At 74.9% G+C, this 91,964-nt stretch carries 80 protein-coding genes, 1 tRNA gene and 1 pseudogene; 43 read left to right on the plus strand and 39 right to left on the minus strand.

All coding sequences use genetic code 11. The annotated features are described in order from the left end of the window. Positions 1-127 precede the first annotated feature (127 nt). Together AB0I11_RS10655 and AB0I11_RS10660 are read left to right on the plus strand one after the other, a co-directional pair. A complete protein-coding gene (locus tag AB0I11_RS10655; RefSeq protein WP_357316811.1) occupies positions 128-1,084 on the plus strand; it encodes an SAM-dependent methyltransferase in 957 nt (318 codons plus the stop codon). Next, positions 1,081-2,250 carry an NADH-quinone oxidoreductase subunit D gene (locus AB0I11_RS10660; protein ID WP_357316813.1) on the plus strand — a complete coding sequence of 390 codons (1,170 nt, stop codon included), beginning with the start codon at positions 1,081-1,083 and terminating at the stop codon, positions 2,248-2,250. Before AB0I11_RS10655 ends, AB0I11_RS10660 begins: the two co-directional genes overlap by 4 nt. Before the next feature lie 121 nt (positions 2,251-2,371). Here AB0I11_RS10660 and AB0I11_RS10665 read toward each other — a convergent pair whose 3' ends face one another. From AB0I11_RS10665 to AB0I11_RS10680, 4 genes are all read right to left on the minus strand, one after another. After that, positions 2,372-4,414 carry a hypothetical protein gene (locus tag AB0I11_RS10665; protein ID WP_357316818.1) on the minus strand — a complete coding sequence of 681 codons (2,043 nt, stop codon included), beginning with the start codon at positions 4,412-4,414 and terminating at the stop codon, positions 2,372-2,374. A gap of 181 nt (positions 4,415-4,595) precedes the next feature. Continuing rightward, positions 4,596-5,600, minus strand: coding sequence for a glycine betaine ABC transporter substrate-binding protein (locus AB0I11_RS10670; protein WP_357316820.1), 1,005 nt, complete (start codon positions 5,598-5,600; stop codon positions 4,596-4,598). Between the two features lie 168 nt (positions 5,601-5,768). Continuing rightward, positions 5,769-6,491 carry an ABC transporter permease subunit gene (locus AB0I11_RS10675; RefSeq protein ID WP_357316823.1) on the minus strand — a complete coding sequence of 241 codons (723 nt, stop codon included), beginning with the start codon at positions 6,489-6,491 and terminating at the stop codon, positions 5,769-5,771. 40 nt (positions 6,492-6,531) lie between these two features. Then, positions 6,532-7,218 carry an ABC transporter permease gene (locus AB0I11_RS10680; RefSeq protein WP_357316827.1) on the minus strand — a complete coding sequence of 229 codons (687 nt, stop codon included), beginning with the start codon at positions 7,216-7,218 and terminating at the stop codon, positions 6,532-6,534. Positions 7,219-7,220: 2 nt separating this feature from the next. Between AB0I11_RS10680 and AB0I11_RS10685 the strand changes: the two genes are divergently transcribed. Beyond that, a complete protein-coding gene (locus AB0I11_RS10685; protein ID WP_357316830.1) occupies positions 7,221-8,213 on the plus strand; it encodes an ATP-binding cassette domain-containing protein in 993 nt (330 codons plus the stop codon). Between the two features lie 36 nt (positions 8,214-8,249). On the opposite strand, the gene AB0I11_RS10690 is transcribed toward AB0I11_RS10685, so the two are convergent. The 7 genes from AB0I11_RS10690 to folP all read right to left on the minus strand — a co-directional run bounded on the left by AB0I11_RS10690 (position 8,250) and on the right by folP (position 12,852). Then, on the minus strand, positions 8,250-8,747 hold the full coding sequence (locus AB0I11_RS10690; RefSeq protein WP_357316833.1) for a hypothetical protein: 498 nt from the start codon (positions 8,745-8,747) through the stop codon (positions 8,250-8,252). Positions 8,748-8,831: 84 nt separating this feature from the next. Beyond that, positions 8,832-9,131 (minus strand): hypothetical protein, encoded by a 300-nt coding sequence (locus AB0I11_RS10695; protein WP_046568396.1) that lies wholly within the window; start codon positions 9,129-9,131, stop codon positions 8,832-8,834. Between the two features lie 74 nt (positions 9,132-9,205). Next, on the minus strand, positions 9,206-10,426 hold the full coding sequence (locus tag AB0I11_RS10700; protein ID WP_357316839.1) for an ABC transporter permease: 1,221 nt from the start codon (positions 10,424-10,426) through the stop codon (positions 9,206-9,208). Between the two features lie 117 nt (positions 10,427-10,543). Further along, the gene (locus tag AB0I11_RS10705; protein WP_357316842.1) at positions 10,544-11,074 is read right to left on the minus strand and encodes a DUF3180 domain-containing protein; all 531 of its coding nucleotides are present in this window, start codon (positions 11,072-11,074) and stop codon (positions 10,544-10,546) included. A gap of 19 nt (positions 11,075-11,093) precedes the next feature. After that, positions 11,094-11,621, minus strand: coding sequence for a 2-amino-4-hydroxy-6-hydroxymethyldihydropteridine diphosphokinase (gene folK, locus AB0I11_RS10710; RefSeq protein ID WP_357316845.1), 528 nt, complete (start codon positions 11,619-11,621; stop codon positions 11,094-11,096). After that, positions 11,618-11,977: a dihydroneopterin aldolase gene (folB, locus tag AB0I11_RS10715; RefSeq protein WP_357316847.1), complete on the minus strand. Its 360-nt coding sequence runs from the start codon at positions 11,975-11,977 to the stop codon at positions 11,618-11,620. Before folB ends, folK begins: the two co-directional genes overlap by 4 nt. Beyond that, a complete protein-coding gene (gene folP / locus AB0I11_RS10720) occupies positions 11,974-12,852 on the minus strand; it encodes a dihydropteroate synthase (RefSeq protein ID WP_357316850.1) in 879 nt (292 codons plus the stop codon). The genes folB and folP overlap by 4 nt, the downstream gene beginning before the upstream one ends. 355 nt (positions 12,853-13,207) lie before the next feature. Between folP and AB0I11_RS10725 the strand changes: the two genes are divergently transcribed. The 7 genes from AB0I11_RS10725 (at position 13,208) to AB0I11_RS10755 (ending at position 21,635) form a co-directional block, all read left to right on the plus strand. After that, positions 13,208-13,522 carry a hypothetical protein gene (locus AB0I11_RS10725; RefSeq protein WP_046568403.1) on the plus strand — a complete coding sequence of 105 codons (315 nt, stop codon included), beginning with the start codon at positions 13,208-13,210 and terminating at the stop codon, positions 13,520-13,522. 12 nt (positions 13,523-13,534) lie between these two features. Next, positions 13,535-13,897 (plus strand): hypothetical protein, encoded by a 363-nt coding sequence (locus AB0I11_RS10730; RefSeq protein WP_046568405.1) that lies wholly within the window; start codon positions 13,535-13,537, stop codon positions 13,895-13,897. Between the two features lie 49 nt (positions 13,898-13,946). After that, on the plus strand, positions 13,947-17,381 hold the full coding sequence (locus tag AB0I11_RS10735; protein WP_357316854.1) for an ATP-binding protein: 3,435 nt from the start codon (positions 13,947-13,949) through the stop codon (positions 17,379-17,381). Between the two features lies 1 nt (position 17,382). Beyond that, complete coding sequence (locus tag AB0I11_RS10740) at positions 17,383-19,299, plus strand: MFS transporter (RefSeq protein ID WP_357316857.1); 1,917 nt, start codon at positions 17,383-17,385, stop codon at positions 19,297-19,299. Next, positions 19,296-19,856 carry a hypothetical protein gene (locus AB0I11_RS10745; RefSeq protein ID WP_357316860.1) on the plus strand — a complete coding sequence of 187 codons (561 nt, stop codon included), beginning with the start codon at positions 19,296-19,298 and terminating at the stop codon, positions 19,854-19,856. Before AB0I11_RS10740 ends, AB0I11_RS10745 begins: the two co-directional genes overlap by 4 nt. Positions 19,857-19,918: 62 nt before the next feature. Continuing rightward, positions 19,919-21,022 (plus strand): M23 family metallopeptidase, encoded by a 1,104-nt coding sequence (locus AB0I11_RS10750; RefSeq protein WP_357317132.1) that lies wholly within the window; start codon positions 19,919-19,921, stop codon positions 21,020-21,022. 13 nt (positions 21,023-21,035) lie between these two features. After that, positions 21,036-21,635, plus strand: a complete 600-nt coding sequence (locus tag AB0I11_RS10755) for a hypothetical protein (protein WP_357316863.1) — start codon at positions 21,036-21,038, stop codon at positions 21,633-21,635. A gap of 6 nt (positions 21,636-21,641) precedes the next feature. On the opposite strand, the gene AB0I11_RS10760 is transcribed toward AB0I11_RS10755, so the two are convergent. Then, positions 21,642-22,199 carry a hypothetical protein gene (locus AB0I11_RS10760; RefSeq protein ID WP_357317134.1) on the minus strand — a complete coding sequence of 186 codons (558 nt, stop codon included), beginning with the start codon at positions 22,197-22,199 and terminating at the stop codon, positions 21,642-21,644. 404 nt (positions 22,200-22,603) lie between these two features. Between AB0I11_RS10760 and AB0I11_RS10765 the strand changes: the two genes are divergently transcribed. Next, complete coding sequence (locus tag AB0I11_RS10765; protein WP_357316866.1) at positions 22,604-25,120, plus strand: FtsK/SpoIIIE domain-containing protein; 2,517 nt, start codon at positions 22,604-22,606, stop codon at positions 25,118-25,120. Beyond that, positions 25,117-25,821 (plus strand): hypothetical protein, encoded by a 705-nt coding sequence (locus AB0I11_RS10770; RefSeq protein ID WP_357316870.1) that lies wholly within the window; start codon positions 25,117-25,119, stop codon positions 25,819-25,821. Before AB0I11_RS10765 ends, AB0I11_RS10770 begins: the two co-directional genes overlap by 4 nt. 64 nt (positions 25,822-25,885) lie before the next feature. On the opposite strand, the gene folE is transcribed toward AB0I11_RS10770, so the two are convergent. Both folE and ftsH read right to left on the minus strand, forming a co-directional pair. Further along, positions 25,886-26,551, minus strand: coding sequence for a GTP cyclohydrolase I FolE (gene folE, locus AB0I11_RS10775; protein WP_046564183.1), 666 nt, complete (start codon positions 26,549-26,551; stop codon positions 25,886-25,888). A 35-nt stretch (positions 26,552-26,586) separates the two neighbouring features. Beyond that, positions 26,587-28,551, minus strand: a complete 1,965-nt coding sequence (gene ftsH, locus AB0I11_RS10780; RefSeq protein WP_357317137.1) for an ATP-dependent zinc metalloprotease FtsH — start codon at positions 28,549-28,551, stop codon at positions 26,587-26,589. On the opposite strand from ftsH, the gene AB0I11_RS10785 reads away from it, so the two are divergent. Next, a complete protein-coding gene (locus AB0I11_RS10785; protein WP_357317165.1) occupies positions 28,456-28,653 on the plus strand; it encodes a hypothetical protein in 198 nt (65 codons plus the stop codon). The two genes, ftsH and AB0I11_RS10785, sit on opposite strands and share 96 nt — an antisense overlap. A gap of 367 nt (positions 28,654-29,020) precedes the next feature. Here the strand turns inward: AB0I11_RS10785 and hpt are convergent, their stop codons facing one another. Continuing rightward, positions 29,021-29,596: a hypoxanthine phosphoribosyltransferase gene (gene hpt, locus AB0I11_RS10790; protein WP_357316873.1), complete on the minus strand. Its 576-nt coding sequence runs from the start codon at positions 29,594-29,596 to the stop codon at positions 29,021-29,023. 99 nt (positions 29,597-29,695) lie between these two features. After that, entirely contained in the window at positions 29,696-29,833 is a 138-nt protein-coding gene (locus AB0I11_RS10795) for a hypothetical protein (protein ID WP_357316876.1), read from the minus strand. Between the two features lie 150 nt (positions 29,834-29,983). On the opposite strand from AB0I11_RS10795, the gene AB0I11_RS10800 reads away from it, so the two are divergent. Next, positions 29,984-30,943 (plus strand): helix-turn-helix domain-containing protein, encoded by a 960-nt coding sequence (locus tag AB0I11_RS10800; protein ID WP_357316879.1) that lies wholly within the window; start codon positions 29,984-29,986, stop codon positions 30,941-30,943. Here the strand turns inward: AB0I11_RS10800 and AB0I11_RS10805 are convergent, their stop codons facing one another. The 4 genes from AB0I11_RS10805 to dacB form a co-directional block, all read right to left on the minus strand. Beyond that, a complete protein-coding gene (locus AB0I11_RS10805; protein WP_357316883.1) occupies positions 30,944-32,572 on the minus strand; it encodes a gamma-glutamyltransferase family protein in 1,629 nt (542 codons plus the stop codon). It abuts the gene before it with no gap. A gap of 427 nt (positions 32,573-32,999) precedes the next feature. Further along, positions 33,000-33,959 carry a tRNA lysidine(34) synthetase TilS gene (gene tilS / locus AB0I11_RS10810; RefSeq protein WP_357316886.1) on the minus strand — a complete coding sequence of 320 codons (960 nt, stop codon included), beginning with the start codon at positions 33,957-33,959 and terminating at the stop codon, positions 33,000-33,002. A gap of 265 nt (positions 33,960-34,224) precedes the next feature. Beyond that, a complete protein-coding gene (locus tag AB0I11_RS10815) occupies positions 34,225-35,292 on the minus strand; it encodes a zinc-dependent metalloprotease (RefSeq protein WP_357316889.1) in 1,068 nt (355 codons plus the stop codon). Between the two features lie 59 nt (positions 35,293-35,351). Then, positions 35,352-36,866 carry a D-alanyl-D-alanine carboxypeptidase/D-alanyl-D-alanine-endopeptidase gene (dacB, locus tag AB0I11_RS10820; RefSeq protein WP_357317140.1) on the minus strand — a complete coding sequence of 505 codons (1,515 nt, stop codon included), beginning with the start codon at positions 36,864-36,866 and terminating at the stop codon, positions 35,352-35,354. Between the two features lie 526 nt (positions 36,867-37,392). Here dacB and AB0I11_RS10825 point away from each other — a divergent pair. Beyond that, on the plus strand, positions 37,393-37,899 hold the full coding sequence (locus tag AB0I11_RS10825; RefSeq protein ID WP_357316892.1) for an inorganic diphosphatase: 507 nt from the start codon (positions 37,393-37,395) through the stop codon (positions 37,897-37,899). A 70-nt stretch (positions 37,900-37,969) separates the two neighbouring features. On the opposite strand, the gene eccD is transcribed toward AB0I11_RS10825, so the two are convergent. Next, a complete protein-coding gene (gene eccD, locus AB0I11_RS10830) occupies positions 37,970-39,373 on the minus strand; it encodes a type VII secretion integral membrane protein EccD (RefSeq protein ID WP_357316895.1) in 1,404 nt (467 codons plus the stop codon). A gap of 98 nt (positions 39,374-39,471) precedes the next feature. On the opposite strand from eccD, the gene eccCa reads away from it, so the two are divergent. The 4 genes from eccCa (at position 39,472) to AB0I11_RS10850 (ending at position 46,598) form a co-directional block, all read left to right on the plus strand. Beyond that, positions 39,472-43,470, plus strand: coding sequence for a type VII secretion protein EccCa (gene eccCa / locus AB0I11_RS10835; protein ID WP_357316898.1), 3,999 nt, complete (start codon positions 39,472-39,474; stop codon positions 43,468-43,470). Between the two features lie 87 nt (positions 43,471-43,557). Continuing rightward, positions 43,558-44,997, plus strand: a complete 1,440-nt coding sequence (gene mycP / locus AB0I11_RS10840) for a type VII secretion-associated serine protease mycosin (RefSeq protein ID WP_357316901.1) — start codon at positions 43,558-43,560, stop codon at positions 44,995-44,997. A 44-nt stretch (positions 44,998-45,041) separates the two neighbouring features. Beyond that, entirely contained in the window at positions 45,042-45,845 is an 804-nt protein-coding gene (locus AB0I11_RS10845) for a phosphatase PAP2 family protein (protein WP_357316904.1), read from the plus strand. Positions 45,846-45,875: 30 nt separating this feature from the next. Next, on the plus strand, positions 45,876-46,598 hold the full coding sequence (locus tag AB0I11_RS10850) for a phosphatase PAP2 family protein (protein WP_357316907.1): 723 nt from the start codon (positions 45,876-45,878) through the stop codon (positions 46,596-46,598). A gap of 39 nt (positions 46,599-46,637) precedes the next feature. Here the strand turns inward: AB0I11_RS10850 and AB0I11_RS10855 are convergent, their stop codons facing one another. From AB0I11_RS10855 to AB0I11_RS10880, 6 genes are all read right to left on the minus strand, one after another. Then, positions 46,638-47,816 (minus strand): MarP family serine protease, encoded by a 1,179-nt coding sequence (locus AB0I11_RS10855; RefSeq protein WP_357316911.1) that lies wholly within the window; start codon positions 47,814-47,816, stop codon positions 46,638-46,640. An 87-nt stretch (positions 47,817-47,903) separates the two neighbouring features. After that, entirely contained in the window at positions 47,904-48,596 is a 693-nt protein-coding gene (locus tag AB0I11_RS10860) for a CoA pyrophosphatase (protein ID WP_357316914.1), read from the minus strand. Then, positions 48,593-49,225: a TlpA disulfide reductase family protein gene (locus AB0I11_RS10865; RefSeq protein ID WP_357316917.1), complete on the minus strand. Its 633-nt coding sequence runs from the start codon at positions 49,223-49,225 to the stop codon at positions 48,593-48,595. Before AB0I11_RS10865 ends, AB0I11_RS10860 begins: the two co-directional genes overlap by 4 nt. Further along, on the minus strand, positions 49,222-50,001 hold the full coding sequence (nth, locus tag AB0I11_RS10870) for an endonuclease III (protein WP_357316920.1): 780 nt from the start codon (positions 49,999-50,001) through the stop codon (positions 49,222-49,224). The genes AB0I11_RS10865 and nth overlap by 4 nt, the downstream gene beginning before the upstream one ends. Before the next feature lie 52 nt (positions 50,002-50,053). Continuing rightward, positions 50,054-51,220: a CapA family protein gene (locus AB0I11_RS10875; protein WP_357316923.1), complete on the minus strand. Its 1,167-nt coding sequence runs from the start codon at positions 51,218-51,220 to the stop codon at positions 50,054-50,056. 136 nt (positions 51,221-51,356) lie between these two features. Beyond that, a complete protein-coding gene (locus AB0I11_RS10880; RefSeq protein WP_357316925.1) occupies positions 51,357-52,040 on the minus strand; it encodes an adenosylcobinamide amidohydrolase in 684 nt (227 codons plus the stop codon). Positions 52,041-52,303: 263 nt separating this feature from the next. On the opposite strand from AB0I11_RS10880, the gene AB0I11_RS10885 reads away from it, so the two are divergent. The 9 genes from AB0I11_RS10885 (at position 52,304) to AB0I11_RS10925 (ending at position 63,272) form a co-directional block, all read left to right on the plus strand. Continuing rightward, complete coding sequence (locus tag AB0I11_RS10885; RefSeq protein WP_007073398.1) at positions 52,304-52,981, plus strand: Crp/Fnr family transcriptional regulator; 678 nt, start codon at positions 52,304-52,306, stop codon at positions 52,979-52,981. A gap of 179 nt (positions 52,982-53,160) precedes the next feature. Further along, positions 53,161-53,904 (plus strand): metallophosphoesterase family protein, encoded by a 744-nt coding sequence (locus tag AB0I11_RS10890; protein ID WP_357316928.1) that lies wholly within the window; start codon positions 53,161-53,163, stop codon positions 53,902-53,904. Positions 53,905-54,089: 185 nt separating this feature from the next. Further along, positions 54,090-54,734 (plus strand): TetR/AcrR family transcriptional regulator, encoded by a 645-nt coding sequence (locus AB0I11_RS10895; RefSeq protein WP_357316931.1) that lies wholly within the window; start codon positions 54,090-54,092, stop codon positions 54,732-54,734. Positions 54,735-54,749: 15 nt separating this feature from the next. Beyond that, on the plus strand, positions 54,750-55,592 hold the full coding sequence (locus AB0I11_RS10900; protein WP_357316934.1) for a TIGR03084 family metal-binding protein: 843 nt from the start codon (positions 54,750-54,752) through the stop codon (positions 55,590-55,592). Then, positions 55,589-57,274, plus strand: coding sequence for an acyclic terpene utilization AtuA family protein (locus AB0I11_RS10905; protein WP_357316937.1), 1,686 nt, complete (start codon positions 55,589-55,591; stop codon positions 57,272-57,274). Before AB0I11_RS10900 ends, AB0I11_RS10905 begins: the two co-directional genes overlap by 4 nt. Continuing rightward, positions 57,271-58,440, plus strand: a complete 1,170-nt coding sequence (locus AB0I11_RS10910) for an acyl-CoA dehydrogenase family protein (RefSeq protein WP_357316940.1) — start codon at positions 57,271-57,273, stop codon at positions 58,438-58,440. Before AB0I11_RS10905 ends, AB0I11_RS10910 begins: the two co-directional genes overlap by 4 nt. After that, positions 58,437-60,038 (plus strand): carboxyl transferase domain-containing protein, encoded by a 1,602-nt coding sequence (locus tag AB0I11_RS10915; protein ID WP_357316943.1) that lies wholly within the window; start codon positions 58,437-58,439, stop codon positions 60,036-60,038. Before AB0I11_RS10910 ends, AB0I11_RS10915 begins: the two co-directional genes overlap by 4 nt. A gap of 70 nt (positions 60,039-60,108) precedes the next feature. Next, positions 60,109-62,085, plus strand: coding sequence for a biotin carboxylase N-terminal domain-containing protein (locus AB0I11_RS10920; protein WP_357316947.1), 1,977 nt, complete (start codon positions 60,109-60,111; stop codon positions 62,083-62,085). Continuing rightward, positions 62,082-63,272, plus strand: coding sequence for an acyl-CoA dehydrogenase (locus AB0I11_RS10925; RefSeq protein WP_357316950.1), 1,191 nt, complete (start codon positions 62,082-62,084; stop codon positions 63,270-63,272). Before AB0I11_RS10920 ends, AB0I11_RS10925 begins: the two co-directional genes overlap by 4 nt. A 13-nt stretch (positions 63,273-63,285) precedes the next feature. Here AB0I11_RS10925 and AB0I11_RS10930 read toward each other — a convergent pair whose 3' ends face one another. Continuing rightward, entirely contained in the window at positions 63,286-67,053 is a 3,768-nt protein-coding gene (locus tag AB0I11_RS10930) for a CHAT domain-containing protein (RefSeq protein ID WP_357316953.1), read from the minus strand. A 179-nt stretch (positions 67,054-67,232) separates the two neighbouring features. Here AB0I11_RS10930 and AB0I11_RS10935 point away from each other — a divergent pair, with 179 nt between their 5' ends. Beyond that, complete coding sequence (locus AB0I11_RS10935; RefSeq protein ID WP_357316955.1) at positions 67,233-67,613, plus strand: hypothetical protein; 381 nt, start codon at positions 67,233-67,235, stop codon at positions 67,611-67,613. After that, positions 67,610-68,551, plus strand: coding sequence for a hypothetical protein (locus tag AB0I11_RS10940; protein WP_357316958.1), 942 nt, complete (start codon positions 67,610-67,612; stop codon positions 68,549-68,551). The genes AB0I11_RS10935 and AB0I11_RS10940 overlap by 4 nt, the downstream gene beginning before the upstream one ends. Positions 68,552-68,568: 17 nt before the next feature. On the opposite strand, the gene AB0I11_RS10945 is transcribed toward AB0I11_RS10940, so the two are convergent. Continuing rightward, on the minus strand, positions 68,569-69,594 hold the full coding sequence (locus tag AB0I11_RS10945) for a tetratricopeptide repeat protein (protein ID WP_357316961.1): 1,026 nt from the start codon (positions 69,592-69,594) through the stop codon (positions 68,569-68,571). A 160-nt stretch (positions 69,595-69,754) separates the two neighbouring features. On the opposite strand from AB0I11_RS10945, the gene AB0I11_RS10950 reads away from it, so the two are divergent. Beyond that, complete coding sequence (locus AB0I11_RS10950) at positions 69,755-70,138, plus strand: hypothetical protein (RefSeq protein WP_357316965.1); 384 nt, start codon at positions 69,755-69,757, stop codon at positions 70,136-70,138. Here AB0I11_RS10950 and AB0I11_RS10955 read toward each other — a convergent pair. The 7 genes from AB0I11_RS10955 to AB0I11_RS10985 form a co-directional block, all read right to left on the minus strand. Beyond that, entirely contained in the window at positions 70,125-71,660 is a 1,536-nt protein-coding gene (locus AB0I11_RS10955) for a serine/threonine-protein kinase (protein WP_357316969.1), read from the minus strand. The two genes, AB0I11_RS10950 and AB0I11_RS10955, sit on opposite strands and share 14 nt — an antisense overlap. Positions 71,661-71,690: 30 nt before the next feature. Further along, positions 71,691-72,161, minus strand: coding sequence for a hypothetical protein (locus AB0I11_RS10960; protein ID WP_357316972.1), 471 nt, complete (start codon positions 72,159-72,161; stop codon positions 71,691-71,693). A 117-nt stretch (positions 72,162-72,278) separates the two neighbouring features. Beyond that, the gene (locus tag AB0I11_RS10965; protein WP_357316975.1) at positions 72,279-75,860 is read right to left on the minus strand and encodes an adenylate/guanylate cyclase domain-containing protein; all 3,582 of its coding nucleotides are present in this window, start codon (positions 75,858-75,860) and stop codon (positions 72,279-72,281) included. After that, positions 75,857-76,657 carry an MBL fold metallo-hydrolase gene (locus AB0I11_RS10970; protein WP_357316978.1) on the minus strand — a complete coding sequence of 267 codons (801 nt, stop codon included), beginning with the start codon at positions 76,655-76,657 and terminating at the stop codon, positions 75,857-75,859. The genes AB0I11_RS10965 and AB0I11_RS10970 overlap by 4 nt, the downstream gene beginning before the upstream one ends. A gap of 118 nt (positions 76,658-76,775) precedes the next feature. Next, entirely contained in the window at positions 76,776-77,237 is a 462-nt protein-coding gene (locus tag AB0I11_RS10975) for a RidA family protein (RefSeq protein WP_357316981.1), read from the minus strand. 5 nt (positions 77,238-77,242) lie between these two features. Continuing rightward, positions 77,243-77,398: a DUF4177 domain-containing protein gene (locus tag AB0I11_RS10980; RefSeq protein WP_013736319.1), complete on the minus strand. Its 156-nt coding sequence runs from the start codon at positions 77,396-77,398 to the stop codon at positions 77,243-77,245. 62 nt (positions 77,399-77,460) lie between these two features. After that, positions 77,461-77,907 (minus strand): hypothetical protein, encoded by a 447-nt coding sequence (locus AB0I11_RS10985; RefSeq protein WP_357316984.1) that lies wholly within the window; start codon positions 77,905-77,907, stop codon positions 77,461-77,463. Positions 77,908-78,626: 719 nt separating this feature from the next. On the opposite strand from AB0I11_RS10985, the pseudogene AB0I11_RS10990 reads away from it, so the two are divergent. The 3 genes and pseudogenes from AB0I11_RS10990 to AB0I11_RS11000 all read left to right on the plus strand — a co-directional run. Further along, positions 78,627-79,079 (plus strand): annotated as a pseudogene (locus tag AB0I11_RS10990) (hypothetical protein); the annotation flags it as partial. A 26-nt stretch (positions 79,080-79,105) separates the two neighbouring features. After that, positions 79,106-80,080 (plus strand): ArsA-related P-loop ATPase, encoded by a 975-nt coding sequence (locus AB0I11_RS10995; protein WP_357316987.1) that lies wholly within the window; start codon positions 79,106-79,108, stop codon positions 80,078-80,080. Between the two features lie 54 nt (positions 80,081-80,134). Beyond that, positions 80,135-81,286: an ArsA-related P-loop ATPase gene (locus AB0I11_RS11000; protein ID WP_357316990.1), complete on the plus strand. Its 1,152-nt coding sequence runs from the start codon at positions 80,135-80,137 to the stop codon at positions 81,284-81,286. A 22-nt stretch (positions 81,287-81,308) separates the two neighbouring features. On the opposite strand, the gene AB0I11_RS11005 is transcribed toward AB0I11_RS11000, so the two are convergent. Next, on the minus strand, positions 81,309-81,629 hold the full coding sequence (locus AB0I11_RS11005) for a WhiB family transcriptional regulator (protein WP_046564004.1): 321 nt from the start codon (positions 81,627-81,629) through the stop codon (positions 81,309-81,311). Positions 81,630-82,030: 401 nt separating this feature from the next. On the opposite strand from AB0I11_RS11005, the gene AB0I11_RS11010 reads away from it, so the two are divergent. After that, entirely contained in the window at positions 82,031-84,463 is a 2,433-nt protein-coding gene (locus AB0I11_RS11010) for a transglycosylase domain-containing protein (protein ID WP_357316995.1), read from the plus strand. A 63-nt stretch (positions 84,464-84,526) separates the two neighbouring features. Here AB0I11_RS11010 and AB0I11_RS11015 read toward each other — a convergent pair whose 3' ends face one another. After that, complete coding sequence (locus AB0I11_RS11015; protein ID WP_357316997.1) at positions 84,527-84,982, minus strand: GatB/YqeY domain-containing protein; 456 nt, start codon at positions 84,980-84,982, stop codon at positions 84,527-84,529. 25 nt (positions 84,983-85,007) lie between these two features. On the opposite strand from AB0I11_RS11015, the gene AB0I11_RS11020 reads away from it, so the two are divergent. From AB0I11_RS11020 to AB0I11_RS11045, 6 genes are all read left to right on the plus strand, one after another. Then, positions 85,008-85,901 (plus strand): metallophosphoesterase, encoded by an 894-nt coding sequence (locus tag AB0I11_RS11020; protein ID WP_357317000.1) that lies wholly within the window; start codon positions 85,008-85,010, stop codon positions 85,899-85,901. A 74-nt stretch (positions 85,902-85,975) separates the two neighbouring features. Beyond that, a tRNA-Pro gene (locus AB0I11_RS11025) sits at positions 85,976-86,052 on the plus strand. A gap of 252 nt (positions 86,053-86,304) precedes the next feature. Further along, positions 86,305-86,958: a Type 1 glutamine amidotransferase-like domain-containing protein gene (locus tag AB0I11_RS11030; protein ID WP_357317003.1), complete on the plus strand. Its 654-nt coding sequence runs from the start codon at positions 86,305-86,307 to the stop codon at positions 86,956-86,958. 194 nt (positions 86,959-87,152) lie between these two features. After that, complete coding sequence (locus AB0I11_RS11035; protein ID WP_357317006.1) at positions 87,153-87,638, plus strand: PH domain-containing protein; 486 nt, start codon at positions 87,153-87,155, stop codon at positions 87,636-87,638. A 202-nt stretch (positions 87,639-87,840) separates the two neighbouring features. Continuing rightward, the gene (locus AB0I11_RS11040) at positions 87,841-88,545 is read left to right on the plus strand and encodes a hypothetical protein (protein WP_357317009.1); all 705 of its coding nucleotides are present in this window, start codon (positions 87,841-87,843) and stop codon (positions 88,543-88,545) included. Positions 88,546-88,660: 115 nt separating this feature from the next. Then, the gene (locus AB0I11_RS11045; protein ID WP_357317012.1) at positions 88,661-89,773 is read left to right on the plus strand and encodes an ionic transporter y4hA; all 1,113 of its coding nucleotides are present in this window, start codon (positions 88,661-88,663) and stop codon (positions 89,771-89,773) included. Positions 89,774-89,859: 86 nt separating this feature from the next. Here the strand turns inward: AB0I11_RS11045 and AB0I11_RS11050 are convergent, their stop codons facing one another. After that, positions 89,860-90,333 carry a hypothetical protein gene (locus AB0I11_RS11050; protein WP_357317015.1) on the minus strand — a complete coding sequence of 158 codons (474 nt, stop codon included), beginning with the start codon at positions 90,331-90,333 and terminating at the stop codon, positions 89,860-89,862. Between the two features lie 109 nt (positions 90,334-90,442). Here AB0I11_RS11050 and AB0I11_RS11055 point away from each other — a divergent pair, with 109 nt between their 5' ends. Both AB0I11_RS11055 and AB0I11_RS11060 read left to right on the plus strand, forming a co-directional pair. Further along, positions 90,443-91,732, plus strand: a complete 1,290-nt coding sequence (locus AB0I11_RS11055; RefSeq protein WP_357317018.1) for an MFS transporter — start codon at positions 90,443-90,445, stop codon at positions 91,730-91,732. Positions 91,733-91,772: 40 nt separating this feature from the next. Beyond that, positions 91,773-91,964, plus strand: a 192-nt coding sequence (locus tag AB0I11_RS11060; protein WP_357317021.1) for a hypothetical protein, incomplete at its 3' end; no start/stop codon positions are given.

Here is a 91,964-nt window from a genome sequence, read left to right on the forward strand (position 1 = left end):
GGTCCGGGGCCCCCCCCCCCGCGCGGGGCGACCCGGCTCCACCCCTCCGGGGGCGGGCCCCCCCGAAACCCTGACCACCACGGCCGCCGTCCGGCCGTCGCCCCCCGGGCCGGCCTCCGTCGGGGCGTTGTCCGTCGCGCCGGTTCCGCTGGCCGAGCGGGTACGCCTCATCGCGGTCGAGAAGGCGGCCCGGCCGGACGACCTGCCGGCGGAGATCGAGTGGATGGACGAGATCCCGCAGGGCGTCACGGGTCTGCTGGTGGCCACCGAGTGGCTGGACAACGTCCCGCTGGACCTGGCGGTGTACACCCCCGGGAGCTGGCGGTATCTGTTGGTGGACCCGACGACGGGCGAGGAGTCGACGGGTGATCAGGTGACCGCCGAGGACGCCGACTGGCTGGACCTGTGGTGGCCGTTGACCGCGAGCGACGCGACCCGCTCGACCACCGAGGGGTTCCGGGCGGCCCGACCGGCGGAGGGATCAAGCCTGACCGCCCGGAGCCGGTCGGGCTGCCCGGAACCCCCCACCCGAACCTCGGGCCGCCCGGAACTCCCCACCGGAACGTCGGGCCACCCGGAACCCCCCACCGGAACGTCGGGCCGCCCGGAACCCCTCACCGGAGCAAGGGCCGAGATCGGGAGGACCCGCGACGAGGCCTGGGCAGCGGCGGTGGCACACCTCGACCGGGGACTGGCGCTCGCGGTGGACTACGGGCACCTGCGGGCGGACCGGCCGGTCGACGGGACGTTGACCGGGTACCGGGGCGGGCGGCAGGTGCCGCCTGTGCCGGACGGGTCCTGTGACATCACCGCGCATGTGGCCATCGACTCGGTCGCCTCCGCCGGTGAGCGGGTCGCCCGGTGTGCGTACACCCTGGTGTCGCAGCGGGAGGCGCTGCGGGCGCTCGGGGCCGACGGCGGGCGACCGCCGCTGAGCCTGGCCTCCCGGGACCCGGCCGGGTACGTGCGGGCGCTGGCCGACGCGTCGGTGGTGGCCGAGCTGACCGACCCGGCCGGCCTCGGCGGGCACTGGTGGCTGCGGCAACCGGTCGGCCTCACCCACGATCCGCTCGTGGCACGATGACGGGCATGACCACGGACGCCGGCGACCTCCGCGAGCTGACCGTCGGCACCGGCGCCGGCGGCGAGCAGCTCGGCACCGACATGGTGCTGAACATCGGCCCGCAGCACCCGTCCACGCACGGCGTGCTCCGGCTCAAGCTGGTGCTCGACGGGGAACGGGTGATCTCCGCCGAGCCGATCATCGGTTACATGCACCGGGGCGCCGAGAAGCTCTTCGAGGTACGCGACTACCGGCAGATCATCGTGCTGGCCAACCGGCACGACTGGCTGTCCGCGTTCTCGAACGAGTTGGGCGTGGTGCTCGCGGTCGAGCGGCTGATGGGCATGGAGGTGCCGGAGCGCGCGGTCTGGCTGCGGATGGCGCTGGCCGAGCTGAACCGGGTGCTCAACCATCTGATGTTCCTCGGCTCGTACCCGCTGGAGATCGGTGCGATCACGCCGATGTTCTACGCGTTCCGGGAGCGGGAGACCATCCAGGCGGTCATGGAGGAGGTCTCCGGCGGCCGGATCCACTACATGTTCAACCGGGTGGGCGGGCTGAAGGAGGAGGTGCCGGCCGGCTGGACCGGGCGGGCCCGGGCGGCCATCGGCGAGGTCCGCCGCCGGATGCCCGACCTGGACCACCTGATCCGGCGCAACGAGATCTTCCTGGCCCGCACCGTCGGGGTCGGCGTGCTGTCCGCCGCCGACGCCGCCGCGTTCGGCGCCTCCGGCCCGGTCGCCCGGGCCTCCGGACTGGACCTGGACCTGCGCCGGGACGAGCCCTACCTGGCGTACGACCAGCTCGACGTGCCGGTGGTGACCAAGACCGCCGGGGACTGCCACGCCCGCTTCGAGGTGCTGCTCGACCAGGTGTACGCCTCGCTCGACCTGGCCGAGCAGTGCCTGGACCGGGTGGACCGGCTCACCGGGCCGGTGAACACCCGGCTGCCCAAGGTGGTCAAGGCACCCGAGGGGCACACCTACGCGTGGACCGAGAACCCGCTCGGCATCAACGGTTACTACCTGGTGTCGCGGGGTGAGAAGACGCCGTGGCGGCTCAAGCTGCGCACCGCCTCGTACGCGAACGTGCAGGCACTCGCCACGCTGCTGCCCGGCTGCCTGGTACCGGACCTGATCGCCATCCTGGGCTCGATGTTCTTCGTGGTCGGCGACATCGACAAGTAGGGCGCGCCCGGCCGGGGGCACTGCTCACCGGACCGCCGGGGCGCTGCTCGGCGGGCTGACGGCCGGGGCACTGCTCGCCGGACCGACGGCCGGGCGCTGCTCGGCGGGCTGACGGCCGGGGTCAGCGCCAGCGGTCGGCGCCACGGGTGCCGCCGGCGCGGGGCACCTCGTCCCGGGGTGGGTAGCCGTAGCGTTCGTCGGCGGCGTACCGGACCGGCTCGGGTTCGGCCTGACGCCACTCGGGCTGGCCGCTGCGCTGGGCCGGCGGCCGCCACTCCTCCGGTACCGGCACCCCGCTCGCCGGCAGCGCCGCCTGGCCGGCATCCGACCATCCGGACGTCGCGTCCGGATGGCCGCCGTAGCCGCCGGAGTCGCGGCGCGGCTCCCGGACGGCCGCCCACCGGTCCTCCACCCGGAACTCGGTGCCGCCCCCGTCGGCGTGCACCGCCGCCCGCCGCTCCCCGACCTGGACCTCCCGGCCGTGTGCGTCGTCGCGGACCGAGGCCCACCGGTTGCCGGCGCGCAGTTCGGACCAGTAGGCCCCGTCCGGGTCGTCATCGGCGGCCCGGCCCGACGGCTCGGGCGAGGACCAGCCGGTCCCGCCCGGCTGGCTCCACTCCGCACCCTGTCCGGCCCGGTCGCGCTCGTCCCGACCGGACGCCGTCCAGTCGCGCTCGTCCCGGCCGGACGCCGTCCAGTCCCGCTCGTCCCGGCCAGGGGCCGGCCAGTGGCGCCCGTCCTGGCCGGCGGCCGGCCGGTCGCGCCCGTCCCGGCCGGCGGCCGGCCAGTCGGGCTCGGCGCGCCCGTCGCGGGCACCCGCCCAGCCGGCCTCGTCGCGCTGGTCCGCCCAGCCCGGCTCGCCATGCTGGTCCGCCCAGCCACGGTCGTCCCAGCCGGCCTCCTCGCGCGCACCGGACGGTTCGATCTCGTTGCGCCGGCCCGCCCGGCCGGCCGGACGGTCGTCGGTCGCCGCGGTGCGGCCCGGCGCCCAGGACCGGTCGTCGTCCGGCCCGGCCGGGGCCGCCGCCCAGGAGCGCGGATCATCCTCGCCCGCCCGCGCCGCCGACCAGGACCGGTCGCCCTCCGGGCCGGGCCCGCCCGCGCCGCCCGCCCGCGCCCACGGGTGCTCCCGGACCGGGCCGCCGACGGCGCCGTCCCGCGATCCGCCCGGTCCGGCCGGGGGCCGGTCGTCCCAGGCGGTGGCCGGACCGGGCCGGTCCCGGTCGTCCCGTGCGCCGCCCTGGTCGCCCCGGGCGCGGTGGTCGCGGCCGGCGCCGGGCTCGGGCCAGGCACCGCCGGAGCCGGCCCGCTCCTCCCCGGTGTCGCGATAGCCGGACCACGGGCGTTCCTCCGACTCCGCGCCGGGAAAGCCGCGCTCCTCCGGCGCCGCGGACCAGCGGCCCGGGTAGCCGCCGTACCGGGTGCCGGAGTCGGCGCCACCGTCCACGATGGTGTGCCGGGTGGTGACGTGCACGGTCTCGGTGTGGTGCACCACGCCGACCGGGCGGGGGCCCGGCTCCGACCGGCCGTCCGGCTCCGGCGCGCGCGGCGCCCCGTACACGCCGGCCTGGGGCCGGTCGGCGCCGGCCCGGTCCCCGCCGTAACGGGTGCCGGGCTGGGCGCGCCGGGCCGGCCCGTCGTCGACCGCGGCCTGCCGCCGGCCCGCAGCGGGCTCCGGCGCGGGCTCCGGCGCCGGCTGGCCGCCGTACCCGTCGGCCGCCGGCACCCGGGCGCGACCGCCGGGCGGCTCCTCGGCGGGCGAGGCGGTGCGGCCCGGGGCGGCGGCGATCCCGGCGGCCGCCGCGTCGAGGCGGCGACGCAGGGCGTTGACCGACTCCTCGGTCCGCCGGACCTGGTCGAGCGCCTGGTTGCCCCGCTGGGCCGCGGCCACGACCTCGGCACGCAGCTCACGGCGAAGCTGTTCCAGCTCGTCGCGGAGCTCGTCGACGCCGACCGCCGCCACCCCACCGTCCGCGCGGAGCGCGATGGAGAGGCCGATCAGCACCACAGCGAGCATCGCCAGCACGGCGCCGAACCGCAGCGGACCGTTGCCGTCGGCGACGAGCAGGATCAGCGCGGCCAGGGGTGCACACCCCACCCCGACCCAGAACAGGACGGAGAGCAGCGGGGTGCGCTTCTCGGCGGGGGTAACCGGGGCTGGCATGGCTGAGCAGACTACCGAGACTTCCGCCGCTAGGGAACGCCCCGACAGGGTCGATGTGCAGGGCGGTGACCAGGCCGTCCGGCCGGGCGGCGGGTGCGGGTGGCCGGCGAAGTCCCGACCGCCCGCCGGCGGCGGTTCCGGGTCGCGGCGCAGGACGCGCCGCGACCCGGACGGTCGCCGATCAGCTGGCGGCGAGCGCGGCGTCCGAGGAGAAGACCAGACCGACGCTGGCCGCGCCGGTCTTCAGCGCGTTCTTCGTCTGCGGACCGCCCGCGTCCAGCGAGCTGAACGAGCCGGCCTTGAAGTCGTAGACCTGGACCAGGCCGGCCTGGCACTTCGGCCGCTGCGGGCACTCCGGCGGGCCGGCCAGGACGGTGGCCTGGCCGGAGCACTTGGCGGCGAGGTCGGAGAGCGTGGTCACCTGGTACTTGTCGGCGAAGGCCTGGGTGACCGCGAAGGCGTTCTGGTCCTGCGCCTGGGACGGCTGGCCGAAGGTGATGCCGACCTTGTCCCCCGCGGCCTTGAGCGCGGAGACCGTCTTGTCCAGCTCCGGCGAGGAGACCGGCTGGGCGTCCTTGCCGTTGGCCTTGGTGTTGAGGAACTCGGCCATGGTGGCCGCGTACTCCGGGACGACCTGGATCTCGCCCTTCTCCAGGGCCGGCTCGTAGAGCTCGCGGTTGCCGATCGTCTGCACCTTGACCTGGTAGCCGGCCGCGGTGAGCGTGATCTTGTAGAGCTCGGCGATGGTCTGGCTCTCACTGAAGTTGCCGGCGCCGACCGTGACCTGGCCGCCCGGCCCCTTCGCCAGGCCCTGGGTGAGGCCGTTGGCCTCGGCGAACTCCTTGGCCGCCGCCTGGGGGGTCTTGCGGTCCACGTCGACGGACTTGTTGAGCGCGATCAGCTTGGGCGTGTCCAGCGCCGCGGAGACCTTGTCCAGCGCGGCGACCAGCTGCGGCTTGGCCACGTCGACGTTGATCGCGGGAATGACGTTGTCGGTGTTCTGAAGCTTCTTGTCGTCGCTGAGCACGACCAGCTTGTCCCCGGCGACCGGGGCGCAGCCCGCCCCGGAGGCGCCCTGCTCGGGCGCGTCGGTGCCGGACGAGCCGGCGTCCCCGCAGCCGGCGAGGAGACTCGCCGCCGCGACGGCGCCGACCGCCCCGACAGCCAGGCGTGAACGTGCGCGCATCAGTAGCCCGCCTTCCGTGTCCCGGCGCGGCCCGAACGGGCCGGCCGCGTGTCCGACGGGCGATCCGGTCGGCCGCCCGCAACTCCAGCCAATATCTTCCTGATCCGACCGACAAACTCCGAGCCGGTTTCGTCACCTGATCGTCATCCGGTCCCGGTGTCGGGCCGGTCAGCCGCCCGCCATGGCGTCGGCCGCGCGCCGGCTCGCCGCCCGGCGTACCCGGCGCAGCGGACGGGGGGTCACCGCCCGCTCGACCAGCGCCAGCACCCCCTCGACGAGCAGCGCCAGCCCGGCCACCAGCAGGCCGCCGGCGATCACCTGCCCGCCGCCGGCCGCGATGTCCAGCCCGAAGCCGGCCCGGATGATCTGCCCCAGCCCGCCGCCGTTGACGAAGGAGGCCAGGGCCGCGGTGGCCACCACCTGCACCGCGGCGGTGCGGAAACCGGCCGCCAGGTACGGCACCGCGAGCGGCAGCTCCACCCGGCGCAGCAACTGCCCGCCGGAGAGCCCCATGCCCCGGGCCGCGTCCCGGGCCTCCGGGTCGGTCTGCCGCACCCCGGTGTACGCGTTCGCGAGCAGCGGCGGCACCGCGAACACCGCGAGCGCCACCACCACCGCCGGCCGCCCGAAGCCGAGGAAGGTCAGCGGCAGGATGGTCAGCAGCGCCAGGGTCGGGATCGCCAGGGTGACGTTGGACACCAGCAGCACCGCGCCCCCGCCCCGGCCGGTGTGCCCGAGCCAGAGCCCGAGCGGCCAGGCCACCAGGCAGCCCAGCAGCACCGCCAGCGCGGACAGGGTCAGGTGCTCGCCGAGCCGGTCCAGGACCCCGCCGGGATTCGTCCAGTTCAACGGGTCGTTCAGCCAGACCACGGCTTCCCGCAGGTGGTTCACCGGGCCGGCCCTCCCGACCCGACCCGGTGCCGGCGCGCGCTCACGAGGACCGTCCGCGCAGCCACGGGGTGAGCAATCGGCCCACCCCGGCCAGCACCAGGTCCAGCACCAGCGCCAACAGCACGCAGAGCACCGTGCCGGTCATGATCTCCGCCTTGTAGAAGTTGTTCTGGAAGCCGGCGAAGATGAGCTGGCCCAGGCCGCCCCGGCCGATCACCACCCCGACGGTGACGAGCGCCACCGTGGAGACGGTGGCCAGCCGCAGGCCGGTGAGGATGCCCGGCAGCGCCAGCGGCAGCTCGATCCGGAACAGGCGGGCCCAGCGGCCGTACCCCATCCCCTCGGCGGCCTCCAGCACGTCGGGCGGCACCTGGTGCAGTCCGGCCAGCGCGTTGCGGACGATGACCAGCAGCGCGTACAGCACCACGACGGTCAGCACGGTCACCGCACCGATGCCCAGGGTCGGCCCGAGGAACGCGAACAGCGCCAGGGACGGGATCGTGTACAGCACCCCGCTCACCGCCAGCACCGGCCCGGCCAGCGACCGGAACCAGTACGCGGCCACCGCGAGCGGCAGCGCCACCACGGCGGCGATCAGCACCGCCCGGACGGCCAGCCAGGTGTGCTCACGCAAGGCGGCGAGGATCGTGTCAGAGTTGTCCCGCACGTACTGCCAGGAGAACCACGGGTTACCGGGCGCGGCCCGGTAGCTCAGCTGGAGGGACACACGTGGACGTTACCCCGGGAGCCCACGCCGGACACGGCGCGGCCTCGATCAGCCTGGAGCGCATCCGCAAGCGCTACCCGGACGGCACCGAGGCGGTACGCGAGCTGAGCCTGGAGGTGAAGGCCGGCGAACTGGTCGTGCTCATCGGCCCGTCCGGCTGCGGCAAGTCCACCGTGCTCCGGATGATCAACCGGTTGATCGAGCCGACCGACGGGCGGATCCTGCTCGGCAGCGACGACGTCACCCGGGTCGACCCGGTCGCGCTGCGCCGACGCATCGGCTACGTGATCCAGAACGTCGGCCTCTTCCCGCACCAGACCGTCGCCGCCAACGTGGCGACCGTGCCCGGGCTGCTGCGCTGGTCCCGCGAGCGGACCCGGGACCGGGTGCACGAGCTGCTGGAGCTGGTCGGCCTCGACCCGGCGCAGTTCGCCCGCCGCTACCCGCACGAGCTCTCCGGTGGTCAGCGGCAGCGGGTCGGGGTGGCCCGGGCGCTCGCCGCCGACCCGGTGGTGCTGCTGATGGACGAGCCGTTCTCGGCGGTCGACCCGATCGTCCGGACCCGGCTCCAGGAGGAGTTCCTCCGCCTGCAGGCCGAGGTCCGCAAGACCATCGTGCTGGTCACCCACGACCTCGACGAGGCGGTCCGGCTGGGCGACCGGATCGCGGTGCTCTCCGAGGGCGGCCGGCTGGAGCAGTACGCCGATCCGGCCACCGTGCTCGGCTCCCCCGCCTCGCCGTTCGTCCGCGAGTTCGTCGGCGCCGACCGGGGCATCCGCCGACTCGCGGTCACCCCGCTCACCCGGGACGTGCTCGACCCGCTCCCCGCCGACGGCGGGGCCGACCTGCCGGCGGTGCCGCTGGGCGGGTCCGCGTACGACGCGCTGGGCGCGCTGCTCACCGCCGGCGTCGAGCACGCCGTGGTCACCGCCGACGGGCAACCGGTCGGGCTGGTCAGCCGGGCCCGGGTGCTGGGGCTCGGCGTGCCGGGCTGAGCGGCCCGGCGGCCCGGTCGCCCCGACCCGGCGCCGTCAGGCGCGCCCGCCGAGGCTGGCCAGGCCGATGATCCAGCCGGCGAAGAAGCCGTACGTGACCCCGGTGCCGGTGCCCTGGAACGCGGCCAGCAGCGAACCACCCGGGCCGAGTAGCGCGGAGAGCAGCGCGCTGAACCCGGCCGCCAGGACGTACGCGGCCCAGCCGGAGAGGAACTGGCTGGCCGACCCCTGCACCCTGGCCACCTGGGCGGCGGGCAGCAGGTAGAGCAGCGCCACGGTCAGGACCACCAGCAGGACGGCCCGCAGGTCGGTGGCGAGCACCGACCGGGACGAGTCGTCGGCGTGCAGCTGCCAGGCGGGCCAGGCGAGCAGTTGGAGGAACCAGCCCCCGGCCCCGTTCGGGTCGGTGTCCCGCACCCACCCGGCGTACATCGGGCTGCCGCAGACGCCGACCAGCAGCAGCGCGGCGAGGGCGCCGGTGCCGGCCGCGGTGCCGTACCGGCTGATGCTGCGGGGACGGTTGTCGAGGGCCATGGGGCGGTCAGTTCCCGGCCCGCCTCGCCGGGCAAACCTGCGCGTACGCGCGACCGCCGCCGGCCGGCGGGCGGCCATCCGCGCTCAGTGCTTCATCAGGTAGTCGATGAACGCGGCCCGCAGCAGCGGGGCGGACTCCTCGTAGCCGTGGCCGGTCAGCTCCCGCCACAGCGCGTTCGCCTCGTCGATGATCGGGCCGACCGAGTTGGGCGCTCCGTCCAGCACGGCGGCCTCGTCCGCGTTGGGCAGGTGCCGCAGCACCGACCAGAAGAACTCGACGTCCCGGCGCTCCCGGGCCAGGTGGAACGCCTGCTCCCGAAGCTCCTCGGTGGAGAGCTTGTCGAGCTCGTCGAAGGTGCGGCCGCCGGCAGAGGTCTCGCTCATGCCGCCGAGCCTAACCCGGCGAGATCACGTCCGGCCCGCCGGACGGCACCGGCGGCGGGTGGCGCCCGGCGGGGTCAGCGGTCCTCGGGCTCCCAGCGCCGCCCGGTCTCCCAGCGGGGGGTGTCCCAGGTCTCGACGCCGGTGTCGTTGGTACGCACCGGCAGCACCGACGGCCAGGTGTCGGTGGGCTCCGGCCGCGGCGTCATGGCCCAGCCGCTGCTGATCGAGCCGTCGCCGGGCGGCCCCACCTCGACCGCGGGCGGGCCGGCCGGGCGGGGCCGGCCGAGCGTCTCGACCAGGCGGGTGGCGAGCAGGCCGACGCCGAGGGTGGCCCCGCCGACGGCCCACCGGCTGACCGTCCAGCCCCGGGCCGCCGCCCAGGTCAGGAAGACCTCGACCAGCGCGACCGCGAAGAGGGTGCCGAAGATGCCGCCGCGCCGGCCGTACGCGCTGGTGCCGGCGAGCAGCGCGGCGCCGATCGCGAGCACCGACCAGTCCAGCCCGCTGCCCGGGACCACCGGGGCGGTGCTGTTGGCGGCGATGAGCACGCCGCCGAGCAGGGCCAGCACGGTCGAGCCGGTCAGCGCCAGCGCGGTCACCGTGGCGGCGGCCGCGCCGCGACGCCGGGCCGGGTCGCCGACCGGCCGGAACCGGCCGACCAGCCGGCGGACCGGTTTGATCGCGCCGAACAGCCCGCCCAGCACGGCCACCGCGGCGAAGCCGACGAAGAGGTAGAGCGCGGTCGACCGCGGGTCGTGCCCGCCCTGCACGGCCACCGGAGCGGTCCGCCGCTCGATGTACACGATCACCCCGGCCGCGCCGGCCAGGCTCGCCGCCCAGCCGGGCACGTGCAGCACCACGACCACCAGGCCCAGCGCCAGCCCGCCGAGCGCCGCGATCCCGAGGGCCGGCAGCAGCGCCTCCTGCACGCCGCGGTCGCCCTGCTCGGCGAAGTGCAGCGCGGCGGCCAGCGCGACCGGGCCGATCGCCAGGTTGACCGCGGCGGCGCGCAGGCTCAGCCCGGCGGCCAGGGCGAGCAGCCCGAGCCCGACCACGTCGACCAGCAGGGTCTTGAGCGCTCCGCCGCGCAGCGCGTCGGAGTCCTCCCGCCAGAGCAGCCAGGCGGCCGCGACCAGCGCGGCCAGCAGCAGGATCTCCCAGATCACATGGACGGCGATCCGGTCCCGGCCGGGCTCACCGTGGGACGGGTCGTCGAAGACGTTCTCCAGCACCGCCGCGGGCACGCCGGAGGCCGTCTCCGCGGGTGCGAACCGGCCCGTCTCGTCGTACCCCATGGCCCGCGCCTCCCACGTCGGCGGCCGTCCAGGTCCGACAGGGCGGACCGGCGGCGGCCGTTGCTCTCCGGTCGCCGAGGACGGTACCTGCGGGCGCGGGTGGTGGGAACCCCCTGATCAGAGGCGGCCGCGCGGAGTCTCCCGGTCGCCCGGCTCGCGGTCCTCGTCGTCCTCCTGCTCCGGCACCCGGCAGGACCGTTCCAGCCAGAGCGCCGCGGCGACCAGGGCCAGCGCGGCCAGCACCCCGGCGCCGCCGGCCGGCCGGTCGCCGACCGCGGCGTTGGTGCGCTCGATGAAGAGCCAGCCGGTCAGCCCCGCGTAGAAGCCGGCGAAGATGGCCCCGGCCAGCGCCGACGCCTTGGCCAGCACCACGAACCGGGCGACCAGCAGCGGGTTGACCGGGTCCCGGCCGGGACGGCGCTCGATCCGGCTGCGGGTGTTGACCGCCGCGTAGCCCTCCAGCACCGCGAGGCCGGCCAACGTGATCACCGGCAGCCAGGGCAGGTCGGGCGCCACCTCGTAGTAGAAGCTGCTGATCAGCAGCCAGGCCAGGGCGGCCGCGACCAGGGCGGCGACGACCAGGGTGGAGATCCGGGTGGGCCCCATCCGGAACCGGTTGGGGCCGCGCGGGGACTGCGCCGAGCTCATGCCGGCCGGCTCCACTGGGTCATGTGTCCGACTCTAACGCCAGATCGGGCCGCGGGCGCAGTTCCAGGGCGTCCCCGGCCAACGGCTCGGCGTTGAGCAGGTCGGTCAGCCAGCCGTGTCCGGGCAGCCGGCCGTGCGGCTCGATGTCGATCCACGGCCGCAGCACGAAGGCGCGCAGGTGGGCGCGGGGGTGCGGCAGGGTCAGCTCGGGGTCGTCGCGGAGCACCGGGCGGCCGCCGCCGTCCCAGACCGCGATCACGTCGACGTCGAGGGTGCGGGGCCCGTACCGCCGCTGGGGGTCGCGGGTCCGCCCGGCCGCGGCCTCGGCGGCCCGGGCCCGGTCCAGCCAGTCCCGCGGGCCGGCCGCCGGGTCCGCGACCAGCAGCGCCGCGTTCAGGTACGCGGGCTGGTCGGCGTCCCCCCACGGTGGAGTCTCGTAGACGCCGCTGACCACCAGCACCGCGTCGCCGAACGAGGCCACCGCCGCGCGGAGGTGGGCCGGCCGGTCGCCGAGGTTGCTGCCGATCGACAGCACGGCCCGGGTCACCGGGTACGCCGCAGGGTCACGGCCACGTCCCGGAAGGTGTGCGGGATCGGCGCCTCCGGCTTGTGCACGGTGACCGTCGCGGCGGCGACCAGCGGCTCGGCCAGGCAGACCGCGAGCAGCCGGTCGGCCAGCGTCTCGATCAGGTTGACCGGTTCCCCGGTGATCACGGCGACCAGCCGCTCGGCCAGCTCGCCGTAGTGCACGGTGTCGGTGACTTCGTCGGACCGGGCCGCCGGGGCGAGGTCGAGTTCGAGCACCGCGTCGACCACGAACTCCTGGCCCTGGGCGCGCTCGAAGTCGTAGACGCCGTGCCGGCCGTGCGCGCGCAGGCCGGTCAGCTCGATCCGGTCGGTCATCGGTCCCCCTCGTACCCGGCCGGCCAGAGGGTGGTCGGCACCAGGCGCGGGCGGCCGGTGGCCCGCCAGACGTCGAGCGCGTCGACGGTGCCGCGCACGTCGTGCACGCGTACCCCCCAGGCCCCGGCCGCGACGGCGAGCACGCTGGTGGCGACGGTGGCCGCCTCGCGCTCCGCGATGGGCCGGGGGGTGCCGTCCGCGTCGGCGAGCAGCCGGCCCAGGTACGACTTACGGCTGGCCCCGAAGAGCAGCGGGAAGCCCAGTTCGAGCAGTTCGGGCAGGCGGACGCTGAGCTCCCAGTTGTGTTCGGCGGTCTTGGCGAAGCCGAGTCCCGGATCGATGATGATCTTCTCGGCGGCGACCCCGGCGGCGAGCGCCTCGTCCACCCGCCGGCCCAGCTCGGCCCGGACCTCGGCCACCACGTCGGTGTAGCTGGCCAGGTCGCGCATCTCGCGGGAGTGGCCCCGCCAGTGCATGAGCACCCACGGGCAGCCGGCGTCCCGGACCACCCGGGCCATGTCGGGGTCGGCGAGCCCGCCGGAGACGTCGTTGACCACGTCGGCGCCGGCGGCGAGGGCGGCCTCGGCCACCCGGGCCCGGCTGGTGTCGATGCTGACCGGGATGCCGGCGGCGCGCAGCTCGCGGATCACCGGCAGCACCCGGGCGGTCTCGGTCCCGGCGTCGACCCGGTCGGCCCCGGGCCGGGTGGACTCGCCGCCCACGTCGACCAGGTCGGCGCCGGCCGCGCGCAGTCGCACCCCGTGTCCGACGGCGGCGTCGAGATCGGCGTACCGGCCGCCGTCGGAGAAGGAGTCGGGCGTGACGTTGAGGACGCCCATCACCACCGGGTCCTGCGCCCGCACCAGATCGGTCACGACCCGACAGTACCGGTCGCCAGCAGGGCGTCCGGCGGCCCCGCCGGTCCCGCCGGACGACACCGCTGACATGCGGATTGGAACAGGTGTACGATCGGTCGTCCGGGCCTGTTCGGGTCGAGTCTTCGCGGGTTGTCGCAAAGGTGGCCGGCCCGTACGCTTTGGAATTGCCCAGCATCGAGATGGCGAAGCATGGAGGGAGGGCCGAAACGGGAGGAAACCCTCCAAAGCTCACCACTCTCCGTGGTGGGTGACGGACGCAGCGTCGCGGACGCTGTATCCGGTGGGCACATCCCGCCCGGCCCGATCTACTGCACCACCGCGGCGTCGCCGGCCGCGACATGGGGAGGTTTCAGTGATCGCCATCGAGCTCCTGGCGACGGCGACGTCCGCCGTCGACCACGTGCTCCACCCCCTGGCGTCGACTCCACTCGCCGAGCCGGCCCCCAAGGGCATCAACACCAACGGTGTCGTCAGCTTCTTCGCCAGCAAGATCGCTCCGATCCTGCTCGCGGTCCTCGGCGTCATCTTCATCGGGCGCGCCAGCCGGGGCGAGATCTCCAAGGTGCTGACCAGCTCGGCCATCGCCATCATCGGGCTCGCCTTCATCGCCGGCGCGGCAACACTCTTCTTCGTCGGCGACTACCTGATCGACCTGATCTTCGAATAGGCGTCGGCGACCATGCGGCTGCGCACCGACGACGACATCTACCGGGCCCGGCTCGTCTATCTCGGGCCGCCCGGCTACACCCTGCCCGTCCACCTGCCGTACGCCCAGTACGGCCTGTTCATGCTGCTCGTACCCCTCTACATGTTCATCCACTGGTTGTTCACGTTGCAGGTGGAGCTCTTCCCCGCCTGGGAGATCTCGCTCGCCATCGTGACCACCTCGTTCGTCTTCCGGTACGTCGACCCGGACCGCCCGGCGCGCATGGTCATCCGCACCGCGCTGACGGACTGGCGACGCACCCGGGAGCCGGCCGCCGAGCTGCGCGACCCGCGCCTGGTGGCGAGCCGGATCAGGATCCGGGAGGAACTGGCATGACCGGGCGTACGCCGACGGCGCAGCCGAACGACGCGGGTGAGGCGGTCGCATGAGTCGCTCTTCCACGCCGGGTTCCCCGGCCGGGCGTCCGGCCGACCCCCTCAGTAACCGTGCGCGATCGTTCGACTACCCACCCGACGACGAGCTGGACGAGGTCGCCCTCGACCCGGCGCTGGTGAGCAGCCCCGGGCAGGGCCGGGTCGGCGTCTTCCAGCCGCCCCGACCGCCGGCCACCCGGTCCACCGGACCGGAGCAGCGACGGCCGGCGGCCGGCGACAGCGGCGACATCGACTCGCCCTTCCTCGACCTGTTCGGCGGGGCACAGCCCGGCGCCCGGCGACCCGCGGCCCGGCCGGCGAGCCCGCCGGCCGCCCGGCCCGCCCCGCCGGCGGCCATCGAGCCGGCTCCCGTGGTGGCGCCGCCGCGCCGCGGCGTCGGGCGGGAGGCCCTGCCCGTCCCGCACCAGCCCGCGACCCCGCCCGAGCGGATCGAGCGGGTCGAGCCCGCCGGTCCCGCCCCCGCCGCGCCGCCGGTCGCCCGGGTCCGGGAGAGCGCGCCCGGCGTCCGCCCGGTCGGTCGGGGCGCGGAGGCCGAGGTCACCCGGGCGCCGTCCCGGCCCGCCCTGCCCGAGCCGCCCGCCGGCCGGCCACCCGCCCTCGACCCGGCGCCCGCCGCCCGCACCCGGGTGCCGCAGCAGGCCGGCGAGCGGCTGCCGGCCCTCCGGCCGAACCACGAACCGGCCGGCCCGGAGCACCCCGTCGACCGGCCCGGCCGCCGGGCCGACCGGTGGGCCGGCGAGGACACCGGGCCGGCGGGGCGCGAGGTGGCCGCCCCGCCCGGCCGCGAGATGACCCCGCCGAGGCAGCGCGCCGCCGAGCGGCGCGGCAAGCCGGCCAAGCCGGTCCGGGTACGCCCGCCGAAGATCAAGTTCACCGACCGCGACCCGTCGGTGGAACTGGCGATCACCGAGATCGCCGGTCACCTGACCTTCACCCCGAACACGGTCACCGCCTGGTACTGGCTGCCCGAGGTGCGCTGGGCGTTCCGCCCCGACGCCGAGCGGGAGGCGCTGCTCTCGGCCATCTCCGAGCAGTACGCCGGCCTGGCCGGCTTCCGGCTGCACCTGCGCCGCACCACCCGGCCGTTCCCGGCCGACGAGTGGGCCCGCACCATCGACGCGCACACCGCCGCGCCGCTGCCCGACGTGCCCGGCACCGCCGGCTGGGCCGACCACCTGGTCGCCGCCCAGCGGCACCTGATGGCGGTCAACCACGCCGAGGGGCAGACCTACCTCGGCGTCACCTTCGCCCGCCGGTCGCTCGGCGACAACCTCGCCGAGCGGCTGCTGCGGACCTTCGGCCGGGGCACCGCCGACGGCGAGCGCCGCCGGCTGGGACGCACGGTCGAACAGTTCGACGAGGTCCTCGGCGCGTTCGGCATGCGCGGGCGTCGGGTCACCGCGCAGGAGCTGGAGTGGCTGCTCTACCGCTCGGTCGCGCTCTGCATGGCGCCCCCGGGCACGCTCTCGCCGGTCACCAACGGGCAGTGGGAACGCGGCGACCTGCTCGCCCTCACCGAGCAGGTCGAGCGCTACCGCACCCCGTACGGCTCCACGGTGAAGCTGGTCAACCGGATGACCGGCGAGGAGCGGCACGTGGCCGTGCTCGCGGTGGGCCGGATGGAGCCGCTGGAGATCCCCGAGCGGCACGAGCCCTGGCTGCACTTCCACGAGCGGCTGCCGTGGCCGATGGAGCTCTCCACCCGGGTGGACATCCTCGGTCCGGGCGACTCCTTCCGGAACCTGGAGCACCGGCTCCGGATGATCCGCTCGCAGCAGCTCGACTACGCCGAGCACGGCATCGACGCCCCGCCCGAGCTGGAGCGGCTGGCCAAGCGGGCGCTGGTGATCGGCGACGAGATGACCACCGGGCTGCCGGTCGACTCGGCGCGGGCACACGGCTGGCACCGGATCGCGGTCGGCGGCCGGACCCGCGAGGAGTGCCTGGAACGCGCCCGACGCCTCATCCAGCTCTACTCCCGCGAGCTGCGCATCTCGCTCCAGCACCCGAAGAACCAGGACTGGCTGGCCCGGGAGTTCATCCCCGGCGAGCCGATCGCCAACACCGGCTACGTCCGGCGGATGCCGGTCAACCTGCTCGCCGCCGCCCTGCCCCAGGCCGCCTCCACGGTCGGCGACCGGCGCGGCGACCTGATCGGCCGCACCGCCGGCACCTGCCGCCGGCCGGTCTTCCTCGACCTGCACTTCCCGATGGAGGTCCGCGAACGCTCCGGGCTGGCGGTCTTCGTGGCCGAGCCCGGTGGCGGCAAGTCGACCCTGCTCGGCGCACTGGGCTACCTGGCCGCCCGGCGCGGGGTGCAGGTGACCCTGCTCGACCCGTCCGGCCCGCTGGCCCGGCTCTGCGCCATGCCCGAGCTGGCGCCGTACTCGCGGGTGCTCAACCTGACCGGCTCCGAGCAGGGCACCCTGGCGCCGTACGCGCTGATCCCGACGCCACTGCGCAGCGAGTTCGGCAGCGGCGCGGCCGGCGACCGGGAGTTCGAGATCGCGATCTCCAACGCCCGGGCCGAGCGGCGCATGCTGGTGCAGGACATCTGCATGATGCTGGTACCCCCGCAGGTGGCCCGCGAGGCGTCCACCGCCACCCTGTTCCGGCACGCCGTACGCCAGGTCCCCGCCGAGGAGATGTCCACCCTGGACGACGTGGTCGCCTGCCTGCAGGGACTGGACGACGACGCCGGCCGGGAACTGGCCAACCTGCTGCTCGACACCGCCGAGATGCCGCTGGCCATGCTCTTCTTCGGCCGGCCGCCGGAGGGCCTGCTCGGCGCCGACGCGGCGCTCACCGTGATCACCATGGCCGGGCTGCGGCTGCCCGACCTGAAGATCGAGCGGGAGTACTGGTCGGCGGAGGAGGCGCTCGCTCTGCCGATGCTGCACACCGCGCACCGGCTCGCCGTCCGCCGCTGCTACGGCGGCTCGATGTCGTCCCGCAAGCTGGTCGGCCTGGACGAGGCGCACTTCATGGAGGGCTGGCGCTCCGGGCGGTCGTTCCTGGTCCGCCTCGCCCGCGACTCCCGCAAGTGGAACCTGGCCGCGCTCGTCGCCTCGCAGAACCCGAAGGACATCCTCGGCCTCGACGTGCAGAACCTCGTCTCCACCGTCTTCGTCGGCCGGATCGCCGAGGACACCGAGATCGCCTCCGAGGCGCTGCGGCTGCTCCGGGTGCCGGTCAACGACGGCTACGAGGCCACCCTGGCCTCGCTCTCCCAGGCCGACGCGGGCTCGGCCGCCCGGCTGGGCTTCCGCGAGTTCGTGATGCGTGACGTCGACGGACGCGTGCAGAAGGTCCGGGTCGACGTGTCATACGTCGACGGGCTGCTGGAGCACCTGGACACCACCCCCGCCGCGGTCGCCCAGGCCGCCGGGGTGCTGCCGACCGTCCTGGCCGACCTGGAGGCGTGACATGGCGAGGGCACGGATCGCGGCGCTCCTCCTCGCGCTCGGCGTACTCGCCGGGGCCACCATCTCCTGGCCCGTGGTCGGGTCGACACCCGCGTACGCCGCCACACCCGTCGCCCAGGCCCGGGCCGAGCTGTGCAGCACGAAGCAGTGGCAGGCCGACTTCCGCTCCTGCGTCGCCAAGCTGAAGGAGGTCAGCGAGGACCAGGTCGAGTGCCGCAACGCGCCGGTGCCGGGCACCCCCGACTCGGGCCTCGCCGGCTGGTTCGCGGCCCGCCCGGACTCGGCCAAGCTCCCCGGCCCCAAGGGGCTCTACAGCGACTACGGCTACGCCGGCTACAGCTACACGACGTACGACGTCGACGGCGGCTGTGCCTCGTCCGTGCTCCATCCGGACTACCGCTTCACCACCATGGTCGCCAACGGCGAGTTCATGTTCGCGACCGCGGTCATCGGGGCGTCGAACGCGCTGCGCGAGCGGGCCTGGGACCCGCGCTCGATGTGGGGCTGGGCAGATCCGCTGGTGGAGCAGGCCACCAAGGCCGTCTACCAGAAGGTGTTCAGCGTCTTCGGGATCATCACGCTCTGCGTGGTGGGGCTCTACCTGCTCTGGCGCTCGCGCCAGTCCGACATGAGCAACGCCATGACCACGGCGGGCTGGGCGCTGCTGGTGATGGTGGCGGTGACCGCGCTGGCGGCCTGGCCGGTCAAGTCGGCCAACATCGCCGACAACAGCCTGATCACCTCGCTCTCGGTCGTCCACGACGCGGTCGGCCCCGGGTCGAAGGACATCCCCCCGGATGAGTGCGTTCTCTCAAACCCAGATGCCTGCGTCGATAAACGTCCTCCGGCGGTCCGGGCCAGCGACACCGCCACCGAGACCATGCTCTACCGGAACTGGCTGCGTGGCGTGCTCGGCTCGGCCGACAGCGAGACCGCCAAGAAGTATGGCCCCGCCCTCTACGATGCAAAGTCTCTGAAGTGGGGGGAAGCGGAATCGATCCGCGCCAAGCCAGCTACTCGCGAGGTCATCATCAAGGCCAAGCAGCAGCAGTGGGCGCGGGTGGCCGAGCAGATCAAGTCGGAGGACCCGGAGGCGTACGAGTACCTCCAGGGGACCCGCGACATGGACCGGATCGGTGCCGGCTTCATCGCGGTGCTCGCCTCGGTGCTCTTCGCCATGTTCGACCTGACCGCCTCGCTGCTGGTGCTGCTCGGCTTCCTGATCTTCCGGTGGGCGGTGATCGCCGCGCCGATCCTCGGCACGGTCGGCCTGATGCGCCCGGCCAGCGCCGGCCTGCGTCGGCTGGCCAACGCGGTGGTGGCCGCCGTCTTCAACATCGCCATCTTCGGCACCGGCGCCGCCATCTACCTCTTCGCCGTCGACCTGATCATGAACACCCCCACCCTGCCCGGCTGGCTCCAGGTGGTCTTGGTCTGGCTCTGCGGCGTGGTGGGTTGGCTGCTGCTGCGGCCGTACCGACGGATCACCCAGCTCGGCGGCAAGGACAGCAGCGAGGCGGTCAGCTCGGCCGGCTCGTGGCACCGCCGATTTTTCCGCGACATCCGGGTCGCCGCGCGGCTGGACGTCGCCGAGCCGGGCGGCACCGCCGAGCCGACGCTCGGCCGGCGCCGCGGGGTGGCCACCGACCAGAGCCGCCTGCGGCCGGAGGCCCGGCACGAGGACCCGGCACACACCCGGGGCGGCGACCGCCAGCGGCCGGACGGGCGCGAGCGCGTCGACGAGGCGCCCGCGCCCGAGCGGAAGGGCGGCCCGGCGCCCCGCCCCCGCCGGGCGCCGGCCACCTGGACGGAGCCCGACGTCCCCGAGGAGGCCCCCGCCTTCGCCGTCTACCGGCCGGGCTCGACCGAGCAGGCGCCGGCCAACCGGGCGCCCCGGGTGCGCTCCGAGGCGCGGTGAGGCCGATGCGTCGCGCGCTGGAGTTCCTCTTCACCCGGGTGCTGCGGTCCCGGCTCGGCGTCGCGCTGGTGATCGCGGCGCTGATCTTCGGCGTGATCGGCGCGGCCCGGCTGGTCTCCGGCCCGGTCGACCCGGCATCCGGGCTGAGCACCCGACCGGACGAGCCGATCAGCACGGTCGACCCGGAGGCCGGCGACGACGGGGTGCTGGCCAGCCCGCCCGCGGCGGTCTCCCCGCGGACCAGCCCCGGTGAGGTCGCGCCCGCGCAGGCCGCCGGGCGGTTCACCGCCGCCTGGTTGACCGGCCCGGGCAGCGACGAGGAGCAGTGGCAGGCCCGGCTGCGGCCGCTCTCCACCCCGGCGCTGACCGAGAAGCTCTCGGGTGCCGACCCGGAGAGCGTCCCCGCCCGGCGGGTGACCGGCCAGGTGACTCTGCGCCCCCGTACCGAGTCCTTCGTGGAGGCGCTGGTCCCGCTCGACAACGGTCGGCTCCGGCTGGAACTGGTGGCCCCGGACGGCCGCTGGCTGGTGGACGCGGTCGACTGGGAGCGCCAGTGAGCGCCCCGGGGGTGGTGGCAGCCGGCCGCCGCAAACTGCGGCTCGGCGTGCTGGCCACGGCGATGACGCTGGTGCTCACCCTGCTCTGCTGCGTCGGCGGCGCCGGGGCGTTCCTCCTCACCGAGCTGGGCGACGAGGATCCGGCCCTCACCGCCGGCCTGGCCTGCGACCCGGGCCGTCGGGTCGACGTCACCGGCAAGATGCCCCGCGTCACCGAGTACGGCGAGGGCCAGGTCCGCAACGCGGCGATCATCATCAAGGTCGGCCAGGACCGCAAGATCCCGGCCCGGGGCTGGGTCATCGCGCTGGCCACCGCGATGCAGGAATCCGGGCTGCGCAACCTGGCAAACAGCAAGATTCCGGCGTCGCTCGCGCTGCCGCACGAGGGCGTCGGGTCGGACCACGACTCGCTGGGCCTGTTCCAGCAGCGGCCCGGCTGGGGCACCGTCCAGCAGCGGCTGACGCCGTCGTACGCCGCCGACAAGTTCTACGACAAGCTGCTCAAGGTGCCGAACTGGGAGCGCCGACCGCTCACCGTCGTTGCGCAGAAGGTCCAGGTCAGCGCGTTTCCGGACGCGTACGCGAAGCACGAGGACCTGGCCGGCCGGCTGGTCGACGCGCTGGCCGGCGGCGCCGCCCGGACGGTGCAGCTCGCCGGCAAGGCGGTCTGCGACGCCGCGGCCGGTGCCCGGATCGCCGCCTCCGGCTGGACCGCCCCGCTGCCCGGCGGCGTCGTCTCCGGCTTCCGCACCAGGGAGCGGCCCAGCCACAACGGCGTCGACCTGGCCGCGCAGAAGCGCACCCCGATCCATGCCGCCACGGCCGGCCGGGTGCTGGTGGCGCGGTGCGACCCGGACCATTCGGGCCGGCGGGACTGTGACCGGGACGGTTGGCCGGGCAAGGGCGGCTGCGGCTGGTTCGTGGACATCCTGCACGCCGGTGGCTACATCACCCGCTACTGCCACATGATCCAGCGACCCGCCGTGGTGCCCGGCCAGTCGGTACAGGCCGGCGATGAGATCGGCCTCTCCGGGACCAGTGGGAACTCCTCCGGCCCGCACCTGCACTTCGAGGTGCACGTGGAGAGCGACCGGTCCAACCGGGGCGCGATCAACCCGGTGCCGTTCATGCGCCAGCGCGGCGCGCCACTGGGCAGCACCGCCTGAGGTTGACCCAGGCATGAGCAACCCGCTGCCCGACCCGTTCGCGGACCAGCCCGACTGGGCGCCGCGGCCACCCCGACCCGTCGAGATCGTCCCGGCCGCCGGCCGGATCGACCTGCGCGGCCGGCGGGTGCTGGTCGGCCTGCCCGGCCTCGGCTGGCGCGGCGACCTGCGCGCCGACGAGCGGGTGGTCCAGGGCAGCCGGACGTACGTGCCGATCATCCCCGAGCACGAGTGGTACCGCGCCGAGTCCGAGCAGATCGAGGTCTTCGCGCCGCTGGTGCCGGTGGAGCGGGTCTGGGTGGAGACCATCGGCGAACGGCAGTCGGCGGCCGGGCCGTCGGTGGCCGACATGCGACTGGTCTCGCTGGACGCGCCCGTGCGCCGGCCACCCGCGCCCGTCTTCGAGGCGGACGCGGTGACCGGCCGCCGGGTGGTGCACGTGACCGGCGCTACCGAGCACCGGGATCTGCGCGCGGTGACCGAGACCTACTCGGGCGCCGACGGGGACATCTGCGTGCGGGTGGCACCGGAGCTGGAGTGGTACCGGTGGGCATGGCGCGGGCAGGCACCCTCCACGCTGGAAGTGCCGGTGCATCTACTCTGGCTCGAATAATTCGCCTCAGACGGCGGGCTGGGCGGAGCAGACCCCCCACCCATCGCTCCGTTTCGTTTCGAATCGCCAACTCTGCCGATCACTCTGCGAGATTTCATTTCGAAACACCGAGATGATCAGATCGACCCGAACCGTGGCGCGGTCGCCCTGCTGCTGTACCGTCATGCCCTCCCAGCTCACGGAGATCGTCGTTTGGAAGCGCTTTTCCCGAGCCACGAGGTCCTCGCGAAGGAGGCTCAGTTCGCTCAGGTCGGTACCACTCTGACAGGTGTACTCCTCGGCCTTCGGGTCGTTGCGATCGTCCAGAAATGCCTGAATGTAGTTGGCCACTACGACTTCGGGGCTACTCCGGTCCGGGGCGGTCGCGCGGTCGTACAGGATGAAACCCGCCACCGCGCCCGTGCCGCAGAGCAGGGCCAGCACCCCGGCGACGATGGCGAGCGCGGTCCGCAGCCGCCGTCGCGGGCGCACCGGCGCCGGAGCGGGCGCGGGGGGCGCCGACTGCTCGGGCGGGGTCCGCTGCGCCGGTACCCGGGAGACCTGGGAACCGGCGGGGGGCTGCACTGATTCCACCTCCTGAGGCTATCGGCTAGGCGGCGCGTACCCAATGCCTCGGATCTGGCGGATCGTGGCGAACCGCCGGCGCGGCGGCCAAACCGACGCGGTCCTCGCGGTTGCCGGTCACGGGGGGCGCGGGCGCGGGCCAGGACGTGGTCCCCCAAACGGCCGCGAGTTCGACGCCGGCAGGGCGCGGTGGGGAGGCGGGTGGCGAGGTGGCGAGGCGGGCCGGCGAGGCGGGGTGGCGGGCGCACCGGTCCGGCGCGCGAAACGGCGGGTTGGCGGGTACCGGGTGAGGCTGCCCACCCGCGGGGTAAAGACCGGGCGCAGCGCCGATCGACATCCCCGGGGACGGACCCCGGCTGGGATACCGTCACAGCTCGGGAGGAGTGGTCGGCCTCGGGAGAGGGGTGGACGCGATGGCGAGTCCGAAGGCGCGTGCCGCCAGGGCCGCCGTCCTGCACCGGCGGGCGGAGGCCGCCGCGACGGCCGCGGCCGCCATCCTCGACGAGATCCGCCCTGCGCCCGCCGACCATCACCGGCAGTACGAGCTGGCAGAGCGGCTCCGCGCCGCGGCCGCACGTGCCGCCCCGGGCTGGGCGGGTGACCCGCTGGAGCGCCTCATCGTGGCCACGCCACCGGGGGACGGGCCGCCGCCCCTGGTCCGGGTGGGCACCGCCGCGCCGCTGGACGATGCCCGGTTCCCCGCGCTGGTGCCGTTGCTCGGCAGTGGACACCTGGCGGTCGACGCCGACGCGGCGGATCCTCGGGTGGCCGGCCTGCTGCGGGCGCTGCTGCTGCGGCTCTTCGCCGCGACTCCGGCCGGCGCGCTGCTGGCCCGGTCGGTCGACGGCACGGCGGCCACCTTCACCGGGTTCGCGGCGCTCGCCGACGCCGGTCTCCTGCCGCCGCCCGCGACGGATCTGGCCGGGTTCCGGGCGGTCCTGGCCGAGGCCGAGCAGTGGGTGGCCGCCGGTACGGCTCGACAGCGCGGGCACGACCGTACGCTGCTGCTGGTGGTGGCCGCTCTGCCGGACGGCGCCGCCCCCTCGGACCTCGCCCGGATCGAGGAGTTGGCCGCCCGGGGGCACCGGGCCGGGCTGCACCTGGTGGTGGCCGGTTGGTCGGCCCCGTCCCCGCTGCCCCAGGCCACCATGATCGCGGTGCGGACCGCGTACGCGCTGGTCGGTGACCCGCCGGGGGCCGCGTACGGCGGTCCGGGGGCGGAGCCGCCCGGCGGGTTGAACGCCCCGGTCTTCCTGGCCGAGGACCCGCCCGAGGAGCTGGTCAGCGGGGTCTGCCGCCGGTTGGCCCAGCAGATCGAGGACGGCTCCCGGCTGGCCCTCACCGATCTGCTGCCGGCCGACGAGCTGTGGTCGGCGGGTTCGGTCGACGGGCTCTCCACCATGGTCGGTGACGCGGCGGGCCGGCCGGTCAGCCTCGGCTTCACCGAGTTGACCCCGCACTGGCTGGTCAGCGGCCGGTCGGCGGCCGGCCGGTCGGCGTTCCTCACCAACGCGCTGTTCGGCCTGGCCGCCCGCTACGGGCCGGACGAGCTGGTGCTCTACCTCGCCGATCTGGCCGAGGGCGAGTCCTTCGTGGAGTTCCTGCAGACCGAGCGGGACCGCTCCTGGGTCCCGCAGGTCCGGGCCGCCGGGATGGCGGTCGACCGGGAGTACGTGGCGGAGCTGCTGGCCGAGCTGGAGGCGGAGCTGCGCCGGCGGGAGGACGCGGGTCGGCGGGCCGGCGGCCAGCGGTACGCGGAGCTGCGCGAGCACCAGCCGCTGCCCCGGATCGTCTGCGTGATCGACAGCTTCCCGCTGCTGCTGGGTGAGCGGGACCGGCTCGCCACCGAGCTGCTGAGCCGGTTGGACGCGCTGGCCCGCGCCGGCCGGGCGTACGGGATCCATCTGGTCCTGGCCGGCGAGGGTGACCTGGGCGTCGGGGGTCCGCGTGATCCGCTGCTCGGCCAGTTCCCGGTCCGGGTGGCGCTGCCCGGCGGGTCGGCGGTGCTGGAGCCGACGAACGACGCCGCGGCCGGGTTGCCGGTGGGCAGCGCGGTGGTGAACACGGCCGGCGGCCTGGGCGGCCCGCGCGGCGCGACCCGGGGTCACGAACGGATGATCCGCTTCCCGGACCCGCACGCGGTTCCGGAGGTCCTCGCCGAGCTGCGGCACCGGCTCTGGTCGGCCCGCCCGGCGGACGCCGCCCCGCCGGTGGTCTTCGCCGGGTACGCCCGGCCGCTGCTCGCGAACGACCCGCGGCACCGGGCCGCGCTGGCCGGGCGGGCGCACACCCCGGCGGCGCTGCTCGGCCGGGCGGTGGACGTGCACCGCAGCACGGTGGCCGTGCCGCTCGGGCCGGCCGCCGGCCGGAACCTGGCCGTGCTGGGGCGGGACGAGGAGGCGGAGCGGCTGCTGGTCACCGCGGTCCGTAGCGCGGCCGTGCAGCCCGGCCCGGCGCGGTTCGTGCTGGCGCCGCTGGCGAACGGGTCGGCCGAGCCGGCCGCGGCGCTCGCCGCCAAGCTGGCCGAGCGGCACGTGGTGCGGACCGTGGACGTGGCCGGACTGCGGGCGGCGGTCGAGGCGGGCGAACCCGGCTACCTGGTGGTTTTCGGGCTGGACGTGCCGGACGCCCGTGAGCTGCCGCCCGAGCTGTTGCGCACGCTGCTGCTTGAGGGGCCGCCGGCCGGGCGGCATCTGCTCGGCTGGTGGCGGTCGGTGGCACCGCTGGCCGGGCTGGTCGGCCCGGAGGGGGAGGTCGACAAGCTCACCGCCGTGGTGGTGACGGATGTGCCGGGTGGCCGGTTGGAGCAGCTCTTCGACCGGCCGGTGGCGTGGCGGCCCCGGCCGGGCCGGGCGATGCTCTGGGACGGCCCGGGCGAGCAGGGAACGGTTCTGGTGCCGTTCGGGGAGGAGCCGGCGTGACCGAGACCGGTACGGCCGTCCCGGCGTCCCGCCCGGCGGGGCCGGCGACGGCGGCCGACCCGGCCGGGGCGGCCTGGGCGGACTACATGGCGGCGGCCCGGCAGCTGGACGGGGTACGCCGGGCCGCGGCGACCGCCGCCGGCGAGCAGGCCCGGTCGGTGGCCGCCGCCCGCGAGGAGCTGATCGCGGTACGCGAGCGGCTGGCGCCGCAGCAGTCGCGGTTGCGGGAGTTGGGCGTGGCGGCGCTGTCGCTGGTGCCGACCCCGCCGGAGGTCACCGAGTCGGCGCGGGCGATGGCGGGCGGGCCGGCGGCGGTGCTGGCCGCCCTGCGGGCCGCCCGGGGCTGGGCGGAGGCGGCCGACGACACGCTCGCGGCGCGCGGCCTGCCCCGGCTGGCCCGCTGGCCGGCGCGCCCGCGCAACCTGCTGGTGTACGGGCCGCTGGCGCTGCTGGTCCCGCTGGTGCAGCTGGTGCTCTTCCTGGCCACCGGCACCGGACCGGTGAGCATCCTGGCGCTGGTGGTCGGGCTGCCGATGCCGGCGGTGGCGTTCATGGCGGGCTGGCTGGCGGTGGGGCGGCTGTTCCGGCCCCGGCCGACCGACCGGGTGGACCGGACGCCGCGGTTCGGCGCGCTGGTCTGCCTGGTCCCGGCGGTGCTGGCCACGGCCGGGCTGCTGCTGGCGATGCTGGCCGGCGGCTGACGTCGGGTGCCCGGCGCGGCGGCCCGGTCGAGCGGGCCCGCGATCAGGGCGGTGAGCCGGCCGCTCAGCGGTGGAGGATCAGGGACATCGCCTCGGCGCGGGACTTGGCGTCCCGCTGGAGGCTGCCCCGCACCGCCGAGGTGATGGTCTTCGCGCCGGACTTCTGGATGCCGCGCATGGCCATGCACATGTGCTCGCACTCGAGCACCACGATGACGCCGCGCGGCTCCAGCTTGGTCATCAGCAGGTCGGCGATCTGCGAGGTGAGCCGCTCCTGCACCTGGGGCCGGCGGGCGAAGACCTCGACCAGCCGGGCCAGCTTGGACAGGCCGGTGATCCGCCCGTCCGGCCCGGGGATGTAGCCGATGTGCGCGCTGCCCCGGAACGGCAGCAGGTGGTGCTCGCAGAGGCTCATCACGTCGATGTCCCGGACCAGCACGAGTTCCTCGTGGTTGGCCTCGAAGGTGGTGCTGAGCACCTGCGCCGGGTCGACCCGCAGCCCGGCGAAGAGTTCGGCGTACGCGCGGGCGACCCGGGCCGGGGTCTGCTGGAGACCGTCCCGGTCCGGGTTCTCGCCGACGGCGATCAGGATCTCCCGGACCGCCTTCTCGATCCGGGCGAGGTCGACCGTCTCCTCCACCGGGCGTCCGGTCAGCTTGCCGCTGATCAGGCGGGCGGCGACGAAGTCGAGCCCGTCGCCGTCGTCGGGCTCGGTCGCGGAGACGGCCAGCTCCCGGTAAGGGGAGCTGGCCGTCGGGTCGCTGCTCAGTGCGTACCGTCCGAGTTGCTCGACGGGGCACCGCTGACTGAGGCGCCGTCGGCCTGCGCCTGCGCCTTGAGGGCGTCCTTCTCGGCGGGGGTGAGCACGGGCGGCTCGGTGGAGGGCTGGCGCTTGCCGAACCCGTGGTACGGGGCCATCGGCGGGCGCTTCGCCACCCGGGCGCAGATCCGGGCCATGTCGGCGGTGGAGAGGGTTTCCTTCTCCATCAGCTCGAGCACGATGTTGTCCAGGACGTCCCGGTATTCCACCAGGATCTCCCAGGCCTCGTCGTGGGCCAGTTCGATCAGGGCCCGCATCTCGCCGTCGATCTCGGCGGCCACCGAGTCGGAGTAGTCCCGCTCGTGGCCCATGTTGCGGCCGAGGAACGGCTCGTCGCCGCTGGTGCCGTACTTGATCGCACCGAGCTTGGAGCTCATGCCGTACTGGGTGATCATCGCGCGGGCCAACTGGGTGGCCTTCTCGATGTCGTTGCCGGCGCCGGTGGTGGGCTCGTGGAAGACGAGTTCCTCGGCGGCCCGGCCACCCAACGCGTACGCCAGGGTGTCGATCATCTCGGCCCGGGTCTGGGTGTACTTGTCCTCGGTCGGCAGGACCAGGGTGTGGCCCAGCGACCGACCCCGGGACAGGATGGTCACCTTGTGCACCGGCGCGGCGTGCGGCAGCGCCCAGGCGACCAGCGCGTGCCCACCCTCGTGGTACGCGGTGATCTTCTTCTCCTGGTCGCTCATCACCCGGGTCCGGCGCTGCGGACCGGCGATCACCCGGTCGATCGACTCCTCCAGGGAGTCATTGCTGATCGCCCGCTGGTCCTTGCGGGCGGTGAGCAGCGCGGCCTCGTTGATCACGTTGGCCAGGTCGGCGCCGCTGAAGCCGGGGGTACGCCGGGCGACCGAGTCGAGGTCGACGTCGGGCGTGAACGGCTTGCCCTTGGCGTGCACCCGCAGGATGGCCTTGCGGCCCTCCATGTCCGGGGCGTCGACCGGGATCTGCCGGTCGAAGCGGCCCGGGCGCAGCAGCGCCGGGTCGAGGATGTCCGGCCGGTTGGTGGCGGCGATCAGGATGACGCCGCCCTTGGTGTCGAAGCCGTCCATCTCGACGAGGAGTTGGTTGAGCGTCTGCTCCCGCTCGTCGTGGCCGCCGCCCATGCCGGCACCGCGGTGCCGACCGACGGCGTCGATCTCGTCGACGAAGACGATCGCCGGCGCGTTCGACTTGGCCTGCTCGAAGAGGTCGCGGACCCGGCTGGCGCCGACACCGACGAACATCTCCACGAAGTCCGAGCCGGAGATGGAGTAGAACGGCACGCCTGCCTCGCCGGCGACCGCCCGGGCGAGCAGGGTCTTACCGGTACCGGGCGGGCCGAAGAGCAGCACGCCCTTCGGGATCTTGGCGCCCAGGGCCTGGTACTTCGCCGGGTTCTGCAGGAAGTCCTTGATCTCGTGCAGTTCCTCGACGGCCTCGTCCGCCCCGGCCACGTCGGCGAAGGTGGTCTTCGGCGTGTCCTTGGTGATCATCTTCGCCTTGGACTTGCCGAAGTTGAGCACCCGCGAGCCGCCGCCCTGCATCTGCGACATGAAGAACAGCAGCAGGAGCACGAGCAGCGCGATGGGGAGGAGGTTGACCAGCAGGCTCACCCAGATGCTGTCCGAGGAGACCTTGGTGTCGGCCGGGCCGGTGATCCGGTTGGCCGCCTTGGCCGCCAGGACCTCGTTCCAGACCTGGTTGCCCACCTCGTACGGGAACTGGGCCTCGATCCGGTCGGTGGTGGTGTCACCGAACTTGGTCTTCTGCGCGAGGTTGAGCTGGAGCGTCTGCTCCTTGTCCTGGAAGACCGCCTTTTCGATCTTCGCGGTATGGAGCTGGTCGAGCGCCACCGACGTGTCCACGCGGTGGTAGCTGGGGCCAGCCGTGAAGACTTGACTGAGCAAAACGGCGCCGAGGATGACCAGGATGATCCAGACCACCGGTCGGCGGAAGAAACGCGTACGTTCCATGCTGTCGTCGGGCGCCGGGGCGCCCGCATCCTCCTGATCGACGTCCTGACCGTCTGAATGGTGTCGCCGCCTCGGGCGGCGCCGTAGCCGCCGTGCGGGCCGGCCCCGACCCCGGGGCGCGCCAACTGCCGCGCCACGGTCATTCGACGGTACACCGTGCGCGCGAGAAGTGAGCTTGCGAGCCCCGCAGTCGCACACATCCGGAACATCGTTCGTGCCAGATGTGAGCGTGCGGGCCCGGCGCTTACGCGTACGGCGAACCGGGTCTGAGCCGGCGTGACGAGGACTCCCCACCCGACCTTCCGACCGCACGGTCACGCGGTGCGAGGGGTCGGGCGTGGAGGGTGCCTCCACGCCACCGGCCTCTACCGTAGTCCGGAAGGCTGAGAGCCCGCTGAATGTCCGCTTGACGGACCCCGGACGATCAGTTGCGGGCGTACACCTCGGGCTTGAGCACGCCCACGTAGGGCAGCTCCCGGTAGCGCTCGCCGAAGTCCAGGCCGTAGCCGACCACGAACTCGGTCGGGATGTCGAAGCCGACGTACCGGACCGGGACCTCGACCTTGATCGCGTCCGGCTTGCGGAAGAGCGCGACCACCTCGACGCTGGCCGCGGAGCGCGACTCGAGGTAGCGCAGCAGCCAGGAGAGGGTCAGGCCGGAGTCGACGATGTCCTCGACCACCACCACGTGCCGGCCGGCGATGTCCCGGTCCAGGTCCTTGAGGATGCGGACCACGCCGGAGGAGGTGGTGCCCTGGCCGTACGAGGAGATGGCCATGAAGTCCAGTTCGGCGGGCGGGCCCTGGCGGCCCAGCGCCCGGGCGAAGTCGGCCATGAACATGACCGCGCCCTTGAGCACGCAGACGAGCAGGAGACCGTCGTCGACGTGGGCATAGTCCGCGGAGACCTGCTTGGCCAGTTCCGCGGTCTTCTCGCGGATCTGCGCCTCGGAGATGATCACGTGGTCGATGTCGGCGTCGTACCAGGAGCCGTCAGCCATGCTCCTAGCCTGCCGTACGCCGGATGGCCGCCGTCGGCGGGGCCGCCCCATTTGGCGCGGTCCCACCGCGGATTTTCGGCGCAGCTGGCGCAAATCACCTCAGCAGGTGCGGGAGCGCCAGCGGCGGCCGTCGTCGGTCGGCTTCCAGTCGGCCGAGTCGCGGCTGTCGGCGGTCAGCCCGGTCGCGCTGGCGGCCAGGAGGAAGAGCAGGAAGAGCAGGAGCAGGAGGACGGTCATGGCGGCGCTCGCTTTCGCATGGTTGATGTCGATTTCGCCGCCGGTGCGCACCGGACACCAGCAAGTCTGCGCCCGTCCGCACCGGCCGGACAGTGGCAGAGATGCCAATGCACATCGATTTCCTGCCACCTCGTGGGTTACCCTCGTCACATGCTTCGCTCGGTCGCCGTTCTCGCCCTCGACGACGTCGCCGCGTTCGAACTCGGCGTCCTCGCCGAGGTGTTCGGCACCGACCGCACCGCCGACGGCTTCCCCGGCTACCGGTTCGACGTCTGCACGGCCGACGGTGCCCCGGTACGCAGCCGCTCCGGCTTCCTGGTCACCCCGACCGCCGACCTGACCCCGTTCGAGGACGCCGACCTCGTCGCGGTGCCCGCCCACGGCGAGGGGGCACCGGTCCCCGAGCCGGCGCTGGCCGCGCTGCGCCGGGCCGCCGAGCGGGGCGCCTGGGTGTTCAGCGTCTGCTCCGGGGCGTTCGTGCTCGGCGAGGCCGGGCTGCTCGACGGGCGCGACTGCACCACCCACTGGCAGCACGTCGACGACCTGCAACGGCGCTTCCCGGCGGCCCGGGTGCGGTGCAACTCGCTCTACGTGCAGGACGGCCGGCTGCTCACCAGCGCCGGCACCGCCGCCGGGATCGACGCCTGCCTGCACCTGGTCCGCCAGGCGCACGGCTCGGCCACCGCCACCCGGCTGGCCCGGCGGATGGTCGTCCCGCCGCACCGCGACGGCGGCCAGTCCCAGTACGTCGAGGCGCCCATCCCGAAGGCGCCGGAGGCGCCCACCCTGGAGCCGGTGCTGGAATGGCTGATGGGCCACCTGGACCGGACGGTCAGCGTGGACGAGTTGGCCCGCCGGGCCGGGATGGCGCCCCGGACCTTCGCCCGCCGGTTCCGCGCCGAGACCGGCACCACCCCGCACGACTGGCTGACCAACCAGCGGGTGCTGCTGGCCCGGCGGCTGCTGGAGGAGACCCGGCTGAGCGTGGAAACCGTCGCCGGCCAGGCCGGCTTCGGCGACGCCGCCGCCCTGCGGCACCACTTCACCCGCCGGGTCGGCACCACCCCGCAGGCCTACCGGACCACCTTCCGGGAACGCGTCGGGGCCTGATCACCAGCCCAGCATCGCCCCGTCCACCCGCGACTCCGAGCCGGCCACGTACCCGCCCGACGGGTGGCGCCAGATGGCCTGCCCGTACCCGAAGACGGCCGGCTGGTCCGCCACCACCACCTCGTGGCCGCGGGCCCGCAGGGCGTCGACCACCGCGGGATCGAGGTCGGGCTCGACCAGCACGATCCGCCCGGCGTGCCAGTACCAGCGCGGGGTGTCCAGGGCGGCCTGCGGATCCCGCCCGGCGTCGACGGTGGCCGAGACCAACTGCACGTGCCCCTGCGGCTGCATGTGCCCGCCCATCACCCCGAACGGGCCGACCGGCGCCCCGTCCCGGGTCAGGAACCCCGGAATGATGCTGTGGTACGGCCGCTTGGCCGGCCCCACCACGTTCGGGTGCGCCGGCTCCAGCCGGAACCCGAGGCCCCGGTTCTGCAACGCGAAGCCGTACCCGGGCACCACCACGTGCGACCCGAAGGCCATGAACGTCGACTGGATCAGGCTGACCATCATCCCGCCCGAGTCGGCCGTGCAGAGATAGACGGTGCCGCCGCGCTCCGGCTCGCCGGCCACCGGATCACCGGCCCGCTCGGTGACCAGCGCCCGGCGGCCCGCCGCGTACGCCGGGTCCAGCAGGGCCGCGGTCGGCAGGTCGGCCCGCTCCGGATCGGCCACGTACGCGTGGGCGTCGGCGAAACCGAGCTTCACCGCCTCGATCTGCCAGTGCAGCCGCTCCTCCGGGGAGAGCGCGGCCAGCTCCACCCCGTCCAGGACGTTCAGCGCCAGCAGCGCGGCGATCCCCTGCCCGTTCGGCGGCAACTCCCACACCTCGTGCCCCCGGTACCGGACACAGACCGGGTCGACCCAGGTCGAGGTGTGCCCGGCGAGATCGTCGCCGGTGAGGAAACCGCCGGTCCGGGCCGCGTACCCGTCGATCGCCGCCGCGATCCGCCCCCGGTAGAAGTCCGCGGCCCGGCTCTCCGCGATCTGCCGCAGCGTGCCCGCCGCCGCCGGGTTGCGCCACCGCTCCCCCGCCCCGGGGGCGCGGCCGTCCACCGTGAACGTCGGCGCGAACCCGGCGTACTCCGCCCCGGCCAGCCCGGCGTGCCCGGCCACCCCGTAGGCCCAGGTGGCGGCGGTACCCGGGGCCACCGGGAAGCCCTGCTCGGCATACCCGATCGCGTCGGTGAACAGCTCGGCGAAGGGCAGCGAGCCGAACCGCTCGTGCAGGTCCCGCCAGCCGGCCGGGGCGCCCGGCACGGTCACCGGCAGCCAGCCCCGCGCCGGCATCACCGGCCCCACCGCCTGGGCCCCGCCCAACGCCTCGACCGGCTCCGCGCCCCGCCGGTCCGTCGCCGCCAGCACCAGCTCACGGGTCAGCGCCGCCGGGGACCGCCCGGAGGCGTTCAACCCGTGCAGCCGCTCGCCGTCCCAGACGATCGCGAACAGGTCGCCCCCGATGTCGTTGGAGGGCGGCTGCACCACCGTCAGGGTGATCGCGGTGGCCAGCGCCGCGTCGACGGCGTTGCCGCCGCGCCGCAGCACGGCCAGACCCGCGGCCGCCGCGAGCGGTTGGCTGGTCGCGACGGCACCGTTGGGGGCCAGGAGCGGCTGTCTGGGGTACGCCATGCGCCCTGTCTACCGCCTCCGGCGGCTCCCGGCGAGACCCCGACCCGCGCACCCGCCCGCGCCCACGACGGCCGACGGACTCACGACGGCCGGCGCGCTCACGACGGTCGGCGCGCTCACGACATGCGGCATCTCGTGGCTTCCTTCGCGGCGGAAGGGCCGGATTGCCGCAACCGGAGTTGATCACGCCCGGAGGTGGGCGTGCGTGACCGGAGTCGATCTCGCGGCGGGAAGGGCGTGGTGGGACCGTCCCGGTCCATGCCGGTCGCGGAGGGCGGGGCGGTCAGCGGGTGAGGCGGTTGGCGCGCGGCGGTCGCGGAGGGCAGGGCGGTCAGCGGGTGAGGCGGTTGGCGCGCGGCGGTCGCGGAGGGCAGGGCGGTCAGCGGGTGAGACGGTTGGCGCGCGGCGGTCGCGGAGGGCAGGGCGGTCAGCGGGTGAGACGGTTGGCGCGGCGGCGGACCGGGAGGCCGCCCGGCAGGTGCACCGGGCCCTGGCCGTGCCAGTCGGTGATCAGGGCGTCGAGCGCGGCGACGTGCCGCTGCGACAGGGCGGCCGGCGCGGCGCCCAGCTCGCGGGCCCAGGCGTGCAGCACCCGGGTGCGTACCGCCGCCGGCAGCGCGGCCAGCGCGTCGACCGAGAGGCCGCCCTCGGCGCACCGGGCGTCGGCGAGCGCGGCGCCGGCCAGGTCGTCGAGGGCGGCGGTGTCGGCGGCGAGCAGCCGGGCGGTCCGGGCCAGGTTCGCCACCACCCCGGGGCCGAGCGCGTCGACCAGTGCCGGGAGCAGGTCCGCCCGGACCCGCGAGCGGGCGTACGCCGGGTCGGTGTTGTGCGGGTCCTGCCACGGACGGAGGCCGAGGGCGGCGCACGCCGCCCGGGTCTCCTCGCGGGCGACGTCGAGCAGCGGGCGGAGCAGGGGCACCCCGGCCAGGTCCCGGCGCGGCGGCATGCCGGAGAGGCCGCGTGGGCCGGCGCCCCGGGCCAGCGCCAGCAGCACCGTCTCGGCCTGGTCGTCCCGGGTGTGGCCGAGCAGCACCGCGGCGGCGTCGTGCCGGCGGGCGGCGTCGGCCAGTGCCTCGTACCGGGCCGCGCGGGCGGCCGCCTCCGGGCCGCCGGGCCGCCCCGGGACCCGCACCGGCACCGCCTCGACCGGATCGAACCTCTGCTCCCGGGCCCAGGCGGCGACCGCCCCGGCCCGCTCGGCGGAGCCGGGTTGCAGGCCGTGGTCGACGGTGACCAGGCCGGCCCGGCGACCGAGGCGGGGCGCCACGAAGGCGGTCGCGGCGGCCAGCGCGAGTGAATCGGCGCCGCCCGAGCAGGCCACCAGCACCGGTCCGGCCCCGGGCAGCCCGGTCAACGCCCGGCGCACGGCGAGCCGGACGGCGGCCACCGGCGGAGCGAGGGGGGCCCGTGCACCGGCCGCGTTCCGCGCCGGTGCACCCGACCCACCCGCCGCATCGCCCTGCCTCCGCGCCTGGCCGGCCCACGAACCCGACCCGCTCACCGCGCCCGGTCCTTGCGGCTGCCCGACCCGCGAACCCGACCCGCTCACCACGCCCGGTCCCTGCGGCGTGCGGCGCGCGTGCGTGGCGCGTTCGCCCTGCGGGCGCGGGGCCGGGAACCCGGACCACTCGTCGTGCTCACCGGGGGGCGGTTCAGCCGGCGGTCGGGGTGGCGCCGGCCGGCCCGTGCACCCGGGCCACCCAGGCGTCCGGGTCACCCAGCTCGTCGAGCCGGGGCAGGGTCAGCGGCGAGGAGAAAATCTTGTTGAAGCCGGCCATGCCGACCCGGTCGACGACCCCGTGCACGAACTTGCGGCCCTCGGCGTACTGGCGCATCTTGACCTCGACGCCGAGCAGCCGGCGGATCGCCTTCTCCAGCGGGTTGCCGGACTCGCGGCGGCGGTTGAACGCCGCCCGGATCGACTCGACACTGGGGATGACCTGCGGGCCGACCCCGTCCATGACGAACTCGGCGTGCCCTTCCAGCAGGGTCATCAGCGCGGTGAGCCGGTCGAGCACGGCCCGCTGCGCGGGGGTCTGCACGATGTCCAGCACGCTGGCCCGGCTCTCCGGGTCCTTCACCGCGTCGGAGAGGGTGGCGATGCCGCGCCGCAACCGCTCCAGCAGGTGCTCGCCGGCCTGCGCCGCGTCGACGAAGGCCTGCACCTCGCCGAGGAAGTACGCGCGCATCCACGGCACGGCGGTGAACTGCGTCCGGTGGGTCACCTCGTGCAGGCAGACCCAGAGCCGGAAGTCCCGCGGGTCGGCGCCGAGCTTCCGCTCCACCTCGACGATGTTCGGCGCGACCAGCAGCAGCTGGCCGGGGTCACCGGCGAAGACCTCGTACTGGCCGAGCACCCGGCCGGAGAGGTACGCCAGCACGGTGCCGGCCTGCACCCCGGTGAGCCGGGACCCGATCGCCTCGGTCAGCGGGCCGGGGCGCTTGTCGCCGGAGAGGCGGCTCACCAGCGGGCTGATCACCTCCCGCAGCCCGGCGATGTTCGCGGCCGCCCAGTCCCGGCGGTCCACCACCCGGACCGGTGGGTGCGTCACCTGGGAGCGCAGCCCGGTGTAGTCGGCGACGTGCCCGGCCGCCTCCTCGGTCAGCCGTCGCAGCTCGCCCACCACGTCGGTGGCCTCGGCGTACGACACCCGAGGGCCCGACTTGCCCAGGGCCCCCGCGGTCGCGGCGGCCAGATCCCAGTCCACGAACTGCGCCATGGACCCACCGTACCCGCGCCGCGACACCCCAACCGGAGATCGACGGCGGTCGCAGCCGCTCAGCGGCAGCCGCAGCGGGCCAGCGCGGAGCTGATCCGGTCGAGCGCCTGCCGGGTCGCGTCGAGGCTGCCCCCCGGGGTCCGGTCGGTCAGTACGGCGAAGGTGAGCAGCCGACCGTCGGCCGTGGTGACCAGCCCGGCGATCGCGTTCACCCCGGTCAGCGTGCCGGTCTTGGCCCGGACCACGCCGGCCCCGGCCTTCGTCACCGACGCCTGGTAGCGCCCGTCCAGGGTGCCGGACCAGCCGCCCACGGGCAGGCCGCCGAAGATCGCCGCCAGTTCGGGATGGCTGCCGTTGCCGGCCAGGGTGATCAGGTCGGTGAGCAGCGAAGGGCTGATCCGGTTGGTGCGGGACAGCCCGCTGCCGTCGGCCAGGGTGATCTCGTCGGCCGGCAGGCCCAGCTCGCCGAGCACCTGGTCGGTGGCGGCCGCCCCGCCGGCGAACGACGCCGGCTTGCCCTTGGCGAGCGCCACCTGCCGGGCCATCGCCTCCGCGATCACGTTGTCGCTGTCGCTGATCATGATGTCGACCAGGCGGACCACCGGCAGCGACTCGACCGTGCCCAGCTCGCTGCCGGGAGCCGGCGCGCCGGTGGCCGAGGCGCTGGCGGCGGCCGGCGCGGTGCCCCGCTTCACCTGGGCGTCCGCGGGGAGGCCGAGCAGCTTGGCGAACTGCCGGCCGGCGGTCAGATCGGGCTGCGGGACCCGCTCGGCGGCGTGGTTGGTGTCCTCGGCGGTCCGGCGGGCCTCCGCCGCGTCCCGCCGGGCACCGTCGGTCATCAGCGCGGTGATCGCCGCCCCGAAGCCGCCGGTCGGGATGTCGGCGTCCCAACCCGGCTCGTACACCGGGCCGGTGAAGCGCGACGAGTCGACGATGACCCTGGTCGGCGCGGTGCCGCCGAGCGCCTTCCGGACCTGGGCGGCCAGGTCGTCGAGCCGGGCCGCACCCGGGTAGAAGCCGTTCTTGTCGACCGCGAGGGTCGGGTCGCCGCCGCCCACGAGCACCACCTCGCCGGGGTTGGCGCCGGCCACCGCCCGGGTCGGGATCCGGTACGCGGGACCGCGGGCGGCCAGCACCGCCACCCCGGTGGCGAGCTTGGTCACCGAGGCGGGCACGGTCGGGGTGTCCTGACCGGCGCCGTAGAGCTCCTGGCCGGTGACCACGTCGGCCACGGACACGTGCACCCGGTCGCCGAGCGCGGCCGCGCCGACCAGCGGCTGGAGCGCGGCGCGTACCCCGTCGGGGGTCGGTTGGGGCGCGTTGGCGTCCGGGCCGGCGAGCACCGCCGGCGGGTCGGGCTCGGGTGGCCGGGCGCCGGCGGTCGGCGAGCCGGCCTCGCTCCCCAGCCAGCCGGCCACCGGTCCGGGGCGGACCACGGCGAGCCCGACGCCGGCCAGGACGAGCACCAGCACCGTGGCGAGCAGTGCGACCAGCCGGCCGCGTCGGGGCCGTGCGGGCGGGGTGGGTGGGGCCGGTGCGGCGCCGTAGGGCGGGACGGGCGGGCTGACCGGGATGCCGGTGGCGTCCGACCCGGGCCAGCTCACCGGGGCGGCCGGGCCGGCGCCGCCCTGCCGGGCGTCGGCCGGCCGGCCGGGAGCGGTGCCGTACCCGCGGGGATCGGCCGGACCGGCGGAAGCCGCCCCGTACTGGCGGGGGTCGGACGGCGCGGTGCCGTACGTGGGAGCGGCGGGAGCGGTGCCGTACTGGCGGGGGTCGGAGGGACCGGCGGCGCGGCCCACCGGGGCGGACCCGGCGGCCGGACCGGGGTGGCCGACAGGGCTGACCCCCGGGACCCGGACCCGGCCGGTGGCGCCGCCCGAAGTGGAAGGGCCGGAGTTCCGCCCGTCAACCCCTTCGGGGCGGTAGTGTGAATCTTCCCTCCCCACGACCCCCTCCTCCCCCGCATCGAAGCGCCCTGGGTGACACTACTTCGGTCCGAACACTATGCGGTTGCCAGAGCCGACGGGTGGGCATTCACCTGGGCGGGAGCGGCGCCACTGGTTCCGTTAGCCAGCGTGGGCAAACGAGGGAGCGTGGAAGATGGATTTCGACGTCACGGTTGAGATCCCGAAGGGGCACCGCAACAAGTACGAGGTCGACCACGCGACCGGCCGGATCCGGCTGGACCGCACCCTCTTCACCTCCACGCAGTACCCGGCCGACTACGGCTTCATCGAGGGCACCCTGGGCGAGGACGGCGACCCGCTGGACGCCCTGGTGCTGGTCCCCGAGCCCACCTTCCCGGGCTGCCTGATCCGCTGCCGCACGATCGGCATGTTCCGGATGACGGACGAGAAGGGCGGCGACGACAAGGTCCTCTGCGTGCCCTACGAGGACCCGCGCCAGGAGCACCTGCGGGACATCCACCACCTGGGTGAGTTCGACCGGCTGGAGATCCAGCACTTCTTCGAGGTGTACAAGGACCTGGAGCCGGGCAAGTCGGTCGAGGGCGCGACCTGGGTGGGCCGCACCGAGGCCGAGGCCGAGATCCGGGCCTCGTACCAGCGTGCGCGGGAGGCCGCCGAGCGCGGCGAGACGCTGCACTGAACTGACCTGACCTGCGTCGCCGGGCCCGGGCCGCTCAGCCGAGCGACCCGGGCCCGCGCGCGTGGGCGGCTCAGCCGAGCAGACCGCGGGCCCGGTCGTAGAGGTCCAGCACCGCGCAGGCCACCGGGACCACGGAGACCACCAGCGCCGTGTCCGTGAGGTCGGCCAGCCGGCCGAGGTACGGCGAGACCGGCCGCCGGGCGTACGTGGCGCCGGCCGTCACGGCGATCAGGGCCAGCAGCAGCCCGCCGACGGCCAGCGCGAGCCGCCCGGCCGGCGCACCGCCCTGGACGAGAACCGCGCCGAGCAGGGCGTACCCGGTGAGGCCGGCGGCCACGGCGGGCACCCGGTGGCGGACCGCCACGAAGAGCCGGCTGCGCAGCAGCAGCACGGCGCAACCAACCGCGGCGAGCAGCCGGCCGGCCGGCCCGCCCGTGCCGACCAGCACCGTGGTGGCGGCGACGGCCAGCACGGCGTGCCCGAGCAGCAGCCCGGTGAGCACCTCCTCGGTCCGGGCCACCGCGGCGTGCACCCGCCCCCGGTCGGGCAGGTCGCGCACCCCGTCCGGCCCGGCATCGGCGGTACCGGCCGGCAGGGTGACCGGCGGCAGCGGGACCTTGCCGAGCCGTAGGGCCAGCAGCGGCAGGCCGCCGACGGCGAAGACCAGCACGGCGAGCAGCACCGCGGCGGTGTCGGCCGGGTCGAGGAGAAGCCCGCCGAGGGCGCTCGCCGCGCCCGCCGCGCCGGTGGCCGCGCCGGCCACGAAGATCCGGGCCCGGCTGGCCACCCCGAGCAGGCCGAGCACCGACACCAGCAGCAGGCCCACCGCGCCGGCCAGCAGCTCGGGAGCGCCGACCCAGCGCAGCGGCCCGGCCGGGCCGACCGGGTCGCCGGAGGTCACCGCCAGGGCGCCGGCCGCGGCGGCGTACGGCAGGGCGTACCCGCCGAGGGCGGCGCCGGCCGGCCCGTCCCCGTACGCCCGGGAGGCGGCGGTGCCGGCGAGCACCAGCAGCAGCGCGACCGCGGCCGCGACCGGCCAGCCGGCCGGTTGCCCGGGCCCGGCGGCCAGCACGGCGGCCAGGCCGACGGCCAGCGGCAGGGCCGCCCCGACCAGGGTGGCCGCCCGGGTGGCCCGGGGGGACCAGGCGGCGCCCCGGCGCCGGGCCCCGTCGGCGATCACCTCGACCACGTCGTCGTACTCCAGCTCCGGCCACTCGGCGCGGGCCGGCACGAGGTGCAGCACCTCGCCGTCGCGGATCCCCTGGGGCAGCAGCGCCTGGGCGGTGGCCAGCACCGCGCCGTCCGTACGGCGCAGCACCCAGCCGCCGTGCCGCTCCCCGTCGTCGGCCAGCCCGTCCCCGGCGTGCCGGAGCACCTCCGGCAGCAGCTCGGCCAGCGGAACCTGCTCCGGCAGCGCGACGTCGACCCGCCGCTGCGGGGTGCTGATCGTGACCCGAGCCAGCCCGGTTGTCATCGAGGCATCTCCATATCGAACGGTACGGGTGACTGACGGACGACAGGACTTTACCTACGATGAGCCAGGCTCGGGTTACCCAGAGTGGGGGAGGTTGGGTGTCCACTGTCGTCATCCGTCGGCCACCGCGCCGTCCGGCGCCGGAGATCCCGGCCGGCGAGCTGCCCGTCGAGGCGCCGCCGGAGATCCCCGTGCTGGCCGGCGGGCGCTGGCAGCAGGCGTTGCTGGTGCTGCCCATGCTCGGCGGCACGGTCGCGATGGCGATGATGTTCGGCCGGGGCGGCGGGGCCTACGCGTACGTGGTGGGCGGCATGTTCGGCCTCTCCTCGGTGGCGATGCTGGTGACCTCGTGGGGCAGCGCCGGCCCGCGGAAGTCGGAGCTGATGGCCGCCCGCCGGGAATACCTGCGCCACCTGGCCGCGCTGCGCCGCCGGGTCCGGGCCACCGCCGGGGCGCAGCGGGCTGGGCTGTACTACCGGCATCCCGACCCGGGCCGGCTCTGGTCGACGGTGGACAGCCACCGGGTCTGGGAGCGCCGGCCGGGTGACCCGGACTTCGCGGTGGTCCGGGTCGGGGTGGGCCCGCAGACCCTGGCCACCCCGCTGGTGCCGCCGGTCACCCGGCCGCTGGAGGAGTTGGAGCCGATGACGGCGGGGGCGCTGCGGCGCTTCCTCGACGCGTACTCGGTGGTGCCCGACCTGCCGGTGGCGCTCTCGCTGCGCAGCTTCGCCCGGGTCTTCGTCCGTGGCCCGGGCGCGGGACAGCGCCGGGCTGGCGGGGCCGACCCGGCACGGTCCGGGGCCGGCGGCCGGGACGCGGGCTCGCCCGAGGCGCAGGCGCTGGCCCGGGCGCTGCTCACCCAGCTCGCCGTCTTCCATGCCCCGGACGAGCTGCTGATCGCGGTCTGCGCCGGCCCGGAGCGGCGCGGGCGCTGGGAGTGGGTGAAGTGGCTGCCGCACGCCCACCATCCGCGCCGCGCCGACGCGCTCGGCCCGGTCCGGCTGGTCACCAGCGCCGCCGCCGAGCTGGAACGGCTCCTCGACGACGTGCTGGCCAGCCGGTCCCGGTTCAGCCCGGCCGGCCCGGCCACCGACGGCCCGCACGTCGTGGTGCTCCTCGACGGCGGCGACCTGACCGGGGCGACCGGCCTGGTCGGGGACGGTGGCATCGACGCGGTCACCGTGCTGGACCTGGACACCCCGCCGCCCCGCCTGCTCGACCGGTACGCCCTCCTGCTCGACCTGGTCGACGGGCGGCTGCACTCGTACTCCGTCGAGGGGCACGCGGAGGTCGGCGCGGCCGACGCGCTGGCACTCGCCGACGCGGAGGCGGTGGCCCGCCGGCTGGCCCCGCTGCGGCTGGCCGGCGCGGTACGCGGTCCGGACGCCCCGCCCGGCGCCGAGCTCGGCCTGCCGGAGCTGCTCGGCCTCGGCGATCCGGAGAACTTCACCGCCGAGCAGGGCTGGGCGCCCCGGGCCGCCCGGGACCGGCTGCGGGTGCCGATCGGGGTGGGCGCCGACGGCGGCGCGATCGAGCTGGACCTCAAGGAGTCCGCACAGGACGGCATGGGCCCGCACGGCCTGCTCATCGGCGCCACCGGCTCCGGAAAGTCGGAGCTGCTCCGCACCCTGGTGCTCGGGCTGGCCGCGACGCACAGCTCGGAACAGCTCAACTTCGTGCTGGTCGACTTCAAGGGCGGGGCCACCTTCGCGCCGTTCGAGCGGCTGCCGCACACCGCCGCGGTGATCACCAACCTGGCCGACGCGCTGCCGCTGGTGGACCGGATGGTCGCCGCGATCAACGGCGAGCTGATGCGGCGCCAGGAGCTGCTCCGCCGGGCCGGCAACTTCGCCGGCCTGCGGGACTACGAGCGGGCCCGGGCCGCGGGTACCCCGCTCGCCCCGCTGCCGTCGCTGCTGCTGATCTGCGACGAGTTCTCCGAGCTGCTCTCCGCCAAGCCCGACTTCATCGACCTGTTCGTGCAGATCGGCCGGCTGGGCCGGTCGCTCGGCGTGCATCTGCTGCTGGCCAGCCAGCGGCTGGAGGAGGGGCGGCTGCGCGGGCTGGACACCCACCTGTCGTACCGGATCGGGTTGCGCACCTTCTCGGCGTTGGAGTCCCGGACGGTGCTCGGCGTGCCGGACGCCCACGAGCTGCCCCGCAGCCCGGGGCACGGCTACCTGCGCGCGGGCACCGACCCGCTGGTCCGGTTCAAGGCCGCGTACGTCTCCGGCCCGGTCCGCCGCCGCACCGGCCCGGACGGCGGGGTCGGCGGCGGCGCGTCCCGGCTGCTGGCCTTCTCCACCCACCTGGTGCCGGTCCCCGAGCCGGCCCCGGCCGCCGCGCCGCCGGCCGAGGAGGACCGGGAGTCCCTGCTCGACCTGCTGGTCGGCCGGCTGGCCGGGCAGGGGCCGCCGGCGCACCAGGTGTGGCTGCCGCCGCTGGACGGCTCGCCCACGCTCGACGAGCTGCTCGGCCCGGTCGGCGCCGACCCGGCCCGCGGGCTCACCGTGGCGAACCCGGAGCTGCACGGCGCCCTCCAGGTCCCGGTGGCCGTGCTGGACAAGCCCTTCGAGCAGCGCCGGGACCTGTACTGGTTGGCCCTGGGGGGTGCCGCCGGGCACGTGGCGGTGGTGGGCACCGCCCGCAGCGGCCGGTCCACCCTGCTGCGCACGCTGATCTGCGCGCTGGCCCTCACCCACACCCCGGCCGAGGCGCAGGTCTACTGCCTCGACTTCGGCGGTGGGACGCTCGGCGCGCTGCGCGACCTGCCGCACGTCGGCGGGGTGGCGGGGCGCGCCGACGACACCGCGGTGCGCCGGACCGTCGGGGAGATCACCACGCTGCTCGCCCGGCGGGAGCGGCACTTCGCCGAGGCGGGGGTGGAGTCGGTGGCGGCGTGGCGACGGCGGCGGGCGGCCGCGCTGGCCGGCGGGCAGCCGGGCACCGACCCGTTCGGCGACGTGTTCCTGGTGATCGACGGCTGGAACGCCCTGCGCAGCGACTACGAGGAGCTGGAACCGCTGGTCACCGAGCTGGCCACCCGGGGCCTGACGTACGGGGTGCACGTGGTCGCCAGCGCCTTGCGCTGGTCGGATTTCCGGCCGGCGATCCGGGACCTCTTCGGGTCCAGGTTGGAGCTGCGCCTCGGTGACCCGGCCGACTCGGTGCTGGTGAAGCGCCCGGTCGCGGACAGCGTCCCGGAGCAGCGGCCGGGGCGGGGGATCGCCCCGGGCGGGCTGCATTTCCTCGCCGCCGAGCCCACGGTCGCCGCGCTGGGCTCCGGCACGGCGGACCTGGTGAAGGCGGTCGCCTCGGCGTGGGCCGGCCCGGCCGCGCCCCCGGTACGCCTGCTCCCACCGGTGCTGCCGTACGCCGCGCTGGACCACGCCGCGACCAGCGGGCTGGCCTTCCCGATCGGGATCGCCGAGGCGGACCTGCGCCCGGTGGTGCTGGACTTCGCCGTGGAGCCCAACTTCGTGGTCTTCGGCGACGCCGAGTGCGGCAAGTCGTCGTTCCTGCGGGCGCTGGCCACCTCGATCGTCAACCGGTTCGCCCCGGACGAGGCCCGGGTGATCCTGGTGGACTACCGGCGCAGTCTGATGGGTGCCATCGAGAGCCCGCACCTGATCGGGTACGGCATGGCCGCCCCGCACACCACCGAGCTGATCGAGTCGGCGGCCGGCTACCTGCGCGGCCGGCAGCCGGGGCCCGAGGTCACCCCGGCGGAGCTGCGCAGCCGGTCGTGGTGGACCGGGCCGGAGCTGTTCGTGCTGGTGGACGACTACGACCTGGTGGCCGGTGGGCCGTCGAACCCGTTGCGGGCGCTGGAGGAGCACCTGCCGCACGCCCGGGACGTCGGCCTGCACCTGGTGCTGGCCCGCCGGGCGGCCGGCTCCGGCCGGACCTCGTTCGAGCCGATCGTGCAGCGGCTGCGGGAGCTGTCCACGCCGGGCCTGGTGATGTCGGGCGGCCCCGAGGAGGGGGCGCTGGTCGGCCAGGTCAAGGCGGGTCCGCTGCCTCCGGGGCGGGGTCGGTTGGTGACCCGGCGCGACGGCGTACGGCTGGTCCAGCTGGCCCACCTGCCAACGGGATGAACGGTGTCACCGTCTTGCACCGTGGCGTACGCGAAAACCGGTAATCTCCGAGCAGCATGATGCTGACGCGATGAATGGCTGGGGAATGTGAGCAGGGATCGGCAGGGTGGCCGGACGGCGGCCCGGCGGCTCGCCGGGCGGGCGCTGCTCGGTGCGGCGGCCGCGGCGGTCGCCCTGGCCGGCCCGCCGGCGCCGCCCGCGCACGCCGCTCCGGCCCGGTCAGCCGCGCTGGCCCAGTCACCGGCCCTGGCCCAGTCACCGGCCCTGGCCCGGTCGGCCGCGCTCGCGCAGTCACCCGCGCTGGGCCGGTCACCGGCGTTGGGGCGGACGGCCGCGCTGGCTCCGGAGCCCGGCTGGGTGGCGCCGGCCGGGGTGCCGACCCGGACGGACCAGGTCCGCGAGGAGCAGTGGCAGCTGGACGCGCTCAACGCGAAGGCCGCCTGGCAGATCTCGACCGGTCGCGGCGTGGTGGTCGCCGTCATCGACTCCGGTGTGGACGGTTCCCACCCGGACCTGGCCGGCCAGGTGCTCCCCGGCGTCGACCTGGTCACCCCGGACGGGTCGGAGGGCCCCGACCCGGTCGGGCACGGCACCACGGTCGCCGGCCTGATCGCCGGGCGCAACGACGACGACCGGGGCGTGGTCGGCCTGGCCCCGGACGCCCGGATCCTGCCGGTCCGGGTGCTCGACGACGAGAACCGGTACGACGACGCGATGATCGTCGCCAAGGGAGTGCGCTGGGCGGTCGACCACGGGGCAAGGGTGATCAACCTGTCCCTCGGCGGCAGCGGGACCAGCCCGGCCCTGGCCGCCGCCCTCGACTACGCCTTCGCCCGGGACGTGGTGGTGGTCGCCTGCACCGGCAACCTGGCCACCTCGAGCAGCCCCAAGGTCTGGTACCCGGCCCGGGAGCCGGGGGTGATCGCGGTCGCCGGCCTGGACCGCAGCGCGAGGAACCTCTGGTCCGGCTCGATCACCGGGCACGAGACCGTGCTCACCGCCCCGGCGACGGCGCTCTACGGCGCCCGCCCCGAGGGGTACTGGCGGGTACAGGGGACCAGCTTCGCGTCCCCACTGGTCGCCGCGGCCGCCGCGCTGGTCCGGTCCCGCTGGCCGCAGATGTCCGCCGGCGAGGTGGTCAACCGGCTCATCAGCACGGCCAGGGACCTGGGTCCGACGGCACGCGACGACCGGTTCGGCTACGGCATGGTGGACCCGGTGGCCGCGCTGACCGTCGACGTACCGCCGGTGTTGAGCAACCCGCTGGACGACAACGACCCGCCCGGGGTGGTCGGCTTCGGCCCGGCGCCGGGCGCCGACCGGGACACCCGGGCCGCCGCGGCCGGGCAGGGTGGCAACCCGTTCGGCCTGCCCGGGCCGACGCAGCAGGCCCGGTGGTCGGCGCGGCCGGCCGGCCAGCCGGACGACAGCGCTCCGGACCGGCTCTGGACCGGCCTCCCGCTCCTCGTCGCCCTGGTGACCGGCGCGGCGCTGATGGTCCGCCGGTTCCGGCAGACCCGCCGCTGACTCCGACGGTCTGGTCCGGGCCCGCGGTGGGTAGTGGTTCGGTCATGGACGTACGGGACACGGGTGGGCAGGTGACGGAGGCCGGACGGTCCTGGCGGGCGCGGCGACTGGACCGGGACGCTTCGCTGGGGCTGCGGCTGACCCTGGCGGCCGTCGCGGCGTTCCTGGTGCTGGTGCCGTTCTCGCTGCTGGCGCTCCTGGTGCTGGGCGCCTGGCCGCCGCTGTCCCGGCTGGACGCGTCGGTCACCGACACCCTGCACCGGTATGCGCTGGACCATCCGGGCTGGGTGCGGGTGATGAGCGTCTGGACGGACGTCTTCGGTCCCGGGCCGTTGCGGGTGGCCGCCGCCGTGCTGGTGGGGTGGCTGCTGCTGCGCCGGGCGCCCCGGCTGGCGGTCTGGGTGGTCACCACGATGGCCGTCGGCGGGCTGCTCGGCGCGCTGCTCAAGCTGCTGGTGGGGCGGCACCGGCCGGATCTGCTCGACCCGGTGGCCCGGGCGGCCGGGTTCTCGTTCCCGTCCGGTCACGCGCTCAACGCCGCCCTGGCCGGCGGGGTGCTGCTGCTGGTCTTCCTGCCGTACACCCGGCATCGCCGGGCGCTGCGCTGGGCGCTCTGGACGGTGGCCGTGCTGATCACGGTGCTGACCGGGCTGAGCCGGATCGCGCTGGGCGTGCACTGGACCAGCGACGTGCTGGGCGGCTGGCTGCTCGGCGTCGCGGTGCTCGTCGCGACCACCGCCGCGTTCTCCACCTGGCGGACCCGGATCGGCCGGCGGCCGGTGTCGACCGCCCGGGAGGGGGTCGAGCCGGAGTTGGCCGAATCGGACCCGGATCGGCCGCACGCGTAGTCCGGCCCCGCACGGGGTAATGGGCGGCCCATGTCCAATGTCGCGCTCCAGGTCGCCCGGCGGATCCTGCTGCCGGTTGCCGTGCTCTTCTCCGTCATGGTGGGGCTGGGCCTGCTGGTCACCCGGGTGCTCGCGAAGACCTGGCCGTTCACCGTGGAGGACGCGGTCAACCGCGAGCTGGCGGCCGACCGGTCCGCGGGGTGGAACGACGTGTCGCTGGTCTTCAGCACGGTGGCCAGCACCCAGGTGATCGTCGCGGTGACCGTGCTGGCGGCGCTCGTGCTGCGGCTGGTGCTGCACCGCTGGCGGGAGCCGCTCTTCCTCTGCGCCGCGGTGACCGCGCAGGCGCTGGTCTTCCTCTTCACCACGATGGTCATCGACCGGAACCGCCCGGCCGTGGAGCACATGGACTCCTCGCCGCCGACGTCCAGTTTCCCGTCCGGGCACACCTCCGCGGCGACCGCGCTCTACGTCGGCATCGCGCTGCTGCTGGCCCTGCGGGCGCGGAGCACCCCGGCCAAGGTCGCCTGGTGGACGCTGCTGGTGCTGGTGCCGATCGGGGTGGCGGTCTTCCGGATGTACCGGGGCATGCACCATCCGAGCGACGTGCTGGCGTCCTTCCTGAACGGCGCCACCTGCGTGGCGGTCATGGCCCGGTCGCTGCTGGACCGCACCGTCACCTGGGGACGGGCCGCGCTGCCGGCCCGACCGTCCGGCGACGGGGTCACCCCGGCCGGGGCGTCCGCCGGCTGAGCGCCCGGCCGCCGTCGGGGTCGGCGCCCGCCGCTGCGCTCAGGTGCACTCGCCGGTGCCGACCGCCCGGGTACGCTCCGCGCCGGTCAGGGCCACCGGGCGGGCCTCGTCGGCGGTCACCGCGAAGCCGGTGTTCGGGTCGTCGGCCGCCGCCGCGAAGATCACCCCGAGCACCAGTCCGTTCGAGGAGACCAGCGGGCCGCCGGAGTTGCCGCTGCGGACCAGCGCCCGGATCGTGTAGATCTCCCGGGTCACGTCGCCCGACGAGTAGATGTCCGGACCGGTGATCCGGTCGACGTCCCGGATCCGGGCGGGCCGGGCGTCGTACGGGCCGTCGAGGGGGAAGCCCAGCACGATGGCGTCCGCCCCGCTGCCGGCCTGGCCGGCGGCGAAGCGCAGCGACGGGCCGGGCAGCCCGGGCACGTGCAGCACGGCCAGGTCCCGCGCCGGGTCGTAGACGACCACGTCGCCGTCGTACCGCTCGCCGCGCAGCTCCACGGCGACCGAGCGGGTGCCGGCCACCACGTGCGCGTTGGTCATCACCCGGTCGTCGGCGTACACGAAGCCGGAGCCCTCGATGCGACGCGAGCAGCTCGGCGCCGAGCCGAGCACCTTCACCACCGCCCGCTGGCTGCTCTGCACCACCTGCGAGCCGGCCAGCCGCGGGTCGGGCGGGGAGACCTGGCGGGCCCGGGTCGGCGCGAGGTCGCCGAAGACGTCCGGGAAGCCGTTGGTGTCGACGGTGTCCCGCAGCGCCGTGGAGAGCTCCTGCGCCTTGTCCGGCAGCACCCGGTCGACCACGGTGAGCAGGGCGCTGTTGCGCACCGAGGAGGCCAGCCAGGGCAGCGACGACGAGCCGAGCGGTACGGCGACCAGCCAGGCCACCAGCATCACCGCGAAGACCGAGACGAGCGCGCCGCCGACGTCGTCGAGCCGCTTGGCCAGCTCGTTGGTGATGGTCTGGCGCAGGTGCGAGCCGATCCAGCCGGCCAGCGCCTGGCCGAGCACGGCGAGCCCGAAGACCGCGACGAGCGAGATCAGCACCCGGGTGCCGCTGTCGGTGAACTGCCGGGCGACCAGCGGGCCGACCTGGAGGCCGATCAGCGCGCCCAGGAAGAACCCGGAGAACGACAGCGCGCCGATGACGAAACCCTGGCGGTATCCGCTGATCGCGAACACGAGCATGAGCAGGAGCAGGACGAGATCCACCGCGGACACGCCCCCAGGGTACGGGCACCGGGCTCGGCGATGGCTCACCGCTCGCGGAACGTGACGGCCGGATCGGCCGCCGGGAACCGCGGCGGCTCAGCGCACCGGCGTCTCGTCGACCGCGTCGGTGCCGGCGGAGGGGGCCGGGGTGGCCCCGGTCGGCGGCAGCTCCACCACCCGCCCGACCGGCCAGGGGCGGGCCCAGCCGCCCATCTCCAGCAGCGTGTTCAGCACGCCGGCGGTGAAGCCCCAGACCAGCATTCCGCGTACCGAGAAGGCCGGGCCGATCCAGCCGCTGGGGTGGCGGACCCGCAGCCGGTTCGCCGGGTCGACCAGCTCGGCGACCGGTAGCCGGGCGACGTGCGCCACCTCGGCCGGCTCGCGCGGGTGCACCGGGTGCGGCGCGTGCCACCAGGCGAGCACCGGGGTGACCACGAAATCGCTGACCGGGATCCAGAGCTTGGGCAGCTCGGCCAGCACGGTGACGCTGGCCGGGTCGAGGTCGACCTCCTCGTTCGCCTCGCGCAGCGCGGTGGCGCTGGCGTCGGCGTCCTCCGGGTCGGCCGCGCCGCCGGGAAAGGCCGGCTGGCCGGCGTGGTTGCGCAGGGTGGCGGCCCGCTGGAGGACCAGCACGTCCGGCCCGACGCCCGGCTCCTCGCCGAGCAGCACCAGCACCGCGCTCTCCCGGCCGCCGCTCTCCGGGGTGGTGAGCCGGGTGAAGTCCTCGGCGCGGGCGGTGCCGAGGCGACCGAGCAGCGGGTCGAACCACCCGGGTGGCCGACGGGTCATGCCGCCACGTCCACGCCGAGGTGGGTACGGAGCAGCTCGGCCAGGCGGGCGTCGTCCAGCGCGCCGGTGGAGTCGGTGTGCCGGATCCGGCCGGCCGCGTCGACGAAGACGGTCAGCGGGAAGGCGTTGCGGCCCAGCGCGTGCTCGAAGGCGTCCCCCTGGTCGACCAGCATCGGGAAGCGCACCCCGAAGTCCTCGCCGATGGACTGGGCGCCGCCGCGGCTGTCCCGGCTGTTCACCCCGATCACCTGGAACCGCCCGGCGGCCCGCTCGTGCAGCCGCTGGAACGCGGGCAGCTCCTTGCGGCAGGGCGGGCACCAGGACGCCCACACGTTGATCACCGCGGGGCCCTTGACGTCCCGCAACGCCACCGGCACCCCGCCGGTGAAACAGGAGAGCGTCAGCTCGGGCAGCCGGTCGCCGGCCTTGCCGGTCGGGGTCTCGCCGGCCTCGCCGGTCGGGGTCTCGGCGGCCGAGGCCGGCGCGGTGGTCAGCGCGGCGCAGTCGCTGAACGGGGACGGCCGTTCGGGGCGGGCCGCCGGTGCCGCCGGACGGTCCGGCTCGGCGGCGGCGGTGCAGCCGGCGAGCCCGAGCAGCACCGGGACGAGCAGGTACGCGAGGCGGTTCACGGCACCTCCGCCGCGACCGCCTGCTGCGGCACCAGCTCCGGGTCGAGGCCGACGGCCGCCGCCAGGTCCCGGGCGCGCGGGCCCTTGAGCAGCTTGACCGCCACCACCGGGTCGGTCGGGCCGGCGCCGTACGACGGGCAGAGCTTGGCCAGCGTGCAGGCGCCGCAGGCCGGCTTGCGGGCGTGGCAGACCCGGCGGCCGTGGAAGATGATCCGGTGCGACAGCATCGTCCAGTCGCGCTTCGGGTACAACGCGCCGATCGCGTGCTCGATCTTGACCGGGTCGGTCTCGGTGGTCAGCTGCCACCGCCGCACCAGCCGCTGAAAGTGGGTGTCGACGGTGATGCCGGGGACGTCGAAGGCGTTGCCGAGGATCACGTTCGCGGTCTTGCGCCCGATGCCGGGGAGGGTGACCAGGTCGGCCAGCCGGCCGGGGACCTCGCCGTCGTACCGCTCGCAGAGGGCGCGGCCCAGGTTGATCAGCGAACTGGTCTTGTTCCGGTAGAAGCCGGTCGGCCGGATCAGCTCCTCCAGCTCGGCGCGGTCCGCCCCGGCGTAGTCGGCGGCGGTGCGGTAACGGGCGAAGAGCTTCGGGGTGACCTCGTTGACCTTCTTGTCGGTGCACTGCGCGGACAGGATGGTGGCGACGGCCAGCTCCAGCGCGTTGCCGTGGTCGAGCTCACAGTGCGCGTCGGGATGCGTCTCGGTCAGCACCCGGCCGATCCGCCGGGCCCGGCGGGTGCGACCGAGGTCGGTCTCGGGGGAACGCGTGGTCACGCCGGCCAGCCTACGTCGCGGGGCCGACGTCCCGGTGGGCCCACGCGCCGGGTCAGCCGCCGGACGGCACCCGGATCCGGCCGGCCGCGTCGATCCGGGCCCCGGTACGCGGGAAGTCGGCGTGGCTCACCTCACGGACCAGTCCGAGGCCGCGCTGCTGCCGGTCGATCGCGGGCCGGCCGACGCCGTTCATCACGGTGGCGGTGAAGCGGCCGTCGACGAAGCTGCCGTCCGGCTTGAGCGTGACCTTGAGCACCCCGCCCCAGCCGAGTCGACCCGACGGGTTCAGCGACTTCCCCCCGCCGGCGAAGTTGCCCAGGCTGTACGCGATCAGCCGGCCCCGGTAGAACTCCATGCCGCGCAGCACGTGCGGCCCGTGCCCGACGACCAGGTCGGCGCCGGCGTCGATCACCGCGTGGGAGAACCTGATCGGGTCGCCCCGGTTCTCCCCGAAGAACAGCTCGGTGCCGGGCTTCACGTGGCTCTTGTCGGCGCCCTCGGCACCCATGTGCACCTGCACCACGACCAGGTCGGCACTGGTCGCCGCCTTCGCCACCACCCGCTTCGCCGACGCGATGTCGACCAGGCTGTTGGACCAGACGTACGAGGAGAAGCCGACCACCGCGACCTTGACGCCCTCGACCTCGACCACGGTGATCTGGTCCGGGGCGCCGGTGTGCTGCAGGTCGTGCTCCTCCAGCGCCCGCTGGGTGTTCCGGTAGCCCTTGGGGCCGTAGTCGTAGCCGTGGTTGTTGGCCTGGTTGAGCAGCTGGAACCCGGCCTCCTTGAGGTGTTTCGCGTACTCCGGGGGCGCCCGGAACTGGTAGCAGTTCTGCGGCTTCGGCCCGCACTTGCCGGTGCCGGTGTCCTCGGTGAGCGGCTCCTCCAGGTTGCCCATCACGAGGTCGCCCTTGAGCGCGGCCTTGACGTCGTCGAAGAAGCCGTTCCCGCCGTCGGCCGGCAGCCGGTTCGGCGCGTTGCCCATGATCACGTCGCCGGTGGCGGCCAGCGAGATCGCCTGATCGGTGCCGTCGGCGGGCTGGTCGGCGGTGGCCGGCGCGGCGGAGCCGGCCGGTGCGCCATCCGCGCCCGGCCGCCACACCGACTCGCCGGCGCCGGGCTGCCCGCAGCCACCGACCAGCAGGGCGGCGAGCAGCACGCCGAGGGCCGCGGCGGCGCGACGCCGGGACGGGGACACGGAGGGGACGGGAGCGTACATCGCCGGCCACGGTACCGCCCGGTGAACGCGCCGACGACGGCCGATCGGTCGAAAAGCCGACCCGTCGGCCCGGCCGGCTCCCGGCAGTCGGGCGCCGATCCGACCCGGGAGCACCGTGCCGATGGCCCCGGCCGGCTCAGCCCGCCCGGCGCTGCTCGGACCAGGGGACCACGGTGCCGGCGCCGCCGGCCAGGACGGCCGCGTGCACGGCTCGGGCCAGCGGGGCGCCCCAGGCCGAGCGGGGGCCGCCGTACGGGGCCGGGTCGCCGTCGGCCGGGCAGAGCACGGTGACCGCGTCGGTGGGCGTGCCGGTGGCGGGCAGGCCCAGCTCCCAGATCGCCTGCGCCTTCGCCTCGGTCGCCGTGGCCACGGCGTTGACCAGGGCGGCGTCGCCGAGCCGGGCCGGCACGTACGCCACGATGTTGACCGTGCCGACGCGGTTGACCGTGCCGACGCGCTGCGCCGGGGTGGCGGGCGCGGGCGCCGCGGCCCACACCGGAGTGCCGAGCCCGACCGTCGCCCAGACCCGCACGCCGTCGTCGGCCCGGGCCACCACCTCGGTCACGTCGACGCCGGTCAGCAGGCCCACCCCGGGCCCGGCCAGGCCCAGCCCGCCGGCCAGTTCGGCCAGGTGGTCGGCGGGGTCGTCCCGGTCGTACGACATCGGCACGGTCGCGTTGAGCACCCAGCGGCGTACGCCGATCCCGCCGCCCAGCGGGGCGCTGCCGACGGCCAGCAGCGGCGCCTCGGCCCGCCAGACCAGCAGCGGGATCGCCGACCCGGCCTCGGGGCGGGTGGTCAGGAACGGCTCGTTCAGCACGGCACCGACCCTACGATCAGAGGAAGGCAGCGGCGACGCCCGCCCGGGCTCGGCGGCCCGGACGCCACGCCCGCCACCCGGCGCCGCCGGTCGGGGGGCGGGGATTGTAGTCCTCGATCGCGTCGGGAGGGTTACGCCCAACGATCAAGATTCCAGGGGTGCGCCTCTGATTCCAGCTCATGTGCGCCTAGACTGGCGGCGCGCGAGGGATCAGCGGACGGCGGACCCGGCCGACGGACGGCACGCGCAAGCGGAGGTGCGCGATGGACGAGGTACTGGCCCGTAGCGGGATCTTCCAGGGTGTCGACCCGGAGGCTGCCGAGGCGCTCGCCAAGGAGATGGAGACGATCGAGGTCCGCAAGGGCGAGGTCGTGTTCAACGAGGGCGAGCCCGGCGACAGTCTCTACATCCTCCTGTCCGGCAAGATCAAGGTTGGCCGCCGCGCGGCGGACGGCCGGCAGAACCTGATCGCCGTGATGGGCCCGTCGGACATGGTCGGCGAGCTGTCGCTCTTCGACCCCGGGCCGCGCACGGCGACGGCCACCGCGGTGACCGACACCCGGCTGGTCCGGCTGCGCAAGCAGGCGCTGCGGCCCTGGCTGAACAACCGGCCCGAGATCGCCGAGCAGCTGCTGCGGGTGCTCGCCCGCCGGCTGCGGCGGACGAACGACTCGCTCGCCGACCTGATCTTCACCGACGTGCCGGGCCGGGTCGCCAAGAACCTGCTCCAGATGGCCGGCCGGTTCGGCACCCGCGACGGCGGCGTGCTGCGGGTGACCCACGACCTGACCCAGGAGGAGATCGCCCAGCTCGTCGGCGCTTCCCGGGAGACCGTGAACAAGGCGCTGGCCGACTTCGCGTCGCGCGGCTGGCTGCGGCTGGACGGCAAGAGCATCATCATCCTCGACCCGGAGCGCCTGGCCCGCCGCGCGCGGGTCTGATCCCGCTCCCCGGCCGGGCCCTTCCGCCCGCCCGTCGACCCGTCCCGGCCCGGACCGCCACCGTTGCGGTCCGGGCCGGTGCCGTTCCCGCCCGCCCCAGCGGTTCCGGGCGCCCGCCGCGCGCTCTGCCCAGCGAAGAATTCCTGGATTTCGGCGCCGCCCTCGGCGACGGTGGGGCGATGTTCGAACGTGTCGCCGTCCTCTCCGACATCCACGGCGTGCTGCCGGCGCTGGAGGCCGTCCTGGCCGAGCCCGACGTGGCCGCCGCCGACCTGATCGTGCTCACCGGGGACATCGCGGACGGCCCGCAACCGGTCGAGGTGCTGGACCGGCTCGCCGCGCTCGGGGACCGCGCGCTCTGGGTCGGCGGCAACGGCGAACGGGAACTGGTGGCGGCCCACGCCGGCCACCCGACCTCGTACGACGTCTCGAACTGGGCCGCCGCCCAGCTGCGCGAGGACCAGGTGGCCCGGCTGGCCGCGCTGCCGCCGACCGTCACCTTTTCCGTCGCCGGCCTCGGCGAGGTGCTCTGCTGCCACGCGACGCCCCGCGACGACGAGGAGATGGTGCTGGTCGACTCGCGGCTCGACCGCTGGGCGGAGGTCTTCGCCGGCCTGCCGGCCGAGGTCGGCACCGTGGTCTGCGGGCACACCCACATGCCGTTCACCCGGCTCGTCGACCGCCGCCTGGTGGTCAACCCGGGCAGCGTCGGCATGCCGTACGGCGGAGCCGGCGCCTGGTGGGCCCTGCTCGGCCCGGGCGTGCAGCTGCGCCGCACGGCGTACGACGTGGACGCCGCCTGCGCCCGGGTGGCCGCCGGTTCGGGCTTCCCGGACGCCGCCGCCTGGGCCGACGAGTACCTGCGCTCGGTGCACAGCGACGTCGACGCGCTCACCGTCTTCGGTCCCCGCGACGGCCGCTGACGGCCGCGACCGGCCGGGACGACCGAACGGCGAACCCGAGATGCGGCGATCCGTGGCTTCGCATCGTCCGGAAGCCCCGGATCGCCGCAAGCCGGGTCGATCAACCCGCTCGTTCGACCGGCCCGGTCCGGAACTCAGAAAAAGTCAGTCTTGACTGTTTGTTTTGCGACCGGCAGGCTGTCCCCGTGCCCGCCGCCCCGACCCGCGTCCCCCAGCAGGAGCGCAGCCGCGCCACCCAGGCCCGGCTGCTGGAGGCGACCGTGGACTGCCTGGTGGAGCATGGCTGGTCCGGCACCACCACCACGGTCGTGGCGGCCCGGGCCGGCGTCTCCCGGGGCGCCCAGCTGCACCACTACCCGACCAAGGCCGCCCTGGTCACCGCCGCGGTCACCCACCTCACCGAGCGCCGGGCCGTCGAGCTGCGCACCGAGGCCGCGGCGCTGCCCGCCGGGCCGCGCCGGCTCGACCGGGTGGTCGACCTGCTCGCCGCCGCCTTCACCGGGCCGCTCTTCGTCGCCGCCCTGGAGCTGTGGGTGGCCGCCCGCACCGACCCCGAGCTGCGGGACGCCCTGGTGCCGCTGGAGGCGCGGGTCGGTCGCGAGATGCACCGGCTGACCGTCGAGCTGCTCGGCGTGGACGAGCGCCGGCCCGGCGTACGGGAGGCCGTCCAGGCCACCCTCGACCTGCTCCGCGGGCTCGGCGTGGCCAACCTGCTCAGCGACGACTCGACCCGGCGGACCGCCCTGCTGCACACCTGGAAGCGCCAACTCGCCATCCTGCTCACCCCCGACGACGGCCCGACGACGCCAGGGAGCGCGCGGCCGCACTGATCCCCCGGAGGCACCATGGTCGACCTGACAGCACTGCTCACGGATCTGGCCGCCGAGTCCGACCAGCTCGACGCGCTGGTCGCGCCGCTGCCGCCGGAGGAGTGGGCGCGACCGACCCCGGCCGCGGGCTGGACGATCGCGCACCAGATCGCCCACCTGGCCTGGACCGACCACGTGGCCCACCTCGCCGCCACCGACGCCGACGCCTTCTACACCTCGGTCCTCGCCGCCCCGAACCCGGCCCGCCTGGTCGACGACGGGGCCGAGTCCTTCCTCGCGCCCCCCGACGCGCTGCTGGCCCGCTGGCGGGCCGGCCGCACCGCGCTCAGCGCCGCCCTGGCCGCCACCCCGGCCGGGGAGAAGCTGCCCTGGTACGGCACCCGGATGTCGCCCACCTCGATGGCGACCGCCCGGCTCATGGAGACCTGGGCGCACGGCGAGGACGTGGCCGAGGCGCTCGGCGTCCGGCGGGCCCCGACCGACCGGCTGCGGCACGTCGCGCACCTGGGCTTTCGTACCCTCGGGCACGGCTTCGCCGCGCACGGCCGCCCGGCGCCGACCACGCCGGTCCGGGTGGAGCTGACTGCGCCAGCGAGCGCGGGGAGTGAGCCTGCGAGCCTCGCGGCCGGGAGCGAAGCCGGCACCGCCGGCGACACCTGGACCTTCGGGCCGGCGGACGCCGCCGACCGGGTCACTGGCCCGGCCCTCGACTTCTGCCTGCTGGTCACCCAGCGCCGGCACCGCGACAACCTCGCCCTGGTGGCCACCGGCCCGGTGGCCGACGAGTGGCTGGACGTGGCGCAGGCGTTCGCCGGCCCGCCCGGCGCCGGGCGGGACGCCGCCGGGGCGACGTCGTGACCGTGCTGCGGGTCGGCAACGCCTCCGGCTTCTACGGCGACCGGTTCGCCGCCTGGCGGGAGATGCTCGACGGCGGCGAGCTGGACGTGCTGACCGGCGACTACCTCGCCGAGCTGACCATGCTGATCCTCGGCCGGGACCGGCTGCGGGACCCCTCCCTCGGCTACGCGAAGACCTTCCTGCGCCAGCTCGAGGGCTGCCTCGGCACCGCGCTCGACCGCGGGGTCACCCTGGTCACCAACGCCGGCGGGCTCAACCCGGCCGGCCTGGCCGCCGCGGTCGGCGCGCTGGCCGACCGGCTCGGCCTCACCGTCCGGGTCGGGTACGTCGAGGGCGACGCCCTCGCCCGGCCCGACGCGCTGACCGCGAACGCGTACCTGGGGGCGTTCGGGATCGCCGCCTGCCTGGACGCCGGGGCGGACGTGGTGGTGACCGGACGGGTGACGGACGCCTCGCTGGCGGTCGGCCCGGCCATCGCCCGGTTCGGCTGGACCCGGGACGACCTCGACGCGCTGGCCGGCGCCACCGTCGCCGGGCACCTCATCGAGTGCGGGGCGCAGGTCACCGGCGGCAACTACAGCTTCTTCACCGAGCTGCCGGACGGTGGTCACCGCCCCGGCTTCCCGATCGCCGAGATCCACCGGGACGGCTCGTCGGTGCTCACCAAGCACCCCGGCACCGGGGGCGCGGTCACCGTCGAGACGGTCACCGCGCAGCTGCTGTACGAGGTGGACACGCCGGCCTACCTGGGGCCGGACGTGGTGGCCCGGCTGGACACGGTGGCGCTGACCCAGGACGGGCTGGACCGGGTGCGGGTCGCCGGGGTCCGCGGCACGCCCCCGCCGCCCACCCTCAAGGTGGGGGTCAACAACCTGGGCGGCTTCCGCAACTCGATGACGTTCGTGCTGTGCGGGCTGGACATCCCGGCCAAGGCGGCCCTGGTCCGCGGTCAACTGGAGGAGGCGGTCGGCCCGGAAGGGCTGGAGTTCACCCTGGCCCGCACCGACCACCCCGACGCCGCCGACACCGAGGCGGCGAGCGCGCTGCTGCACGTACACCTGCGGGACGGCGACAAGGCGCGGGCCGGGCGGGCCTTCTCGGCGGCCGCGGTGGAGCTGGCCCTGGCCTCCTACCCGGGCTGCACGCTGACCACCCTGCCCGGTGACGCCACCCCGTACGGGGTCTTCACCGCCGACACGGTCCCGCAGGACGCCGTCGCGCACCTCGCGGTGCTGCCCGACGGGGTACCCGTGCCGGTCGCCCCGCCGCACGTCACCCGCCCGGTGGAGTCCCCGGCGCGGCAGCGCGCGACCACCACCGGGGCGCCCGCGTACCCGACCCGGCGTGGTCCGCTCGGCGAGCTGGTCGGCGCCCGCTCCGGGGACAAGGGTGGGGACGCCAACCTGGGCGTCTGGGCCCGTACCGACGCCACCTGGGCCTGGCTGCGCGGCTGGCTGAGCACGGACCGGCTGGCCGAGCTGCTGCCGGAGACCGCCCCGCTGACCGTGGAGCGGTACGAGCTGCCCAACCTGCGGGCGGTCAACTTCGTGCTCCGCGGGCTGCTCGGGCCGGGCGTGGCCGGCTCCACCCGCTTCGACCCGCAGGCCAAGGCGCTCGGCGAGCTGCTCCGCTCCCGGGTGGTCGAGCTGCCGGCGGACCTGCTCACCGGGAGGCCGGCATGACCCTCGTGGACACCCCGGAACGACGGCAGCTACGGGAGCTGAGCCGGGCGTTCGTCACCAGGGAGGTGCTGCCCCACCTGGACGGGTGGGAACGCGCCGGCGAGGTGCCCCGGTCGCTGCACGAGACGGCCGCGAAGATCGGGCTGCTCGGCATCGGCTTCCCGGAGTGGGCCGGCGGCAGCGGCGGCAACCTGCTCGACTCGATCGTGGTCACCGAGGAGATCATCCGGTCGGGGGGCTCGTCCGGGCTGATCGCGGCGCTGTTCACGCACGGCATCGCGCTGCCGCACATGGTCGCGGCCTGCGGCGACCGGGCCGGCTCAGCCGCCGCCGGTCCGCAGCATCTCATCGACCGGTACGTCCGGCCGACCCTCGCCGGGACGATGATCGGCGCGCTGGCGATCACCGAGCCGGAGGGCGGTTCCGACGTGGCGGGCATCCGCACCTGCGCCCGCCGCGACGGCGACCACTACGTGGTGAACGGGTCGAAGACGTACATCACCAGCGGGCTCCGCGCCGACTTCGTGACGACCGCCGTCTGCACCGACTTTCCCGGCTCCGGCTCGCTCAGCCTGCTGGTGATCGACAAGGGCAGCCCCGGGTTCACCGTGGGCCGGCGGCTGGAGAAGCTGGGCTGGCACTGCTCGGACACCGCCGAGCTGTCCTTCGCCGACGTTCGGGTGCCGGTGGCGAACCGGATCGGGCCGGAGGACACCGGCTTCCTGGCGATCATGCAGCAGTTCGCCGCCGAGCGGCTCTCTCTGGCCACCCAGGCGTACGCGACCGCGCAGCGGTGCGTGGAGCTGGCCACCGCGTGGTGCCGGGACCGGTCCACGTTCGGCCGACCGCTGGCCAGCCGCCAACTGGTCCGGCACCGGCTGGCCGAGATGCACACCCGGGCCGAGGCGGCCCGGGCGTACGTGCACGACGTGGCCGAGCGGGTCGCCGCCGGCCAGCCGGTGGTCACCGAGGTGGCGATGGCGAAGAACGTGGCGGTGGCCGCCTGCGACCACGTGGTCGACGCGGCACTGCAACTGCACGGCGGTTTCGGCTACCTGCGCGACGCCGAGGTGGAACGGCACTACCGGGACGCCCGGATCCTCGGCATCGGCGGCGGCACCACCGAGATCATGAACGAGATCATCGCGAAGGGCATCGGCTTGTGAGCACCTTGGGAAGCGCGCTCGACCCGGCCGCGCCGGCCTACCGGGCCAACCGGGCGGCGCTGCTGGACCGCATCGCCGAGCTGGAGGCCGCGCTCGACCAGGCCCGGGCCGGTGGTGGCGAGAAGTACGTGACCCGGCACCACGGGCGCGGCAAGCTGCTCCCCCGGGAGCGGATCGAGCTGCTGCTCGACCCGGACAGCCCGTTCCTGGAGCTGTCCCCGGTGGCCGCGTACGGCACCGACTTCCCGGTCGGCGCCAGCACGGTCACCGGGATCGGGGTGGTCGAGGGCGTGGAGTGCCTGATCGTGGCCAACGACCCGACGGTACGCGGCGGCGCGATCAACCCGTGGTCGCTGGCGAAGACCCGGCGGGCCGGGGAGATCGCCCTGGCCAACCGGCTGCCCATGGTCAACCTGGTGGAGAGCGCCGGGGCGGACCTGCCCACCCAGGCGGAGATCTTCATCCCGGGTGGCCGGGTGTTCCGCGACCTGACCCGGCTCTCCGCCGCGCGGATCCCCACGGTGAGCGTGGTCTTCGGCAACGCCACGGCGGGCGGCGCGTACGTGCCGGGCATGTCGGACTACACCATCATGATCCGGGACCGGTCGCAGGTCTACCTGGCCGGGCCGCCGCTGGTGAAGATGGCCACCGGCGAGGTCACCGACGACGAGTCGCTGGGCGGGGCGGCCATGCACGCCACGACGTCCGGCCTGGCCGACTTCCTCGCCGCCGACGAGCGGGACGGCATCCGGCTGGCCCGGCAGTGCGTACGCCGGCTCAACTGGCGCAAGCAGGGCGCGCCGCCGCGCAACCCGTTCCCGGCGCCACCCAGGTACGACCCCGATGAGTTGCTCGGCATCGCCAGCGCCGACCTCAAGGTGCCGTTCGACCCGCGCGAGGTCCTCGCCCGGGTGCTCGACGGCAGCGAGTTCGACGAGTTCAAGCCCGGCTACGGCACCGCCCTGGTCACCGGCTGGGGCGAGCTGCACGGCTATCCGGTCGGCGTGCTGGCCAACGCCCGGGGCGTGCTGTTCAGCGCGGAGGCGCAGAAGGCCGCCCAGTTCATCCAGCTCGCCAACGCCGCCGACACCCCGCTGGTCTTCCTGCAGAACACCACCGGCTACATGGTCGGCACCGAGTACGAGCAGCGCGGCATCATCAAGCACGGCGCGTTGATGATCAATGCGGTGTCGAACTCGACGGTCCCGCACCTGACGGTCAACCTGGGCGCCTCCTACGGCGCCGGCAACTACGGCATGTGCGGCCGGGCGTACGAGCCGAGGTTCCTGTTCACCTGGCCGAACGCCAAGTCGGCGGTGATGGGCCCGGCGCAGCTGGCCGGGGTGCTGTCGATCGTCGCCCGGCAGGCCGCCGCCGCCCGGGGCCGCGAGTACGACGAGGAGTCCGACGCCGCCATGCGAATGATGGTCGAGCAGCAGATCGAGTCCCAGTCCGGGGCGCTCTTCCTCTCCGGCCGGCTCTACGACGACGGGGTGATCGACCCCCGGGACACCCGTACCGTCCTCGGGCTCTGCCTGTCGGCGATCCACAACGCACCGGTGAAGGGCGCCGACGGCTTCGGCGTCTTCCGGATGTGACACCTGTGAGCGCGAGGAACGCAGCGAAGCGGAGTCCCGCAGTCGCGAACGAAAGGCAGGCTCAGCGCGCATGATTTCGAGACTTCTCGTTGCGAACCGGGGGGAGATCGCCCGGCGGGTCTTCGCCACCTGCCGCGCCCTCGGCGTGGCCACCGTCGCTGTGCACTCCGACGCGGACTCCGACGCGCCGTTCGTGGCCGACGCCGACCAGGCGGTGCGGCTGCCCGGGAACACGCCGGCCGAGACGTACCTGCGCGTCGACGCCATCCTGGAGGCGGCCCGGCGCTCCGGCGCGGACGCGGTCCACCCCGGCTACGGCTTCCTCGCCGAGAACGCGGAGTTCGCGGCGGCGGTGGCCGACGCGGGCCTGACCTGGGTCGGCCCGTCGGCGAAGGCGATCGCCGCGATGGGCGACAAGATGGCCGCCAAGGCGCTGCTCGCCGACGCGGGCGTGCCGATGCTGCCCACCTGGACCGATCCGGCCGAGGTCACCGGCTTCCCGGTGCTGGTCAAGGCCGCCGCCGGTGGTGGCGGCCGGGGCATGCGGGTCGTCCGCGACGCCGCCGGGCTGGCCGAGGCCGTCGCGGGCGCGCGCCGCGAGGCGGCGGCGGCGTTCGGCGACGGCACTGTCTTCATCGAGCGGTACGTGGAACGGGGCCGCCACGTCGAGGTGCAGATCTTCGGCGACACCCACGGCACGGTGGTGGCGCTCGGGGTACGCGACTGCTCCATCCAGCGCCGCCACCAGAAGATCGTCGAGGAGGCGCCAGGTGTGCTGCCCGACGAGGTACGCGCCACGCTGCACGAGGCGGCGGTGGCGGCCGGGCGGGCGGTCGACTACGTCGGCGCGGGCACCGTGGAGTTCCTGCTGGCGCCGGACGGGCAGGTGCACTTCCTGGAGATGAACACCCGCCTCCAGGTGGAGCACCCGGTCACCGAGGCGACCACCGGGCTGGACCTGGTCCGGCTGCAACTGCTCGTCGCCGAGGGCGAGCCACTGCCGGTCACCAGCACGTCGCCGGCCGACGGCCACGCGATCGAGGTGCGGCTCTGTGCCGAGGACCCGGCCCGGGGTTTCCGCCCGGCCACCGGCACGCTGCACCGGTTCGCGATCCCCGGGGTCACCGCCGAGTTCGCGCCCGCCCAGGGGCTGCGGCTGGACTCCGGCGTGGCGGACGGCTCGACGGTGAGCGTGCACTACGACTCGATGCTCGCGAAGCTCGTCGCCTGGGCGCCCACCCGCGCCGAGGCGGCCCGCGCCCTGGCCGGCGCGCTCGCCCGCGCCGAACTGCACGGCGTGGCCACCAACCGGGACCTGCTGGTCCGCGTGCTGCGCAGCGCGGAGTTCGCCGCCGCCGACGTGGACACCGGCTTCCTGGAGCGGCACCCGGAGGTGTTCGCGCCGCTGCTGCCGGCCGGACAGCTTCCGGTGGTGGCGCTGGTGGCGGCGCTGTCCGGGGCCGCCGCCCGGCGGGCCGCCGCGCCGGTGCTGGCCGGGTTGCCGTCGGGGTGGCGCAACGTGCCGGCCTTCCCGCAGGTCACCCGGTTCACCGTCGGCGACAGCGAGGAGATCGAGGTCCGGTATCGGCTGGACCGCACGGGCGGCCTCGCCGAATGGTCGGTGTCCCGGTCCGACGCCACGCCGACCGTGACGGTGGTCGACGCCGCCGCCGACCGGGTGGTGCTCGACGTGGACGGGGTGCGGCGGGCCTTCCGCGTACACCGGGCCGGGTCGTGGGTCTTCGTGGACGGCCCGGACGGGGCGGCGAGCCTCACCGAGCTGCCCCGCCTGCCCCTGCCCACCGCCGAGCTGGCGGCTGGGTCGCTGCTCGCGCCGCTGCCCGGCGCGGTGACCCGGGTGCACGTCGAGGTCGGTCAGCGGGTCGCCGCCGGTGACCTGCTGCTGACGCTGGAAGCGATGAAGCTCGAACATCCCGTGCTCGCCCCCGCCGACGGTGTGGTGACGGAACTGCCGGTGCCGGCCGGCGGCCAGGTCGAGACGGGTGCCGTACTGGCCGTCGTGGATCCCGAGGAGGACCCGCAGTGAACTTCGACCTCACCCCCGAACAGGACCAGCTCCGCGACGCGGTACGGGAGCTGGGCCGCAAGTACGGCCATTCCTACTTCGTGTCGAAGGCCAGGGCCGGCGAGCACACCACCGAGCTGTGGCACGAGGCCGGCCGGCTCGGCTATCTGGGCGTCAACATCCCCACCGAGTACGGCGGCGGGGGCGGCGGCATCACCGACCTGGCCATCGTCTGCGAGGAGCTGGCCGCGGCGGGCTGCCCGCTGCTGCTGCTCGTGGTCTCCCCCGCCATCGCCGCCACCGTGATCAACAAGCACGGTACGGAGGAGCAGCGCAAGAAGCACCTCCCCGGCCTCGCCGACGGCTCCCAGAAGATCGTTTTCGCGATCACCGAGCCGGACGCCGGTTCGAACTTCCACCGCCTCGCCACCGTGGCCCGCCGCGACGGCGACGACTGGCTGCTCAGCGGCAGGAAGATCTACATCTCCGGCGTGGACGAGGCCGGACACGTGCTGGTGGTCGCCCGCGTCGCCGTCGGAGACGGCAGTGCCGGCGCAGGGGACGCGTCTCCGCAGCGGCTGAAGCCGGCGCTGTTCCTCGTGCCGACCGACGCGCCCGGCCTGGAGAAGTCCAAGCTGGACATGGAGATCCTGTCGCCGGAGAACCAGTTCCTGCTCTTCCTCGACGACGTCCGGCTGCCCGCCGACGCGCTGGTCGGCGAGTCGCTGGACGCCGGGCTGCCGGCGCTGTTCGCCGGGCTCAACCCGGAGCGCATCACGGTCGCCGCGATGGGCGCCGGCACCGGCCGGTACGCGATCGAGAAGGCCAGCGACTACACGTCCACCCGCACGGTGTGGGGTGGGCGCTCGATCGGCTCGCACCAGGGCGTGTCGCACCCGCTGGCGCACGCGGCCGTCCAGGTCGAGCTGGCCCGGCTGATGATCCACAAGGCGGCCACCCTGTACGACGCGGGCCGCGACCTGGAAGCCGGCATCTCCGGCAACATGGCCAAGTACGCGGCCGGCGAGGCCGCCGCGCTCGCCGTCGACACCGCCGTCCAGGCTCTCGGCGGGGCCGGCATGACCACCGAGTACGGGGTGGCCACCCTGCTCGGCGCGGTCCGGGCCGGCCGGATCGCCCCGGTCAGCCGCGAGATGATCCTCAACTTCGTCGCCCAGCACGTCCTCGGCCAGGACAAGTCGTACTGAGCCGGTGGGCCGCTCAGAGCGCCCGGTTCAGCCCGACGTGCAGGTGCCCGGCCCACCGGGTGGGCGTGGCCGGGAACTCGTCGCGTACCGCCCGGACCGTCTCGGTGAGCACCCGGGCCGCGGCGGCCGGGTCCGGGGGTTCGGTGCCACCGTTCGTCAGGCCGGCGTAGAAGGCGGCCGCGATCCGCGCGCTGTCCGTGGTCCGCCACATCGTGCCGATCACGCCCCGGAAGCCGGCGAGCTGGAACGCGGCGGCCAGGTGCAGCGGCTCGTCGGTGAACGTCGGGTGCGTCTCGGCCGTGCCGCACGCGGAGAGGAAGGCCAGCTCGGCCCGGGCCAGCCGGTAGGAGCCCACCATGTGCGGGCTGAGCGAGCCACCCTTGCCGAGGCGCAGGCCGCCGGTCAGCATCGCGGCCGTGCCGGCGTCCGCCTCGCCGTGGCAGGCGAAGTGCGCGATCGGGTGCCGGCGCAGCGCCTCCTCGACCTCGGTCGGGGCCACCTCGGTCCCGGTCAGCACGGTCGAGCCGGGGATCAGCCGGGCCACCTGCTCGACCTCGGCGCGTACCTGGGACAGCGCCGGCAGGTCCCGCGCGGTCGGCACGCCGACCACGGTGGCCGTGGCGGTCGCCGGCGGTCGCGGCCGTTCCGCCGCGGCGTGCGCCAGGGCGGTGAGGGTCGGCGTGTAGGACGGCACCACGCGGTCCAGGACGGTACGCCGGCGGCCCGGCTCCCGGTGATGACCGGCGGCGTGCAGCGGGAGGCGGGCCAGCGCGCCGACCGGGGACCACCAGAGCCGCGGCGGCGGCCCGTCGGCCGGCGCGATCCGGTCCAGCACCGGCCCGGTCACCGCGTCCCACAGCCAGCCCAGCACGGCGTGCAGCTCCTCCTGGGCGGCGGCGCGCCGGTCGAACGGCACCCCCGGGTCGAGCGCGTCGGACACCGCCGCGTACCAGCGGGTGACCTGCCGCTGGACGGCGGCGCCGGTCAGCTCGGGCAGCCGGACCGGCTGCACGGGCCGCTCCGGGTCGGCCGGCACGACCAGCGCGTCGCCCCGGTCGCCGTGGCTGTTGACGACGACCACCGGCAGGCCCGCGAGCCGCTCCCGGAGCAGCGGCACCGACGGTGGCCGCAGGAAGTCGGCGAACCCGGGCAGCCGCCGGATCCGCCCGATCACCCGGTCCCGTTCGGCGGCCAGTTTCCGGGTACGGGGCACCCAGGCGGTTCGCGGGTCCCACTCGGTCGTCGAGCTGTCCAACAGCTCACCGTCCGCGGTGCGGCGCTGCACCTCGATGGTGAAGCTCCGGACGTGCGTGTAGGCGTCCGCCTCGGCCAGTTCCCGGTCGACCCGGTCCAGGTCGGCGGCCAGCCCGGGGCTGACCACGCGCAGTTCCGCCCGCCCGTCGCGGATGCCCAGCGCCTCGTGGAAGAGCAGGCCACGGCCGCGTTCCAGGAGTTCGACGGCGCGCTCGGGGTGGTCCGCCGCGATCGCGGTCGCGGCGGCCTCCGCCGCCAACCCGCTCAGTTCGGCCACCGCCCCGAGCCGGCGCCGGCCGGCCGACGCCCGGTCGATCGAGGCCGGCATCTGCCGCACCGCCCGCTCCAGCGCGGCCAGCCGGGCGGCCGGGTCGCCGGCGGCGTGCGCCAACTCGGCCTGCTGCCGCTCGGCGTCGATCCGGGTCTGCGGGTCCGCCTGGGGCGCGGCGGCGATCGCGGCGTACGTGGCGGTCGCCTCGGCCCGGGCCAGCTCGGCGTCCGGCCCGCCCGCCCGGGCCAGCTCGGCGGCCGCCCGGGCCAGCAGCCCGGCCCGCAGCGGCCACCAGTGGTGGTCCGGTGGGGTCGCCTCGACCGCCTCCCGGGCCAGCCGTACCGCGTCGGCCAGCACGTCCAGGTCGCCGCCGAGCCGGTACCGGTGGTAGCGGGTGTCGGCGATCGCGCTGCGGATCCGCGGCTGGTCGGGGTGGTCCGGCGGCACCAGGGCCAGCGCCTCCCGGTAGCTGCGTTCGGCCGCGAGCAGCCCGGCCTCGTCCCGCTGCCGGACAGCCTGGACGGAGCGGCTGCTGGCGTGGTTGTAGAGGAAGCCGACCCGGCGCGGATCCCGCTCCGCCAGCAGGCCCGCCGCGCGGCCGTTCGCCGCCACCGCCTCGGCCAGGAGCGCGTCGTCGGGCACCAACTGGTCGCGGTGCACGAGCGTCTGGGAGAGCTTCATGAGCCGCAGTGGGTACGCCTCGTGCCCCTCGGGGGTGAGCCGCAGCGCCGCCCGCTGGTGCCGCAGCGCCTCGTCCACAAGCTCGGCGTCGCGCTTCAGCCAACCGGCGTCGTTCAACGCGTCACCGAGGACCACGAGTTGGTGCGGATGCTCCTCCGACTGCTCGCCGGCCAGGGGGAGCGCCTCCCGGGCGGCGGAGACCGCGACCTCGACCAGGTGTTCGTCCTGCCCGTGCAGCCCGGCGTCCGCGGCCGCGGCGGCCAGCAGGTTCAACGCCCTGCGCCGCAACGGGTCGGCCGGCCCGATGGCGTCCAGCGCCAGCTGCGCCCAGGTAGCCGCCTCCGCCGCGCCGCTCAGCTCGCCGCCGTGCTGCCACCGGTCCAGCTCGGCCGAGCCGAGCAGGAGCAGCGCGCGCGGCCGGGCCGGGTGGAAGCCCGGCACCACGGCGAAGAGCAGGAAGGCTGCCTCGTACTGGTCGGCCAGGGCCGCCGCCGAGGCGTCCACCGCGATCCGGGCCGACAGTTCCTCGGCCCGCCCCAGGTAACGGTCGATCACCTCGGGCTGCCCGGCCGCGGTGACCACCTCCAGCGCCAGCTCCGGGTCGACCTCCTGGGCCAGCAGGTTGACGACGGTGTTGAGCCGCTCCAGCGCCGCGGCCATCGCCGGCTCGTCGCCCGCCGCGGCGTGGACCGCGTCGCGCCAGGCCGCGGTCGCCTCGAACAGGACCTCGACCGACGCCAGCGGCGGGACCTCGGGCAGCCGGGACAGCGCCTCGGCGAACCGCGCCACCACCTGCGGGTCGGTGGGCTGCCGCCGCCAGCCGAGCTGGGCGGCCCGGCGGTACTCGCCGACGGCCAGTTGCAGCGCCCGCGGTCCGGCGCCCCGGTCGAAGTAGAGCTCCAGCAGGCGACCGCGGTCGACGAGGCGGTGTATCCGGTGCGGGTCCCGGTCGGTGGTGGCCGCGAGGGCCGCCGAGGCCGCGTCCAGCGCCTCGTCGTACGTCGGTCCCTCCCCGGTCGCCTCCGCCAGCGTCACCAGCGCCTCGGTGCGATCGGTCAGCAGGGCGGCCCGCAGCAGGGCGGCGTCGTTGTCGCGGTCCCGGGCCAGCTCCAGCAGCCATTCCTGATAGAGCGTGACGAGCATCCGGAGGGCCTTGCCGGAACCCGCCCGGTGCCGCTGCCGGAGCCCCGCGATCCGGTCGGCCTGCTGCTGGCTGAGCAGCACGTCGGCGAGTCGGGGAGGGCGGGGCGGGTCGCTCTCCCGGCAGTCGGCCCGGATCAGCTCCGGCACCAGCTCCGGGTCCCGGCGGTGCACGTGCCGGAACAGCTCGACCGCCGCCCGGCGCTCCCGCAGACCGTCCAGCCCGGACAGGTTGAGGTAGCGGTACCAGTGCAGCCGGGCCAGCGCCTGCGCCGCGGCCCGCCCGGCGCCGCGCCCACCGGCCGCCGCGGCGAGGACCTGCTCCTCGCCGGAGAGGTCGGGTCCGAACAGGACGCCCGGAATCCCCGTCCGCTCGTACTCGGCGGTCACCGCGGTGACCCGCCCCGCGGCGCTACCGACCGTCCATTTCGGCATCGCTCCTCGATTCCGGTGCGCTGACGTCCGGTGGCGATCTCCTGGTCCGGTAACGATCCTGCCCAATGGGTCCCGGTCCGGGAAAGCGGAATCCGGGTCGCGTCCCGACTGGCGGCACGGGCTTGCCGGGGCCGCTACTGTGGCAGCGGAAACGGCCGACCGGCGCACGGGGGGCGACCTTGGAACTCGTTGCGGAGCGCATCGGCCGGCTGTGCAGCCAGGCCACCGGGGAGCAGCTACGCACGCACGCCGAGCGGTACGGCGTCGCCGAGGTGCTCGACCGGATCGTCGCGGCGGTCGGCGCGGGCCGCTGGGACCAGCAGTTGGCGGCGGACCTCGACACTCTCGACGCGGCCTTCGCCCGGCACGGCGTCGACGGGCTCACCACCGGCGTACGCGGCTTCGAGCCGTGGCTCGGCCGCGGTGGCCACCCGACGGTCGCCGCCTGGACCTGCCCCGGCGCCGGGCCGTGTCCCCGCAAGGCCCCGGTCGACGACGGCGCGCCGCCGACGTGCGGGCTCACCGGTGCGCCCCTCGTGGCGAGCCGGGTCACCCTGTGAACGCGTTCCTCGCCGAGCTGGGCAAGCAGCTGGTGACCCGGTGGACGGCCGCGCTGGTGCTGCCGGGGGCGCTGTTCGCCGCCGCGGTGGGGCTGGCCGGGGTGCTCGGCCAGGGCCACGCCCTGGCTGTCGCGGCCCTGCCGGCCTGGCTGGACCGGGTGACCGGCACGCCGGCCGGGGCGCGCGGCGCCGCCCTGCTGGTCGCCGTGGCCGCGTTCCTGCTCGGCTCGGCGGCGGCCGGGCTGGCCGCGCAGGCGGTGGGGATGTTCGTCGGGTGGACCTGGAGCCTGACCGGATCGACGCCGCTGCTGGGCCGGCTCACCGGTCGGCGCCGGCGGCGGTGGGAGCGAGCGGACGCCGAGGTGGCCGAGGCCGAGCGGGCATTCCTCGCGGACACCGCCGACCCCGCCCGGCGGGCCCGGGCACGGCGGGCGATCGACCGCCGCGCGGCGGTCTGCCTGGTGGAGCCGGCGCGGCCGACCTGGACCGGCGACCGGCTGCACGCCGCCGACGTGCGGGTCTGGCGCAGTTACGGCATCGACCTCGCGCCGGTGTGGCCGCGGCTGTGGCTGGTCCTGCCGGAGGAGGCGCGCGGCGAGCTGACCGCCGTGCAGGACCGCTGCGCCACGGCGGCCCGGCTGGTCGGTTGGGGCGTCCTCTACGCCGTCCTCGGGGCGTTCTGGTGGCCGGCCCTGGTCGTCGGCGCCGCGATCCTGCTGACCGCCCGGCACCGGTGCCGCCAGTCCGTGGCCGTCTACGCCGAGCTGGTCGAGGCCGCCGTGGACCTGTACGGCCGCGAGCTGGCCGTCCAGTTGGGACTCTCCTGCTCGGGCCGGCTCACCGGGGAGGTCGGCGAGCAGATCAGCGGGCTCGTCCGCAAGGACGGCACCGTCCCCCGCGCCCGACGGCCGGAAGGCGCGCCGCCGCCCGGTGCCTGACCGGCCCGTCGGTGCCGTCACGGCGTCCAGGACGGGTTGTGCAGGATGGCCAGGTTCTGCCGCGCGGTGACCGCCAGGGCGTGGCTCCGGTGGCCGTCCGGCAGCGCGTCCAGCACCTCCCAGTACAGCTCGATCGCCCGCTCCCGGTACCCGGCGAGCGCCAAGGTGGCGGCCAGGTTGTTGCGCCGGCCGATCGTCTCGAGGCTGCGGCGTCCCTGGCTGTGCTCGGTGTGCCGGACGTTCTGCTCGTGCAGGCCGATGGCCTGGGCGTACTGGCCGGCGTGCTGGTAGGCGACGGCCAGGTTGTTGCGGAAGACCAGGGTGAGCGGGCTGTCCGGGCCGTGCAGGTGCTCGGCCGCCGACACCACCTCGCGCAGCACGTCCAGCCCGTCGTCGACCTGCCCGGCCTCGAGGTACGCCTGACCCAGCTCGTTGCGGACCTTCAGGGTGTCCTCGTCGACCGGGCCGAACGCCTCGGCCGCGGCGCCGGCGAGCGGCTCGAGCAGGGCGAGCGCCTCGTCGTACCGGCCGCTGCGGCGGTGGTTCTCGGCGAGGCTGAGCCGGTAGGCCAGGGTGCTCCGGTCGGACAGGGATTCCCGGCCGAGGCCGGCCGCCCGCCAGAGGTCGAGCGACATCCGGACCACGTCGAGCGGCCCGTGCGACACCGGCGGCGGGGGCGTGGGCATCGCGGGCAGCGGCGTGGGGGCGCCGGCGGCCGCCACCGCCCACGATGCGAGCTGCGCCCGCAGCTGCGCGGCGGGGAGGTCACGGACGTGGAAGCGGTACACGTCGCGGTCCAGGTGCAGGTGCAGGGACGAGCCGTCGTCGTGCCCCGGACGGAAGCTGAGCGCCAGGGTGAGCAGGCCCGGCGTACGCACGTCCAGCCCGCGCAGCGCGTCCCAGCGGACGGCGAGGAACCGGCGGAAGGACCGGCGGAGCCGGATGCCGGAACGGTCGACGACGGCGGTGAGCCCCGGGATGGTGTCCGCCCGGTCCGGATGCCCGCCGAGATAGGTCACCTGGGGTATCGACAGCGATGACATCCCGTCATCGTTGCATCCGTACCCGGGGTTGAGAATGCCCGCGCCCGGGGCGGCCGGCGGTCCGGGCGTGCCGCTCCGGCGGCGATCAACCGGACGGCCGGTGGTCACCACCGGCCGGATCGGTGGTTGACAGGCGGACGCGCTCGGCGATGCTTGTCGGATGAGGTCGTTCCCGAAGCCCGATGCGCGGGCCAGGGCCGCCGTCGCGTCGCTGGCGGCGGTGGCGGCACTCGTGGCGCTGCTGGTCTGGCGCCCCGCAGGCATCGTGTCGGTCGCGCTGGCGCTGCTCTGCGTCCTGCTCGTGATGGTCGCCGGGGTGGCGATCAGCGCCCACCGGCAGGGCGGCGGGGAGGCCCCGGTCGAGGAGTGGCCCGCGCCGGGCAGCTACGGCGTCGACGCCGACACCCTGGAAGGGCTCGACCCGCGGGCCGTCCGCGGACTCCGCGCCGCCGCCGACTGCGCGGTCGACGCCGACACGCTGGAGGGGCTCGACCCCCGGGCGGTCCGCGACCAGCGCGCGGTCGGGGGGCTCAGCGACCGGTGAGGGTGGGCATGGCGAGCGCGTCCACGCCCCGCCCGGCCAGGCAGCGGTAGGTGCGGTCGGTGCCCGCCCCGGTGGGCGGCAACACCTCCAGGTTCCAGTCGCCCGCCTGCCGGATACCGCTGGCGAGCTGGAACGTGCCGACGTTGCAGACCCGCTGGACGGCGGGATCGGCCACCACCGCGCCGTGCCCGGCCCTGGCCAGCGTGGCGGGCAGGTCGCCCTCGGCGTAGGTCTCCCAGGTGTGCCGGCCGTCGCAGGACACCCGGGTCGCCTCCGCCCGGTCGCGGCGCAGTCGTACCGGCCCGAAACACTCCAGCTCGGTGGCGCAGCGCGCACCGGCCGGCAGGCGGACGTCGCCGGTGGCGCAGCCCGGCAGCACCTTCGGGGCGGTCACCTCGACCACCCCGCTGGCCACCGGGGTCGGCGCCACCACGGGCGGAGCGCCGCCGGCCAGCCAGGCCCCCGCGCTGGCCGAGGCGGCCAGCGCGAGCACGCCCGCGCCGCCCAGGAACCAGCGGCGCCGCCAGCGCCGCCCGGCGGCCGGCACGGTCGGGTGGTCGTCGTCCGTGGGCGGCCGCGGGGCCGGCTGCCCCGTCCGGCCCAGCGGGTACGGCCAGCCGGTGCTGGTGCCGCCGGTCGGGCCACCGCTGGCCGGGGCGCCGGAGATCGGCGCGCCGCTCACCGGGGTCGCGCCCTGGTCCAGCGGAAGCGCGGCGAGCATCCCGCGCAGCTCCACGGCGGACGGTCGCTCGCCCGGGTCGTTGGACATGCCGAGCCGCAGCACGTCGACCAGGTCGTCGGGGACCCCGGGCAGGCCGGGGATCGGCTGCTGGAACATCTCCAGCACGGTGACCAGGCTCGGGTTCCGCTCGGACTGCCAGCGGGGCGGCCGGCCGTGCATCACCGCGTAGAGGGTGGCGCAGAGCGCGTACACGTCGACGGCCGGCGAGGGCGGGCTGTGGCTGAACATCTCTGGCGGCGCGTACGCCGGGGTGAGCACCTCGAGGGTGACCGAGGCGTCGCGCACCTCGGCCAGCACGGCCAGCCCGAAGTCGGCCAGCACCGCCGGGTTGAAGTGCGAGTAGAGGATGTTGGCCGGCTTCACGTCGCGGTGCAGCACCCCGGCCGCGTGCGAGTGGGCCAGCGCATCGGCGATCTTGACGCCCAGGTCGCGGGTCTCCACCGGGCCCAGCGGGGAGGTCCGCATCCGCTCGGCGTACGAGCCGTCGCAGAGCTCCATGATCAGATAGGGGTGCTGGTCGACGGTGACCCCGACGTCGAAGAGGTCGACCACGTGCGGGTGGGAGGACATCTTGCCGGCGGCCCGCGCCTCACGCAGGAACCGGGCCTGGTCCCGTTCGCTGTCCAGCGTGCGGTTCTCCACCTTGACCGCGACCTCGCGTCCCACCGAGATCTGGGTGGCCCGGTACACGGTGGCGTAGCCGCCCCGGGCGAAGACCTGCAGATCGGTCAGACCGGGCACGATGGGCAGCCGGATGGCGCCGGGTGAGGTCTCGGTCACGGCTCGAAAATACCCAACTGTCCCGCGCGCTCAGCGCACCGCGTCGGTCGCCGGCGCTGGCTCCGGGTCGGCGGTCAGGCCCACGGAACGCCCCGCGCCGCCCGCCCGGCGGGCGTCCCACCACAGGCCGGCGGCCGTAGCGACCGCGCCCAGCCCTTCCCACACGGCCACCCCGAAGAACCGGCCCGGGGCGATGTCGGAGAGCACCGCGATGGTGAAGACGCTGAACGTGACCAGCCGGAACCAGACGGTGAAGCGGTAGAACGGGCGCCACTCGGTGGCCGCGGCGAGCAGGTAGTAGACCCCCATGTTGAACGAGGCCATCGAGGACGCGGTGAGGAACGTGCCGGTGTAGTCACCCGGGCCCCGCTCGGCCGGCACCTCGAACCCGAGCATGCGCAGCTGAGCCTCCGGCCAGATCAGCCCGAGCGCGCCCAGCAGCAACGCCAGCACGCCGAAGACCGCGATCGTCCAGCCGGCGCCGGTGCGCGGCAGCCTCATCCGTCCTCCCCAAGACCCACCCAGGTGACTGGTCCCCCTCGATCCCACAACCTAACCGGCAGGTCCGACACGCACATCCCCGGAACCGGTAATCCTGCGCCGGGCTCGACCGCCGAATCAGCCGCCGGCGAGGCGGGCCCGGAGCGCGTCGGCACCGGCCCGCTCGCTGCGCTGCTCGGTCGCGTACGCCAGCCGGACCGCCTCCTCGGCGCTGGCCAGCGCGTCCGCCGGTCGCCCGCAGGCGGCCAGCGCCTCGGCCCGCACCATGGCCGCGATCACCTGGCTGCGGACGTCCTCGGCCGGGGCGACCACCGCCCGCTGCGCCCAGTCCAGGGCCTGCTCGCGCTGGCCGTGGGCGAGCAGCGCGGACGCGTACCGGGCCATCGTCTGGCGGCGGGAGATGAGCAGGGACGGGCTCTTCGCGGCGGCGGTGGCGACCGGGGCGAGCAGCCCCACCGCGGTCGCCGAGTCGCCGGCCGCAAGCCGGGCCATGGCGAGCAGCACCCGGGGCGCCACCTGGGCCGGCGCCTGCGGGTTGTGCGGCTCCACGGTGGTCAGCACCGACCGGGCGTCCCGCTCGGCCGCCTCGTGGTCGCCCATGTCCAGCGCCACGAACCCGCGCAGGGTGCCGGCCATCCCGGTGAGCAGCGGGTGCGTGGTCTGGTCGGCGTACCCGAGCGCGTCGGTGAGCAGGTCCGCGGCGTGCTCGGGCGCGCCCAGCCCGCGGGCCACCACCCCGCGCACGACCAGCGCGAAGCCCTGCCCCCAGTCGTCGCCGACCTCGGCGAACTCCCGGTACGCCCGGCGCGCGCCCCGGTCCGCCTCGGCCAGCTCGCCCAGCTCGGCGGTGGCGTACGCCTCGACTGCGCGGAGCGTGCCGACCGCCCACGCCTCGCCGACCCGTTCCCCGAACGGCAGGAAGACCTGCGCCAGCCGGCACGCCTCGCGAAGCCGGCCGGCGAGCAGCCGGGCGAACGCGGTGGTGCCGCGCAGCCAGGCCCGCCCGTACGGGTCCTTCAGCTCGGCGAAGAGCCGGGCGGCCCGGCCGAGCACCGCGTCGGTGCCGGCGAAGTCGCCCCGGGTGGTGGTCACCCAGGCCAGGTTCTGCAACGACCAGGCCTGCCCGCGCGGATCCTTCGCGGCGAGACTGACCTGGTAGGACGCGGCGAGCCGGCTGCTCGCCTGGCCCAGCCGGCCGGCGATGAAGTCGGCCATGCCGAGCCGGCGCATCGCCGAGGCGCGCACGGTCGGCAGCTCGGCCGCGGTGGCCACCTGCAACGCCTCCTGCCAGCACCGTTCCGCCCGGACGGCGTCACCGAGGGTCTGGTGGGCCTGCCCGGCCAGCAGCAGGGCGCCGGCCCGGGTGGCCGCCGCGTCCCCGGCGTTCGCGGCGATCTTCTCGGCGAAGGCGAGGGCGTCGCCCGGCCGGCCGAGCTGGAGCAGGGCCCGGGCGTGCACCACCCGGTCGGCCAGCGGCAGCCCGTCCCGGGCCAGCTCGGCGGCGCGTTCGGAGTACTCGATCGCCAGCGCCGGCTCGCCGGAGCGCAGGGCCCGGCGGGCGGCCCGGCCGAGCGCGGCCACCCCGAGCGGGGCCACCGCGCGGGCCGGCGCGTCGGGGCGCAGCTTCACCGCGTCGGCGAGCGCGCCGGCCCGCTCGACGTGCTCGGCCACGAAGTCGTCCCGGGCGGCCTCGGTGAACCCGCCGGGCAGGGCGCCCGCCCCCGGGCTGCTCTCCGCCGCCGCCCAGCGGGCCAGCGCGGCGTGCCGTTCGGCCAGCTCGGCCTTGCTCACCCCGGCGTACGCGGCCTCGCGCATCAGCGGGGTGGCGAAGGCGAAACCGGTGCGGGTGCGGTGCAACATGCGCCGTTGCAGCAGCTCCTCCACGGCCCGCTCGAGCTCCACCGCGGCCACCGCCGCCGGCCGCCCGGCCAGCCCGGTGCGCTGTTCGCGGAGCGCCTCCAGCGCGCCGGTGGGGACGGTGTCGCCGACCACGGCGGCGTCCCGCAGCACGGAGCGGGCGTCCGGCGGGAGCGCGTCGATCCGCGCCGCCAGCACGGCGGCCAGGTCCCGGGAGAGCAGCCGGCTGCCCAGCGAGCCGGGGGCCAGCCGCCAGCCGACATCCGCGCCGCGCCCCGGCCCGGCGGTCAGCGCCCCGCGCTCCAGCAGCAGGGTGACCAGCTCGGCCAGGTAGAACGGGTTGCCCTGGGCGGTGGCCAGCAGCCGGTCGGCGTCGGCCTGCGGCAGCTTGCCGCCGACCAGGTAACTGGTCAGCAGCCGGGACGCGTCCGCGCCGCGCAGCGGCGGCAGGCCGTGCACCTCGGCGTCCGCGACCCGGGTCAGCGTGCCCGCCGTCCGGACCAGCTCCGGCCGGCCCAGCAGCAGCACCAGCACCGGGCCGGTGAGCCGGGAGAGGGTCAGCCCGAGCGCGCTGATCGTCTCGGCGGTCGCGTCGTGCAGGTCGTCCACCACGATCACCAGCGGGGCCTCCACGGCGAGGGCGCTGAGCAGTTCGGCGACCGCGTTCGGCACCGCCTCGGCGTCCGGCGGCGGAGCCGCGGCGCTCCACTCGCCGTTCTCGCCGGTGGCGGGGAGTTCGGCGTACCCGAGCAGGGCCAGAAGCTGGTCGACGGCGAGCGGGGGCAGATCGCCGGGGAGCCGGCCGAGGCGCTGCCCGAGCCGACGCAGCCGCTCCTCGACGGCCGGCCGGGTGAGCGCGGTGGCCGGGTCGTTGGGCAGGCCGACCGCCGCCCGGACCAGGTCGGCCAGGGGGGCGAGCCGGCGCCGCTCGCCGAATGCGGCACAGCGGACCGAGAGCACCCGGGCGCCGGTGTGCGCCGCGTACCGGCCGGCGCCCACGTCGTAGCCGGCGGCGAGGCGTTCCACCTCGGCGGCGAACCGGGACTTGCCGATGCCCGCCTCGGCGGTCATCAGCAGCACCCGCGGCTCCCCCCGGTCGATCACCTCGGCGAGCCGGCCGGCGACCCGGCCGATCTCGGTCTCCCGGCCCACGAAGGGCGCCTCGTCGCCGAGGCCGGAGCGGGTGCCCGGGGCGTCCAGGAGACCCAGCAGCTCGTACGCCTCGACCGGCTCGCGCTTGCCCTTGAGCCGCAGCGGGCGCAGCGCCCGCCAGGAGGCGACGTGCCGGGTGGCGGCGGAGGTCCGCGCCCCCGCGTACACCGCACCCACGGCGGCGGCGTCGGCGAGCCGGGCGGCGGTGTTCACGGTGTCGCCGATGACCGTGTACTCGATGGCGGCCTGGATGCCGGCGATGACGTCGCCGGTGTTCAGCCCGACCCGCAGGCCGAGCGGCGCGCCGCCGCCGCGCTCGTCGTCGAGCACCCGGCGGACCGCCCGCTGCATGGAGAGCGCGGCCCGCACGGCCCGCTCGGCGTCGTCCTCGTGCGCCACGGGCGCCCCGAAGACCGCCATGATCCCATCGCCGGTGAGCTTGTCGACGTGCCCGCCGAAGGTCTTGACCGCGCCGGCCAGGGCGGCCAGCACCCGGTCGGTGACCGCGCCGACCCGTTCCGGGTCGAGATCCTCCGACCAGGAGGTGAAGTCGGAGAGGTCCCCGAAGAGCACGGTGACCACCCGGCGCTCGGCGGCCGGCAGGCTGGCGGCGGCCGGCAGCGCGGCTCCGCAGTTGTGGCAGAACCGCGCGTTCGGTACGGCGACGGTCCCGCAGACCGGGCAGGTCACGGCTGCTCCACCCCGAGGTATTCGAGCTGGGCCCGGACCGACCACTCGGCGGCCCACCAGAGCGAGCGGTCGACGTCGGCGTAGACCCGGGCGACCACCTCGGGGGCGGTGGTCGCGCCCGCGGCCACCGCGGCCCGGACCTGGTCGAGCCGGGCCCGCCGGTGGGCGAGGTAGAACTCGGCCGCCGCAGCGCAGTCGGCCAGCGCCGGGCCGTGCCCGGGCAGCGCCCGGATCCCCCGGTACGTCGAGAGCAGCTCCAGGCTGGTCAGGTAGTCGCCGAGGTGCCCGTCGGGGTGGGCGACCACGGTGGTGCCCCGGCCCAGGATGGTGTCGCCGGTGAGGACCACCCGCTCGTCGCCGTGCTCGACCAGGAAGCAGACCGAGTCGGCGGTGTGCCCGGGGGTGCGCAGCAGTTGGATGTCCAGGCCGGCACCGTCGAGGTGCCCGCCGGGCTCGGTCAGCGGCGCACCGCCGAGGGTGTGCGCCGGGTCGGCGGCGCGCACGGGCGCCCCGCCGAGCAGCTCGCTGAGCCGGGGCGCGCCCTCGGTGTGGTCCGGGTGCCCGTGGGTGATCAGCACGAACCCGACCGGCCCGTGCGCCGCGACGGCGGCCAGGTGCGCCTCGTCGGCCGGCCCGGGGTCGACCACCACGGCGTGTTCCGCCCCGGGGGCGCGCAGCACCCAGGTGTTGGTCCCGTCGAGGGTCATCGGCCCCGGATTGGGCGCGCGCAGCAGCGTCACCCACCCGGGCAGCTCGTCCGCGAGCGCCCCTGCGGCTCCGGTCACATGCCCGCCCATGGCAGCGATCGTACGACCCCGCCCGTCGCTCCCCGCGATCTTGCGGGCCCACCTGGCGTTATGTCCCGTTGCGGGCCGTCTGCCGGCACGACCTCAGCAAGATCGCGGGTACGGAGCGTCAGGCGACCTCGACGATGACCTCGACCTCGACCGGGGCGTCCAGGGGCAGCTCGGCGACGCCCACGGCGCTACGGGCGTGCCGGCCGGCCTCGCCGAAGACCGCGCCGAACAGGTCGGAGGCGCCGTTGATCACGCCGGGCTGGCCGGTGAAGCCGGGGGCGCTGGCCACGAAGCCGGTCAACTTGACGATCTTGACGACGTTCTCCAGGCCGACCAGCGCGTCGATCGCGGCCAGCGCGTTCAGGGCGCACCGCTGGGCCAGGTCCTTCGCCTGCTCGGCGGAGACCCCGGCACCCACCTTGCCGGTGGCGAGCAGCTTGCCCTCGGCCATCGGGAGCTGGCCGGAGACGTAGACGTGCTGCCCCGACTGGACGGCCGGCACGTAGCTGGCCACCGGGGGGACCACCTCGGGCAGGGCCAGGCCCAGCTCGGCGAGCTTGGCGTGCGGTCCGTTGCTCATGCCCGTCACGCCTTCGGGCGCTTCAGGTAGGCGACGAGCTGCTCCGGGTTCGGGCCGGGCACCACGGAGACCAGTTCCCAACCGTCCTCGCCCCAGTTGTCGAGGATCTGCTTGGTCGCGTGGACCAGCAGCGGCACCGTGGCGTATTCCCACTTCTGCATCGGGTAACGGCTCCCTTGCCTGACATGGACTTCGGTCAGGCACAGCCTACGATCCGGCCGACCTACCGCGACGCGGGACGCTGCTCCGGCGCCGGCGGCTCGCCGCACGGGCCCTCGTGGTCGTAGCGCTGCGGGCACCGGGACCGGTCGGCCAGCAGCAGGTCACAGAAGACGCGGTGCCGGTTGTTCTGGTCGTCGGCGGTGGAGACCGTGGTCTCGCCGGCGTCCAACTCGGTGAGGAAGCCCAGCGAGGTCGCCACGGTGCCGGCCAGCGCGGTGGCCGCCGCCAGGTCGGGCACCCGGACCGGCAGGTGGATGACGTAACCCGGCTCCTCCTCGTCGCGGCCGCGCTCACCCGGACGGACCAGCGTGCGGACCACCTCGACCGGCGGCCGGTACGACCGCTCGTTGAACGGCAGGCCGGCGCCGGGGCTCTCGCCCTCACCGGGTCGCCCGGACCGTTCACCTGGCGGGAACTGGGCTCGGGGAATGTTCTCCGCGTCACGCATGCGCTGCCTCCGGGCGTTGTACCTGCTCACCGTCACCACCATCCGGTCCGGACCGACTGACCGGTCCGGTTCCGCCTCGCGACGAACGTAGGACCTGCGGAGAGTCCCGGCAACGGGACGCGCAGGCTCGGTCACGTCCAGTCACATATGCGACAGGCCTCCGTCGGGGATCCGACGTTGGCTTCGCGTTCCGGCCGGACCGGTTGTCCGTCGCCGCGTACGCGGGGCTGGCAAGCCGGCCATCGACCGCTACCCTTCCGGTCTGGACGGGTGACCCACGCCCGTCGCCACGCTCGAATCACGCGTCGGTCGCCCCGGGGCGGCGACGGCGCCGCACCCCGGGGGACGACATGACCCAACCGCCCGTCGGCGGCACCGCCGGCTCGCCGCACGAGCAGCCGCCCGCCGGTTCTCCGCCGCCCCCGCCGGCCCCGGGCGCCTTCCCGCCGCCGGCCCAGGACCCGTTCGCGCAGCCCGCCCCCGGCGCCTTCCCGCCGGCCGGCCCGGGCGCCTTCCCGGCGCCGCAGCCGGGCGCCTTCCCGCCGCCGCAGCCGGGCGCCTTCCCGCCGCCTCCGGGATCCGGCCCCACGCCGCAGCCGTCGGGCCCGGACGCGTTCCCGGCCGGGCCGGGCCACCCGCCGTACCCCGGCGCCACGCCGCAGCCATCGGGCCCCGACGCGTTCCCGCCCGGGCCGGGCCACCCGCCGTACCCCGGCGCGGCGGCCCCGAAGAAGCGGCGCGGGCTGCTGATCGTGTCGCTCGTGCTGGCCGCGGCGGTCCTGCTCTGCGGCGGTGGCGGCACGGCCGCGTTCCTCACCCTGCGCAACGCCGAGGACGGCCAGGGCGCCAAGGAGCCGACGGTCGCCGTGGACAACTTCCTCACCGCGGTCTACAAGGAGCGCAACGCCCGCAAGGCGGCCAGCTTCGTCTGCTCCGCCGCCCGGGACGACGACAAGATCGCCGCCAAGGTCGCCGAGGTGCGCAAGTACGCCAAGGAGTACCAGAACCCGCGGTTCCGCTGGACCACCCCGAAGGTGGACAACCAGACCGGCGACCGGGCGACGGTGACCACCAAGGTCACCATGTCGACGGCCGACGAGAAGGTCGCCAACCAGGACCTGCGCTTCACGGTGGTGCGGAAGACGGGTTGGTGGGTCTGCGAGGTCGCCTGAGCCCGGCGGCTGGATAGGCTCGACGGGTGGCAGCGACTGAGCAGCCGGCCGAACCGGCCGGCACCTGGCCGGCCCGCCTGCACGTGGTGACGGGCAAGGGCGGCACGGGCAAGACCAGCGTGGCCGCGGCACTGGCCCTCGGGCTGGCCGCCGGCGGCCGGCGCACCCTGCTGGTCGAGGTGGAGGGGCGGCAGGGCATCGCCCAACTCTTCGGCACCGACCCGCTGCCGTACGAGGAACGGCACCTCACCGACGCCCCCGGGGGCGGCGAGGTGCGGGCGCTCGCGGTGGACGCCGAGGAGGCGCTCCTCGAATACCTGGACATGTTCTACAAGCTCGGCGCGGCCGGCCGGGCGCTGCGCAAGTTCGGCGCCATCGACTTCGCCACCACGATCGCCCCCGGGCTGCGGGACGTGCTGCTCACCGGCAAGGTCAAGGAGGCCACCACCCGCAGCAACGGCCAGCGCCGGACGTACGACGCGGTGGTGCTCGACGCCCCGCCGACCGGGCGGATCGGCCGCTTCCTCAACGTCACCGCGGAGACCGCCCGGCTGGCCAAGGTCGGCCCGATCAAGAACCAGAGCGAGGGGGTCTCCGCGCTGCTCCGCTCGCCGATGACCGCGGTGCACGTGGTGACGCTGCTGGAGGAGATGCCGGTCCAGGAGACCGTCGACGCGATCGCGGACCTGACCCAGTTGGGTTTTCCGGTCGGCCGGGTGATCGTCAACGGGGCCCGCCCGCCGGTGCCGGCGGGCCGCGAGGTGACCGCCGCCGAGCTGAAGCGGGGGCTGGCCGCAGCCGGGCTGCCGACCGACGGCCGGACCGTCACCGGCCTCACCCGGGAGGCCCGTGACCAGCAGGTTCGCCGGGAGCTGGAGGACTCGCTCCGGGCCGAGCTGGTGGAGCTGGGGCTGCCCCTCGTCGAGCTGCCGCTGCTGCCCGGCGGGGTGGACCGGGCCGGGCTGGAGACGTTGGCCGCGGCGCTCGTCCGGGCGGATTGACTCACACCTGCGGCCGGCACGGCGCAGAGACCCCCTCCCGACCGATACGCTCGATTGGTGCCTTCCGAAGACGCGGCGCCACTGCTGGACGTCGACCAGATCCTCGCCGACCCCGGCGTGCGGATCGTGGTCTGCTGCGGAGCCGGCGGCGTGGGCAAGACGACCACGGCGGCCGCGCTGGCGCTCCGGGCGGCCGAACGGCACGGCCGGCGCACGGTGGTGCTCACCATCGACCCGGCCCGCCGGTTGGCGCAGTCGCTCGGCCTGACCGAGCTGGACAACACGCCCCGCCAGGTCAAGGGCATCGACGTGGAGACCAGCGGCGGCGAGCTGCACGCCATGATGCTCGACATGAAGCGCACCTTCGACGACGTGGTGCTGCAGCACACCGATCCGGCGAAGGCGGCGGAGATCTTCGCCAACCCCTTCTACCAGGCCATGAGCTCGACCTTCGCCGGCACCCAGGAGTACATGGCGATGGAGAAGCTGGGCCAGCTGCACGCCCGGGGCGAGTGGGACCTGATCGTGGTGGACACCCCGCCGTCCCGCTCCGCGCTGGACTTCCTCGACGCGCCGGCCCGGCTCTCCCGCTTCCTCGACGGCCGGATGCTGCGCCTGCTGCTCGCCCCGGCCCGCACCGGCGGGCGGAGCATGTTCAGCTTCGTGACCGCCGGTTTCGGGATGTTCTCCAAGGTCGTGCAGAAGGTGATCGGCGCGCAGCTGCTCACCGACCTGTCCGGCTTCGTCGCCGCGCTGGACTCGATGTTCGGCGGCTTCCGGCAGCGGGCCGAGCAGACGTACCGGATCCTGCAGGCCCGGGAGACGGCGTTCCTGCTGGTCGCGGCGCCGGAGCCGGACGCGGTCCGGGAGGCCGCGTACTTCGCCGGCCGGCTGGGCGAGGAGCGGATGCCACTGGCCGGCCTGGTGCTCAACCGGGTGCACCGGCCGGCGGCGCCGGGGCTGAGCGGCGCCGACAGCCTGGCCGCCGCCGAGCGGCTGGCCGAGCTGGGTGGGCACGAGGGCACCGTCGAGGTGTTGCGCGCCCACGCGGCGCTGGCCCAGCAGGCGGTACGCGAGGAGCGGGTGGCGGCCCGGTTCACCGAGGCGTTCCCGACGGTGCCGGCGGTGTCGGTGACGGCGCAGCCCGCCGACGTGCACGACGTCGACGGGCTGCGGACGATCGGCGCGGCGATCGGCGGGCGCTGACGCGCGCCGACCGGCGCGTCGGTCAGTTGGCGGTGGTCACCAGGACCTTGTCCTTGCCGGCCTTCTCCTTGGCGTTCTTCTTCATGGCGGCCTCGAACATCTTCCGCCAGCTGGTCACCTGTGGGTGCCGGCGCAGCAACGCCCGGCGCTCGCGTTCGGTCATGCCACCCCACACCCCGAACTCGATCCGGTTGTCGAGCGCGTCGGCCAGGCACTCGTAGCGAACTGGGCAGCTTCGGCAGATCCGCTTCGCCACGTTCTGTTCGGCGCCCTGTACGAACAACGCGTCCGGGTCCCCGTTCTGACATGCCGCCAGTGACGGCCAGTCAGTGATCATGCCCATCTGTACACGTCCCCCCTTGCATTACCTACCGACTCCGCGCGACCAGCCGTCGAATCAACCCCCCGGTCGTCCGGCCGACCTCCCCAGGGCGGCACGGACGACATGTGGCTCCGTCGCCGCCACCATCATGCTGTGTAGTCGCCCGATTACGCAACGTTGTCGGCGAAATCCATCATTACGGACACTCCCGGCTTCCCGGGCTTTCGCCCGCCGTCTACCCGGCTCGTGTTCGTGAAAACGCTGCGCTGCTCCCCCGTTCGGAGGAGACTTCTCGCGGGTTCACGCAACCTCGCACCAGGGTTCGTGCGTTTAGCACAACGAGGCCGGCGCACGCAGGAAATGGGGAAAGTTCCCCGCGCGCCCCTCGTTCCCTACTCGCGTACCCTGTCGAGGTGACCTGGATGCGGAAACGTGACCACAACGTGCTGACCAACGCCGCATCGCTACTCATCTGTGGCCTGTTGGCCGGCGTGGTGGTCGCGGCGGCGGCCTTCCCCGCGGTGGCGATGTCCGGACTGGCCGCCAAGGCCGGCGCGGAGACCTTCGGCGCGCTGCCCAAGGAGCTGACGGTGGCCCGCGCGCCGCAGATCAGCTACCTGCTGGCCGCCGACCGCAAGACCCCGCTCGCCACCATGTACGACGAGAACCGGCGCGACGTGAAGCTCAAGGACATCTCGCCGATCATGCAGAAGGCCATCATCGCGGCCGAGGACCACGACTTCTACAAGCACAACGGCGTGGACCTCAACGGCGTCGCCCGGGCGTTCGTCAACAACCAGTCCGGGACCAACTCGCGGCAGGGCGCGTCGACGCTCACCATGCAGTACGTCCGGCTCGCCATCTCGTACTCGGCCACCCACCCGGCCGACGTGGTGGCCGCGACCGAGGACACCAGCGCCCGCAAGCTGCGCGAGATGCGCTACGCGCTCCAGATCGACAAGGAACTCTCCAAGGAGGAGATCCTGGAGCGCTACCTGAACATCGCCGCCTTCGGCAACGGCGCGTACGGCATCTACGCCGCCAGCCAGGTCTACTTCAACAAGCCGCCGAGCAAGCTCGACATCCAGGAGTCGGCGATGCTCGCCGGCCTGGTGAAGGCGCCGACCGCGTTCGACCCCACCACCCCGGCCGGCTACCCGGACGCGGTGGGCCGGCGCGACTACGTCATCGACAACATGGTGCAGATCGGCGCGATCACCAAGGAGCAGGCCGACCAGGCCAAGAAGATCAAGCTGAAGGTGGCCAAGAAGCGCACCCCGAACGGCTGCGTCGCCACCAACACCCAGAGCTGGGGCTTCTTCTGCGACTACTTCTACCGCTGGTGGAAGCAGCAGGAGACGTTCGGCTCGACCTCGTACGACCGCGAGCGGCGGCTCAAGAGCGGCGGCTACACCATCACCACCACCCTGGACGTCCAGGCGCAGAAGGCCGCCGACCGGGCCGTCCGCGACCACCTGAGCGTCAGCGCCACGGCGGCCCGGATGCTCGCGGTGGTCGAGCCGGGCAGCGGCCGGGTCCGGGCCATGGCGGTGAACCGCAACTTCAAGCTCGACAACCCGGACCACCCGCAGAACAAGCTCTCCAGCGACCCGAAGAAGGCCAGCAAGGGCATCCGCGGCAGCCGGCCCAACACGGTGAACCCGCTGATCTCCGGCGGCGGCGGCATCACCGGCTACCAGGCCGGCTCGACCTTCAAGATCTTCACGTTGGTGGCGGCGCTGGAGAAGGGCTACCCGCTCAGCTACACCATCAACGCGCAACCACAGTTCAAGTCCGAGTACGTCATCGACTCGGGGAACCCGGCCGCCTGCACGGGCACGCACTTCTACTGCCCGGTCAACGCCAACCCGTCGATGGCCGGCGTGCACAACATGTGGAGCGCGTTCGGCTTCTCGGTCAACACCTACTTCGTGGCCCTCCAGCAGCGGGTGGGCGCCGAGAACGTGGTGAAGGCGGCCCAGAAGCTGGGCATCACCTTCCGGGCGCCCAACGACGCCAAGTTCGCCGCGGACGCCCACGGGTGGGGCGCGTTCACCCTCGGCGTCTCGCAGACCACCCCCTTGGAACTGGCCAACGCGTACGCCACGCTGGCGGCGGACGGCAAGTACTGCGAGCCCATCCCGGTCCAGGAGATCCGCGGCCCGGACGGCGAGAAGCTGGACATCGCCAACCCGCACTGCGAGCAGCGGATCAGCACCGAGGTGGCCCGGGCCGCCGTGGACGCCGCCCGCTGCCCGGTGGGTGACAACTCCTCGACCAGCAGGTGCAAGTCCCGCACCGCGGGCAACGTACGCGGCGTCGTCGACGCGCCGGTGGCCGGCAAGTCCGGCACCACCGACGCGGACAAGACCTCCGCCCTGGTCGCGATGACCAAGCAGTACGCGGTGGCCGGCATCGAGGCCGACCCGGACTGGCCGCAGACCAAGCAGCGGATGAAGCACAACGAGGTGCCCTGGGGCATCAACCCGGCGGTGTACGAGACGCTCCGCGACGCCATGAAGGGCAAGGAGCGGATCCAGTTCACCCCGCCGAGCGGCAAGATCATAGAGGGTGACCAGCGCTCCATCCCCGGGGTGAAGTGCGAGTCGATCGAGACCGCCAAGTCCCGGCTGCGCGGCGCCGGCTTCGAGCCGGTGGTCTCCAGCAGCAAGACGCCGTCCGAGTGCCCGCCGGGTACCGCGGCCGGCACCAGCCCGGACGGGCGCACCATCAAGGGCGGCGTGGTGACCATCGAGGTCAGCGCCGGCGGCGGGGGCAAGCCGGACGGTGGCAACACGACCGGACCGGGGGCCCCACCACCGCCCAACGGCCCCGGCCGACCGCCGCGCCGCTGACCGTGGAACCGAAGCGGGCGGGCACCCCCTCGGGTGCCCGCCCGCTGTCGTCGTCCGGCCCGGTCAGAGGCCGAGCTGCCGGCGTACCTCGGCGGCGACCCGGCCGCCCTCGGCCCGGCCGGCCACCGCGGCCTGGGCCGCCTTCATGGCCGGGCCCATCTGCGCCTGGCCCGTGAAACCGCCCGCGGCGAGCGCCCCCGCGACCAGCTCGGTCAGCTCCGCCTCCGAGAGCTGCTTCGGCAGGTAACGCTCCAGCACCGCGCCCTCGGCGGTCTCCTTGCCGGCCTGCTCGCGGCGACCCGCGTCGGCGAAGGCGGCGGCCGCCTCACGCCGCTTCTTCGCCTCCTTGGTCAGCACCGCGAGCACCTCGTCATCGCTGAGCTCGCGCTTTTCCTTGCCGGCGACCTCGGCGTTGCCGACGGCCGCGAGGGCCATCCGCAGCGTGGAGGTGGTCAGCTCGTCGCGCGCCTTCAGCGCGGCGCGCATGTCGGTGGTGAGACGGTCCTTCAGCGTGCTCATGGACGGTCAAACTACCCTGAACGCCATGCGAAAGCGCACACTATTCCGGCTCGCCGCCGGGACCGTCGCCGCCGGAGCGGCCACCCTGGCGTACGCGTCGCTCATCGAGCGCAACATGTTCACCCTGCGCCGGTACGACGTACCGGTGCTCCCCACCGATGCCGAGCCGCTGCGCGTGCTGCACCTGTCGGACCTGCACATGATGCCCAACCAGCGGCGCAAGCAGGACTGGGTGGCCTCGCTGGCGGCGCTCGACCCGGACCTGGTCGTGGTCACCGGGGACAACATGGCCCACCCGGACGCCGTGCCCGGCGTGCTGCGGGCCTTGCAACCCCTGCTCGACCTGCCCGGGGCCTTCGTCTTCGGCTCCAACGACTACACCGGCCCGGTCTGGAAGAACCCGTTCACCTACTTTTTGCCCGACCGGGAGTACACCGAGGGCACCCCGCTGCCGTACGAGGAACTGCGCGACGTCTTCGTCGGCGCGGGCTGGGTCGACCTGAACAACGCCCGCACCACCGTCAAGGCGGGCGGCCGGGAGATCGAGCTGGTCGGCGTCGACGACCCGCACGTCGAGCGGGACGACTACGACGCGGTGGCCGGCCCGGTCAGTTCCGGCCCGGCGCTCGCGGTCGGCCTGGCCCACTCGCCGGAGCCGGCCCTGCTGGACCGGATGGCCGCGGACGGCTTCGGGCTGCTGCTCGCCGGCCACACCCACGGCGGTCAGGTCTGCGTGCCCGGCTACGGCGCCCTGGTGACCAACTGCGGGCTGCCCCGCTCGATGGCCCGCGGGCTGCACCGCTGGCCCGGGTCGGACGCCTGGCTGCACGTCTCCGCCGGCCTGGGCACCCATCCCACGGCCCCGGTGCGCTTCGCCTGCCCGCCGGAGGCGAGCGTGCTCACCCTGATCCCACGCTGACCGGCCGCCCGGCGGGGCGGGGGGTACCGAGTTTGACCACCGGAGCGGGTGGGCTACTATTTGTCGGCACGCCTCGGGGTGTGGCGCAGCTTGGTAGCGCGCTTCGTTCGGGACGAAGAGGTCGTCGGTTCGAATCCGGCCACCCCGACCAGGTAAGAGGGCACATCCGATCCTTGGATGTGCCCTCTAGTGCTTCCGCTTGAGCCCGCCGGATACGGACCGTGACGCCAACTGCCCCTCACGGCTGGCGTGCCGGGAATCCGCTCCTGACGATGTGCCCGCGGAAGGCTTGCAGGGCCGCAGCAGCGATGAGTTTCGCTACGGTCTCGCGTCTGTCTTCCTGTACACCCGATCTCGCAACGCTCGGGAAGAGCGTCATGACCGCTACGTACGGGAGGCAAGCGTGAAACTTCTTCTCACGTCCGCAGGTGTCACGAACCCGAGCATCCGCGATGCGCTGGTGGACCTGCTGGGCAAGCCGATCGCCGAATCCAATGCCCTCTGCATCCCTACGGCGACTTACCCCATGGGCGGGCCGCCCTCGGCCTGGCGCTTCATCACCGGTCAGACGCCGCTACCCATGTGCGGCCTGGGCTGGAAGTCGCTGGGCGTCCTCGAGCTGACCGCGCTGCCCAGCGTCGGCGAGGAGCGGTGGGTCCCCTGGGTCCGGGAGGCTGACGTCATCCTGGTGGCCGGCGGCGACGCGACGTACCTGTGCCACTGGATGCGGCAGTCCGGGCTGGCGGATCTCCTGCCGTCGCTGCGGGACACCGTCTGGGTGGGGTTGAGTGCGGGGAGCATGGTGCTGACCCCCCGGATCGGTGCGGACTTCGTCGAGTGGCAGTCCGCGCCCGACGACCGCACGCTGGGGGTCGTCGACTTCTCGATCTTCCCGCACCTGGGTCTCGAGCCGGACAACACCATGGCTGGCGCCGAGAGATGGGCGGCCGAGATCGCCGGTCCGGCGTACGCGATCGACGACCAGACGGCCATCAAGGTGACCGACGGCACCGTCGAGGTCGTTTCCGAGGGGCACTGGAGGCGGTTCCCGTCGTAGCCGCGGCCAGCAGCGATCGGCGTGGCGAAGCGCCGGCCGCCTGGCACCCGTCAACGATCCGCTTCGTGGAGGCGGCGGCGAGCCCGGCCGAGGCTGGGCATGGCGTGGACAGCCGACGATGAGGTCGCTGCGGATGCTCGCGGACGGCGTCGACGGCGCTTGCCGTGATCGCGTCTGATGGATGGGGGTCGGGGGTGCCGATCGACGTGCACGAGGAGCGGGTCTGGCGACTGGGTGTCGCCGTGCGGGTCTTCGCCGGCCTGCTGCTGGGCGTCATGGCCGTAGGGGTGATGGTGTTCGTCGCCTACCAGGCTCTTGCCCCCGACGGCGAGGTGGGTCTGGCGCTCGCCCTCGTGGTCCCGTACGGCTTGTTGGCGTTCCTGTTGTGGCGGCAGACATTTCATCCTCGACTGTCCGCCGGTCCCGAAGGATTGGTCCTGCGCGGCCCGTGGCGTACGGTCCGCGTTCCGTGGTCAGCGGTTGTGCGGTGCGACGCGGGCTACTACGGGATCGCCATCATCTGCGCTGACGGCGGTCGGGTGCTGGCTCCCGCCCCGCAGAAGTCGAACCTGAGCCGCTGGCTCGGGCGCCGGACCCGAGCGGACGACGTCGCTGACTACCTCGAACGGCGGGCCCGCCAGCACCGGCGGGAGGTCAAGGCGAGTGGCGTTGCCGGGTGAGTGAGGCCCTGGGCGACCACGGCGAGCGACCCGGCCGGACGAGCGGAGACGGCCATCTGCTCCGGTCAGTGCTGTTGCCACCGGAGGTGACAGCGGCGATCGGGGCCCTGACACGGAGGGGCCTCGATGCGTTCCGGCGGCCGACGGCACGCGCTGGTAGCGTGGCGCGTCTCACGCGAGAGGTGGTCGGCAGGTGCTCCGGATGGTGCTGGGTAGGTCGGTCGCGGTGCTGGCGGTCTGCCTGATGAGCGCGTGCGGCACGACGACCGCCCGGCCGGCGGGCGAGCCGGCGCCGGTGACCGGCTCGATCGCCCCGACGAAGCCGGCGGTACCGGCGAGCGGCGGAGCTGGCTACTCCGCGGCGTTGTCCGCCCGGTTGATAACCGCGGAAGCGCTGCCGCCCGGAGCCAGCGTGCAGATCGCGACGGCCATGGCGGCGGATGCGGGTGAGCAGCGTCCAGGCGCCGACGCGTCCTGTGTGGACCTGATCCCGCTGCTGTCGGCGTCCCGGCTGACCGGGACCCCGACGGCGATTGCCGCGGCGACCCTCGCCTTCGAGGTCGGGCCCGACGACCTCTGGGTGGGAAACGAGGTCCTCCGGACCTATGCCGACGACGGCGCCGTACGCGCGCTGGCCGACCTGCGTGCCCTCGTCGCCCGCTGCCCGACCGTCGTGGCGTCGTCCGGCGACCGGTACCGCTACGCGGTGGCGCCCGGGCCCCGGCTGGGCGAGGACAGCATCCACCTCAGCTGCAGCAGCGGTGAGCTGGAATGCGACAGCGTGCTGGTGCGGGCCGGAACCACCCTGCTGGTCATCCAGGAGCAGGGCAACGCACCCGGCGGCCACCGGCACCTCGCCCCGTTTGCCGAAGCGGCGCTCCGCCGCTACCAGACGACCGGGTCCTGACTGGCCGGCGAGCCCGCGTCGGCGGGGCACCGTACCCCGGTTAGGTATTTCACGATCGCCGAAGATCCGCCCGATCGCCTGGGCATGGGACGGATCTTCCTGGCAGAGTTGTTCGATGGCAGCGCCGAACCGATCCCGCCTGACCGGCTGGACCACCCTCGTACCCCTGATCGCCGTCGTGGTGCTCGCGGCGTCCTGGGGCCGCGACCTGGCCGGCCCGCTCATCGTGCTGGTCGCCGCGCTGCTGGCCGGTGCCGTGCTGGCGGCCGTGCACCACGCCGAGGTGGTGGCGCACAAAGTCGGTGAGCCGTTGGGCTCCCTGCTCCTCGCGGTGGCGGTCACGGTGATCGAGGTCGGCCTGATCGTGACGCTCATGATCAGCGGCGGGGACAAGACCCAGGCGCTGGCCCGGGACACCGTCTTCGCCGCCGTGATGATCACCTGTAACGGGATACTCGGCCTGTCCCTGCTGCTCGGGGCGCTGCGCGACCGGGTGGCGGTCTTCAATCCGGAGGGCACCGGCGGGGCGCTGGCCACCGTGGCCACCCTCGCCACGCTGAGCCTGGTGGTGCCGACGTTCACCACCAGCCGGCCCGGGCCGGAGTTCACCCCACCCCAGCTCGCCTTCGCGGCCGTCGCCTCGCTGGCGCTCTACGGGCTCTTCGTGCTGGTGCAGACCGGCCGGCACCGGGACTACTTTCTGCCGGTCACCCAGGAGGGCAGCATCCTCGCCGAGGACGCCGACGGCGACGGGCACGCGGATCCGCCCTCGACCCGGACCGCGGTGGCGAGCCTGGCGCTGCTCGTCGTGGCCCTGGTGGCGGTGGTCGGCGACGCGAAGATCATCTCCCCGGCGATCGAGGCCGGCGTCAGCGGGGCGAACCTGCCGCAGGCCGTCGTCGGGGTGGTCATCGCGCTGCTGGTGCTGCTGCCGGAGACCCTGGCCGCCGCCCGGGCGGCGCGCCGGCGGCGGGTCCAGATCAGCCTCAATCTGGCGCTGGGCTCCGCCATGGCGAGCATCGGCCTGACCATCCCGGCGATCGCCCTGGCCTCGATCTGGCTGGACGGCCCGCTGCTGCTGGGGCTCGGCGGCACGCAGCTGACCCTGCTCGCCCTGACCGCCGTGGCCGGGGTGCTGACCGTGGTGCCGGGCCGGGCCACCGTGCTCCAGGCCGGGGTGCACCTGTCGCTGCTCGCCGCGTTCATCTTCCTCGCCGCGAGCCCCTGACCACCGGCTCAGCCCGGCAGCTCGATGACCACCGGCTCAGCCGGGCAGCCCGCCGGGCTCGGCCGGGCGGTCCACCGGCCGCCGGCTCAGTCGTGCAGCTCGGTGCGGGCCACCTCGGCGAAGGCGGCCTCCAGGTAGCCGGCCAGGGGCCGGCCGGCGGCCGCCAGCAGGTCGGCGACGAGCAACGGCGCGTGCCGGGCGACCGCCGCCGGGTCGGGTGGTGCGTCGTCGTCGCCCGGGTCGTACACCCCGAGCGCGCCGGCCAGCAGGACCAGCAGCACGTGCGGGTCGACGTCCGGCCGCCAGGTCGCGGCCCCGCGCACGCAGCGCTCCAACACCTGGCGTACGTCGTCGCCGGTCAGGCCGTCCGGGTGGGTCTCCTCCAGCAGCAACCGGACCACCCCGCCCAGCACCAGGCCGGCCCGGTCGGCGGCGGTGAGCCGGAGCACCGCCGACTCGTACGCCTCGACGTCCCGGTCCCGCGCGGCGGCCACCGCCTCGGTGGCCGCCGCCGCGATCTCCCGGGCGGGTGCGGGCAGGTGTCGCCAGGTCGTGGTCACCGGCCCAGCATGGCAGACGGCGTGTGCTTGCTCACGTGGCGGCCGAGCCGGGCGCGTCCGGCGGGTAAACGGTTCGCGGGCCGTCGTACCCGCCCCGGAGAATCCAGCCATGCTGCGCCGCGCCCTGCCCGCCCGTCCCGAAGCCCGCCGGATCCTGATCGGCACCCTGCTGTCGGCCATCGGGCGCGGCCTGACCCTGCCGTTCCTGTTCATCTACCTGACCGACGTGCGTGGCCTGACCGACAACCGGGCCGGCCTGGTGATCGGCTGGTTCGGTGCGGTGACCCTCGCGCTGTCCCCGCTGGGCGGCACGCTGATCGACCGGTTCGGCGCGCGCCGGGTGGTGCTGCCCTGCCTGGCGGTGGAGGCGATCGGCACCGGTTCGCTCGCGCTGGTCGACTCGACCGCGATGGCGTTCGGCGTGATGACGCTGATCGCGGTGGGCAGTTCGGCGATCTGGTCCGGGCAGAACACCATCCTGGCGTCGCTCACCGGCGACGGGGAGCGGCAGCGGGTGTTCGGGTTGAACTTCGCCCTGCTGAACCTGGGCATCGGGGTCGGCGGGCTGATCGCTGGCGCGGTGGTCGACGTCGCCCGCCCGGTCACCTTCCAGGCGATCTACCTGCTGGACGCGCTGAGCTACCTGATGCCGGCCCTGATCCTGCTGACCCTGCCGCACGTCGGGCACCGGCTGGCCGAGGCACGGTCGGCGACGGCCACCCGGGCCGCCGGCGGCTACCTCACCGTGCTTCGGGACCGACCGTTCCGCCGCCTGGTGCTCTTCGGCCTGGTGCTGACCACCTGCGGGTACGCGCAGATCGAGGTCGGCTTCGCGGCGTACTCGGTGCGGGTGGTGGAGGTGTCGCCCCGGGTGGTGGCGTGGGCCCTGGCCGGCAACACCGCGATGATCGTGTTCGCCCAGCTGCTGGTGATCCGCCGGTTGGAGGCGCGCAGCCGGACGGGCGCGCTCGCCGCGGTGGGCGCGGTCTTCGCCACCGCCTGGCTGGTCCTCGGCGCGGCCGGCCTGATCGGCCCGGGCAACGCGCTGCTGGCCGCGCTCGGCGTGGTGGCCTGCTCGGCGATCTTCGGCTTCGGCGAGACGATGCTCTCGCCGGTGATGCCGGCGCTGACCAACGCGCTCGCCACCGACGAGCTGCGCGGCCGGTACAACGCGATGAGCTCGATGATCTTTGGAATCAGCGGGGTGATCGGCCCGGTCACCGCCGGCCCGCTGCTCGGCGCGGCGCACGGGCGGCTCTGGGTCGCGGTGGTGGTCGGCGGCTGCCTGGTCGCCTCGGTGCTGGCGCTGTCGCTGCGCCGGCTGCTCACCCCCGCTCAGGACGGCCGTCCCGCCCCGGCGGCGGACCGGGCGGCGGAGCTGGCACCCGCCGCCGGCTGACACCCGCCGGTCTACGGGCTGCCGGTTTACGGGCTGCCGGATGACGGCCGCCGGCTGGCGGCTGCCGGATGACGGCCGGCGGCTGACGGTCGCTGGGTGCGGCGGGCGCGGCGGGCGCGGAACGGGAACGGAACGGGAACGGGAACGGGAACGGGAACGGGAACGGGAACGGGAACGGGAACGGGAACGGGAACGGGAACGGGAACGGGAACGGGAACGGGAACGGGAACGC

It is taken from the genome of Micromonospora sp. NPDC050495, assembly GCF_040655175.1.
In the GTDB taxonomy this organism is placed as follows: Bacteria; Actinomycetota; Actinomycetes; order Mycobacteriales; family Micromonosporaceae; genus Micromonospora.

Bases quoted from the DNA above. Each gene is read 5' to 3' on its own strand.
- AB0I11_RS10660 (WP_357316813.1), top strand. From the start codon at position 1,081: ATGACGGGCATGACCACGGACGCCGGCGACCTCCGCGAGCTGACCGTC.
- AB0I11_RS10665 (WP_357316818.1), bottom strand. From the start codon at position 4,414: ATGCCAGCCCCGGTTACCCCCGCCGAGAAGCGCACCCCGCTGCTCTCC.
- AB0I11_RS10670 (WP_357316820.1), bottom strand. From the start codon at position 5,600: ATGCGCGCACGTTCACGCCTGGCTGTCGGGGCGGTCGGCGCCGTCGCG.
- AB0I11_RS10690 (WP_357316833.1), bottom strand. From the start codon at position 8,747: ATGGCCCTCGACAACCGTCCCCGCAGCATCAGCCGGTACGGCACCGCG.
- AB0I11_RS10695 (WP_046568396.1), bottom strand. From the start codon at position 9,131: ATGAGCGAGACCTCTGCCGGCGGCCGCACCTTCGACGAGCTCGACAAG.
- AB0I11_RS10700 (WP_357316839.1), bottom strand. From the start codon at position 10,426: ATGGGGTACGACGAGACGGGCCGGTTCGCACCCGCGGAGACGGCCTCC.
- AB0I11_RS10705 (WP_357316842.1), bottom strand. From the start codon at position 11,074: ATGAGCTCGGCGCAGTCCCCGCGCGGCCCCAACCGGTTCCGGATGGGG.
- folB (WP_357316847.1), bottom strand. From the start codon at position 11,977: ATGACCGACCGGATCGAGCTGACCGGCCTGCGCGCGCACGGCCGGCAC.
- AB0I11_RS10730 (WP_046568405.1), top strand. From the start codon at position 13,535: ATGCGGCTGCGCACCGACGACGACATCTACCGGGCCCGGCTCGTCTAT.
- AB0I11_RS10735 (WP_357316854.1), top strand. From the start codon at position 13,947: ATGAGTCGCTCTTCCACGCCGGGTTCCCCGGCCGGGCGTCCGGCCGAC.
- AB0I11_RS10740 (WP_357316857.1), top strand. From the start codon at position 17,383: ATGGCGAGGGCACGGATCGCGGCGCTCCTCCTCGCGCTCGGCGTACTC.
- AB0I11_RS10750 (WP_357317132.1), top strand. From the start codon at position 19,919: ATGACGCTGGTGCTCACCCTGCTCTGCTGCGTCGGCGGCGCCGGGGCG.
- AB0I11_RS10755 (WP_357316863.1), top strand. From the start codon at position 21,036: ATGAGCAACCCGCTGCCCGACCCGTTCGCGGACCAGCCCGACTGGGCG.
- AB0I11_RS10785 (WP_357317165.1), top strand. From the start codon at position 28,456: ATGGAGCTGGTCGAGCGCCACCGACGTGTCCACGCGGTGGTAGCTGGG.
- hpt (WP_357316873.1), bottom strand. From the start codon at position 29,596: ATGGCTGACGGCTCCTGGTACGACGCCGACATCGACCACGTGATCATC.
- AB0I11_RS10795 (WP_357316876.1), bottom strand. From the start codon at position 29,833: ATGACCGTCCTCCTGCTCCTGCTCTTCCTGCTCTTCCTCCTGGCCGCC.
- AB0I11_RS10800 (WP_357316879.1), top strand. From the start codon at position 29,984: ATGCTTCGCTCGGTCGCCGTTCTCGCCCTCGACGACGTCGCCGCGTTC.
- AB0I11_RS10805 (WP_357316883.1), bottom strand. From the start codon at position 32,572: ATGGCGTACCCCAGACAGCCGCTCCTGGCCCCCAACGGTGCCGTCGCG.
- AB0I11_RS10815 (WP_357316889.1), bottom strand. From the start codon at position 35,292: ATGGCGCAGTTCGTGGACTGGGATCTGGCCGCCGCGACCGCGGGGGCC.
- AB0I11_RS10825 (WP_357316892.1), top strand. From the start codon at position 37,393: ATGGATTTCGACGTCACGGTTGAGATCCCGAAGGGGCACCGCAACAAG.
- eccD (WP_357316895.1), bottom strand. From the start codon at position 39,373: ATGACAACCGGGCTGGCTCGGGTCACGATCAGCACCCCGCAGCGGCGG.
- AB0I11_RS10845 (WP_357316904.1), top strand. From the start codon at position 45,042: ATGGACGTACGGGACACGGGTGGGCAGGTGACGGAGGCCGGACGGTCC.
- AB0I11_RS10850 (WP_357316907.1), top strand. From the start codon at position 45,876: ATGTCCAATGTCGCGCTCCAGGTCGCCCGGCGGATCCTGCTGCCGGTT.
- AB0I11_RS10860 (WP_357316914.1), bottom strand. From the start codon at position 48,596: ATGACCCGTCGGCCACCCGGGTGGTTCGACCCGCTGCTCGGTCGCCTC.
- AB0I11_RS10875 (WP_357316923.1), bottom strand. From the start codon at position 51,220: ATGTACGCTCCCGTCCCCTCCGTGTCCCCGTCCCGGCGTCGCGCCGCC.
- AB0I11_RS10885 (WP_007073398.1), top strand. From the start codon at position 52,304: ATGGACGAGGTACTGGCCCGTAGCGGGATCTTCCAGGGTGTCGACCCG.
- AB0I11_RS10890 (WP_357316928.1), top strand. From the start codon at position 53,161: ATGTTCGAACGTGTCGCCGTCCTCTCCGACATCCACGGCGTGCTGCCG.
- AB0I11_RS10900 (WP_357316934.1), top strand. From the start codon at position 54,750: ATGGTCGACCTGACAGCACTGCTCACGGATCTGGCCGCCGAGTCCGAC.
- AB0I11_RS10910 (WP_357316940.1), top strand. From the start codon at position 57,271: ATGACCCTCGTGGACACCCCGGAACGACGGCAGCTACGGGAGCTGAGC.
- AB0I11_RS10920 (WP_357316947.1), top strand. From the start codon at position 60,109: ATGATTTCGAGACTTCTCGTTGCGAACCGGGGGGAGATCGCCCGGCGG.
- AB0I11_RS10930 (WP_357316953.1), bottom strand. From the start codon at position 67,053: ATGCCGAAATGGACGGTCGGTAGCGCCGCGGGGCGGGTCACCGCGGTG.
- AB0I11_RS10945 (WP_357316961.1), bottom strand. From the start codon at position 69,594: ATGTCATCGCTGTCGATACCCCAGGTGACCTATCTCGGCGGGCATCCG.
- AB0I11_RS10950 (WP_357316965.1), top strand. From the start codon at position 69,755: ATGAGGTCGTTCCCGAAGCCCGATGCGCGGGCCAGGGCCGCCGTCGCG.
- AB0I11_RS10960 (WP_357316972.1), bottom strand. From the start codon at position 72,161: ATGAGGCTGCCGCGCACCGGCGCCGGCTGGACGATCGCGGTCTTCGGC.
- AB0I11_RS10970 (WP_357316978.1), bottom strand. From the start codon at position 76,657: ATGGGCGGGCATGTGACCGGAGCCGCAGGGGCGCTCGCGGACGAGCTG.
- AB0I11_RS10975 (WP_357316981.1), bottom strand. From the start codon at position 77,237: ATGAGCAACGGACCGCACGCCAAGCTCGCCGAGCTGGGCCTGGCCCTG.
- AB0I11_RS10980 (WP_013736319.1), bottom strand. From the start codon at position 77,398: ATGCAGAAGTGGGAATACGCCACGGTGCCGCTGCTGGTCCACGCGACC.
- AB0I11_RS10985 (WP_357316984.1), bottom strand. From the start codon at position 77,907: ATGCGTGACGCGGAGAACATTCCCCGAGCCCAGTTCCCGCCAGGTGAA.
- AB0I11_RS11005 (WP_046564004.1), bottom strand. From the start codon at position 81,629: ATGGGCATGATCACTGACTGGCCGTCACTGGCGGCATGTCAGAACGGG.
- AB0I11_RS11010 (WP_357316995.1), top strand. From the start codon at position 82,031: ATGCGGAAACGTGACCACAACGTGCTGACCAACGCCGCATCGCTACTC.
- AB0I11_RS11015 (WP_357316997.1), bottom strand. From the start codon at position 84,982: ATGAGCACGCTGAAGGACCGTCTCACCACCGACATGCGCGCCGCGCTG.
- AB0I11_RS11020 (WP_357317000.1), top strand. From the start codon at position 85,008: ATGCGAAAGCGCACACTATTCCGGCTCGCCGCCGGGACCGTCGCCGCC.
- AB0I11_RS11040 (WP_357317009.1), top strand. From the start codon at position 87,841: ATGGTGCTGGGTAGGTCGGTCGCGGTGCTGGCGGTCTGCCTGATGAGC.
- AB0I11_RS11045 (WP_357317012.1), top strand. From the start codon at position 88,661: ATGGCAGCGCCGAACCGATCCCGCCTGACCGGCTGGACCACCCTCGTA.
- AB0I11_RS11055 (WP_357317018.1), top strand. From the start codon at position 90,443: ATGCTGCGCCGCGCCCTGCCCGCCCGTCCCGAAGCCCGCCGGATCCTG.